The sequence below is a fragment of the Pseudomonas sp. C5pp genome (assembly GCF_000814065.1).
Classification (GTDB): Bacteria; Pseudomonadota; Gammaproteobacteria; order Pseudomonadales; family Pseudomonadaceae; genus Aquipseudomonas; species Aquipseudomonas asiatica.
This window is the reverse complement of record NZ_JWLN01000022.1, coordinates 1-101,318: the sequence shown is the minus strand read 5'-3', so window position 1 is coordinate 101,318 and position 101,318 is coordinate 1. Positions and strand designations below refer to the sequence as shown.

Below are 101,318 nucleotides of genomic sequence, written 5' to 3'. Positions count from 1 at the left end.
TTATGCGATTTCCTGTAGGAGCGGCCTTGTGCCGCGAATGGGGCGCGAAGCGGCCCCGCTCTTTTTTACAGAATCAGACCTTGCTCGAATGCCGCTGCTGGCGCTCCATGTAGCGTTCCACGTACGAGCAGGACGGAATCACCGTGTAGCCCATCTGCTCAGCATACTCCAGGGCCCGCTCGGTCAGGGCGGCAGCAATCCCGCGGCCGCGCAGGGCGTTGGGTACGAAGGTGCGATAGATGTCCAGCGTCTGTTTGCCCAGATCCATGTACGTCAGATAGGCACGATGACCGTCCACGCTGGTCTCGAACTGATGACCGGCCTGGTCATGATGGATGGTCAGCGCTTCGCTCATCACTACTCCTCGCAGGTCTTCTCGGCAGACCCATACCTTAACCGATGGTGGTTTATCCGGCACAGAATCCTCTACGCCACCTGTTGCCCACTTCGACCACTGGACGATTGCAATCGTTCGGATCTTCTGGCACTCACAAGATAGTAGGCGCCGCAGGCAGGATTGCTCAAGGTGGTGGCGGTTAAAAATGGCGAAAATGCAGCCAAATGCCATTCTTGACCGCACGCCCTGCAGCAACCGGATGTACTAGGGCTTAAGACGCTGGCAGACAGTTAGAGTCACCCTTAGTTCAACAAAAAAGTTCCTGTACTACAGTCGCTTGCGAGCCCTGCACGTTTTTTTCACGGAGCGTGCCGCAAATCTTGTCGAAAAGGCGTCAAGCAACATTTTTTTTGCAGTTCTTGCGCTTAGTCAGTTTACTTACTACAAGTAATGGGTACTATGTACGCCGGCCAGTTTCTCTTTTCCGAGAGATGGCTATTTAATAGAAAGTCCTTGAAGGGGAACACGATGAACAACGTTCTGAAATTCTCTGCTCTGGCTCTGGCCGCAGTTCTGGCTACCGGTTGCAGCAGCGTATCCAAAGAAACCGAAGCTCGTCTGACTGCGACTGAAGACGCAGCAGCTCGCGCTCAAGCTCGTGCTGACGAAGCCTACCGTAAGGCTGACGACGCACTGGCAGCCGCTCAGAAGGCTCAGCAGACCGCTGACGAAGCCAACGAGCGCGCTCTGCGTATGCTGGACAAAGCCAGCCGCAAGTAATAATCCTCACGGATTGTTATGAAGCCGACCCACTTGTGGGTCGGCTTTTTTATTGCCTACGCACAAGGCAAACGCGCCAGGCAGAAACGAAAAGGCCTGCACTAAGGCAGGCCCGGGTGTGTCGCAATTACCTTACTGCAGTTCGGGCGGAATGCTCGAAACCATCGGCGCACCACCCTGGTTTTCGGTCGGTACGGCAATTTCCACCGGCATGCCATCTTCCGCGGCCACCACATCACGCACCATGTCCCAGTTCATGCGTAGGTTATTGGCCAGGTCTTCTCGCTTGAGCAAGGCATTGATAACAGCAGTGTGTTTATCGACCACCGACGGATTACCCTGGTCGTCCAGCGGCGTGTGCGCCTCCAGATAGACCTTGCCACCACTGATACCGAACTTGTAGGGCTCGTTGATGATGCGCACCGGCGTACCCACCGGCACCATCTTCGACAGTTCCAGCACGTTGTTGTTGAGCATGCGGAAGCAACCGTGGCTGGTACGCATGCCAATGCCGAACTTCTTGTTCGAACCGTGGATCAGGTAGCCCGGCACGCCGAGGGTGAACTTGAACGGCCCCAGCGGGTTGTCCGGGCCGGCCGGCACCACGCTCGGCAGGATGTCGCCGTCAGCCGCGTGCTCGGCACGGATGGACGCTGGCGGGGTCCAGGTCGGGTTTGGCGTCTTGGCGGTGATCTTGGTATTGGCGATCGGCGAACCCCAGCCTTCACGACCGATGCCCAGCGGGAATGTATGCACCACGTTCTGCCCTTTCGGGAAGTAGTACATACGGTATTCGGCCAGGTTGATGACGATGCCCTCACGCGGGCCAGGCGGCAGGATGTAGCGGGTCGGCAGGATGATCTCGGTGCCGGCACCTGGCAGCCATGGGTCCACGCCCGGGTTGGCGGCGATCATTTCCAGGTAGCCGAGGTCGTTGGCAGTGCCGATATCGGCAAACGTGTCCTCGTACTTTGCCTTGATCACATGCACCTGGCCGATGATGTCTTCACCGGGTGGTGGCAGTGGCAGCTCCAGCGCAGCAGCGGGGCCTGCTACCAGCAGGGCGGCCAGGGACAGGCTACGGGTGACGGCAGGAAAGCGCGGCAACATCCGGTAAATCCTTCGAAAGGTGGGTCAAGAGAATCGATTGTACACCCGCGCCGATGCAAGCGGGAGGCATTGGCGCTATGCAAGCGTTTCAGATGATGAAAGGTGCGGCGTTCAGCCGCCCTGCAGCTCCGGCCACACCGGGCGCATACCGCGCCGCTGGGCATCGAGGATGGCGCGGCACAGGTCGCACAGACGGCCGTCGCGGTAGATCGAGCGCGGCACCCCCGACCAGCGCGGTTGCGCCGGCAGCAGGCCACCGCACAAGGTGCGGTCGGCCGGTACGCCCAGCTCCAGCTGGCGGGCCACGAGGTGGACGCGGATTTCCTGGCAGGCGAACAGGTCGAGCTGCTCATCAGGCTCGATCAGTTGGTAGGCATACAGGGACCAGGCAGGGCGCGGCATCGGTGGCACTCGAAACGGGGGGCGCAACATTAGCCGAAAGCAGGCGCCGTTTAAAGCGTCACAGCAAGGGTTTTATCGCCGGCCAGGCATTTTCCAGCAGGCGCTGCTGAGCAGCCTGGGCCGGGTGAATGCCATCCGCCTGCATCAACTCAGGCACGCCCCCTACCCCCTCGAGGAAAAACGGCACCAGCGGCACCTGTTTTTCTGTCGCCAGCTGTTCATACACCTGGGCGAAGGCGGTGGTGTAGCGCACGCCATAATTGGGTGGCAGGCGCATGCCCAGCAGCACCACCTTGGCACCGGCCTTGCGCGAGCTCTCGATCATCGAGGCAAGATTTTGTTGCAATTGCGCTGGCGACTGCCCACGCAGGCCATCGTTGCCACCCAGCTCCAGCACCACCAGGCTCGGTTTGTGCGCTGCAAGCAGCGCCGGCAGCCGCGCCTGGCCACCTGCACTGGTGTCGCCGCTGATCGATGCATTGACCACTTTGTCGTCGAAACCTTCGTCCCGCAGGCGGGTCTGCAACAGGGAGACCCAGCCCTGGCGGGTATCCAGGCCAAAACCGGCGCTGATACTATCGCCGACAACCAGCAGTGTTCCCGCCGCCGCGCTCTGGGCCAGGCAATACAGGGCCAGACCGGCACTCAACCACCACACTCGCATCGGATTCTCCATGGGCCCCAGCATTCTCGTTGCGCAGAACCTTAGCAAAGTGGTCCCCAGCGCGGAAGGTGACCTGACCATCCTGCACGCCCTGTCCCTCGACCTGGCCCAAGGCGACAGCCTGGCCATTGTCGGCGCCTCGGGTTCGGGCAAGTCGACCCTGCTTGGCCTGCTCGCCGGCCTCGACCAGCCCAGTGCCGGCAAGGTCATCCTTGCTGGCCACGACCTGGGGCCACTGGATGAAGACCAGCGCGCGCGGGTGCGCGCCGAACATGTGGGTTTCGTGTTCCAGTCGTTCCAGTTGCTCGACAGCCTCAATGCCCTGGAGAACGTCATGCTGCCGCTGGAGCTGGATGGCCGCCGCGATGCCCGCGAACACGCGCGCACCCTGCTCGAACGGGTCGGTCTGGGCAAGCGCCTTAGCCACACTCCGCGCCAGCTTTCGGGCGGCGAACAACAACGGGTGGCCATCGCCCGCGCCTTCGCCGCGCAACCGGCAGTGCTGTTTGCCGACGAACCCACCGGCAATCTCGACAGCCACACCGGCGAACGCATCAGCGACTTGCTGTTCGAACTGAACAAGGAGCGCGGCACCACCTTGGTGCTGGTTACCCATGACGAACGCCTGGCCCGGCGCTGCCGCCGCCAGATTCGCCTGGATGCGGGCCGCCTGGTGGCCCCGGCGGAGGCCTGATGACCCACATGCCGCTGTCCCGCCTGTGCGGCCTGGCCCTGCGCCAGCTGCTGCGCGACATTCGCGCAAGCGAAGTGCGCGTGCTGTTCTTCGCCCTGCTGGTGGCGGTCGCGGCCAGCACTGCCATCGGCTATTTCGGTGCCCGCCTCAACGGCGCCATGCAACTGCGCGCCAGCGAGTTCCTTGGTGCCGACCTGGTGCTGCAGGGCAGCGCCCCGGCCCGCGACCAGCAGATCGAGGCCGGCAAGGCACTGGGCATGCGCCACGCCCAGGTCGTCGAGTTCACCAGCGTGGTCGGCGGCGACAACGGCATCCAGCTGTCCAGCGTCAAGGCTGCCGACGGTGCCTACCCGTTGCGCGGGCAAGTGCGCAGTGCCGCAGAGCCCTATGCCGCAGAAACCCCGGGCGGCGGCCCGGCACCTGGCGAAGCATGGGTCGAACCACGCCTGTTGGCGGCATTGGGGCTGAAGGTTGGCGACAGCATCGACGTGGGCATGAAGACGCTGCGCATGAGCCGCGTACTGACCTACGAACCGGACCGCGCCAACAACTTCTACAGCCTTACCCCACGGGTAATGATGAACCTGGCCGACCTGCAAGCCACCGGCGTGATCCAGCCGGGCAGCCGGGTCACCTACCGCGACCTGTGGCGCGGCGATGCCGAAGCGCTGGCCCAGTACCGCGGGGCACTGAAAAAGGACCTGGCCGCCAACCAGCGCCTGCGCGACACCCGCGACGGCAACCAGCAGGTCGGCGGCGCGCTGGGCAAGGCCGAGCGCTACCTGAACATGGCCAGCCTGGTGGCGGTGCTGCTGGCAGGCGTTGCCGTGGCCCTGTCGGCCAGCCGCTATGCCGCACGCCGCCTGGACGCCAGCGCCCTGCTGCGCTGCCTGGGCCTTTCGCGCCGCCAGGCACTGGGCCTGTACTGCCTGCAGTTGGCCATGCTCGGCCTGGTCGCCGCGCTGGCCGGCGCCCTGCTCGGCTGGCTGGCACAACTGGGCCTGTTCCGCCTGCTGCATGGCCTGTTGCCAAGCGTGGTGCCTGCAGGCGGCATCGTCCCAGCCCTGGCCGGCATCGCTACCGGGCTGGTAGCCCTGGCCGGTTTCGCCCTGCCGCCAATTGCCGCGCTGGGCCAGGTACCGCCGCTTCGCGTGCTGCGCCGCGACCTGCTGCCGATACCGCCCAGCAGCTGGCTGGTGTACGGTGCGGCCCTGTTTGCACTGGGCCTGATCATGTGGCGCCTGAGCCTCGACCTGCTGCTCACCTTCGCCCTGCTCGGTGGCGGCCTGGTCGCCGCGCTGCTGCTCGGCGGCCTGCTGCTGCTCGGTTTGCGCAGCCTGCGCCAATTGCTGGCCGGGGCACCACTGACCTGGCGACTGGGGCTGGGCCAACTGCTGCGCCACCCCATGGCCGCTGCCGGCCAGGCCCTGGCCTTCGGCCTGATCCTGCTGGCCATGGCGCTGGTCGCGCTGCTGCGCGCAGAACTGCTCGACACCTGGCAAGCGCAGCTGCCCAAGGATGCACCCAACCATTTCGCCCTGAACATCCTGCCGGATGATCGTGAGCCCTTCGCCCAACACCTGCAGCAGGTCAATGCCACCTCGGCGCCGCTGTACCCGGTGACACCCGGCCGCCTGGTAAAAATCAACGAGCAACCGGTGCAGCAGGTGGTCAGCAAGGACTCGGCAGGTGAGCGCGCCGTTCAGCGCGACCTCAGCCTGACGTGGGCAGCCGAGCTGCCCGAAGGCAACGCACTGACAGGCGGCAACTGGTGGCAGGCGTTGCCCGCCGAAGATGAAATCCCCGGTGTGTCGGTGGAGGCAGAACTGGCCAACAGCCTGAAACTGCAACTGGGCGACCTGCTTACCTTCGACATCGGCGGCCAGCAACGCCAGGCACGGGTCAGCAGCCTGCGCAGCGTGCACTGGGACAGCTTCCAGCCGAACTTCTACATGATCTTCCAACCCGGCACGCTGCAGGGGCTCCCGACCACCTACCTGACCAGCTTCTATCTGGCACCGGGCCATGACCTGGATGTGGTGGCGCTGTCACGGGCATTCCCGGCAGTGACCATCCTGCAGGTAGACGCCCTGCTCGATCAGCTGCGCAGCATCCTCGCCCAGGTGACCCTGGCGGTCGAGTATGTGTTGCTGTTCGTGCTGGCAGCCGGGCTGGCGGTGCTGTTCGCTGGCTTGCAGGCAACGCTGGACGAGCGCATCCGCCAGGGCGCCTTGCTGCGTGCGCTGGGCGCGGCGCGGCCATTGCTGGTCAAGGCGCGGCGGATCGAGTTCGGCTTGCTGGGTGCGGCCAGCGGCTTGCTGGCGGCGGTAGGGTGTGAGCTGATTACCTTGGTGCTGTACCGCTATGCCTTCGACCTGCAATGGAGCCCGCATGTGTGGTTGCTGCTGTTGCCGCTGGCAGGGGCGCTGCTGGTGGGTGGTGCAGGGGTGCTGGGGACGCGGCGGGCATTGAATGCCAGCCCGTTGGCGGTTTTACGCGAGAGTTGATGACAGCCTGTGCCGGCCTCTTCGCGGGTAAACCCGCTCCCACAGGTCCGACACAACGGTCAAATGCTGTGGTAACCCTGTGGGAGCGGGCAAGCCCGCGAAGAGGCCGGCACAGTCAAAATCGACTCATTGCCCGTAGCTGATGCTGTTTACATACCAGGTCGCTTCACCGGTAGGTGTGTGCACCACCACCTCATCACCCTCCTCCTTCTTCAGCAAGGCACGAGCCATGGGCGAGTCGATCGAGATGTAGTCATTGCGCCCATAGATCTCGTCATACCCGACAATGCGAAACTTCATGGTCTCGCCCTCGTCGTTCTCAATCTCCACCCAGGCACCGAAAAACACCTTGCCCTCCTGCTGCGGCGAGTAGGCCACCACCTTCACATCCTCAAGACGCTTGCGCAGGTAACGCACCCGGCGGTCGATCTCGCGCAGCAGCTTCTTGTTGTACTGGTAGTCGGCATTCTCGCTGCGGTCGCCCAGCGAGGCCGCCCAGGTAACCTTCTGGGTAATCTCCGGGCGGTACACTCGCCACAGGTGGTCCAGTTCTTTCTTCAGCGCCTCATGGCCTTCCGTGGTGATGATATTGGTACTCAACAGCGCGCTCCTCAGCGGCGGGTAATCAGGCCTTGGCGCGCGATACGGGTGAGGTGGCCGATGATATCGGCGGCCTCGTCCGGCGCCGGGGCCTGGATCACGGCCAGGTCGAAACGGTCATTGCCATACTGCGCGAGGTGGCAGCCGGTATCGGCGAACTGGATCAGAAAGGCACGCGCCTGGCCCTTGCGCCTGGACAGGCCTTCAAGGTGACGCAAAAGAGTGGGTTGATGCTGGCCGCCGAGCAGGATGCGCGGTGTGCGGGACGCCTGGCTGGCAGGCAAGGGGCTCAAACAGACACTGGTACGTGGGCAACTCATGGAGCTTCTCTCCGCCTCGCGAATCCCGCTGGGCAGCGGTGGGAGGCGTCACCGAACCAGCGCTTTAGCGGTATTTCGGATGACCCGGAGAGGGGCTTTCCTGCGCCCCGCAAGTAGCTGTTTAAATCGGCGCAGACGGTATGCTAGAGCTACAAGCGGCAAGATACAAGCCTCAAGCCGAAAGTGATCGGCCTGAGGCTCGTATCTTGGCATTTGCGGTGTATCAGCGGGCGATCAGGCGGTCCAGCGAGAAGCGGCCAGCGCCTTCGATCAGTACCGCGACGGTACCAGCCAGCAGGGCCAGGCCGAACTCATAGCCGTTGTTGGACATGAACAGGCCGTTGCCGATGTGCACCGAGAGGATCGCCACCACCAGGGTTACCGCCAGCACCAGGGCCGCCGGGCGGGCCAGCAGGCCGATCACCAGCGCCAGGCCGCCGAAGAACTCGGCACTACCAGACAACAGGGCCATCAGGTAACCCGGGGCCAGGCCGATGCTCTCCATCCACTGGCCGGTGCCTTCCAGGCCATAGCCACCGAACATGCCGAACAGTTTCTGCGCACCATGGGCAATGAAGATGATGCCGACCAGAATACGGATGACGCTCAGGCCAGCGCCGGCGCGGGTGGAGAACAGAGCGTTGAGGGTAGCGTTGTTCATGTCGAAGACTCCTTGAAGCGAGGAAAGTTGTGTTGGGATGGGCGCCATCATAATCGATCTAGTAGATATGAGAATCGCAAAAAACCCAACATAACAATCGACAAAATCGATTTGTCAGCGCTTAGCTACACGCTCCAGCGCAGCACGTTCCCGATTGAACGCTACAAAGTACTTGTTGACGCTGTTGACGAAGTTGACTGGCCCCATGCCCACCTGCTCCATGGCGATGCGTTCGGTCTGGAAGAACCACTGGTCGCCATTCAGCCCGCGACGCCGCGCCTCCGCACGCATGGCCTGGACCCGCTCGGGCCCCAGGTTGTAGGCCGCCAGGACGAAGGCCATGCGCTCGCGCTCGTTGATCTTGGCGCTGGCAAAGAACTTGCGCCGGATCAGCGCCAGGTAGCGGGCACTGGCCTGGACATTGCCATCCACCGTGGCGGTGTTGCTCACACCCACGCGCTGCGCCGCCGAAGGGGTGATTTGCATCAGGCCATGGGCCCCTCCGGTGCCACGCGCTGCCGGGTTGAGCGTCGACTCCTTGAAGGCCAGCGCGGCCAGGTTGAGCCAGTCTATCTGCTGCGCATCACCGTGCTTCTGCAGCACCCCCCGCAGCGCGGTGAGGCGCTGGCGATTCTTGCGGGCCAAGGGGTCGTGCACCCGGTACTGGCGACGGTAGATGCGCTCGAACGCGGCGTCCTGGTTGTCCGGCGCCCGGTAGCCCTGCAGAAATCGATCGACCGTGGCCAGCAACTGCGGCGCATCGCGCCCCACATACCAACGCATGGCTTGCGGCGCCCCCAGTTTTACGCGGCTGTCCAGCCTCAGGCGCGGCATCACCCTGGCCCAGCGCCGGGCGATCGGCTGCTCGACCACGGTCAGGTGATAGATGCCGGCCTGGACCATTTCCAGCACATCTTCCACCGCCAGGGTCGAGTCGACCCACTCCACCTTGATCGGCGCGCGCTTGCGCAGCGCCAGCTGCTGGTTGACCTGCTGGATCAACGGGCCGGCGGCACTGGCGCTGGTCAGGGCCACGGTACGCCCGGACAACTGCTCGACATGGCTGAAACTGCGCTCGCCCTTGCGCCCCACCAGCAGCAGCGGTACCTGGTCGAGCACCGGCGCGCTGCTGCTGACCCCACGCACCACGGCGGGGTCGAGCAGTTCACCCGGCGCGGCCAGGTCACCCTCGCCACGGGCCAGGGCCCCCAGCAACTGCTCCTTGGCCCGCGGGATCAGCTTGAGCTGGATCTCCTGGCCGTCGGCGGCGCGGGCATTGAGGTAATGTTCCAGGGCACGCAGGCGATAGTATTCGATGCCGACCGGCTCGCCCTTGACCTCACCGGAGCTGTTGCGGCTCTGGTTGACCAGCACCCGCAGCACCTTGCTGGTGCGAATCTGTTGCAGGTCACGGACCTTGGCCGGCGCGATGTTCTGCTGCGGTCCCGGCACGCGCGCGTGAGCAGGCCCGGTCAAGGTCAGCCCAAGCGTCAGCAGGAAAATGAGCCGGCATCGCTGCATGCGAAAACGTGTCCGTGGTCGGTGGGCGGCATCCATGGAGTTGCACCGCCAAGAGAGAAATGACGGCAAAAGACCACAGCAACAGCATGAAGTTCTTGGTTTTTTTCAGAAAAACACGGTTTTTGCTATGCTGGCCGCCCCGCGGCACGAGATAGCACCATGCAACTGATCGATATCGGCGTCAACCTGACCAACAGCAGTTTCCACGACCAGCAGGCGGCAATCGTCGAGCGCGCCCTTGAGGCCGGGGTCACGCAAATGGTGCTGACGGGCACCAGCCTGGCGGTCAGCGAACAGGCGCTGGAGCTGTGCCAGCAACTGGATGCGAGCGGCGCGCACCTGTTCGCCACGGCAGGCGTACACCCTCATGATGCCAAAACCTGGGATGCCGGCAGCGAGCGCCAGTTGCGCCAGCTGTTGAGTGAACCACGTGTACGCGCCGTGGGTGAATGCGGCCTGGACTTCAACCGGGACTTCTCCCCTCGCCCGCTGCAGGAAAAAGCCCTGGAGGCACAACTGGCACTGGCTGCCGAGCTGCGTCTGCCGGTGTTCCTGCACGAACGCGACGCCAGCGAACGCCTGCTGGCGATCCTCAAGGATTACCGCGACCATCTGACCGGCGCAGTGGTGCACTGCTTTACCGGCGAGCGCGACGCGCTGTTCGCCTACCTGGACATGGACCTGCACATCGGTATTACCGGCTGGATCTGCGACGAACGCCGTGGCACCCACCTGCATCCGCTGGTGGGCAACATTGCCGAGGGGCGGCTGATGCTGGAGAGCGATGCGCCTTACCTGCTACCACGCAGCCTGCGGCCCAAGCCGAAGAACGGGCGCAACGAACCAGCGTTCCTGCCAGAGGTGTTGCGTGAAGTGGCCTTGCACCGGGGTGAGTCGACCGAACACACGGCGGCACATACCACGGCAACGGCGCGGGCGTTTTTCCAACTCCCCTGAACCCGACGCGTTCTCCTGTAGGAGCGGCCTTGTGTCGCGAAAGGGCCGCAACGCGGCCCCGGCAATCTATCCGCTGAAGCTGAAAACCTGGGGGCGCTTCGCACCCCTATCGCGACACAAGGCCGCTCCTACAAAAGCGCGGCAGAACTTGCGGCGGAATTTTCTTGATACACATCAAGAAAGGCCCTGGGTTGTGCAGGCACAATGATGGCACCTTGCCAATATTGTTCCCGCTCAACTCAGAGAAGACCTGCCCATGGGTGCCTGGCTTAGCAATGTTTCCCTGAAGTACAAGTTCTGGGCCGTCAACGCGGTGGCCTTTGTCACGACCTTGCTGCTGGTGCTCTATGCCGTGCACCTGGAGCAGCGCGCCCGCGCCGAGGCCGCGCAGGCCCAGGCGGCCGCGCAGGCGCAACTGCTTGCTGCCTGGCCGGCCGGCCAGCCGCTGCCCCGCCCGGCCAATGTCATCAGCTGGTCGCCCGGGCAAACGCCCACCTTCGCAGGCGAACCCCTGGAGGCCCTGCGCAATGCCCAAGGCTGGGTCGAACTGCCTGCCGCCCGGCTCTTGGGCAATAACCCGCTACAGGGCGCACAGGTACTGCGCAACGGTGATCAGCAAATGGCCGTGCTGGCCCAGTCGCCAAGCCTGCGCCAGGTGTTCTTCGACCGATTCAGCAACTACGCGGTATGCGTACTGATCCTGATGCTGGCCATGCTCGGCGCCTCGCAGTTGCTGATCCGCTTCCTGCTCAGCCAGCTCAACACCCTCAAGGATGTGATGCTGCACGTGGAAAAGACCGGCGACCTGTCGGCCCGCGTGCCGTTGGCCTGTGGTGACGAGGTCGGCCAGATGGCCGGGGCCTTCAATGCCATGCAGGCGACCTACCACCGCGTGGTCAGTACTGTCGCCCACACCGCTGCGCAACTGGACTCCGGTGCCGCGCGCCTGGCCGCGAGCATGAGCGACGTGCGCCACGGCATGCTTGGCCAGCAGAGCGAGACCGACCAGGCCGCTACCGCCATCAACGAAATGTCAGCAACGGTGCACCACATCGCCCAGCATGCCGGCGCCACCCGTGACCTGTCACAAACAGCCGACGCCCTGGCCGGTAGCGGCCAGGAGGTGGTCAGCCGGGTACAGGACTCGATCTCCGGGCTGTCCAGCGGCGTGCAGCAAACTGCCGAGATGATTCGTCAACTGGCCGAAGACAGTCAGAAGATCAATGGCGTGGTCAGTGTGATCCACAGCATCGCCGAGCAGACCAACCTGCTGGCGCTCAATGCCGCCATCGAAGCTGCGCGCGCCGGCGACCTGGGCCGCGGCTTTGCCGTAGTGGCCGATGAAGTGCGCAACCTGGCCAAGCGCGTGCAAAACTCCACCGACGAGATCACCACCATGGTTTCGGCCCTGCAGTCGGGCACCCGGGATGCAGTGGAATTCATGCAGGAAAGCTCGTACAAGGCCGACGACTGCGTCCGCCAGGCCCAGGAGGCCGGCGAAGCACTGGCCGAAATTACCGGTGCCGTGGCGCAGATGCGCGAAAGCAACACCCAGATTGCCGTGGCAGCCGAGCAGCAAAGCCAGGTGGCCGAGGAAATGAACCGCGCCGTGGTGAGTATCCGCGATGTCACCGAACAGACCGTGCAACAGACCGTGGGCTCGGCAACCACCAGCAGCGAACTGGCAACCTTGGCCGGTGAACTGAACAAGGCCATTGGCCAGCTCAAGCTATAGTCACCATAGCCAGCCTCGATTGGCCCCCGCCTGGGGGGCGCACTAAGCTTTGGGCATGACCGAGAGGAAATGCCCATGAGCAAACGCCTGCCCAACCTGCCCGCCTGGCAATGGCGCGGCTACCACCACAATCACCGCCACCCGGCCAACCTGGTGCTGCACCTGATCGCCGTGCCTTTGTTCATCCTTGGCACGTTGCTGATTCTGTCCGGCCTGTTCGGCCTGGACCTGGGCCAGATTGCCGTTGGCATCATTGCCCTGATCGCCGGCCTGGGCCTGCAGCGCCAGGGCCATCGACTGGAAGCCGAGCAACCCGAACCCTTCGCCAACCGCAAGGATGCCGTGCAACGCCTGCTGACCGAGCAGTTCATCACCTTTCCGCGCTTCTTGCTGAGCGGGGCCTGGTGGAAGGCCTGGCGGGAACGACACAAGCATCGGCGCTGATGCCATTGGGGCTGCTCTGCAACCCAATCGCGACGCAAGGCCGCTCCCACAAGAACCGCATATGTCCTGAAATTTACGCGATCCTGTGGGAGCGGCCCTGTGTCGCGATCGGAGCGCAACGCGCTCCCAGGCTCGGTCAGGCAAACACGGTAACCGTCTGCCGGCTCAGGGCCAGCAACTCGCCCTGCGCCGTCCTCAACGCAGCGGCAGCGTGCCCGTAACCATCCCGCGCATGCTCGGTTTCCACGCAATAACGGCACCAGTCCAGGGTCGACAGCTGCGCCGTGGGCTGCATGAATTCGATGGTCCAGGTCAACGTGCTGCCGGCAGCCGGCTGCTTGAGAAACGGCATCAGGCTCGGCGGCCAGGCATCGACCAACGCCAGCAGGTGCGCCTCGTTGACCGGTTCTTCGGCCACCCCGCGCAAACGTACCCAGCCGCCCATTTGCCGCGACTGATTGCCACTGAACGGCAATCCACCCACCGCCCAGCGCAAGGCCACATGCTGCATGAACTCAGGAGTAACGCCTTTGATATGGGGTAGCTCGGGAGCTGCATCGTCGAGCGCTTTCATTTCCTCGGCCGGCAAAGCTGGCACATCGACCACCGACGGCCGCCCTGCACCGAAATTGCCCTGCACCAGCGTCACTACCTGGCCGTCTTGAACGGCACGGCCCAGCAAGGTGCTGACAGCCTTGCCTTCACGCAGCACCTCTACATCGAAGCGGATTGGCACATCTGCCGCGGCTGGCGCCACAAAGCTGATGGCCAACGAACGCACGGGGCGGTCATCGGAGATTTTCTGGCGCATGGCTTCATACACCATGGCCGCCATCAGCCCGCCAAAGGCGGCGCGCCCCTGGGCCCAGCTTGGCGGGACAGATACAGCTTCGGGGTTGGCCCGCACGGCGTCGAGCAGTTGGTTGAAATTCATTGGCCGGCTCCTGCCTGCTGCGAATAAGGTCTGCCCATCCTAGCCAGCAAACCCATGCCGATCACCCCGCATTTCGGTCATTTTTCGGGCTTTCGCCGCGCCAACGCCTGCTGCAGTGCATCCAGCGTCGCATCCGAATGGCGCTCGGCCTCATGCAATTCCTGCTCCCAGGCGACCCTGCACGGCGCCAGGTCGGCATGCTCGCGCGCCTGCAGCAGCCATTGCAGGCGATCATGCCAGTCACCCAGGTCGCCCTGGGCCTGCTTCAGCAAGCGCCGCAACTGCTTGCCCGCATGGTCGAGCTGCGGATAGGCCTCATCGCCATAGCGCGCACGCTTGATCAGCAAACGCAGGCGGTGGCGGTCGTGGGCCGGGTCCTGCAGCGCCTGGTACAACTTGCGCCACTGCTTGCCCAGGCGTTTGTCGATGCGCTTTTCCAGCGCCTTGACCAGGCCCTCGCGACCGGCTGCACGCATGAACAGCGGAAACGCGTCGACAATCGCCAGCACCCGCGTCAGCTCGGGGCTGGCGGCAACACTGGCGAATGTCCTGGCACGCCCTTCCAGGCGCCGCTGCCCGGCCTCGGCAAAACCATGCCCGATCAGTTCGGCCGCCAGCACCTCACGGTCGCGCAACGGCGTGGTGAGGGCACCCAACGACCTGGCGGCCTCCTCCAGCTGCTCCACCCCCGGCAGCCCTCGCAGCGGCCGCAGCAGGCTGCGCAGGCGCCGCAGGGTGGTGCGCAGGTCATGCAAGGCCTCGCTGTCGGTATCGGCAGCCAGGCGCTCGCGGCAGGCCAGCAGGCGCACCTGCAAGGCCACTATCTGGGCAACCACATGATCGAGCATGGCAGACATTGAAAGACGCTCCTTGGTCAGCGCCCGGCGCGAGACTCACGAATGTAGAAACGGGCCTTTTCGGCTTTTCTGGTACAGCTTTCATAACCTTCGAACTGCTGTTGGGTCTTGGCACCGGTCAGCAGCGACAAGGCCTTGGAGTAGCTCACGGCACCGGCAAAGCCTTCGGCCTTGGCCAGGTCCAGCTCCTTCCAGGCGGCATCCAGTTGGGTTGCGCAACTCTCGCGGTAGGCCGTCTTGCCCGCGCAGCCAGCAAGGGCCAAGGCAATCAGTGGAAGGCAGATCCAGGCTTTCATCGGTAATACCTCAATGGAAAAAACATCGGCTGTTCGACGCCCCGGCAGCTGAAAAGTGCCCTGCCCAGCCAGCTTGGCCCAGCCAGTTTTATTACAGTAGCTCAGCACGATGCACATTGAAGCACAGGTGGCGATGGGTGCATTGTAGGACCATGGTTGCACTGGCCGGGGAATGTTCATGAGCAAACGCGTGGCACTGGTACTGGGATCGGGTGGAGCCCGGGGGTATGCACACATCGGCGTGATCGAGGAAATCGAGCGCCGCGGCTACGACATTGCCTGTATCGCCGGCTGCTCGATGGGTGCGGTGATCGGCGGCATCTATGCCGCCGGCAAGCTGGAAGACTACCGCAACTGGATCGAGAGCCTCGACTACCTGGATGTGTTGCGCCTGGTCGATGTCAGCTTTCGCCTAGGCGCAATTCGCGGCGACAAGGTGTTCGGGCAAATCCGCAAGATCGTCGGCGAGATCAACATCGAGCAATTGCGCATCCCCTACACCGCGGTTGCAGCCGACCTCACCAACCAGCAGGAAATCTGGTTCCAGGAGGGCTGCCTGCACCAGGCCATGCGCGCCTCGGCAGCCATCCCCAGCCTGTTCACCCCGGTGATGCAAGGCAACCGCATGCTGGTCGACGGCGGCATCCTCAACCCGCTGCCGATCGTGCCGGTGGTGTCCAGCCACTGCGACCTGATCATCGCGGTCAACCTCAATGCCACCAACCAGAAGCAGTACCAGCTACCGGTGATCGAACGCCCGGCGGCGTTCAAGATGCGTTTCGATGCGCTACTCAGTTCGCTAGGTTCGCGCTTGCCGTTCCGGCGCAAGCCGGCGGAGGAGCTGATACGTATCGAGCAGGAAATCGTCGCCGAAGGGCTGGCGCCGCCTAACCCGTGGCTGGCCGATGCCGCCAACCCGGAAGGCCAGCAACCGGCGGCGGCACCGGAGCGCGAGGGTGCGCCAAAGTCTGCGACCGGCTCGTTCATCATCGACAACGTGGGGCCCGCTTCGCTGCTGGACTTGATCAACCAGAGCTTCGAGGTCATGCAGACCTCGTTGGCACAGTACAAGATCGCAGGCTATCCACCGGATGTGCTGATCAACGTGCCCAAACGAGTGTGCCGGTTTTTCGAGTTCTACAAGGCGCCGGAGCTGATTGCCCTGGGGCGGGAGATTGCGCGGGATACGCTGGATATCCATGAAGGGGTGAAACGCTAGGCCCTGCGCTGCTGGTGCCGGCCTCTTCGCGGGTAAACCCGCTCCCACAGGTTCACCACTGTACTTGAAACCTGTGTTGTACCTGTGGGAGCGGGTTTACCCGCGAAGAGGCCGGCACAGAGAACAGAAACGAAACAGGCCGCACTGGGCGGCCTGTTCGTTCATGCATCCATCACCTTAGTAACGGGTGATGTCCGCCTTGGCTTCCAGCTGCTTGCGGTATGCCGCGAAGTCCTGCTGGCCAGCACGCGACGCGAGGTAGCGGCGGATCTGCTGCTTCTCTTCATCGGTGGCAGCAGCGCCTTCGTTGACACCCTTGAGCTGCAGTACCACCAGGCTACCGTCACGCAGCACGACGCTGCCATAAACCGGCTTGTCCTTGGCCTGTGGCTTGCCCAGGCGGAACAGCGCCTGCAGCTCGGCCGGGTCGATACCGTCCTCGCCGCGGGTAACTGCTTCATAGGCCTTCCAGCCCTGCCCTTCGTGCACACTGCCCGCTGCGATGGAACCGTCACGCAGGCCTGCAATCAGCTTGTCCGCCTTGGCCTTGAGCTCGGCAGTTGCCTTCTCCTTGGCCAGGTGCTCGCTGATGTTCTTGGCCACGGCTTCCAGCGGCAGCTGCTCAGGCTTGCGGTGCTCCTTGACGCGCAGCACCACGGTGGTTTCCGGGTCGAGCTCGATGGCGGTGCTGTTGGCACCCTCCTCCAGCACTTCTTCGGAGAATGCGGCCTGCACGACCGAACGGTTGGCAGTGATGCCTTCGCCACCCTCGCGGCCGAAGGCTGCGGAGGTTTGCACCTTCAGGTTCAGGTCCTGGGCCGGCTGGGCCAGGTCCGAAGCCTCGTAGGCAGCATCCTGCAGCTGCTTGCTGGCATCTACGTAACGCTGCTCGACCAGCGGGATCTTCAGGTCACGGGTCAGCTTGTCCTTCAGGCTGGCGAAGCTCGGCACTTCCGGCGCCTGCACGCCCAGCAGCTTGATAAGGTGGTAGCCGAACTCGGTGCGAACCGGCGCCGAGACCTGGCCGTCCTGCAGCTTGTACAGCGCATCCTCGAACGCCGGGTCGTAAACGCCCGGGCCGGCGAAGCCAAGGTCACCGCCGCTATTGGCCGAACCCGGGTCCTGGGAGAACTCCTTGGCCAGCGCGGCAAAGTCTTCGCCCTTGGCCAGACGCTGCTCGATCTCTTCGGCGCGGGCCTTGGCCTGGGCGTCGGTGACCTTATCGTTCACCTCGATGAGGATGTGCGCGGCATGGCGCTGCTCGGCGAGGTTGGCGATTTCCTTCTCATACTGGGCCTTGAGCTCTTCGTCGGTCACCTTGACCTGATCGAAGAACGCCGACTTCTTCAGCTCGATGTAGTCGATCACCACCTGGTCTGGCGACATGAACTCCTTGGCGTGCTGGTCGTAGTGCGCCTTGACCTCTTCATCGCTGACCTTGACCGCGGCCGGGTCGGCCTTGAAGGTCAGGGAAGCGAAGTCACGGGTCTGCTTCTCGAGGCGGGCAAAGGCATCGACCTGCTGGTCGGTCACGAAGCTGCTGCCGGCCAGGCCGGTGCGCAGTTGGCCGATGAGCATTTCCTCGGCGAGCATGTCGCGGAACTGCATGCGGCCATAGCCCATCTGGCGAATGACCTGGTCGAAACGGTCGGCACTGAATTTGCCGTCCACCTGAAACTCCGGCGTCTGCAGGATCACCTGATCCAGTGCGGCCTCGGAGAAGGCGAATTTGGCATCTTCGGCGCCTTGCAGCAGCAGCTTGCGGCTGATCAGGCCCTTAAGTGCCTCTTCGCGCAGCAATTTGTCGTCCAGCAGCGCCGGGTCGAAATCCTTGCCCAATTGTTGCATCAGCTGACGGCGCTGCATGTCGGCCGCCTGGCTCAGCTCGTTCTGGCTGATGGTCTGGCCGTTCACCTTGGCGGCGTCCTGGCTATGGGTGGCGGCCTGGAAAATGGCTTCGAAGCCGGTCAACGCCATCAACACGACTATAAGGCCGATGATGGTCTTGGCAATCCAACCTTGTGAATTGTCCCTGATATTTTGCAGCATGCGTCCCCCAGAAACGGCTGTACCACTGCGTCGACAACCGCGGAGCGTGGGTAGAAACCTGATAAAAGAAAGGCGCATCCGAGGATGCGCCTTTTCTTAGCAAACGTGTCAGGCGGGAACGTTTGCGCCCCGCCATCACCGTGCTCGGACCAGGCCAGGCCGGGTCCGGCTGAAAGAGACGACTTAGTTGACGGCGTCTTTCAGGCCTTTGCCAGCCTTGAAGCCTGGAACCTTGGCGGCAGCGATCTTGATCGCGTTACCGGTTTGCGGGTTGCGGCCGGTGCGCTCTGCACGCTCCTTGACCGAGAAGGTACCGAAGCCAACCAGTACCACATCGTCACCTTGCTTCAGGGCGCCGGTGACGGATTCGATGACTGCGTCCAGCGCACGGCCGGCTACAGCTTTCGGGATGTCAGCAGATGCGGCGATAGCGTCAATCAGTTCCGACTTGTTCACTCTAAGTCCCCTTATTTCTCTATTGAGTTTGTTTCTAAGTATGTAATGAAAAGCTTATGAAACGTGCGCTGGGTGGCCTGATGACAATAGCGTGCCGCTTTATAGCAAGGCCCCGAAAAAACTGTCAAGGAAAGCCCCCCAGCCAAAAACTACTAGTGCGTGCTAATTCTTTCCTTAGCATCGCCGTCGCGCTTTTCATCTTTCGCGACAATCTCCGGAGCCACATCTGGCAAGGGCTCCGGGGCGTATTGCAGCGCAATTTGCAGGACTTCGTCAATCCATTTGACCGGTTTGATCTGCAGATCCTGTTTGATATTTTCCGGAATCTCCTTCAGATCGCGAACATTCTCCTCGGGAATGATCACCGTCTTGATCCCGCCACGGTGTGCCGCCAGCAGTTTTTCCTTCAACCCGCCAATGGCCAGCACTTGGCCACGCAGGGTGATTTCGCCGGTCATGGCCACATCGGCACGTACCGGAATCTGCGTCAGCGCCGACACCAGCGCGGTGCACATGCCGATACCGGCACTTGGGCCATCCTTCGGCGTGGCGCCCTCAGGCATGTGGATATGCACGTCGTGCTTCTCGTGGAAGTCGGCGGCGATACCCAGGCTGCGGGCACGGCTGCGCACCACGGTCTGCGCGGCGGTGATCGACTCGACCATGACGTCGCCCAGCGAGCCGGTCTTGATCAGCTGGCCCTTGCCGGGGATGACCACGGCTTCGATGGTCAGCAGTTCGCCGCCCACCTGGGTCCAGGCCAGGCCGGTAACCTGGCCGATCTGGTCCTGCTGCTCGGCCAGGCCGTAGCGGAACTTGCGCACGCCCAGCAGGTGCTCCAGCTGCTCGCTGGCTACCTTGACCTTGACCTGCTTCTGCCCGGTATGTTCCTTGACCACCTTGCGGCAGACCTTGGCGATTTGCCGCTCCAGGCCGCGCACACCGGCTTCGCGGGTGTAGAAGCGGATGATGTCGCGGATCGCCGAGACATCGACTTCCAGCTCGTCCTTCTTCAAGCCGTTGGCCTTGACCTGCTTGGGCACCAGGTACTTGACCGCGATGTTGATCTTCTCGTCCTCGGTGTAGCCCGGCAGGCGGATGACTTCCATCCGGTCGAGCAGCGCCGGCGGGATGTTCATCGAGTTCGAGGTGCACAGGAACATCACGTCCGAGAGGTCGTAGTCGACCTCCAGGTAGTGGTCGTTGAAGTTGTGGTTCTGCTCCGGGTCGAGCACTTCGAGCAGTGCCGAGGCCGGGTCGCCACGCATGTCGCTGCCCATCTTGTCGATTTCGTCCAGCAGGAACAGCGGGTTGCGTACCCCCACCTTGGTCATCTTCTGGATCAGGCGGCCAGGCATGGAACCGATGTAGGTTCGGCGGTGACCACGGATCTCGGCCTCGTCACGCACACCACCCAGGGCCATGCGCACGAACTTGCGGTTGGTGGCAGCGGCGATCGACTCGGCCAGCGAGGTCTTGCCGACGCCGGGTGGGCCGACCAGGCACAGTACCGGGCCGCGGATCTTCTTGACGCGCTTTTGCACGGCAAGGTACTCGAGGATGCGTTCCTTGACCTCTTCCAGGCCGTAGTGGTCGGCATCGAGGATTTCCTCGGCCTTGCCCAGGTCCAGACGCACCTTGCTCTGTGCCTTCCACGGCACCTGCACCAGCCAGTCGAGATAGGAACGGACCACAGTGGCCTCGGCCGACATCGGCGACATCTGCTTGAGCTTGTTCAGCTCGGCCTGGGCCTTGGCCAGTGCGTCCTTGGGTAGGCCAGCGGCTTCGATGCGCTTTTTCAGCTCTTCGACTTCGTTGTGGCCTTCGTCGCCATCACCGAGTTCCTTCTGAATGGCCTTCATCTGCTCGTTCAGATAGTACTCGCGCTGGCTGCGCTCCATCTGCTTCTTGACCCGACCGCGAATGCGCTTTTCGACCTGCAGCAGGTCGATTTCGGCATCCAGCAGCGCCAGTACGTGCTCGACACGGGTCGGCAGGTCGACGATTTCGAGAATTTCCTGTTTCTGCTCGATCTTCAGGGCCATGTGTGCGGCCATGGTATCGACCAGGCGCCCTGGCTCTTCGATGCTGTTCAGCGACGACAGCACTTCGGCTGGGACTTTCTTGCCCAGTTGCACGTATTGCTCGAACTGCGACAGCAGCGTGCGGACGAACACTTCCGACTCGCGCTCGGCGGCGTCGACTTCGTCGATCAGGGAAACTTCGGCACGGATGTGCCCTTCTACTTCGCTGAAACGCTCCACGGCGCCGCGTTGCTCGCCCTCGACCAGCACCTTGACGGTACCATCGGGCAGTTTCAGCAATTGCAGCACGGTGGCAACGGTACCGACGCGGTACAGGGCGTCTTCGCCCGGATCATCGTCGGCCGGGTTTTTCTGGGCCAGCAGAAGAATCTGCTTTTCGCCCGTCATCGCCGCCTCAAGGGCTTCGATGGACTTTTCGCGCCCCACGAACAGCGGGATGACCATGTGCGGGTAAACAACGACATCGCGCAATGGCAAAAGAGGCAAGTCGAGGGTGGTCTTCATGATTTCGCCTCTACAGCGGCCTTATGGCCGGAAACCGGTGGAAATGATACTTGGACCTAATGTGGGGGCAGGCTTGGGAAATTACAAGCGCTAGCGCAGGAAAAGCAGAAAGGGGCCCGTAGGCCCCTTCTTGCTTGCAACCGTCAACCGGCCATTACCTGGATCAAGCGTCCGGCGCGGCCTTGGCTTGCGGCTCGCTGTTTTCGTAGATCATCAGCGGCTGCGAAGTGCCATCGATGACGCTTTCGTCGATCACCACCTTGCTGACATCCTTCTTCGAAGGAATCTCGTACATGGTGTCGAGCAACACGCCTTCGAGGATCGAACGCAGGCCACGGGCGCCGGTCTTGCGCTCCAGGGCCTTGCGCGCCACGGCCTTGAGCGCATCGCTGCGGAACTCGAGGTCGACGTTTTCCATCTCGAACAGCTTGGCATACTGCTTGGTCAGGGCGTTCTTCGGCTCGGTGAGGATCTGCATCAGCGCGGCCTCGTCCAGCTCGTCGAGGGTTGCCAGCACCGGCAGGCGGCCGACGAATTCCGGGATCAGGCCAAACTTGACCAGATCGTCCGGCTCGACCTCACGCAGGGACTCGCCAACCTTCTTGCCCTCTTCCTTGCTGCGTACTTCGGCGCCAAAACCGATGCCACCCTTGGTGGAGCGGTTCTGGATGACCTTTTCCAGGCCCGAGAAGGCACCACCGCAGATGAACAGGATGTTGCGGGTATCGACCTGCAGGAATTCCTGTTGCGGGTGCTTGCGGCCGCCTTGCGGCGGAACCGAGGCCACGGTGCCTTCGATCAGCTTCAGCAGTGCCTGCTGCACGCCCTCGCCCGATACGTCACGGGTGATGGACGGGTTGTCCGACTTGCGCGAAATCTTGTCGATCTCGTCGATGTAGACGATGCCCATCTGGGCCTTTTCCACGTCGTAGTCGCACTTCTGCAACAGCTTCTGGATGATGTTCTCGACGTCCTCACCCACGTAACCGGCTTCGGTCAGGGTGGTGGCGTCAGCAATGGTGAACGGTACGTTCAACAGGCGTGCAAGGGTTTCGGCGAGCAGGGTCTTGCCCGAGCCGGTTGGCCCGATGAGCAGGATGTTGCTCTTGCCGAGTTCGACTTCGTCACCCTTCTTGTCACGCTGGTTCAGGCGCTTGTAGTGGTTGTACACCGCTACGGCAAGCACCTTCTTCGCGCGTTCCTGACCAATGACGTACTGGTCCAGGATACCGCTGATTTCTTTCGGCGAAGGCAATTTGTGCGCGCTGCTCTCGGCCTGGGCTTCCTGCACCTCCTCACGGATGATGTCGTTGCACAGGTCGACGCACTCGTCGCAGATAAATACCGAGGGCCCGGCAATCAGTTTGCGCACTTCGTGCTGGCTTTTGCCGCAGAAGGAGCAATAAAGCAATTTGCCGCTGTCCTCGCCGTTACGGGTGTCAGTCATTCGATCGATCCAATCCGGTAGGCTTGCAACACAAGATGAAGGCAATTGCGGGCTTTTTCAAGTCCGCAGGTAGGCGCTTTCCGCGCCTACCTGCTCTGGCACCCCGGTTCAGGAGGCCAGTTGCCGCTTGTCGTAGACCGAGTCGATCAGGCCGTACTCGGCCGCGCGCGAGGCGCTCATGAAGTTGTCACGTTCGGTGTCGCGCTTGATGGTCTCGAGATCCTGGCCGGTGTGGTAGGCCAGCAGCTCGTTCAGGCGGGCCTTGATATTGAGGATTTCCTGGGCGTGGATCTCGATATCGGTGGCCTGACCCTGGAAGCCGCCCAGCGGCTGGTGGATCATCACGCGCGAGTTGGGCAGGCAGTGACGCTTGCCCTTGGCACCAGCAGCCAGCAGGAAGGCGCCCATGCTGCAGGCCTGACCGATGCAGATGGTCGAGACGTCCGGCTTGATGAACTGCATGGTGTCGTAGATCGACATGCCGGCGGTGACGGAACCGCCCGGCGAGTTGATGTACAGATGGATATCCTTGTCCGGGTTTTCCGCTTCAAGGAACAGCAGTTGCGCAACGACGAGGTTGGCCATGTAGTCCTCTACCGGGCCAACCAGGAAGATCACACGCTCCTTCAACAGGCGCGAGTAGATGTCGTAAGCGCGTTCGCCACGGGCGGACTGCTCGATAACCATCGGGACCAGACCGCCTGCGGCCTGGATGTCAGAGCTCTGCTGAATATAAGAATTGCGGGACATGTCCTGCGCTCACTCCCAAATAGTCATGGCTTGAATACGCACAAGCCAGCTCGAAGGCTGGCTTGTGGGGGTTTCCTACGAGAGAAGCCTGTTACTCAGCGGCGGCTGGAGCCTGTGCTGGTTTAACGGCATCTTCGTACGAGACCGACTTGTCGGTCACAGTCGCTTTCTGCAGAACAGTATCTACAACTTGTTCTTCCAGCACAACCGAACGGACTTCGTTCAGTTGCTGGTCGTTCTTGTAGTACCAGGCGATGACCTGCTCAGGCTCTTGGTAAGCCGAAGCCATTTCTTCGATCATTTCGCGAACCTTGCCTTCGTCCGGCTTCAGCTCGAACTGCTTGACCACTTCGGCCACGATCAGGCCCAGGACCACACGGCGCTTGGCTTGTTCTTCGAACAGCTCGGCCGGCAGTTGCTCAGGCTTGATGTTGCCACCGAACTGCTGAACAGCCTGCACGCGCAGACGGTTGACTTCGTTTTCCAGCAGGGCTTTCGGCACTTCGATCGGGTTGGCAGCCAGCAGACCGTCCATGACCTGGTTCTTCACCTTGGCCTTGATGGCCTGGCGCAGTTCACGCTCCATGTTCTTGCGAACTTCGGTGCGGAAGCCTTCCAGGGTCGATTCCTTGATGCCGAACTGGGCGAAGAACTCTTCGTTCAGCTCTGGCAGCACAGGAGCGGCAACGCTGTTGACGGTGATGGTGAACTCGGCGGCTTTGCCAGCCAGGTCCAGGTTCTGGTAGTCCTCTGGGAAGGTCACGTTCACAACGCGCTCTTCGCCAGCCTTGGCGCCAACCAGGCCGTCTTCGAAGCCTGGGATCATGCGGCCGGAGCCCAGTACCAGCTGGGTGCCCTTGGCCGAACCACCGGCGAACACTTCACCGTCGACCTTGCCGACGAAGTCGATGTTGACCTGGTCGTCGTTCTGCGCGGCGCGCTCGACGGCCTCGAAGCGGGTGTTCTGCTTGCGCAGCACTTCCAGCATGTTGTCCAGGTCGGCATCAGCCACTTCGGCGCTCAGGCGCTCGACGCTGATCGACTCGAGGCCGCCAACGGTGAACTCCGGGAACACTTCGAAGATGGCGACGAACTCCAGGTCCTTGCCCTTTTCGAAGGACTTCGGCTCTACCGCAGGGGCGCCAGCCGGGTTCAGCTTCTGCTCGACGATGGCTTCGTAGAAGGAAGCCTGGACGAGGTCACCGAACGCCTCTTGACGGGCATCGGCTTCGAAACGCTGACGAATCACGCTCATCGGCACTTTGCCTGGGCGGAAGCCGGCAACCTTGGCGCGCTTGGCAGTCTGTTGCAGACGCTTGTTGACTTCGTTCTCGACGCGCTCGGCCGGAACGGCGATGGTCATGCGACGCTCGAGAGCGGAAGTGTTTTCAACAGAAACTTGCATGGATATTCCTCGTTGCACAGACGTTAGCCGGCGTTAGCCCGACTCCAGAATCAAGGGCAAGCATTCTAGTGAGTCGCGCAGCAGAAGTCACCCCACTCGGGACGACGGGAAACCACGCCGGTCGATTAACTTTCACGGCCCGCACGACATAGCGCCGGGCCTGCTTCAATGGGGCCGCACGACGCCACCAGGCGACCTGCAGCCGAAATACCTTGTCAAACAACTGCCACCAACGAATTCGCTTCCTTTATTCAGGTTCGATTTCGTTGAACTGGCAGTACTCCTCCCACTCCATCCCCAGCGCCTCGGCCACCTCACGGTGCGTTTCCAGGCGCATGGCCCGCAGTTGCTCGGGGGTTTCGGCGATCAGTTGCAGGGCCAACTCCCAAGGCTGGATACCCTGCTCCTCGGCCGCATCCTCGAACGCCCACTCGATCTGCTGGGCCTGCTCGCGCGCATCCAGCTCGCGGATCTCTTCGAGCAGCTGCGGGTTGGCCTCGGCAAAGCGCTTTAGCGCCAGGGCCTGACGGGCTTCTTTTGCGATCATCGGGCTGTTCCTCTGCCGGCCAAATGGGCCGGCGTTTCAACCGGCTGAAATCTAACAGCTTTTATTGGGGCGCCACCAGAGGATTGCAAGGGCCGGGATGCGATTTGACCGAGAGGTGATTCGCCATGAAATTGTCAGCGCCGCTCGATCTCACAGGCGCCAGAACCCTCAAGCCATACACCCAGCGCAAAAACAAAAAGGCGCCCGATCTCACGATCAAGGCGCCTTCGAAGAAATATGGGGTGGACGATGGGAATCGAACCCACGACAACTGGAATCACAATCCAGCGCTCTACCAACTGAGCTACGCCCACCATATTGCGGTGTTGCGATGTTGCGGTACAACCTTACAGAAGCATGGTGCGGACGAAGAGACTCGAACTCTTACAGCTTGCGCCGCTGGAACCTAAATCTGGTGCCAGAGCTTGGTCAATTCGCGAAACCCTTTAGATACAAGGGCTTGGCGCGCATCTTACACAGGTGGGACACACTATGCAACGCTAAATTCGTGTCCCAAGTGTCCCCATGTGTCCCGGTGTGTCCCGCCCTGTTTTGGGTGGGCCCACGGTCGCCGCTCAGGGTCTACTCTGCCCGAGCCACGAATCAGAAAATGTGTCCCAACTAGGCCGTTGTAGCCTCACCATAGTTGAAGAACGTGTCGCGCTCTACCGACTCAAAAGCGGTCGGCTGTGCCGGTGCTGCCTCTAGCGCATTGCGCGCCTGCATCAGATTTTCCGGTGCCAGATGCGCGTACCGGAGTGTCGTGTTGATGTTCTTGTGGCCCATCCAATGCTGGACGGAGGCCAACGGGACACCACGCTGTACCAGGCGCGAAGCGCAGGTGTGGCGAAGCATGTGAACGATGAACTGCGGGTCTTCTTCCATGCCCATGTAGGCGCGAAGAGTGGCCCACTGGTGACGCAAAGACGAAACGGTGAGCCCTTCAAAGGTAGTCGGGTTCATCCGCCTGCGGTGCAGGATGCGCGCCACGCGGCTGGTGGCCGGGATGGCTCGGGCGTCTCCATTCTTGGTCTGTCCGGCGTACAGGTGAATCATTCCTTCCTGGAAGTCAGGAGCACTGAGCCCGAGGAGTTCAGCACGGCGGAACCCTGTATCGACCGCCACGATGATGAAGTCGTGAAGGCTGTTGAGCCCCAGGTGCTGGCACGCGTTTAGGACGTTGCCCTCCTCCTCCGTGTTCATCCAGCGGATACGGTGCTTGCCTTCTTTACGGCGAATCATACGCGGCACACTGAGGAGCCAGTTATGGTTTACGGCGGTCTTGAGGACCATAGAAAGAAGCGACAGCTTGCGGTTCACAGTCGAACCTGAGTTGCCCAGGTCTTCAAACTCAAGGACCATTTCAGTGATGGTCTCGGTCGTGATGTCGCTCAGCAGCGTATCGGCCCCTAGTGCTTTCAGCACGTTGCCGCCATTGAGTGTCATCGTTTTTTCAGACTTGCCACCCTTCCATTCCAGGCGAAATGTCAGGTCGTAGGCTTCTTGAAGGGTCTTGCGGGATTTCAGCGGGGATATGGTGCCGGTGCCTTCGCCACGTACCGCCTTGGGTAGCGTGGCCCTCCTTGCGAGCTCTCTGGCCTCATCGGCCTTCGCCTCTTCCTCTGTGGCGAACGTTTGTCGGTAGCGGTCGTTACGTGACCCAAGCGAGACTAGATACCTATTTCCCTTCCTGTATATGGGCATTTTTGTCCTCTGATTCGAACAAGTTTTCGATGAATTTGCGCCCGGCGTCAGTGAACACCAGTTGTTTCTTACGCCAATCGTTAGGGTCTTCCTTGGCAACCAGGAAGCCCAAACCAGCGTCCGTGCGCCCACCACGCCCGTAGCTCGCAGCGTAGCGGGAAGCGACAGCTACACCTACCCCAACCAATTCGGCCATTTCTGAGATGCCCACAGGCTCCTTTTGCTGGGCAAGAGCGAGCAAATAGATGACCTGCCGGATGGGCATTTTGGGGTCCAGGTCGTGGAACTTCTCAAGTGCCGTGACCAGGCTTGTGATCTGTGCGCTGTCCATGTTTCTTAACTACCACCTTGTTGAAAACCAAGTGAAGGCCCAGGAGCCAGATATGATTCTCACAGATGGAAAAGTAATAGTCAAGGAATATTCCCGAACGCGAATATGTTTCGAGGAAGAATTCCCATCCGAACAATGTCAAAAACACGCCTTTGGATCCTTTTAGTGAGCCTTTGACGGATTATTGTCACAAATGGAAAGGTATTGTTCAAGCGACATTTTCCTTTTCAACGACTTCTCTCAGGAGATACATTCTCAGGTGCAAAATCGAAAAATCCGGGGAGTCTACGCTTCAGGGGGCGTCCTGCGAACCAGCCACACTGTAAATTCATACAGGCTTACCCCGGGGAGTCAAAACGTCTGACGGACGAACGACACGCTCGTTGGGCGCATTTGAGAGTGATCGCCCCATTTTCGCGAGCTAAAGGGTTCGTTTCCGTCGCGTTAGCCGAACGTGAGGACGGGCATTCCAGCGGAGGTCTGGACCATGTAAAGAAAGCTTCATGTCCAGCCACCTGAATCGTCGCAATCCCCTTGCGACGAGCGCTTTTCCTCACCCCTCTCTGTACTCGACATCCTGACTGATCGTCTCAGGCTAGGGCGATGCTGACAGTACCCTCCAAGATGCGGAAGGTTGAAAGTTAGAGCAAGCATTCAAAACAATACGCAAAAAGATTCCGGGAGAAATTTATTGTGAGCCCTCTTGCGCCTAGGCATGAGCCTAGCTATTACTTACGTGTCCAAGGGAGGGAGATGGCAAAATGCAACCAAGATTCGTTATCGTTCCAGCAGTACCTATAGAAAACGAATCATTCCAGATTGGAAATCGGTTTTACGCCGCTACCACTTCGGGAGGATTCGACATCTACGACAATCAAGAAAAAATAAGAATAAAGCGGAATTTTTCGAATAGATCGCTAGCCATAACAGAATGCGAAAAGATGATTTCTGAATCGCGCAACCCGTCCGAGCTATTTCCCGTAATGCGAACGGAATGACTTCCTACCGGAGATAGCCCCATGGCTCCATCCACGAACAAGACCCTCTATTGTTACGGCGCTATCGCAATCGCAGCTGCCTTTGTATTCATATGCGTGGCTTATGAATTTTCGGAGGCACACCTAATATGGGCAATCATACGTCAATACTAGAGTGGCTGATGATTCTCGCAGGGTCGCTGGTAGGTGCAGGGCTGGCAGCACTTCTAGTCGACTGGGTCATATAGCTACCAAGCATTGGGTACCCTACGACCCCATTCTTTTCCTCTTCCGCTGCAGCACTGGAGGTTTCACATGCCTAGCAAGCAGATTGCAGTCGAGCAGGCAAAACAATACAGCGATGATGAGCGTGTGACCCTTATAAGAAAATTCTGGAGCTCAGGCCAACCCCTAAATGATTTCTGCACAATCAAAGGCCACCCACCTTATCATGAAATGAAGAGATTGCTCTGCACGACAGCAACCAACTTCGAGAGCTCCGAAAGTACGAGCTTAAACCACAACACACTCATGACAAACCAGTTTAATCACGAGCAACTGAATTCAATTGCCAGCACCCTAGCGAAACTGCACATCCGCCTAAGACTGATTATGGAAGAAGTCGAGTCACTTATGAACGGACTGCACTCTACGCGACCTAGTAAATAGCTATCAACCTTTACTTTCAGGTACGCCCCCACTTAATCGCATTGCCGACAAACACGAATTAAGCGAGAAACTTATGCAGCTGTACTCGGCCGCGCTATTAACCGTTCAAATATCCTATAACTTACATTTGACGCAAAAAAAATTAGACAGGCCAAATCATCAAAACTTATACAGCTTTTATTTTTTGTACAAGGAAAGCCCCGACAGTCGGGTAAGGTGCACGTTATGCAGAAAACCGTTGCACGCGCCGTTTCCTCCGCTATGGTGGAGTGACAACATAAGACTTAAGTCGTAGGAGGACGGCATGCGCATTCGCGGTGATGTGTTCTGGAACTGGGCTGATCCTACGCTCCACCACCGGACTCATGACGAGACGCTGGACAAGGGCACCACGATTGACGTTCAGGTGCGTCTGTCACGTACAGGCAACACACAAATGTTCATCGGTGTGTATGCAAGCTCAGGCATGGCCTTGCACGAAGAAGCATTCGATTCCCGCCCTGGAGAATCCATGACCCGAGCGTTAGCCTGGGCTGTTGGGCGCGCACGCCGTCTAGCGTCGAATCAGGTGAGCGCCCAATCCGTGGCCTGATGCCCAACTTCTACCGCAAGGGTCAATGAAGGTTGTGGCAACGAAAGCCACGGCCATATCCCTCCGTGGGGGCACATAACGCCCCTAAACGCCTCGCCCTGCCCCAGTGCCCATCCCAAGCTGGTTTGCACTGCCTTCCGGTGTGTAGACGACAGCGTAAAAACAGATAGCCGAACGTCCGTACGCTCATCATTTGCCACTGAGGACCCAAAAAAGCCCCACAAAGGGCCGGTAATGGCCGCCTGTGAGGCTGGAAAGGTGGAGCGCGGGATTCTTAATCTGGTGACAGGCCCTGTGTTTACTGGGGTTTCCGGCCATGTGGGACACATTCCGGGACACATTGGGCTGCCGCTGGGCCACTTGGGGCCTGCCCGGAGGGTTCTCAGAGGGCGGATTCTGGCCGCTCGCTGGGGGCACCGGGGGTAGTCGCGGCCTATCAGTTTCGAGGTGGGCTCTCAAATTTTTGCAACAAAATCACTTGCCCCCTCCCGCTGGTACTATGGTGGCCTTTAGGAACCACTCAGAGGGACGCAGGTGAGATTTGTAGTGATGGCTTTGCTTTTATGTGTTGGGGCCGCAGATGCCCAGGCCGCAGTGAATGGGCGGTTCAGACAAGTGGGTATTGGCACGATGGGATGCGGGGAGTTTGTCCGTGCGGCTAACGACAACATCATCCAGGACGCCGTAGGGATATGGTTGAGTGGCTACTTCACGGCCTACAACAACGTGACGGACGGCACCGATGATGTGACCAAAAAGACTGGCCCCGATGACTGGACCCTCTGGATACAGCGCTGGTGCAAACAGAATCCACTGAACAACGTAGGCAGTGGCGCTGAGGCTTTGCTGATGACCTTGAGGGCTGATGCGACCCATCTACCTTCTGCTCATAAAGGAAGGTGATGGTGATGGTCTTCTATTAAGGACCACTAGAGATGAATCAGTGACTGCATCTCCATGATAGACCATTAGGAAACCTCAGTTAGCCCCCCTACCCCCCATGAAGAGAGTGGAGAGGTAAGGTTCCCAATGGTCATCATCATCAGCAATCAAGCCATGACGGACACACTGAGGTTTCCCTACAGTCCGAACAGTGTCCGGCACCACGTAAGCCGTGATGTAGCCCCCGGATGAACGTCTCCGTCATCCTATTGTGGGCCCACGGACATCTGGTCGCTACGTCAGGCATTGGCGCCAAAACCGAACGAGCTTAGCAGCCGATGCCAAGGACTTCTAAGGTGAGTCACCTTCTCCTTGCCAAAGCTCTTAACGTGTATCGACACCACCTCGCCAGGCTCGTTGTCGTAGGGTGCATAAATGTGGAAGGTGTGGATCGCATGGTTTTCTATCCGGACCTTTTCGTCGTGCATGTAGAAGGCGTGCGTCATCTTACCCATGCGCCAGGCGGTGAACTCAGCTCCGTTTTGGTTGCGAACCCACACCTTTTGTATCGTGACAGGATACTGATCCGTGCAAACGTCCACGGCGAAGAACCGAACGAGAGGCGTGCCACTCCCCGCCATGTCTCTACCGTGGTACGAAGCGAACTCTCTAGCTGCTGAATCTACTGGAGCCCATTCCACAGTAAACCGCTTTTGCGGCCCCAGTCTTTGCCACAAGAACCGGAGCGGCTTCACGACCCAGCGCCATTTCCAAGCCACAAACACCGCACCAATGAGCCACCATGCCCAGCTTGGAAGTACCTCAAAGAGCGCATCCAATCTCCATTCCCTCTATTTTAAATAGATGCGGATCATAGCTTACCGGGCCCCTGCGTTGCCTCCCATCCAGCCTTTGTTGCGCTGAGGTCGGCCCAGTACGTGGCCCATGAACTTCTTCAATTCAGCGTCCATGTTCTTGGTCCGCATCTCCTGGACAGCCTTGTCGTTGTCCCGAGCCATGTGGTCTACCCAGTACGCCACGGCCATCGCCAGGGCATCGAGCCGGTCATCATGTGACAGGGCCCCACGGTCGCGTGTGAGGCGCGTGAGCTGGTAGAACAAGCTGTACTTGATGTCTGCCTGCGCCGACTCAAAGTCCCGTTCAATCAGCTTCTGGTCCACGATGAGACGGTGCTGCGTGAGGACGGGCTCCAGGGTATCGATGATGCGCTGCTCTTTCTGCTGCGAGTGCTTCACCTCTTCGACCAGGCAGCGGTGATGCTTCTGCAGGATGGGCTGGAAGAGCTTGGTGTACATGCCGTCACCGAAGTTGGCTTCGATGATGATGTGGTTTGCTTGGTGCGCCTTGGCGATCTTGGCGAGCGTCTCCAGTGTTTCATCCGAGTAGCCCCCACGGAGGCCCCCAGCGGCCACCAAAAACAAGTTGCCCATGAGGACTTTCACCACGGCATAGCCGGTTTCGTCTTGACCACGGCCCGAGGGGTCAATAGCCATAACGCATCCGGTGTACTCGCTCATCTCGCTGGCGTGCCACATAGGCCGGTAGAAGCGGTCCCCGGTGAGCGCAACGGTGGGCATATCGTTGATGCAGAGTTCAGGCGATGCAGCCCAGGCCAACTTGACGTGAGCCATGATCGGGTTGAGGTTCATCACCATCAGGTCTTGGACCTTGAGCGGGAACTTGTCACCGTCACTGAGGCTGGTGTCCAGCATGAACTGGAGGGCGAAGCCAGCGCGGCCATACGAGGCCATACGCTCCATCAGGTCTTTCTCATCGAACCTTCGCGGGTCCGTGGGCTTGCCTGAAAGTGTTGGGTCAGCTTCCATCGCTTGCGTGATGAATGGGGCCAGGCTGCCCTTGTAGTGCGGCACCTTCTGGAGTGTCGGGTACAGCGCGGGCCACACACGGATTTCATAGCCGCGTTCGGGGAGCCGGTTGTACAAGGACATCTCACACTGAGGTGTGCCCAGGTAGATGATGCGTGCCGACTGGAGCGGCTTGAGGATCGCATCGAATTCCTTCACGGCCTCGGACAGCTTGTCCCGCATCATCTGCGTGGCAGAGTTGTTCGGGATTTCGATGTCGTCCGCAATGATGATGTCAGCACGGGAACCAGTGATCTGGCCCATGATGCCCACGGACTTAACCGAAGGGGACTGGTCAGGAAGAGCGGGGGCAACCTCAAACGCCACCATCTTGTCGATCTGATCCGGCCCCGGCTTGAGGTGCTGGAGCAACGGCATTTCGTGGATGAGGCGTTTGACGAAGGTGGAGAACGCATCGGCGCGCGCGCTGGAGGCGGACACTACCAAGATGCGGAGTTGGGGATTTCGCCACAGGAGCCAGCACACGAATGCGGCTGTGACCCATGACTTGCCCACTCCTCGGAAGGCTTCAATGACGCATCGCCGGGGACCGTGTTGCAGGTATCGGGCGATGTCGTATTGGACGGGGGTGGGTTCGGGGAGGTTGAGGTGTTTCCATACCAGGTAGATAAACTTTCGAAAGTCTTCCTGGGCGGGGTGAACTTTAACGCGGTCAGCCATACGGCAAAGGGACTCCTTGGGCCCGCGCAGTAGCGAGCCAAGGCACAGCCGCAGGGCCGCCCAGGACGCGCCTGGGGGCACCTGTTTTTGTTGTTATGGGATTAGGGTATTGTGCCTCCCCTATTGCGCCGAGCGGCGCTCAGGGAGAAGAGTTCGATGTCGGATAAGGGCGCACGCACGCTGGATAAGGCGAAGGTTCTGGAGAACGCTGTAACGTCGATCCAGCTAGGGATTGAGGACTACCAGCTCACGCAGGGAAATGAGGGCAACCCGCTCAGAGCCGTCTCATCTGCTCGTAACCTCTTCGCTGGGGTACTACTGCTTTTCAAATACAAGATTGCAACGCTTGCGGACTCCCCCGAACACGCTGCCAGCCTCATCTACAAGGCCAGAAAATTCAAACCCTGCCGAACCGAAGCGGGGGCAATCGAATGGCGCCCTGAGCTTGAGAGAAACAAAACAATCGACGTTGCGGACATCGAAGCTCATTTCGAAGGGCTAGGCATCCGCACGGACTGGGGCGCTGTCAGCACCCTGCAAAAATGCCGAAATGACCTAGAACACCTTCATCCAAAGCACCCCCTGGAAGAGATCAACAAGTTCCTGCTCGACCTGTTTCCGCTCCTGCGCGACTTCATCACACACGAACTGTCTGAGAATCCGGCAGCCTTGCTGGGCGAGACCTGGGAAGTGATGCTCAGGAATCACCAGTTCTTCGCTCGTAACCTTGATGAAATTCAAGGCCGGTGGACAGAGCTAGGAGTCATGGCGCACACCCTAGAAATATTCAAGACGTGTGTTTGCCGTGCCTGCGGGTCGCCCCTGCTAGAGCCAAACCGTGAGGATGTCCAGGTAGGGATGCCCTTCGACTACGCAGAGTTTCGCTTCAACTGCCTCGTATGCAACCAAACTGATTCGTTCGTTGAGGCGCTTGCGGAGGAGCTGCGCTACGCGAAAGAAGACCCATTCGGCGATGAGGAGGTAATCACGGATTGCGGTGGCTGTGGGGCACCAACATTCGATATGACCGAGGGTCACTGTCACATGTGCGGCTATAACTACCAGCCTCCACGATGCGGGGGGTGTCACCGGACACTCGAAAGCTACGAAGCGGAGAACGGTTCGTACTGCGATAGGTGCTCTGAATACGCTCACTACAACGATGAGTACGAGCCGAACATCAGGTAGGCCGTTACCGCCGGATACCTACCACATTGTCGTCATCGAACACAGGCAGGTCGCTAAGGTCGCCCATGGTGCTGCCCTTGGGGGCCAGGGACTCAATCTTGTTGTCTTTCAGGAACTGTCGGATGACGTTGAGGTAGGCCGGTGCCGGTGGCGAGCGCACCAACTTCCCGTCCTCCATCACACCTTCGCCGTCGATGGTCACTGGGACACCCCGCATGATTTCGAGGCACCACACGGCGAACTCGTTGTGGACTACTGCAAGTTCCTTTTCGGTTGCTCTATCCGAGGACATGGTGGACTACCATTTCGAGTGCTTTGGGGAAGCCGAGGTAGTTCACGGCCATGGTGATAGCTACGCCCAAGGCGAGCCATTTGATTTGAGTGAGGTTGTCCTGGATGTTGCTCAGGGCCTCATTCAAGGCTTCGGTCATCTTCTGGACCACGCCCAGTTCTTTTTCTTGCGCCTCCACGCGAACCTCAAGACGGGTCACGCGGCGGTCGATTGTTTCGCTCATTGTTGTTTTCCAAGTGGTGGCCCCCGGTCTCCCGAGGGCGAATCAATTAAGAGGTTGTGGTGGTCTGGACCCATAGGGCCGTTTGGGCTTCCCCGGAGAGCCTGAGCGCCTCCTGGAGTTCGGCCTTGGTGGCCTGGATGGTGCTGTTGTCCGCAAGTACCCAAGTGATGGTGTCGGTGTCGCCCAAGGCAACAATGGAGCGAGCCATGCGGTTCTGGCTGGCCTCATCGCCGTTGAAGGTATTACCTGCGGTGGTGGTTACTGTGATTGCTGCAACGGCATCGGCGCGGCTCAAAACGAACTCCATCCGTGTGGTGGAGCTGGAGACCGCAAAGTCCCCTACGGTCCCGAAGTCCCCTGCTACTGCGCGGGTGAATAGCTCGCGCCCGTAATCGTGAGTGTCATCCTGGCTGGCCGTGAATGGGGCCTCACCAATCCCCGTGAAGGTGACAGTGAGGGTCACGGCGGTTTTGTCAGCGTTGGCATAGGCCGGGCCCGAAGCCGTGGTGTACACCGCTGGAGTGGTGCTGGTGGTGCTGGTATCAGTCATTACGCTACTCGCAACATAACGGTGGCCTTGTAGCCGGAGGAAAGGTATCCACACACCATCCAGGTGCCGGATGCCGTGACGGAAGATTGGTAGTTGTAGGAGCCGTAGTAGATGGCAGAGCCCGCCAGGAGCGTGCCTGGGGCGTAGTTGCCGTTCGCCCACATGAAGGCGTAGGTGCCGACCGCGCCCACTGCGAGCTGGCCGGTGTACGCCCCTAAGTTGCCGGCGTGGATGATTGGGTAGGACACGTCCCCCATGGACCAGCCACCGACCTTGAACACGTTGTCCGTGTCTATGCCCAGGTAGCAGGCGTACTGCCCCTCCCGAATGAATGCAATGACGGCGGAGGCATAGTCATTGGAGCCGTTACCGATGGTGAGAGCATTGGCGGCACCAGTGGAGGTGATGTTGGCGATGGCGGGCGGGTTGCCTGATGCGAAGCGCATCCCCGTTGTGTCGTGCGTCGAGCCTGCCTTGAGGTAGTCAGATATCGCGAAGTGTGCGCTGTTGTACACCGTGAGCCAGCCGGACCAGGTAGTTGCTGCCGTGGCGTAACGGAAGAAGCGCTCAGTGCCCGAGGAGAACTCCTGGCAGATGGCGGTCAGCGCCGATGAGTCCTTCCACTGCGCATGACTCACTAGGACGCCGTAGGTAGGGTCGCCTAGACCTGGGATAGCTAACCCTGCTGGCCCCCCGGAGATGAACCCCACCTGGGTGCCTGTGCCGTACAAGTCCGCTGGGGTTGCAGCCGCCATGGCGGTGCTTCGGAAGTCCACCACAGCCCCCAGACCATGCGCCAGGTGGGACGGAAAGTATTCCAGCCCTGTTTCCGTCGAGTTCTGCCGAAGAGCTTGGAGCGCTTCACCGGAGGCGACTGGCAGATTCAAACTCGCAGCGTACCCGGCCGCCTGCTGCTCAGAAGCTGCAGCGTTGGTCTCGCTGGTTTTCGCAGCGGCCTGAGAGGCGGCACTGGCTGTCTCCGATGCCGAAGCTGCGGCTGCCGAGTTCGCGGCATTGGTTTCGCTCGTTTTAGCAGCCGTTTGGGAAGCTGAGGTTGCGGCTTCTGCGGCCTGAGTGATGGTGTTGAGGTCGTTCACAGCAGTCGTGTGAATCGCCTCTAGGTCACTGTTGGCGGCTGTACGGATAGCAGTGGTCTTGTCGATGGAGTCCTGCTCAATCGCAAGCATGGTGTTCTTGAAGTTGACGTTCATGTAATTGAGCGTCATCAGGTCTTGCGCATCTACAGGGTCTGCGAAGTCAGTGGCGCGGACGCCTTGCCCATCCCATACGCCATCAGCGGTCAGGTGGATGCTGGCCTGGGTGCCGTCATACGCCTCCTGGGCGCAGTACAGGTTGTACGTGACCACCAGGTCCAGGTCGGCTTCCAGGAGCGTGGAGCCATCCTGGAAAGAAACAATGGCGGAATCCTTGGGAGTGATCCGGCGAATCTCGACCACGCCACCAGCGACAGGCGCGGAGGCGATCTTGATAGTGTACGAATCTACCCAGGTGAAGTCCGTGACCACTGTGTCCACGGACACCTGGATATGCGCGGTGTCCAGGTAGGGGAAGTTGAAGGGAAAGTTTGTGGTTGCTCCGTCCGCTTTCAACTGGACGTAGCTGTAGGGTGTGTAAGCCAAATAGAGGGTTCCAAAAAAAGAAAACCCCAGCCGAAGCCGGGGTTCCCGTTGAGGTGGTTATGTCAGTGCTGCTTCGAGCCGGTTGGGTAGTCGTTGGCGATCATGTTCAACATGGTGCTAACGGGCGCTACGTTGTTCAGCGGCAGGAGGCGAGCCCAGTTCTTGATGTCCGTAGCGGACGTTTGGGAGTCATCAGAGAGCCCGTTCTTGACGAGCTTCTTCATGGAGATGAGGCCGTTGATGGCCTGATAGGTTGGGTTGGAGACAAAGCTGGACAGGTCGCTGGTGGTCCGCATCCCCGAGAACAGCGGGTACGGAGACACCGTGTCATAGAGGTTTGGCAGAAGAGAAGCCTGGGAAATTTTGCCGAAGCTGTTGGCCACGATCTGGCCGGGGGCCATACGCTGGTCCAGGAACTTCTGGCGGTTCTCCTCATTCATCCCCATGGAATCCAGCATGGTTCGGCCCATGTAGGTCAGGCTCGCCAGGAATCCCCCGTGCAGGACAGTGGACAACGTGGCCCAGTCCCGGTGGTTCGCGGCGAAGAGCATGGACTTGTTCCAGCCGTGCATGGTGAAGGCCATGAACTGGAACATGGCTTTTCCTAGTGTGGTCCCCATGAGTGGAATCATGGAGCTAAGGTCGTTCTCCTGGATGACACGGCGAGACTCACGGTGCATCGCAGTCATGAACCTGGAGTAGTTCTCAGGGGAGTCCTTAACCCAGGCCCCGAAGTCCAGCTTATGGGAAGGCCCGAAGGCACCATTCCGGGGAGTGCTGTACTTCTTGAGGTCCGCCAGAACGCCATTCGCTTGCTCTCTGCTCATCCCCATCCAGGCCAGTCGGTCATCGGTGAGGAGCTTGGACGCCGCACCATTGGCGTGATTGACCCAGTGATTCACCAGGGCGATAGCGTGGATGCGCTTCTGCTGGATCATAAGCGGTGTCATGCCGGTGTAGTCCAGGACGCCTTTGGCGACCTTGCGTAGCCCGTTGTCCACGGCATCCAGCTTGCGGTTGAACGCAGTGTCACCGTTATGGCGAACCCAATCGTCCTTGGCGCTGAAATTCAGGCGGGCCACGTAGTCAGCCCCGGCACCTCCGATTGTGTTCTCCAGGTGGTCCAGGAGGTCATCAGGGGCTTTGCCGGTGGCGATGTCACGGCGCAATGCTCGGAGAGTGGGCACGGCCTGGAGCGTGGCCTTCCATCCCATGGACCCAGTGATCTGCGACAGCTCGGAGACTTGGTTCCATACCGCCCCGCCCATGAGGCGGATGACGTTGAAGTTACGCCACATTTCCAGGCTCTTGTTGAGCGTGGAGAACTCCTCCATCGGAAGGCCCTGGATGCGATCGAAGGCGAACTTCAAGTCCTTTCGCATACCGGCCACGTTCGCGCCTGGGCGCATCCCTTCCCCAAACTTGTTCTCCGTGGCGGCCATGATGGCCTTTTCGATGTCCTGCCCCTTGTACACGTCCAGGTGCTTTGCAAGGGCCACGCTCCCTGCCATACGGCGCAGGTACGGTTCCACTACTTCGAAGGCGTTGGTATGGATGAAGTCGTTGAGGGAAACAGCGCTCTTCGTCCCATCGGCACCTGCCCAGGTCTCGGTGTGCAGCTCGTTCACGGAGTTCCGGTTCTTGAGGCTTGAGGCAGTGCGCCCCGCATCATTCCCCTTCGTGGGCAGCATATCGTCCATGACCCGGACGGCCTCCTCTTCGGAGTAACCGCCATTGAGCATCAGTGAGTGCTTCAAGGCTTCCCGGTCAGTGCCCATCATCATGGAACCCATCGCGTCCTGCGTGCGGTTCGCATGGGCCTCTTCGACAGTCCGAACGTACCACTTCGCCCAGCGGTTGGCGGCCTCATCCGAGATGCCCTCACGGGCTCCCTGATACGCCCTAGCCCACCAGCCGGTGACAGCTTCGTGGCCCCAGGTGTTGACCATGGAGTTCCACTTGTTCACGTCATGCTTTCGCGGGAGGTAGTTCGGGTTCTTTTCCAGGGTGCCGACCACGGAGGTAGCGCCCGTGTCGAAGTCACGGATTTCCGTTTCAGTCAGGCCCAGCTTGATCCGCCCCTCATCCTTGAGCGGGTTGTTGATGTAGTCCGCCACATGGTCCAGGGTCTTGCGGATGGCCTCACCAGCACGCACTACCTCATCAGGGAAGCCAGCATCCCGGCCCCGGATGAAGTCCGACACCAGGCTACCGAAGTGGTCAAATGCCTCAGCCTTCTGGTGCCACTTGAAGCCGTTGGCCTGGAACCACTTCTGGAACTGCGGGAGCGCGGTTTTCTTCATCTGCGTGGCCCAGCCCTCTGCCCACTTTGTGGTGTCGTCCCAGGCATTGGGCCCGACCACGGAATGGTCCTTGTAGCCAATGGACGTGCCGAAGAGCTTGGCGGCCAGCGCACGGACTGCGGTTGGAGAGTCAGCTTTGCCAAGCTTGTTTTCCAGGCCGAGGCCCCAGCCGAACACTTCGGGGATGTGCGCGGCCCTAGCGGCCTGAGCATCCACGCTGCCTTCCAATGCGGGACTGCGCACCGTCCTGGACACGCCTCCTGGGCGGGTAAGTGGGTTCGCCAGCTCCACCAGGCGGGACAGGGCGTTGTGTTCGTTTTTGCCGATTCCTAGCAACTTTCGAAGGCCGCCGACAAAGCGGTCCCACAAGGAAGCATCGGGCTTGCCTGGAAGGGCCTTCCCCTTGAGCCACTGCTGGAACCGGGCATTAGTCAGTCCGTAGGCGATCATCTCCTTGGGGTTGTCCAGGTTAATCCCCAGGCGACCCTCCAGAGCGCTCTTCCAGTGTTCCCCGAACTCACTCTGCGCAGCCTTGAGCATCGAGCCGTGCAGCGTGCTGAGGTCCGTAGTGGCCTTGCTGATCTGCGGGTCCGTGGACATCAGGCGGTCGCTGGTGGCGTGCATCTTGTACACGGTGGCTGCGTGGACCAGCTCATGTACGAAGGTTTCTTCATTCAGGCCGGACAGGTCCGATAGACGCCCGGTGGGGCTCATGTAGGAATGGCCCCGGAGGAACATTTGAATGCCATCCCCGGTGGACTGGTGCGGGGTGAGAACCGCGCCCTTAGCAGTTTTAATCACCGCGTCCATCGCCGCATTGCCAAACTTCTGGCCCTTTTCGATGACCTTGAAGTTCATCTTGCGGAGGTCCACAGCCTTGAGGACACGGTTCAGCACTTTGACCGTCTCGGGGTTCTTTGAGTACGACCGGACGTAATCGGCCAACTGGCTCACGCGGTTGACGCCACTGGGGAGGATCAGGTTGTCATCCCGGCCGCCACTGGCTTCGTAGCGGGGGGTGTCCCACTCTTCGCTCCAAGGCTGCTTGCGCCCAGGTGTACCCACTGATGGTTCCTGCGGCTCATCCCGTGGTTCACCCGCTGCCGGTGGTTCCTCTGGTGCCCGTGGTTCCTCGGGCGGCAAGTCCACGGTCTTGGGTTCCTCCCCCGGCGAATGGATGCGGGCGGAACCTCCGTCCTCAGTCCGCCAGATAATGGCGTTGCCAGGGGTGTTCTTCGTGTCCACGTCCTGGCCGAACCTGCGGAGAAACTCAGGCTGGCTCAGCGCGCCTTCACCGGGGCGCATGAGGCCCGAATCGGTAAGTTCCTTGATTTGCGCCTTGCCGGACTCCTGGCGGCCCCACTGGGCCAGGCGGGCGTTTTCCTCAGCCAGCGGCCCCTCTACGTGAGCGAGGCTACCGCCAATGGCCCCGAGGCCCAGGCCCATCGCAGCGGAGATGTACAAGTCGTCATCCGTGCGGAGCGGGTTGTATCGGTTCATCAGCGCGTCATAGCCCACGTTGGTCCCAGCCCCGACCACGCCCATGCGGACTGCGTTGGCAATCCGTGAGCCAGCCGTGAGTAAGCCTTCGCCGCCCATACCGGGGACAAATCCGATGAGCGTGGGCAAATCCACCAGCCCGCCGACTAAACGGCCCCCGAAGCCTGCGATTCCCATTTCAGACAGCTTCTGCTCATCCTGCATGGACTGCTGCATACGGGAGCGCCGGAAGTCAGCATCGGAGTCACTTGTGGCCTGGAGGATGTAGTCCCAGTTCTTCTCGGGAATGCCCTCCAGGTACTTGCCAGCCTTGTCGTTGTCCCAGGAGAAATTCCAGTCCGTCGATTGGGTGCCCCTGTCCCGCCACCAGTTCACCACGGAGTTGTCCGAGGCGAAGCCCAGGGCCAGAGCTTGGGGGATATTTTCTACGTTGTTGATGAGCCCCCCGTTCTCTGCCCGCTGCTGGGCCTGCATCTGCACCAGGTCCGAGGCGGAAGCGCTCTGATCCGGGTTGACCGAATCGCCGGAGGTGAAAGCGGAGGACAGGGGGTCAGGCTTTCCCGAGGGGGACTGCCCTGCTGCGGGGGTGGTGCCGTTGAACTTGCTCAGGTAGTCCCGTGTTTCCGGCCAGGGACTCCCTGCGGCCAGCGCCTTGGCAGCCCGAGGACCGCCGTTGTAGTCGGCCAGGGCCATATCCATGTTGCCGTTGTACTTAGCCAGGCTGTCCCGCATGTAGCGCCCAGCGGCATCAGCGGCCTGGGTGTAGTCCTGGGGGTCAGTGACGCCGTATGCCTTTTGAGTGGCGGGCATCAGTTGGAACGGACCTTCGGCGCCCTTGCCGCTTTCGGCATCGAGGTTGAACGATGATTCCTCACCGCTCATTTTGAACAGCGTCCCTTGAGGGAGGCCATATTGTTGCTCGGTCGAATCAGTGATTTTCCGGGCATCTTCCAGAGAAATTTGAGTCATTAGTTACCTTTGTTATTGGAGGTACTGCGGGTCAATAGGATTCAGAGCACGCTGCACTTCGGCGGCATGTTCTGCATTAGCTGCGGCTGTCTTGGCCTTCAGGTCTGCGGCATAGGTGTTGCCGATCCACTTCTCCACCTGTTGGCGGGAGTAGTTGAGGACTTGGTGATTCACGTCTGTGAGGGGCACTCCCCCGGTCCACATGGTGTAACCGCCTCGGTCATTGGGCTCCATGCGGATGTTCCCCTTGCCGATGTCTTGGTCATCCGCGATCTTCCCTGGCACCTCGTCAATGAAGCGCTCTACCCACTTCCCCCGGTCTTCTCCCTTGGGGACTTGAGGCAGGTCTTTATTCAGGTACAGGGTGTTGTTGATGTTCGTGGAGACATTCGGGTCTTGCAGGTACTGCACGGTGGCCTTCACTGCGCTGGCCGCATCGGGCACCTGGCCGGACTTGAGGAGGAGTTCCGACCTTCGCCGGATGTCCGCCTGGACTGCCGTGAGGTTCGTCTGGTCATTGCCCCAAAGCCCCTCAGCCCAGTGGACGGAGCGAGATAGGAAGCCGGGGTTCACCACGTCATTCACAGCGCTCGCTACGTTGGCCTTCATGGCCCCCATATCGGCCTCGGTGACTCCGGAGTTGCCGCCCTGATAGACCAGGGAGGCCGCTGCGTTGGCATCAGGGAATCCGCCCTTCTCCATCAGGAACTGGATGTCGGAGAGCTTCTGGTATGCGCCACCGGCAAGCTGCTGGGCGTATGCGGGGTTCACCGCGTTGATGTGGTTGAAGGTGTCGATTGCGCCCTGGCCCTGCTGGTTAAGCTGGCCCTGCTGCTTCCCGTCCGGGGTCCAGCCGAGGGACGCCAGGTTGGTGAGACCCGACTGGAGAATGCTCTTCCACTGCGGGTTATCCACCTTGTTCGTGGAGTAGAACTGCACCTGCTTGTCGAACGGCATCTGCTCCTGCTGGACACGGTTTGCCATGTACTGCTGGGCGTACTGCTCAGTCTCGAAAGCCTTCATCTTGCCTTCGGGGCTCATCACCTGCTGGGGCTGGAGGTACGCCAGGTTGCCTTGGTCGATGGCTACCCGCGTGGATTGCTGGGCATTCGCCATGGACTGCTGGGCGGTGGACAGAAGCTGGAAGCGGTTGATGTTGTTCTGCCGCTGATTCAACTGGGACTGGCTATGGTTGATGACAGCGTTCCAGGTGCTGGCTGTGACCCACCGTTCGTTCTTCTGCGCCCAGTCATTGAAGCCCTTCTGGTCCAGTTCACCGGCATCCGCTTGGGTCAGGAACGGGCGAATCTCATCATCCACACGCTTGCGCTGGTTCTGGTCATCCATGCTCTGCGCGTGGAGGCTCACTTCGGCAGCGGTGGTGCCGCCCAGTGTGGACGCCACAGTGGCACCGGATGACAGCTTCTGAGCCAGGAGCGCGTCCACCAGGGACTTGTTCCCGGTCTGCGCGATCTGGACAAGCGTGTTGTTCAAGGTGGTCTTGCGGGCATCGTCCCGGAGTAGCGAGGTGGACGACAGCAGGTTGAAACGGCTGACGATGGCCTGGGCGGCCTGGTCCGTGGTGCCGTTGAACTGGCTCCCGGTGACATCCCCCACCACGTTCATGAGGTTGTCGCTGGACTGCTGGATGCCCTCGGTGATGGCCTTGGCGTTCATCGTCCGTGCGTTCGTGTCGAACACGTTCATGCGGAAGGCGTTATAGCCCTTGTCGAAGCCCGCCACGGCAAACTGGTTCTGTCCCTCAAGTGCCTCTTTGCGGCTCTTCGTGAGGTATTCGTCCACCTGCTGCGGGTCGGTGAACTGGAGTTCGCCAGTCTGGATTTTCGACATGGTGTCCCGCTCCATGCCTTGCATCAGGTTCTCACCGTAGATGTGCTGGAGCGTGCCCTGGAAGGCCGGGGACTGGGAGGCCAGGATAGAGCCGTCTTTGATCTTCTGGCCCAGCTCGCCCACGGTCATGGAGTCGGCTGTGGCCTGGGCCTTCTGCCGCTCCTGCTGGTCCTCAGCGGAGCCGAACTGTTGGAGCGCTTGGGGGATCGCTGAGGAGCCAAGCGCCTGGGCCAGTTGGTTGGCCTTCATCCCAGCGGAGTCGTCCAGTTGGGCCCGGACGGGCTGGAAGGCGATAGGGTTTACTTGCTCCATGCCCTGGACGCCAGGGTCATAGTTCACTTGTCCACGCATGGGGCCTCCTTATGAGCCATTAGGGGTGACGGTGGTTGAGCCGGAGTTGGCCCGGAGTTGGGTGCTGTAGGCCCCGAGAGCGCTGGAGCCAAGGCGGCTGGCCGCTTCCAGGTAGTTCGGGGAGTCCACGGAGCGGAGGGAGTTGAGCGCGCTTTGGGTGCCGTAGTAGTTGTTCTGTAGCTGGGTGTTGTTGTTCGCTACGGTGGTGCTGTAGTTCTGCTCTACGGATTGGTTGTAGTTGTCACGCTGAGCCGAGAGGTCGGCCAGGAGCGCATCCACTGAGTTGCCCTCCACGCCCGCTTCACTCGCCTGGGCGCGTGCGGTGGACATAGCCGCTCGGGCCTTGAGGTTGTTCTGGTATTCCTGCTGGGATGCAGACTCACGGGCCTGCTCGTTCGCATACCCGGTTTGCGCTTGGTTGTCCTGATACGCCTTCAAGTCGTTCTCAGACTGCTGCTCTTCATAGGCTGCGGTCGATTTCGCTTGCTGGTTCTGCTGGACCACGGACGCGGTGGTGCCAGCCGCTGCGATGGCCGTTGCGGCCCACGCTGCTGCTACGATGGTACACATGGGAATTGGACCTTCTGAAATTCCTGGAAGGCTTCGCTATCGGGGCCGAAGGGTTCCGGGGCGCAGAACTCAAAGCCCAGCCAGCGGAGCCACAGGAGATGAACAGGGTTGCCCGTCCACGCCCGGTTCATGAGGACCGGGCGGAGTTCGTGCATTTGGTTGATGTAGTCCCGGCAGTGAGCCAGGAATGTCTTGCGGGCTTGCGGAAGCTCCGGGGAAGCGAGCATCCAAGGAGCGCCGACCATCTCTGTCAGCGGGGCCACACCGAAGATGGCGACCACACGTCCATGAACCAGGAAGGTCCAAGTGCGCAGGGAATCCATCTGCCCCAGGAGCAATGCTTCCAAGGGTTGCAGGCGGGAGGACTTCCAGATTTCGTCCCGGTCCTCCTCCCGCATGTTGGCGGCCAGCTCATGGCAGTGTGCCGGTGTCGTCTCAAGTACCCACGCGACCTCAGACAGCCTGGCTGCGTTTGACAAAGAAGCCCTCCCAGTCCGCGCTCAGGAACGCCGAAGGCATCGGGGAGTCGTTCTCGATGACGATAGTGGCGTCCGTGTTCTGCGTCATGATGGGGAACGTGAACTTGCCGGTGCTAAGCTCTGCCTGTCCTAATGTGGCGCTTGGGGTGCCCAGTACCTTGCCCGAGTAGGTGTAGGTGTAAGTGTCCCGGTAACGTGGCGTCACCTTCACCTGGAAGTACCCGGTGCTGGCGAAGTTCACGGACGCCTTGCGAAGCTGGAGGCGGCCTTCGGTGTCGCTCTTGGTGCCCCCGCCTGCGCTTTGGGTCTTCACGGTGATGGTGCTTAGCTGGAAGCTGAACACGTACCGCCGACCGACGATAAGGTCCGAGGAGGTGTAATTACCCTTCACCTTCGCTGTTGTCCCATCCCACACAATTTCCGCGACCACTCCAGGCTTGAGGGTCTGCCCGGTGGCGGTCACGGCCATGTACGTGCCGTCATCCATAGCCCACGAATGCGGGATGGTGGTGTAGCCGTCCGCGTAACTCAGGGTGTCTTTCGTGACGTATTGCTTTCGGTCCAGGTGAACCAGATACGGCTCATTGGTGCCCAGGCTGTCCGTGGCTACAGTGAGCTTTTCGAAGTACAAGCCATCGGCGCGGTTGATCGCCAGGAACACTTCGGAGTCCAGGAACTCCGCGCTCAGGATGGTATCGGTGTCCGGGAAGGTCCACTTGCTCCAGGAGCTTTGCACCTTCGTGTCACCGTCCCAGTAGAACTTGTACACGTAGATGGAATGGCGGTCCCCGGTCGTGAGGACGCACAACATATCCTCAGAACTGGATGAGGCAATCTTGAACACGCCCGAAGGGATGTACTGGGGAACATGCGAAGCCACGTCCGTGGAGTCGTTGGAGACATCGTTGGTGTCCGTGAAGTATTCCCGGATGGCCGTCCAGTTCTCCCTGTCAGAGGCGAAGTACACGTTCTTGCCCACGGATTGAGGAGTGGTCAAGGCGTTGCACACGAACTCCGTGGACGGCTTGATGGAGATGGTTTTGGGCGTGAGGGTGTCCCCGTTGTCGATCAGGAATTGGACCTCATCAGAGAACAGCAGGAGTTGCTTGTTGAACGACACCGCGTGCTTGAGGATCGCGACTTTGGTGTACGTGCTGGACACGTCGATAGGATCGCTGTCCAGAAGCTCCGTCACAGTGGTGCGGTAGAAGTTCCAGTATTTCCCCGATTCCGAGAAAATCACGGCCTCATCGGCAAGGAATCCCAGGCGGTTCCGGTAGAAGACAACATCGTTGATTGTCCGGCCCACAAAGGACGGGTCTTCGTTGGTGTCCGCATCGCCTGCCACTCTGTCCGTCCAGGTGGCTGCCTGGAAGGTGAAGGTGCCGTCCGCGTTACGGACCAGCGTGTGCGGCATGGTTGAGCCGTCTAGGCCTAGTGCCACACCAGGGCCGACACACTCACGCCACACGCCAGTGCTATCAGCACCGACATCGTAGTAGACGTAGTAGTCGTCCGAAGAATCGCCAGGGTCGCCGGTAATTTCGAACAGGCAGCCACCGGCCTGGGTGCAGTTGGAAGGCAGCGTGGAGAACGACTGGACTACCTTCTTGTACGCCTTCATGGCGTTGTTGTTGAAACCATCGTAACAGTCGATGGTGAAGTCCGCGGTGCTGGTGATGTACAGGCAGGAGCCCGCACGCACGCATGTGAAGCCCGCGCTTTGGATGCCCGCCACCAGCTCCGTGGCGATGTAGTCCGTGGAGGCCAGGGAGGTTTTCGTGGCATCGGACCCATCTGGGGTCGCGTATGTAGCCACGGTCACGCCGTTGAGGATGACCCCGTAGGTGCGCCCGTAGTTACCCTGGATGACACTGATGAGTGCCTCGGGCCCACGGGTGGCACTCACGGCTGCACGGTTCGCCACGGTGATGGCCTTGTTCACGATGAAGGTGTAGTCCGCCACGGTGATCGCGGTGAAGTCGCTTGCCGGGTCGCTTGCGGCCAGGTAGCTGGTTCCATCCGGGAAAGACACCGTGCGCTCAGTGCCGTCTACGGCAAATACACGGAGTCCGCCGTTGGTGATCGCCACTTGGTAGCGCTCGCTGGCATCGCGGTTGATGGTGTGGACGAATGCCGATTCCAATGGGGAGGCTGTCACTCGGGCCAGGTGGGTGGTTGGGGGGCGCTTCATCAGTCCCTCAGAGACGGTCGAGATGCCGTTCTCCTGGGCATCCAGTTGGGAGGCCAGGCGGAGGGTAAATGGCTGCTGTGAGACGCCGTTAACGAAGTTCGGGATGGAGGATGAGATTAAGGACATAGGCTATCGGTCAAGTACCCGCATGACGGAGTAGTTGCCGGTCAGCACGTTGTAGCCCCCGGTCTCCGAGTCGTACTTGCGAATGGCGACCAGGGCCCGCGTTTCGTCCTTCTCGGTGAACCCGTTGAGGACTTCAGAGCCCACGTTCCGCTGCTGGAAAACGCGGGAGGCCCGGATGGTGATGTAGTGCCGCACCGATTGGGGAAGTTCTGCGAAGTCCAGGAGAACGACCATATCCACGGTGATCGAGGAGCCGAACTCATACGTGTGGTTCTGGCGGTCGTAGATGCGCGTCCCTCGGAGTGTGATGTCCAGGGTGGCGCTCTTCCCGCTTGGCGTGACCTCCAGGCAATTGCCGGGGACGGTGATGTACTTCGTGAGGAGAGCCGGAGTCAGCTTGTAGTTGCGCTCAGTGTTGAACTGCCATCCAGGCGATTGCACGTCGATGGTGACTTCGCGGAGGACTGAGCGTGCGATGGCGGCATCCGCTACGGGAAGGCCGTCATCCAGGGAGTTGACTGGCGACTCGCCAATGGTATTGAGCATGATGTTTACGGCATCTAGCTCGGTCGTTTGGGCGAGTGTCTTCATTTTCTAGGCACGAAAAAAAAGCCCCACACAAGGAAGTCCTTGAGTGAGGCTAGGTTGGTGGTTAGGCGGTTTTCAGCTCGACAGCGGCTGCTGGGCGGAGGATGCCGTGGCCCATGGCGTACTTGGCGACCATGAGGGTGCCTTGACGGCGGATGTCGTAGTCCGACTCCATCGCCAGGTCCATCAGCTTGACGGTGCCGACTGCGGCCTTGTGCATGACCAGGGCTGCGGTGCTGGTGGCATCTACAGCGTACTTGTCGCTGGTGCCTGCGGTCAGCGCGGTGCCGCCATTCGCAACGGTGGCGATGTTGGAACCGAACGGAGCGTGGACAGCTTTCACCAGGTTGATGCCCGCCACTTGTGGCAGTTCGCCCTTGGCATAGCTGCCTTGGCCGCCCCACAGGGAGTTCATCAGTTTGGTGTTCTGAGCCAGCATGTAGTACGCCGCTGGGGTCAGGTAGGCGTAACGCTCATCAGCCGGGATGAATTTCTCATCCAGCTTCTGCGCGGCTGCGAACAGTGCAGCTACCAGGGCTTCGCCAGTGGTGTCGGTCAGCAGCGCGGAGTCAGTAACCGAACCGCCACCAGCTTCGGTCGAGACCGGGGCCGATGCGCGGGCAGCCAGGACGCCCAGTTGCAGGATGTGCTTGTCGTAGGTGTACGACAGGGCGCGGCCCATCTCAGTCGAGTACGGACCACGGACATCGTAGTGGTTCATGGCTTCGTCGATGGAAGCGATGAATGCGTGCGAGATAAGCAGGTCGTCAATGGTGATGACTTGCTCGTTCGCAGGCACGCTCAGGCCAGCAATCTCAGCGCCCGGAGTGTGGTACTGGGCCGAGATTTTGCCCAGGATTGGGAACTGGGCGGACTTGCCGCTGGTAATGGTGCGGACCAGGTGCTTGTCAGCGGTGACGCACGACTCCTGGAAGGCAGTCAGGACTTCGCCCGAGAACACTTTCAGGAACAGCGCTTTGGCATCGCCGGTCAGGTTCGCTTGGCCCAGGCGGGAAACAGTTGCATCAGACATTGAGGGGTGAATCCTTGAGAAAAAGTCGATGGAGCGAGCCGGGGTGAATCCCGTGGCCCGCGTTGCCACCGCGCAGGGGCGCAGTGCGGCTGGACTTTTCTGTTGCTTCTCAAGGTGCTGAGGCGGCCCGTATTAACGGCTACGGGCCAGGCCGGGTGGATCAGTTGTCAGCGACAACGGCACCAGATACAGCGGCAGTGCTGGAAGCGCTGGTGGCGCTAGCCAGGGTCGAAACAGCGGCAGATGCCACTGCCTGGATTGCATCGGCCTTGGTCACGGTGCCGTCAGCGGCCACTTCGGAGACCAGGTTCGCCAGGACTTTTGCCAGGAACGACTCAGCGTCTACGGCTACGGTTTTCAAAAAGCTCATTGGGGTGTTTCCTTTTGTTGGGTTTGGGTTGGGAGTTGAACCAGGCCGGATGGCTGGGTCACGTTTGCGGCCAATGCGTAAGCACGCACGGCCCCATAAATTACGGAGCGTTTCCACAGGGGAACTCCAAGGTCGGTCATGGCCTGGAGCAAGATTCCATCGCACTCTTTTCGGGTGATGCGTATTGGCACACCGGCTAGTTGCACGGTGAGGGTCTCGCACAGGTAGTCATGGACGATTGCCGCCTGGCCGTAGGTGCCCCATGGGGGGATCATTGACCAGAACGGACGGGGTACAGAGGCCCCATCAGTGATGAAGCCAGCGGGGACATCCACATACCGGCCAGTCCCTATGGGACCGATCCAGTAGCGAAAGGACGAAGACGCCCAGTAGTCCACGCCATCCACTTCCTCCATCCACTTGATGGAGAAGTGTTCGTCGGTGAAGCCGCTCATTGTTGTTTTTCTTATTGCGGCCAGGCGTCAGAAGACGTTGGAACGGAGGAGCTTGGCCTGGACTTTGGCACGGTATGCCGGGTCACTGCGGTAGCGCTTGTCGCTCATCGCCTCAGTCACCTGGGAGGTGGATTCGAAGACATCGGCTGCGGCTGCTTTGCCGCCACCAATGAGGTTTGGTTCGGTGCCAATGGCGGCCCGGTACTGGGCGTTGAGGCCATTAACGGCCAGCTTCGCTTGTTCCAGGTTGCCATTCACAGCGGTGTTGAAGGCTTCAATTTGGGCCGGTGCCAGGTTGGCCTTGGCCCATGTGACCAGGCTTGCGTACTCATCGGCACCGCCAGCTTCGCCCTTGATTGCGGAGATGTGCTGGTCTGCCAGAGCCTGCTGGCCTGCTACATATTGATCGACCACGCCACGCGGGTATCCCGCTTTAGCCAGTCGTTCATAGCTCTCAGAACTCAGTGCGCCCGTTCGGTCGAACTCCTGGGAGAACTCAGCCAGGTCCAAGCCTTTCGACTCAAGGGCCTGGCTCGCCTCATCCGGGGTGGCCGTAGAGGGTTCGGGCTCTACGGTCGCTGCTGGAGTTGCGGGGTTAGGCGCCTTGAGGTCGGCATAGGCTTTCGCCAGTTGGTCCCAGGAATCGAAGCCTTCGGGCAGGCCCTCGGGGCGCTCTACGGTTTCAGCAGGGGTCGTGATGTTGTCGCCTACCGGGCCAGCATTGGCCTTGTCGATTGCGGCAATCATTGCCTCATCATGCCCTTCGGGGGCAGACGGGTTCGGGGTTACGATTTCAATGCTTTCCATTAAAGGTCTTCGAGAACGCGGCCATTAGCGAACACTCGGTATCGCTTGGCCTGGGGGTTGATGTTGAATTGAACTTGCTCTGCGCCCTCACCGAAGTATTCGATAAGGGGCTCAGGGGCTGCGCCCTCTTCGGGCTCTTTAGGTTTGCGCTTGGCTGCCATCGGGTTGGCCTTTCTCCATCATGCGACCAGCGGCCTGCACTGCCGGGGCTACGCCCGACTGCATTGCCTGCTGCATCTGTTGCTGTTGTTGTTCCTGCTGGACCTCTTGATCGGTCTTCACCAGGCCGTCTGTGTCGATCCCGAGGGCGGTGGCCCTGCGGGTCATGTAGTTGCCCCAGTTGATCCGGGAGGCGGCATCAGGAATCTGCATGATGGTGGAGATGAACTGGTCCAGTTTGGTCAGGTCATTGCCACGTCCAAGGGCCTCCATACCCGTCACAATGGTGGGGCTAACGGTGCCCTTGGGCAGTTCGGGGAGCTTCTTGCGGCGCTGCATCGAGAACATGATGCGGTTGACAAGCGGAAGCTGGAATTCTTGGCTGAGGATGGAGTAGACACCGCCCAAGGCGGCTTCCAATTCCCCGGCCATATACCGGATTTCTTCTGCTGTAACTCGCTCACCATTCCGCTGAATCGCGGAGTTCAGCATGAATGCGAACTCAAGGCGCTCAGTGATGGTGTTGATGGTCTCCAGTGCCACACGGAAGTCACCGGACTTTTGAAGCTGGAGGGCCTGGACATCAGATGCCACGCCATCCACAAATTCGCCATTCGGCGCTTCGGCCAGTTCACTGGAGCTAGTGACCCCGTTGGGGTTCACCAGGAACAGGACTTTGGCGGAGGCTGCGGAGCCTTCCACGATGGCCTGGGAGAGACCTTCCAGGGACTTGATATCGCCCAGGTACTCTTCCACGTAGGAGCGGCCATAGTTCTCACCGTCGATCTTGACGAATCGAATCGGGAGCCAGGCGCACTTGTCTTTCGGGTACGTGCCTCGGGAGCCGGGAACAATCTGGCCCTTGACCTCCTGATACACGTTCCAGGTCTCACCCTTGAGGGTGATGTGGGTGTAGATCGAGACGTTCTTGTTATGGTCTCGGGGGGTGTCGCCGGAGTCATCGCCAGGCTCGACTAATGACCGGGCCTCTTCTGGCAGTACCGCCAGGGAGACCTCCTCCTTGACCACGATGTCCAGGACGTTGCCCATTGGGTCACGCCGGACCACGTAGCGGTCAAGGGGGTAGAACTTCATGCCGCCCTGCTGGGGCAGGTACACAAGGCCGTTGCCGCCAACAATCAAATGCTTGAGCAACTCAAAACCAGTCACACGGATGGCGGTGGTTTCAATCTCGGTTTGCACCGCGCGCTCAATCTTCGCCAGGCCCGCTTGAACATCAGCGTGCATCTGCGGATTGCTGGTCAGCTTCTCTTCGGTGAACTCGTCGATTTCCAGGCGGAAGAAGGGAGAGTTCGGCGGGAGCAAGGCCATGAGCAATTTTGCTCCGAGGTTGTTAACGCCTCGGGCGGCCACCGCTTGCCACGGGGTGTAGAACTTCGTGCCACTTGCGTGACCGGCAGGCGGGATCAGGGTGGGGATGCTGTATTTGGAACAGTCCCGCGCCCTCTGTAGGAAGGTCTCGCGGTCTGGTGCGAGCTTGGCATAAAGACTGGCGGCAAGGCCCCGTTCGGGTTCTTGCTCGGTCTTCGCCATGGGGTCTCGTTATAGAGGGATGTTCAGCCCCGAAGAGCTACTCCCGGTGGATGCTTGGGTCAGGTCGATGCGGAGGGACTTGCGCCCATTCGCTGCGGACTGAGCCTGTTGGGTGTCGGTGCTTTCTGCGGTGTTGCTTGTCGCAGGCGCGGACTGCACCGTGGGTGCGGCTGGGGCAGGCGTTGGGGCCGCTACAGTCGTCTTAGGTGTGCTTGAGTGCGAACACATTATTGTGATTCCAGAACAGTAGTGTTTTGGATGTCGAAGCGGCTTCGCAGGAGTCGGATGACTTCTTGCTGTCCTTGACGGATGTTCACTTCGTTGATGGTGATGTGAGGGTCTACGGGCAGGACGTTGGGGAATCGCTTCTCCAGCTCCACCAGCAGCTCACGGGGAACGTTGGGGAATCTTTCCGTTTTCACGGTTTAGTAATCCTAATGTGGCCCCACGAGAATTTTCCCGTGGGGCGCTGCTTTGAAACTAATACTTGGAGCCAGACGGCCCTCCCCTACCATTCTTAGGTGGATTGACAGGGTCAGGCGATGGGGGCCGTCGTGGAGTACGTTGAGCTTTCACAAACTCTATAGCGGCCCCTACGTCCAACCCTGGACCGTCGAAGAGGTCTCTGAGCATCTCTAGCTCTTCATCTGAAAGCTTGCCAACGGATTCTTCAACCTTTCGCACGAGCAGATAAAATTCTTCGTCGGGATTCTGCGGCAAAAAACCCTCCTCGAAGCTCCCCTCGACCCCCTCATCTGTTGTGTTTGGTGTCCGTGAATTTTCAGAATTTTCGGCCATACTCTTCTCCGTCAGCGTGTCTTCATCCAATAGACGCTATGATAAGGTGGCGGGGCTTTTAACGTAAACAGCATTTCTTGTACTTCTTACCTGAGTTACACGGACACGGCTCATTACGGCTAATCTTCTGCTCAGTGTAAAATGCCGGCGGTTGACGCACTGGGGTGAGCATTTCATTCAGGATATTGTGGTGTCGCATTACCTTGATTGCATCCCGGCGTCCCTCCGCTGTGAGAGGAACAGATCCATCTACGACAATAATAGTCTCAGATGAACCCACGCTTCCTTTGCAGTCCGCCCCAAGCACTACAATTTCTTTAGCTTTGGGGTGCTGGTACATTGCTACAAGAGCATATAACTGCATGCAGGCATATCGCTCCTCGCGGTAGGCGGCGTAGTCCTCGGTATTTCTTGGGTACATAAGGAAAACGTAAAGCCGGTCTGCATTGCCCGGCGAGTAAACGAGTCGCGAGCTACGGATATTTACCGGAACACTGTCATACTTATCCATCAAGGCCTTGGCAAGGCTAGCCCTTGCAAACAAGTTCTCAGAAGCAAGAGACCGCACAGCTTGTTCGTGCATTGACAAAGGTAAGTGCGCGCCTTCACCGACAAGAGCACCGCTTACGCTATCCGAAAAAGTCCGGAGAATAGCGTTCCAAGGCCTGCTTTGAGCCTTTCTTGCCCGATGAGCCAGGCCTTCTAGCGAGTCATTGAAAGACGCCCACTCCCCTTCCGGCACAATCATATCAGCGCCAGAAACGGGAATTTCGATCTTCCCGTAACCTTGACCGGAAGTTTCAAACAAGTAGTGGCCTAGCAAGTCTTCTTCACCAGCGACGATTGCCAACGAACGCTCTCGTATTGCCTCCTCCTTCGACTCCAGATAACTGACAAAGTCTTTAATTGTCATGAGCTCAGACAGTAACAACCTGAGACTCTCAATACCCAACACATGCACGAAGGTCTTGCACGGATCAATATCATTGACCACAAAGGGACTTTTCAGCACTTTATCGAGTGGAAGCCTAAACGAGCTCATCAAAGAGCCAGAACTACTATCACCAGCGCCTAAGCTGGCAAAATACTTTTTAGCCGGCCCTGAAGAGTTGTAGGTAACTGCGACCAGATGAATCTTAAGCTCAGGACTGGAAAGGTCATACGGAAAAGGTTGAGTACACTTTTTGTCCAGAAAAATTTCTTTTGGCCGCTCACGAATGGCCTTTTCAGCACCATGGAGTTGCCCAGCACTTTTTATGACACTTTTCTTGTGCCACCTGGGCCACGCCACGGCAAGGTCATTTCCTTCTTGAAAAGCGATATTTTTGTCAGAAAACAGAATAAGCGTATTATCGAAATAAACCACAAGATCGATAAGCTCCACTCCTATCCCTTTCTTAGCCAGCCCCTCACTTGTGTAAACACAGGGAAAGCTCCAAAGACTAAGAAACGTGCTTTCAGAGACAGCTCCCAGTTCGCGCTCAGAGTCATTAACACCATCTTCTTTGACAATCGGCTTTAGCATTTTCACGTCCATTTTTATAAGGCATAGCGCGAATCAGCGAGAGGTAGGGCTTGAGCTTAACGCTTACAAAATTCCCTCTGAGCGCAAGTCCTCATAGTTTTCGATGCAATGGTCCAAGTAATGTCGCGCCTTAAGCAAGTCTTCCTTTTCGTTCTTGTCAAGACAACGAAGCACATACTTTATTATGTTACCTCGAAAAAAACCTAACCTCCAAGATTTTATGATATCGAACGGTTGAATAGTTTTCAGGTAGTGGGTACCGCCAATCTGAGTACGCTGTGATTCAGGCGCCTGAGGGTTGGTGCTTTGTATCATAACTGGTTTCCAGTTCTCATAATCCTTGCCGCAACCGCGACATACGCTAGGTTCTTGGGAGTCGAGTCGAGCGCAGGCCAAACAACTTTTCATGGTGTCCACAACTTCACCTGCTGATTCTTGAAATCGTAGTCTGATGCCCGGAGGATTCGTGCCACGCGGGCCTGCACCAGTGCCTCCTCTTCGCACAGACCGGCCTTGTCAAAGGCAGCCACTACTGTGCCCCAGGTGGGGGACTTGTCCAGGAGCCGCTTGGCAGCCACGGGCCCAACGCCTGGGCAGCCTGAGTAACCGTCCGTGGTGTCGCCCATGAGCGTCTGGTAGAGGTGCCAGTAGTCGGCCTCCTCCTCGGTCACTTCAAAGAACGTGTCTGTGTTGAAGTTGTAGTGGTGGCCGGGGACCGTCTTAAAGTCCTTGTCGATGGACGCGACCACGATTTCCTCACCGAATTTTCGGGCTCGGGTCAGGAGAATGCCGCACACGTCATCGCCTTCCAGGGTGGGTTTCGAGATGGACGGGAAGGTTTCTTGAGCCCAGGCCGTGAGGTGGGAGCGGAGCAACGGCTGGACGGTCTTGCTACGGTTGTGCTTGTAGGTCGGGAGAACGGCCTTGCGCCAGTTCACCTTGTCCGAGAAAACAAGAAGGGCCTCGTCGGCCCCTGTCTTGTCGATCAAGTTTTGCACCATCCCAGTGAAGGTGGCTTCGCCATCCTCTTCAAATGCGTGGAGGGTCCATAGGGCTCGTTCGCCCTCCTCATCGCCTCCCCAGCGGATGGCTTTCTGGTTTACTACTGCTGCTTGGACGGATAGGACATCGGCGTCGATGATAACTCTGCGCACTCGCGAATCTCTGTCAGGTCTTCTTGGAAGATGAAGCCGTATTGGCCGAAGAGCTTCACTAAGTCAGCGCCCAGTTCCGCATCGAGCGGACGTGCCGGGTACTCCAATGCGTGCTTGGTGCCGTTCACGTCGATGGTGATGGTCCAGGGGGTCAACATGGGGGTGCCTCTCTAACTTAGTGAAGTGATGGGGTCACAGGTAATCGTTTTCCCGTAGCAGGTCAAGACCGGTGCCAGTGACACGCCACTTGCGACCATACTGGCCGTGACCTTCCAGGGTGCTGAGCAAGCCCAGCGATGCCAGCGAGGCTACTGCCTGGGCTTCGAAGCGGGCGAAGTCCGATTGGATCTTGAAGGGGCTTTTGAAGGCTTCATACAGGACTTCCAGGAGAACAGGGTCTTTCGTCATTTTCTTACTCGTTAGTGTGTTTCGGCCCAGTTCAGGCCCATTTTTGATTCACCGGCCAGGGGGCACCGGAAGTTGAAGGCTTCGCCTGCTTTCGCCACGCAAGCCTCAGCCGCTTCCCGCACGATGGCCGCGATGGCTTCGTTACGGCAGGCAATCTGTACTTCGTCGTGGACCCAGGCGCAGAAGGCGTAGTCGCCATCCCAGCCGTGTTTCAGCCCGCGTGCCTGGAGTTCGTCATCCAGGAACACAAGCCATTGCTTACAGGCCAGCGCACCGGCCCCTTGCAGGAGGTAGTTGAGTGCCGCGTGGGCGGACTTGACGTGAACGTGGCGACCATCCAGGCCGACCAGGTGGCCACGCTTGGCTGCCTCTTTCACTGCCTTGACCAGCTTTTTCAGGGCTGGGGTTTTGCGCAGGAAGGTTGCTTTCAGCTTCTTGCCAGCGGCCTTGAGCGACTCTTCGTCGGGGTTGTCTTGCCCGTTGAAGAACACGTCCAGGAGGTGCTGGTAGTCGAGGCCCAGCGCCTTTGCCTTGGCGACCATGCCGTACACAATGGTCCCGACCTTTTCATCACCGGCCCCATAGAGGAAGGCGTAGATGAAGGTCTTCGCACCATCGCGGTACAGCTTGTGCAGCGTGTTGTGGTCGTCTCGCTTCTCGCTGGTGATGCCCATGGCCTGGACGTTGGCCCAGTGGATGTCCCCGTTGAGGAGGATGTCCACGTACTTGCCGCCATCGTAGCGAGCCATGAAGTGAGCCAGGCAGCGCAGTTCCAGGCCCGAGGCATCGGCACCGACCAGGAGCCAGCCGTGGGGCACGGTGAACAGTTCCCGGCAGTCGATCCCGTAGGGCGAGCCGGACGCAGGCACCTGGGCCACGTTCGGGTAAGCGTGAGTCGCTCGCCCGGTGGCCGCACCGTTGGGGTTCACGGAGCCGTGGATGCGGCCCTGCTTCTCCACAAGCATCCACGCCTGCTTCCCTTCGGCCAGTTGCGAGATGCGCTTGGCGACCAGGAGGTATTCCGTCAGGAGCTTGCACGGTGGGTAGCTCAGCTTGGACATCACTTCGTCGTCCACCTGGGGCTTGCCACCCTTGGTAAACTTCTCGGGAACCCAGCCGTACAGGGCCGTCAGCCGGTCAGCGATGTGGTCCCGTGAGGACGGGTTGAACTCCACAATCTTGACTTTGGTGTACCGGACGCCCTCGGTGTACTTCTCAAACCAGCCCACTTGGTTGAACGCGGGCTGGCCCTTGAGCTTCACACGGCGCTCAGTGTTGCCCCGTGGGTCTTCGATAAAGACTCGCCGGGTTTTCTTGGTGAGCACTTCGCCTGCCGGTGCGTGCCAGAACTTGAAGAACTCTTTCAGCTCGCGCTCCAGGTCGCCCCTGCGCTGCGCCAATTTGGCGTACAGGAGGGCTGCCTTCTCGCGGTTGAAGTGGAACCCGTTGCGCTCCTGGGCGGCCATGAGCCAGGCCACTCGATGTTCCAGGGCCAGGGCCCGTGCCGAGTAGTTCTTGCCAAGGATTCGCTTCCACAGTGCGGAAGTGACCACAACGTCCTGGACGCAGTAGTCGAGCATCTCTTGCGAGAACTCCAGCCACTCCATGCCGTCCACGTAGGCATCGCCCATGCGCGCCTTGAACTCGGTTGCGTACTCGCCTTTCATCAGGCGCAGGCGGTAGCCCCAGGCTTCCAAGGAGTGGGAGCCGAAGAGCTTGCCGGGGAGGACTGCTTTCTTGAGGAGGCCGGTGTCGGTGTCCTTGATGTTCGACCAGATGAGTCGAGTGCAAACAAGGGTGTCGATGACCAGCGCAGGGTTCACGATGAAGCCGGGGTACAGCTTCTGGATGACGGGAATGTCGTACTTGATGACGTTGTGGCCGCCGATGAAGCGGCCTTGGGAATGTTGCTCCTGGAGCCATTTGACTCCCATGGCGATGAGGCCAGGCGGGAATTTCTTAACGTCCCCAGTTGCCGTGTCTTCGATGACAAGGCAATGGATGACGGAGACTGCCTCCAGGAACCCATTCGTTTCGAGGTCGAACAGAAGGGGTTCTTGCATTGGTCCCCCAGTCAGCAGGGGGTCGGCGTATGCCACAGCTCTCGGAAGAGCGTGCCGGTATCGGCCAGGGCATCACAAAAGCCGTGGTACAGGCCGTTGAGGGCTTCGCCCAGGATCATGATTGGAACCAGGGGCAGCGCGATCATGACTCGGGTGAGCGGGTAGCGGTTGAGCCAGAACGGGCGCAGGTCGGATTCAGTGGACACGGATTTGCTCCAGGGTGGTTTCGTCGTGGATGTACTCGGGGTACTTCTCTTGCAGGCGAGATACGCGCTTGAATGAGCGGCGTTCTTCCAGGTCGCTTTCGCAGCGGAGGATTCGGAATGCCTTGTCCCGCACGCCCTCTTCGAAGGCCGCGGAAACGTGCAGGGAGTAGCCGTCATACGTGGCGCGGGACAGGTTCAGGTCGAACGAATCGGCCAGCTCTTGCGGGGTCATGAAGTCAGCCAGGATCAACTGGACGGGCAAGCCCTGTACGTCCTGGAGGAAGTCCCAGGCACCGTGCATATCCTTGCGGCCATAAAGGGCGAGGAACGCGGGCTGCTTCACCTTCACGGTGAGTTCGGAGTCCAGCTCGTTGTGGTCAATGCTGCGCATGAACACGTCGATGTCTTTGATCGGTCGGCCCAGGAGCGCGTCCCGGATGGCACCGCCACCGATGACCGGGTGCGAGCCAGGAAACTCCCACCGCACCAATTCCAGCGCGTCATCGAAGAGCGGCTGGAGGTGGCCCGGAAGCTTCCATTCAGGCAAGGACGAACACGACGATGAAGAGCAAGAAGAGGTAGTAGTTGGCATCACTCATCAGCCCTCCCCTTAAAAGAACGCAATGAGGCCGTGGATGGCCCCAATCGGTGGGAAGGCGATGCCGACAATGCCCAGGAGCAAGGCGTCACCACACTGGTGGAAGGTCCAGACAACGTTGTAAACCCAGCCGAAGCACAGGCAGAAAACGACAAACAGGTAGGTCAGAATCAGAGGCATGGTTTTCTCTCAGGCACAAAAAAGGCCCGCTTGGGGCCCGTGTGGTGGTGCATCTGCTACAGCCGGAAGTCGTCCAGCAAAGCGTTGAGGTAGTTGCTCAGTTCGTAGCGATTGGTGAACACGTTGCAGTCACCTTCGTTTGCCAGGCCCAGGATGTTGTCTCGGGACCGGACGATGACTCCGTTGTCCACACGCTCAATGCGCAAGGACAGTTCTTTCAGGCGCGGAGGCCGTTGGGCTGGAGTCGTCATGGCTTACCTGCGGGAGCGGAAGCTGGAGAAGCTGCTGGTGCGATAGCTGTAGCTGGCTCGCGGTGCAACGTAGGCAGGGCGTGGAGCCACATAGGCCGGACGCGGAGCCACGGTGGTCGCTCGGGTGTTGGTCGTGGTGTTGTTCACGATGGTGGTGTTATGGACAGCCGGGGCCGATGCCGAAGCACTGCCCAGAATGTGACCCATCATCATGCCGGTGAGCATGGCGTTGGAGTTGTCCTGGACCACGACAGGGGCTGCGACCACTGGGGCCGCTTGCACGATCGGGGCAGCCTGGACAACTGGAGCGGCAACCACAGGGGCCGGAGCTTCGACTACTGGGGCCTGCACAACGGCTGGGCTGTAGCAGGAGTGGCGCTCACAGGCGGCCAGGGAAAGGACGGCCAGGGCCGCGAAGATCAGCTTGCGCATGGTTCAGTCCAGGAGTTTGGAGATACGGGAATGGATCATCGAAGCCCGGTCAGCCAGGGCGTACTGCATATCGGCGTGGTCGTGCAGATTGCAGGCGGTTTGCCGGGCCTGGCGTGCAGCTTCGCTATGGGATGCTTCGGCCTGGCTCAGCTTGTCCAGGGTGCGCTCCAGGTCGGATACAGCGGACGCGGTGGTCTGCGGGAACAGTTTTGCCAGCAGTCGTTTCAACATGGGGGGTATCTCCAGTCAGAATTCGGATTCATCTTTAAAGGGTGAGGACGGCTCGGGCGCTTCGGTGAGCGAGAGCAATCCGGTGTCGCGGTCGTATGCCAGGTACAGCACTTCCCCGGTCGCTTGGCCGGTGTAGCGGTCCTTGAGGATGCGGAAGGTGGTGGTTTGGCGAACCACGGGGTCTTCGGCCTGTTGGTCACGCTCAAGGCCGAACATGAAGTAGCTCCAGAAGCCGATGGCTCGGGAGCCTTTGAAGTGGCGAATCGTTACCCGCCCGCCTTCCTCATGGGGTTTGCCCTCGGGGGTGGTCAGGTGAGAGATGAACGTGATGATGATTCCCAGCTCGTTCGCCACGCCCGCCATCTCTTTCATGATCTGCTCAAGCGAGCCCTTCTCATCTGCGGTGTCAGCCATCGCAGTGAGGTGGTCGATGTAGATAAGCTTGATGCCCTCGGAGACAGCCATGTAGCGCACCTTGCGCTTCACAATGTCCCACTCGGTTTCACCAAATGCGTCGTACATGACCAGGTTTTCGCCCAGCGCATCTACAGCCGCATCCAGCTCCTCATCGGTCCAGCCTGCGGTTTCCTTGGGAACGTGGAAGCGTTTCCCGGCGATCTTCCCGGCCACGCGCTTGGCGGTCTCGGTCGGTTTCTGCTCCAGGAAAATGGTGCCTACACGCTCGCCCAGGACTTGGATGTCGTAGGCGATTTGCTGCGTGAGGAAGTCGGTCTTGCCCACACCAGTACCAGCGCCCAGCCCGTAGACTTCGCCGTAGCGGCGTCCATAGGTGAGTTGGGTGAGTGGATCAAGGAACCACGGCAAGCCCATGACCAGGGCCTTGCGAATCTCTTCGCGGAGGTCTCGGACGTTCACTACGCCATCAGGCCGGTACAGCTTGGCGTTCCAGATGGCGGTGACGATTTCCTGCTCACGGCCCGCTACCAGAAGTTCGTTGGCGTCCTTCATGGATAGCGTGGCGATCTTGCACTTGCCTGGGCTGAATAGCTCTGCGCATTCCTGCGCTGCTTCGCGGCCCGGTTCGTCCATATCGAACATGAGGATGACTTCTTCGAAGCTCTCCAGATATTCGATGTTTCGCTGTATGGCCTTGCGTGCTGCCGGAGCCCCGTTCGGGAGCGACACCACGGGCCACTTGTTGTTTTGCACCTGGGAGACAGACATAGCGTCCAGCTCGCCTTCGGTGACAACAATCTTCTTGCCCCCACTCGCCCAAAGGTTCTGGCCGAAGAGGGTCAACTTTGCACCATCGCCCAGGATGGCGAAGCCTTTATCCTGATCGCGCAGTTTTTGGGCGACCATCACACCACTGTTGTCGAAGTACGGGGCAACTTGAACTAGCCTGCCACGCACCTCACTTACGAAGTATCCGAACTTGCGGCAAGTCTCCAGGGTAAGTTTGCGCTTCATCAGCGGCTTGAATTCGCCGGAGATTAAACCTTCCATTCGTTTTGTTCGCCCTCCAGTAGTTGGGGTTTCGCCATCGCCGTGAACGTAGTGCTCACAGGCGAAGCAATATTGGTGGTTGTCGGTGTAGATAGAGTTGGCATCACTTGAACCACAGTTTTCACAGGGCAGGTGGCGCACGAACTCACTCTCTGTTTCATGCTTTCGATTTTTCATGGGCAATAAAGAGGGCCAGCCCGAAGGCCAGCCCTTTATCAGAGTTGAGTGATAGACGTGGCGGCTGCCATATCCAACTGAGGGCCCACGACTCTTATAAGTTGGCCGCTACCCACGGTTTAACGTCGAAGCTCGGGCAAGCCTTGGCTACTTTCGGGAAGTCCCGGTGGCCTTGGATTGTCGCGTTGGGGTATTTCTCTTTCAGCTCGCCCAGCAGGTGCTTGAGACTTGCAAATTGCTCGGGCGTGAAGTTGTTTTCGGGGACGTTGATGTCCGCCTCGGTGACTCCACCGGCCATGCAGATGCCTACGGAGTTGATGTTGTGGCCCTCTACGTGAGCGCCGATTTGATCCAGCTCGCGGCCCTCCTCCACCACGCCATTGCGGCGGATGACAAAGTGATAGCCGATGCACCGCCAACCTTTGGCGCGATGCCAGCGGTTGATGTCAGCGGCCCCGATGTCCTGGGATGGTCGCGTGGCGCTACAGTGAACTACCAGGTAGTCCGTCTCAGCGCGGGGTTTCGTTCCAGCGTTGTAGGTCATTATTATTTTTCTTTGCTGAGGCCCTTGATGATCGACAGGGAGGCTTCATTGACCGGCTCGTTAAGCCAGGCATGGGGAACCAACTTGTCGGCATACTGGAAGCCGTTCTTGCTGCACCAATCCGCGTAGGTGGTGGTACTGCGTTTATTTATTTTTGTTTTTGAGTTGGAGAAGACAAAGCGCACGTCAAGTTCAGGGTGTTGCGCTTTGACCAGGAGTTGCTTTTGGCGGTCCTCGGTCAAAAAGCGGCCCTTAGTTTCGACAATGATGCCGTTCGCCAGTGCGAAGTCCGGTGTGTACTTGTGAACTTTCGCAGGTCGGGTATAGGGAACTACCAGACTTTCGAAAGTGAAGCCCATGCCGACAGCCGTTAGTTGGTCAGCGGCACGTTCTTCAAGCCCGGAGCGGAACCCATATTTGAGTCCCACTTTTTCGGCATCCAGAGGCGTCTTAGAAGTCTTCTTCGTAAGTGTTGCTTTCGCCACCTTCTTCCTCTTCTTCGAACTCGTCTTTTTCTTCTTGTTCTTGTTCGGCTACCGATTCAGCGTCGAAACCGCCTTCCTCTTCACCGAAGCCGTATTCGCCAGCGGACTTGTTGCCGCCACTGCGCAGCTCGATGACCTGGACTGCGTTCAGGCGCAGCTTGATACCGGCCAGGGCGGTGCCTGGGATGAAGTAAGGGGCCACTTCAAAGCTCACCTTGCCTTCAGTGCCGCCCCAGATGTCCGGGACTTTCAGCATTGGCTTGCCCTTGGCATCGAACAGGGCTGGCTTGCGGGTCCAGACGGAGCCGTCTTTCTTCGACTTGCCCGAGGCGGCCATTTTGATGTTGAAGAACAGGCGGCCAGTCGGCTCCTCGGTCTCCTTGTCGTACTCCTCGGTGAAGAGCGGCTGCACGGTCACGTCTTTCAGCTTCTTGCGGGCTTCGATCTTGAGCTTCTTGAACTCTTCACGGCCATTCTCGATGGCGGCTTCGTGCAGCGGTTCCAGCTTCGCCAGGAGAGGCGCGGCCTCTTCTTGGGTCAGGATCAGGGTGACTTTGTACTCACCGTCCGGCTTCGGGTACTCATCGGTGCCGAAGTCGGGTTTAGTCAGTGCCGGGTAGCGGAAAATGCCACGCGGCGAGGTCATGGTTACGTTCTTTGGGCGTTTCTGATAGGACATTTTGGGGACTCGTTTTATGTGTGCGTGTTAGCGGCTGTGGCGCGCTTCCAGGGACGGAAGGTCAAAGCCTTGTTCAATCAACTCAGCGGCGAGGGCCATAGAGATGGAGCGACCCATGCCCCAAAGCGCGATAGCGCGGCCTAGGGCGGAGTCGTAGTTCTCGGGTTCGTTGCGTTGGTTGTCTGCGGTGCCGAAGCGATTCATTGCGGTTCTCTCAATACGGCCACGGGGTTGTGGCCTGGGTTGTCCGTTGGGGTTGCCTACGGGGCCCAGGCGCACGTTTCCCGTCCCTCTGCACCGGCACGGTGGAGGCTCTATGGCAAAGGTCTGGGGGAATTGCGGGTGGTCCGTAGAGGTGTTGCGAAGGTGTTGCTGGTTCATCCGAGGCGTTGCGGCACTGGCACGGTGGAGGCCCTATGGCTGCTGCTGCGGATGAATGAGGGAATTGGGGGTGGTCTCAGGATCGGCTCATAAATGAGCGGATGGCGCACTGGCACGGTGGAGGCTCGGGCGGAGACTGGGATGTTGCGGCTTGGTTATCCGAATGTGGTCCCTCGGGCCCAGCTCAGAAATGAGCGGGGGGTCGCACTGGCACGGTGGAGGCTCTGGCGGAGGGAAGCGGCTCGGTTATCCGAATGTGGCCCCACGGGAATCACCGGGGGCCATTCATAATCGTTCACCCATGGAAACGTTGCCTTTATGGTTTGTTTCCACTAATGAGAACGATCAGGCAAAACAAAAGCGCGACTCTGCTACGGCTGCCAGGCTCAGGCTGCCACGTTTCGGGAGTTCTGCGAGCTTGGCCCGCGCCTTGTCGCTCAGTTGTGCGGCCAGCTCATCCCGGAAGCGCTCCAGTACGGCGGTCTCTTCGTACATTTCAATGAACGCCTTGCGGACAGTCATGAAGAAAAGCTCGGTCTCCCCTGCGGTGGTGCCGAAGCTGTCATGGATCATCGCGAAGCTCTTCAAGCCGGACTCCACGCCACGCACAACGGTGAGCATGAGGTGGGCCGCATCGCAGCTATGGACGAAGTTGGGGCTGATCCCCTGCGACTGCTTGCGCTTGTCCAGGGCGTCTTGCTCTTCGTTCATCAGGAGGCGCACACGGGCCCCGTTGATGGCCGTTTTGACGCGGCGAGCTACCACGGAGTTGTACGCCTGCATCACGGGGAAGCCCACGGCAGTGGTCCAGCACACCGGCAGCTCTTCTTTTGCGGCCAGGGTTGCAGCGTCCTGGAGCCACTTCATGGCCTCACCAGCTTTCACCAGAACCTGGTTCACGGCTTCCCAAATGGCCTTCGCCATCCAGCCAGCGGCCCGGAAGCCATCCCCGGTGAACGGGAAGTGGCGGGCGTCCACGTTGCCTTCGGCATCGGTGGCCTTCTTGCGTGCCGGGTCCAGGATGTCCTCCATAACCTGGTCCTTGAAGCCGTACTCCTTGGAGCCGTAGGCCAGGGTCATCACGGAGCGCTTCGTCACCTTGCGGTTGATGCCAAAGCGGGTCCATTGCTGGGCCAGGTTCTTTGTACCCTCCTGGACGTATGCCTTGCCGTCAGCGTCATGTTTCAGGACGTCTTCGGTGCCGTGCTTGGCATCGTAGATGGCCCGCTCGATGACCTTTTTGGCTACCAGGCCGTACACGTCTGCGGGGAGGTCGCTGGGGACCAGGTTCACGGCTGCGCCACCGACCTCATCCCGGAGCATCGCGGAGAAGTGCTGGATGCCGGAGCATGAGCCGTCCATAGCAATCGGGAGCTTCGACACAAAGCGGTCGCCGTGCTCGCAGTAGCCCTTCCACTCCAGGCAGAACGCCAGGAACTGCCATGGTTTGTCGATGGCCTGTGCGTCTACGTGGTCAGCCCAGCCGCGTGCCTGGAACGGGTCAGCAGCAATCGCCAGGATTTCCGCTTGGTGATCGTGGACCCACTTCACGCGGTCCTCCAGGCTGGCCTTGTCGTACCCGGCCACGTTCGCCCCGTGGATTGCCAGCCACTTGGCCCCATGCTCGCCCAGTGGCTTGCCGTAGGCGAATCGGAGCAAGCCCTTCGTGTGATCCGCGCCTTGGGGGTTCAGGTGCGGCACCGCGTAGATGCGGCCACGGAAGTCCAGTTGGTACGGGAAGTAAATCTTGCGGAACGGGGAGTAGCGGTTCGCGATGTCCAGGGACATGGAGACGTTGATGCGGGTGCCCTGAATCTCCAGGTTGTCCGAATGGGCCTTGAACGCGGCTTTACGCCAGGCAGCGCGGGCCACCTCGTTGGTGTCGATGTCGAACGGTTTGACTGGCTGGGGGATGCCTTCACGGGGTGGGAGGCCGCACCAGGTGGCGCCCTGCTCCCACAGCGTGGTCATGATGTTCAGGATTGGCGTGTTGATCTGCCACGCGGTGGCCTGGATGGCGTTGAGCGCGGTGTAGACCATCGGCATATCGACGTTGCCCAGCTCTTCCAGGTACGCCCGGTTGCGGGTCTTCACCATGCGCAGCGGCTTGAGGCTGGACGACAGGTAACCCCCATCGGTCGGTGAGGTCCAGTTGCGTGGCGGGACAACCATCGGCTCATACACGGGGCGCAGCATGGCCGTGACGTTGTTCTTGCGGGCGATCCACTCCAGAGTGGACTCCAGCGGCTTCACGTACTTCAGTGCCTTCTCCGTGCCTTCGCCGTTGGTGGCAATGTGGATCAGCCCCACGGAATTCATCAGCAGCTCCAGGAGCTTGGTCCCTACGTGGATGCGGTCGTTGTTGCTCCAGTTGCTCCAGGTGTCCAGCGCAGAGGCCACACGGGTGGCGTAGATGTGCTTGTGGCGCTGGCTGGACCGTTTGTTGGCCCGCTCTACCAGTTGGTCGTACTTCTTGCGCTCCTTGTCGCGGATGCCGGACAGGCGCATTTCGTCTTCCACGGACTGAGCGATGGAGACGGACACATGCTGGAGCGTGCGGGGCTGCGAGATGCCAGCCAGGGTGTGCTTAAGGGTCAGGTAGGCCAGGACATCCGCATCGTAGCCACGGAGGAGCTTGTATGCGCTGCCCCAGCGGGACGACACACCGGCCTCAGACTCATCCATCCACGCCTTGATGGCCTCAGCGAGCGCCTTCATGCGGCCGGAGACGATGATGGAGCCGTACTCGGTGCCATCCTCAGCGCCCATCCTGCGGGCGGCCTCTACGTTGCGCTGGAAACGGCTCACACCGCGCTGGGTCATCTCCTCTTCCAGACGGACTTGGGTGGCGATGAGGTCTTCACCATCCAGGCGGCCAACTAGAGGAGTCATAGAGGTAGTCATAAAGGGAATCTCTTAGTAATCATCATTAAGTAATCATTTCTAAGGATGTCTTTAAGGATGTCTCTAAGGGTCATCTCAGAGGGCATCGCTAAGGAATCCAATTGTGGGTCCGCGACTCTGGATGTGGTCTCCCACAGCGCCCTGGCGCGGCCCTGGATGGCCCTCCCTAAGCGGGAATGTCTCGTCAATGAGTCAGTCTCATCTGAGAGAACCATTAGGCGTAGCTACCCCCTCCAGGCAAAAACTGGCAGCCATAATGTGGACCCGTGACTTCACGCGGGCAGCACTCTCCCGCACTGGATTTTCCCCGGTCAAAAGGGGCCAGTGTCAGCCGGTAAAGCCCGACGAACGGTCAGTTAGGGATTCAGTGGATGAGGGGCTCAGAAGAGGTCAAAAAGGGCCTTTGTGTCCCAAAAGTGTCCCTTTTGCTCTCTTTGCTGAGAAGGCGATTATATGTGGAAAGGTATCATTCGTGCAAGTGATAGGCGAAAAAAATCCCCGAACCCTTGAGCCGTGTGGCTTTCAGGAATTCGGGGAGATTTTTTCTAATTCGTGGTGCGGACGAAGAGACTCGAACTCTTACAGCTTGCGCCGCTGGAACCTAAATCCAGTGTGTCTACCAATTTCACCACGTCCGCGTAACGCTTAAAACAAAGGCGCCAGATGCTATCGAGGCGCCTTTGAAGAATATGGGGTGGACGATGGGAATCGAACCCACGACAACTGGAATCACAATCCAGCGCTCTACCAACTGAGCTACGCCCACCATATTGCATTACAGCCTACTTGCTTGCCAAAGCTGCCTAAATGGCGCACCCGGCAGGACTCGAACCTGCGACCATCCGCTTAGAAGGCGGATGCTCTATCCAGCTGAGCTACGGGCGCTTAAGCTTGAAGCCTAACCGAACGAGACCTTTAACAGCTAACTGCTAAACCACTCATTCTGCCCGACTTCGCCAACCAGTGCTAGGCTGTGCCCGACAAGTGCGGCGAATCTTATAGGCGAGCCTGAAAGTCGTCAACACCTTTCTCAAAAAAATTTAAATTATTTAAGGGCTTAGGGGATTTGCCCGACCACCCGCCTTTGCCCTTGGCCCATGTCGTGCGAGAATGCGCCCTCTTTAATTGTTTCCTTCTCGATGGTTAATCACGCGTCTATGACTGCACACCTAATCGATGGCAAGGCGATCGCCGCCAGCCTGCGCCAGCAGATCGCTCAACGTGTCGTGGAGCGTCGCCAGCAAGGCCTGCGTACGCCGGGCCTGGCGGTGATCCTGGTCGGCACCGACCCCGCCTCCCAAGTCTATGTCTCGCACAAGCGCAAGGACTGCGAAGAGGTCGGCTTCATTTCGCAGGCGTTCGACCTGCCCAGCGAAACCACGCAGCAGGCCCTGACCGAGCTGATCGACCGCCTCAATGACGATCCGGCCGTCGACGGTATCCTGCTGCAGTTGCCGCTGCCGGCGCACCTGGACGCCTCGCTGCTGCTCGAGCGCATCCGCCCGGACAAGGACGTGGATGGCTTCCACCCGTACAACATCGGTCGTCTGGCCCAGCGCATCCCGCTGCTGCGCCCGTGCACACCGAAGGGCATCATGACCCTGCTGGAAAGCACCGGCCAGGACCTGTACGGCATGAACGCGGTCATCGTCGGCGCGTCCAACATCGTTGGTCGCCCGATGGCCATGGAGCTGCTGCTGGCCGGCTGCACCGTGACCGTCTGCCACCGCTTCACCAAGGACCTCGCCGGCCATGTCGGCCGCGCCGACCTGGTGGTAGTGGCCGCCGGCAAGCCTGGCCTGGTCAAGGGTGAATGGATCAAGGAAGGTGCCATCGTTATCGACGTGGGCATCAACCGCCAGGAAGACGGCAAGCTGGTCGGCGACGTGGTCTACGAGACCGCCCTGCCGCGCGCCGGCTGGATCACGCCGGTGCCGGGCGGCGTCGGGCCGATGACCCGCGCATGCCTGCTGGAGAACACGCTGTATGCGGCTGAAGAGCTGCACAAGTAATACCGCGTGATATTAAAACGGCACCTCTGGCAGGTGCCGTTTTTTTTGCCCGTGATCAATGCATTGGCTTCACCGGCCTCTTCGCGGGTAAACCCGCTCCCGCAGGTTGCGCGCCGTCCCAGAAGATGGCGATATCTCTGTGGGAGCGGGTTTACCCGCGAAGAAGCCGGCGCGTTACTCAGCCGGTCACTTCCTGGCCGCCTCCCACGACTTCAGCAGTTCGTTGTAGCTGACCGTCTCGCCCTTGGGCTTTTCGTTGGCCAGTTTCGGTTTCGGCGCCCCAGGCTGGTCGAACCAGTATTGGGCGTCCCTCTCCGGGTTCAGCTTCGGTGCACAGGTGGCTTGGGCGTTGGACCGCTGCAAGCGCTCCATCATCCGGTCCTGGTCGCGGGCCAGGCCGTCCAGCGCTTCCTGCGGGGTCTTCTCGCCACTGGCCACTTCGGCGATGTGACTCCACCACAGCTGCGCCAACCGCGGGTAGTCCGGCACGTTGGTGCCGGTCGGTGTCCACTGTACCCGCGCCGGGCTGCGGTAGAACTCCACCAGCCCGCCCAGCTTGGGCGCCAGCTCGGTCATGGCTTGGGAGTTGATGTCCGATTCGCGAATCGGCGTGAGGCCGACGATGGTCTTTTTCAGCGACACGGTCTTGGAGGTGACGAACTGGGCGTACAGCCACGCAGCCAGGCGTTGCTTCTCGGGAGTGGACTTGAAGAAGGTCCACGAACCGGTGTCCTGGTAGCCCAGCTTCATCCCCTCCTCCCAGTACGGCCCCTTCGGCGAAGGCGCCATGCGCCACTTCGGCGTGCCGTCGGCATTCACCACCGGCAGACCGGGTTTGGTCATGTCGGCGGTAAACGCGGTGTACCAGAAGATCTGCTGGGCGATGTTGCCCTGGGCCGGCACCGGGCCGGCTTCGGAGAAGGTCATGCCCTGGGCTTCCTTGGGCGCATAGGCACGCATCCAGTCCACGTATTTCTGCGTGGCATACACGGCGGCCGGGCCGTTGGTGTCGCCGCCACGGGTCACGCTGGACCCCACCGGGTGGCAGTCCTCCACGCGAATGCCCCATTCGTCCACCGGCAGACCATTGGGCAAACCTTTGTCGCCGCCACCCGCCATGGAGAACCAGGCATCGGTGAAGCGCCAGCCCAGTGACGGGTCTTTCTTGCCGTAGTCCATATGGCCATAGACGCGTTTACCGTCGATTTCCTTGACGTCTTCGGTAAAGAACCTGGCAATGTCCTCGTAGGCTGACCAGTTCACCGGCACACCAAGTTCGTAGCCGTATTTTTCCTTGAACCTGGCCTTCAGTTCGGGCCGCTCGAACCAGTCGGCACGGAACCAGTAGAGGTTGGCGAACTGCTGGTCCGGCAGTTGGTAGACCTTGCCATCCGGCGCGGTGGTGAAGGAAATGCCGATGAAGTCCTTCAGGTCCAGGGTCGGCGAAGTGTAGTCCTTGCCTTCGTTGGCCATCAGGTCGGTGATCGATTCCACCTTGCCGTAGCGAAAGTGCGTACCGATCAGGTCGGAGTCGTTGACCCAGCCGTCATAGATGTTCTTGTCCGACTGCATCTGTGTCTGCAGCTTTTCCACCACGTCGCCTTCCTGCAGCAGGTCGTGGGTCAGCTGTATACCGGTGATCTCGCTGAAGGCCTTGGCCAGCACCTTGGACTCGTATTCATGGGTGGTGATGGTTTCCGACACCACGTTGATCTTCATGCCACGGAACGGTTCGGCAGCCTTGATGAACCACTTCAACTCGGCCAACTGCTGTTCAGGGGTAAGGGTCGAAGGCTTGAACTCACTGCCGAGCCACTTCCTTGCCGCATCCTCGTACTGGTCGGCCCAGGCTGTGCCCTGCACGCCGACCAGTACCAGCAACGCGGCCAGGGTCAAATGTCGCCTGTTGTACTTGTTGTCGAACATTGTGATCTCCCGTTTCAGTTATCCCACAGGGCCGCTCGCTCAGCCCCAGCGCAGCACCACCACCAGCCACGCCAGCGACAGCAGCGAGGCCACCCACAATGGCCACTCGCTGACGCCAACCACCAGCAAATGCAGGTAGGCGCTGGCCAGCAGGCCGATGAACAAGCGGTCGCCACGGCTGGTGACCAGCGGCAGGAAGCCGCGTCGCTCCACGCAGGGGCGGCGCAGTTCGAGCAGGGTCATGCCCAGCAGCAGCACGCCAACGGCGGCGAAGAACAGCGCCGTCGGCAAGGTCCAGGCCATCCACTCCATGCCTTGCCCTCCTCACACTCGGCCCAGGGCGAAGCCCTTGGCCACATGGTTGCGCACGAACCAGATCACCAGCATGCCCGGCAAGATGGTCAGTACCCCCGCCGCCGCCAGTACCCCCCAATCTATGCCCGAGGCAGACACGGTACGGGTCATCACCGCGGCGATCGGCTTGGCATTCACCGAGGTGAGGGTGCGCGCCAGCAGCAACTCGACCCAGGAGAACATGAAACAGAAAAACGCCGTCACGCCGATGCCGGAGCCAATCAGCGGAATGAAGATCTTCACGAAGAAGCGTGGGAAGCTGTAGCCGTCGATATAGGCCGTTTCGTCGATCTCCTTCGGCACACCAGACATGAACCCCTCGAGGATCCACACTGCCAGCGGCACGTTGAACAGGCAGTGGGCCAGGGCCACGGCGATATGGGTATCGAACAGGCCGATCGACGAATACAGCTGGAAGAACGGCAGCAGGAACACCGCCGGTGGCGCCATGCGGTTGGTCAGCAGCCAGAAGAACAGGTGCCGGTCACCGAGGAAGCGGTAACGCGAGAAGGCATATGCCGCTGGCAGCGCCACCAGCAGCGAAATCAGCGTGTTCAGGCACACGTAGTACAGCGAATTGATGTAGCCGCTGTACCAGCTGGCATCGGTGAAGATCACCCGGTAGTTGTCGAGGGTGAACGCCTGTGGCCACAGGGTCAGGCCGCCGAGGATCTCGGTGTTGCTCTTGAACGACATGTTCAGCAGCCAGTAGATCGGCACCAGCAGGAAGAAGAAGTACAGCAGCAGGGCCAGCGATTTGCGCGTGCTCATGGCCTAGTCCTTGTCGGCATGGGTCATGGCTGTGTAGAACAGCCAGGAAACCAGCAGGATGATCAGGAAGTACACCAGCGAGAACGCCGCCGCCGGGCCCAGGTCGAACTGCCCCACGGCCATGCGCGTGAGAGTCTGGCTGAGGAAGGTGGTGGCATTGCCGGGCCCGCCACCGGTCAGCACGAAGGGCTCGGTGTAGATCATGAAGCTGTCCATGAAGCGCAGCATCACCGCGATCAGCAGCACGTTCTTCAGCTTGGGCAACTGGATATGGCGAAACACCGCCCAGCCCGAGGCGCGGTCGATGCGAGCGGCCTGGTAGTACACGTCGGGGATGGCGCGCAGCCCCGAGTAACAGAGCAACGCCACCAGCGATGTCCAGTGCCACACGTCCATCACCAGCACGGTCAGCCAGGCGTCGAACGGGTCGCCGGCGTAGTTGTAGCTGACCCCGAGCCTGGCCAGTGTGGCGCCGAGCAGGCCGATGTCGGCGCGGCCGAAAATCTGCCAGATGGTGCCGACCACATTCCATGGGATCAGCAGCGGGATGGCCATGACGATCAGGCACACCGACGCCATGCGCCCCTTGGTCGGCATGGTCAGGGCAATGGCGATACCCAGCGGGATTTCGATCAGTAGCACGCAGGCGGAATAGATGAACTGACGCAGCAGCGCATCGTGCAGCGCCGGGTCGCGCAGCACCTGACGGTACCAGTCGGCGCCGACGAAGTAGCGGTTGGACTGGTCGAAGATGTCCTGCACCGAGTAGTTGACCACCGTCATCATCGGCACCACCGCACTGAATGCCACCAGCAGGAACACCGGCAGCACCAGCCACCAGGCCTTGTTGTTCGGCACCTTGTTCATGGCCCGGCCTCCAGCAGCACATCGTCGAGGTACAGCATCAGCCACTGCGCCGGCAGGCTGACCCAGGCCTGGGCCACCGGCAACGGGCGGTCCTCGCCCAGGCGTGCCTTGAGCGCGACACCTCCCAGCTCGAGGGTGACGATGCGGTAGGTGCCCAGGTCCTCGACGTCCAGCACCCGTGCCGGGTAGGCATCATCGAACGGGCTGTCCCACAACTGCACGAATTCCGGGCGGATGCCCAGCTGCAGGCGACCACCGCCTGTGGCCGCCAGGCGCTCTCGCAGGTGCTCCCGCATTTGCCCGGGCAGCACCAGGTGAATATCGCCGAACGCCACCCCGTCCGCTTCGGCGTGCACCTCGATCAGGTTCATCCCCGGGCTGCCGATGAAGTAACCGACGAAGGTATGCCGCGGCCGCTCGAACAGTTCGCGTGGGGTACCGAACTGGACGATGCGCCCGCCGTGCATCACCGCGATCTTGTCGGCGAACGTTGAGGCCTCCAGCTGGTCATGGGTGACGTAGATCATGGTGATGTTGAACTGCTCGTGGATCTGCTTGAGCTTGCGCCGCAGCTTCCACTTCAGGTGCGGGTCGATCACCGTCAGCGGCTCGTCGAACAGGATCGCCGACACGTCATCGCGCACCAGGCCCCGTCCCATGGAGACCTTCTGCTTTTCGTCGGCACTGAGGTTGCGCGCCTTCTTGCGCAGCACGGCCGACAGGTCGAGCACCTCGGCAATCTCTTCCACCCGGGCCTGCACCCGGGCTTCGTCCAACCCTTGGTTGCGCAAGGGAAACGCCAGGTTGTCGAACACCGTCATGGTGTCGTAAACCACCGGGAACTGGAACACCTGGGCAATGTTGCGCGCCCGCGGTGACAGCTGGTTAACCGGCTTGCCGTCGAACAGCACCTCACCGTGGGAAGGAGTCAGCAGCCCGGAGATGATGTTGAGCAAGGTCGACTTGCCGCAGCCCGACGGCCCGAGCAAGGCGTAGGCACCGCCCTGCTCCCACACATGCTCCAGCGCGTGCAGGGCATAGTCCGCCTCGCTGGCGGGCTGGCGGCTGTAGCTGTGCGCCAGTTGGCGCAGGCGGATCTCGGCCATCAACCTCTCCTTGCCTGGCGCAGCCCCGGGGCCTGCACCAGCGCCCCGGTACTGTCGAACACGAACAGCTTATGGGTGGGGATGAACACGCGGATCGGCGTGTCCACCTGGTATTCGTGTACCCCTGGCAGGTGCAGGATCATGCGCCAGTGTTCGTTGCGTACATGCAGGAAGGTCTCTGAACCACTGATCTCGGCGAGTTCCACCAGCACCGACAATTCCAGGTCGTCGTCGTGCGCCGGCACCAGGCTGATGTGGCTGGGCCGCACGCCAAAGCGGTAGTCACCCTCGGCAAGCGGCTGCAAGTCGGCATTGCGGGCAAAGTGCACGGCCTGGGCCAGGCTCACGTCGTTGCCGCTGATACGGCCAGGCACCAGGTTGATCGGCGGCTCGGAAAACAGCTCGGCAGCCAGCACGCTGCCCGGGCGCTGGTAGACCTCGGCGGTAGGCCCGCTCTGGACGATACGGCCCTCATGAACCAAGGTGGTGGTGCCGCCCAGAGCCAGCGCCTCGTTGGGCTCGGTGGTGGCATACACGGCAATGCAGTGGCGTGCCGCGAACAGCTCGCGCAGCTCCTGACGCAAGCCCTCGCGCAGCTTGTAGTCGAGGTTGACCAGTGGCTCGTCGAACAGGATCAGCGAAGCATCCTTGACCAGCGCCCGGGCCATTGCCGTGCGTTGCTGCTGGCCACCGGACAGCTCCAGCGGCAGGCGCTGCAGGTAGGCTTCGATGCGCAGCATCTCGGCGGTTTCCTGCACCCGTCGGCGAATCTGGGGCTCGTCCATGCGTGCCTGGCGCAGCGGTGACGCAATGTTCTCGTACACGCTGAGGGTCGGGTAATTGATGAACTGCTGATACACCATCGACACATTGCGTTGGCGCACCGGCACGCCAGTCACGTCCTGGCCATCCATCAGCACCCGCCCCCGGTCCGGGCGATCGAGCCCGGCCATCAGGCGCATCAGGCTGGTCTTGCCGGCCAGGGTGCGGCCCAGCAGCACGTTGAACGAGCCGGGTTCGAAACGCAGTGAGGCATCGACGATCCAGGCCTGGTTGTCGACGCTGCGGCTGACCTGTTCCAGCACCAGGGACATGGCGTGGCCTTCTTGTGGTTTTTGTCTGCCGGGCACAGCCAGTTTCGTGCCAGATGCGCCGCAACCGTCTGGCCCGGGGCCTGGCCGGCAACACCGGTCAATCGCAGGTTCACAACTGAACACAAGCACTGAACAACTGAACACTTGCCGGTTTGACATTGAACAACCGTGCACGACACTGAACAGCGGTCGGCCCCATGACAACAATCACACAGGACAGGCCCATGGCCGCATCCGCTTCGCCCCATGCCCAACTGATCCAGGCCTCCTGGGCCCGCTGCCGCGACCACGGCCTGCAACCCCAGCACGCCCCGGACTTCGACTGCCTGACCCGCGCCGAGCTGAGCGCCCTGCTGGAGCAGCGCCAGGCCCTGCTGCGCCTGACCCGCGAAGCGGTGCTGCCGCAATATGCCCACCTGCTGGGCAATGCCAGCTACCTGGTGATGCTGGCCGATGCCAGCGGCTGCCTGCTCGACAGCTGGGGCTCGCGGCGGTTCATCGAGCCGCGCCAGCAGCATGGTTTCAGCGCCGGGGCCCACTGGCACGAGCGCGGTGTCGGCACCAATGCGCTGGGCACCGCGCTGGTCTGCGCCGAGGCGATCCACGTGGGCCAGGACGAGCACTTCCTGCGCCAGAACCGCTATATGTCCAGCGCCGCCGCGCCGCTGTTCGACGCCGAACGGCAACTGGTCGGGGTGCTCGATGTGGCCAGCGACGGCTACCTGCCCGCCAGCCAGACCTTGGGCCTGGTACGCATGATGGGCCAGAGCCTGGAGAACCGCCTGATCCTCGCCGAGCATGCCGACCAGCATGCGCAATTGATCTTCAACAGCGCCTCCGACAACCTCGACAGCCCCTGGGCCGGCCTGCTGGTGTTCGATGAGCAGGGGCAGGTGCTGGCCGCCAATCACCGGGCCGACACCCTGCTCGGGGGCAACCCGCTGCAGCAGAACATCGAGCAACTGTTCCAGTTGCCCCTGCAACAACTGCTCAGCCATCCCCGGCAACAGCCCTTTGCTCTGCAAGCCACCGGGCGCAACCGCTTCCATTGCCAGTGGCAGCCGCCGCGCGGGGCCCCCGCCCGCCCTGCCGCCATCAGCGCCGAGCCACGCCTGGAGAAAGCCCTGGCGCAGGCCGGCCTGCTGCTGGAAAAGGACATCCCGGTCCTGGTGCAGGGCGAAACCGGCGTAGGCAAGGAGGTATTCGTCGATACCCTGCACCGGGCCAGCAGCCGCGCCAGCCAGCCGCTCATAGCCGTCAACTGCGCGGCGATCCCGGCCGAGCTGGTGGAGTCGGAACTGTTCGGCTACGACAAGGGCGCGTTCACCGGCGCCCATCAGAAGGGCAACCCGGGGCTAATTCGCAAGGCCCACCACGGCATCCTGTTCCTCGACGAAATCGGAGACATGCCATTGCCCACCCAGGCCCGCCTGCTGCGCGTGCTGCAGACGCGCAGCATCCAGCCATTGGGCAGCGGCGAACCGGTGGCGGTGGATATTCGCGTGGTGTCGGCGAGCAACCGCGACCTGGCCGAAGAAGTGCGCGCCGGGCGCTTTCGCCAGGACTTGTATTACCGCATCGCCGGGCTGGCGGTGGTGTTGCCGCCGCTGCGCGAGCGCAATGACCGCCGGCAGCTGATCGAGCAGGTGCATGCGCGCTACCGTGACCCCGGGCAGCCTGCGCGGCTGCCTGCGGCCATTATCGAGCTGCTTGACCGGCACCCCTGGCCAGGGAACATGCGTGAACTGGTGAGTGTGCTGCAGGTGGCGCTGGCCTTGGCGGGTAATGATCCGGTTGGCCTGGAACACCTGCCTGCGGGTTTTCTCGCCGAGGCGCAGGTGCCTGTGCCGATCGCGCCCGAAGAGGCGGACCTGCGCGAGCTGGTGGAACAAGCCAATGGCAACCTCTCAGCGGTGGCGCGCGGGCTCGGGATCAGCCGCACCACGCTGTACAAGCGGCTGCGTGAGCGATGATTGCCCTGGCCTGTACTGGCCTCATCGCCGGCAAGCCAGCTCTCATAGAACTGCACATAACTTATTGAATTAGCAGGGACCCTGTGGGAGCGGCTTTAGCCGCGAACACCGGCGCAGCCGGTGCCATGCACCGCGTTGGATGCTTCGCGGCTAAAGCCGCTCCCACAGGGTACGAGGATCGCTTGCGAATTCAGTTATCTGTGCGACAGCGCGGCCCAAAGGGCTGGGCTATCTCCTGCAGCGCCGCTCTCAAGGCCTGTGATATCCCTGTGGGAGCCGGCTTGCCGGCGATAGGGCCGGCCCAGCCACAACCGATTCGGCTGCCAGCGCAGCGAAATCAGCCAAAGCCGCTGCCGCCACAGCCCATTACAGCCAGCTTTGCCTCCCTACCCGCCGCACAATGAAACCAGAGCCCACTCTGGAAGCGTCGACCGCAGGGAGACCCCTCATGACCCGTTATATCGATGTGCAAGACCTGGCCCGCCTGGTCAACCGCAAAGGCCTGCCCACGTGCCTGCTGGAAATGGCCGAGTACATCCGCCAGGACTACCTGCGCTGGCCCGCCTTCGAAAAATGCGCCCGGGTGGCCAACCATTCAGCGGACGGCGTGATCGAGCTGATGCCAATCTCGGACGCCAGCCGCTACGCCTTCAAGTACGTCAACGGCCATCCGAAGAACACTCGCCATGGCCTGCTCACGGTGATGGCCTTTGGCGCCCTGGCCAGCGTCGATACCGGTGCACCGTTGCTGCTCAGCGAAATGACCCTGACCACCGCCATTCGCACCGCCGCCACCTCGGCCCTGGCCGCCCGCTACCTGGCGCGCGAAGACAGCCGCAGCATGGCATTGATCGGCAATGGCTCGCAGAGCGAGTTCCAGGCCATCGCCTTCAATGCCCTGCTGGGCATCGATGAAATCCGCCTGTATGACATCGACCCGGCTGCCTCGGCCAAGCTGGTCGCCAACCTGGCCAACCGCCCCGGCCTCAAGCTGAGCATCGCCAGCTCCGTGGCCGAAGCGGTGCGCGGGGCCGATATCGTCACCACGGTAACCGCCGACAAGGCTTGCGCCACCATTCTCACCCCGGAGATGATCGAGCCGGGCATGCACCTGAATGCCGTGGGTGGTGACTGCCCGGGCAAGACCGAGCTGCATCGGGCGATTATGGAGCGGGCCCGGGTGATCGTCGAGTACGAACCGCAAAGCCGGGTGGAAGGCGAGATCCAGCAGATGCCTGCAGACTCGCCAGTGACCGAGTTCTGGCGTGTGGTCGCCGGGGAAGCCAAGGGGCGTGAGCGCACCGAACAGGTGACGCTGTTCGACTCGGTAGGGTTTGCCCTGGAGGATTACTCGGCATTGCGCTATGTGCTGGACACAGCGCAGGCACTGGGTATCGGCACGGACATCGGGCTGGTGCCGGTGTTGGAAGATCCGAAGGATTTGTATGGGCTGTTGCAGCCGCAGGTGGTGGAGTTGCGGGCGGTGCCCAAGGCTGGTTCTGTCTGCGCCTGATAGATGCTGGGGCCGCGCAGCGTCCCCCTTTACCGCCTAACCTGTCCCATGCCCTCTTCTGAAAGAAGCCCAAGCGCATGGACACCAAGGACGCCAACGCCCACCCCCTCGACCGCATCGACGAAGCGATCATCGACATCCTGCGCCATGACGGCCGCATCACTTTCGAAAAACTCTCCAGCCTCGTCCACCTCACCCCGCGCCCCTGCCTGGAGCGTGTACGCAAGCTGGAGCGCCGTGGCGTGATCCGCGGCTACGGGGCGATCATCGACCTGCAGAAGGTCGCGCCCGGGGTGTCGCTGCTGGTGCTGGTCGCCCTGTCCAACCAAAGCGGGCGGGCCGCGCAGAAGGCCTTCGAAGCCAACCTGCGCAACTGCCCGGAAGTGCACGAGTGCCAGCTGATCAGCGGCCACTTCGACTACAGCCTGCGCCTGCGCTGCCGCGACATGGAACACTACCGGCTGCTCAGCGAAAGCTGGATGAACGACGACGCCCTGCACATCGACAAGCTGGTGGCGCACCCGGTGCTGGCCGAGGTCAAGCCAATGGCCCGCTGATGATCAAGGGTCACGCCATTGCACCGGCTGCCGGTAGGCCTGCGCCCAGGCTTGCACCGCACTGGCCGGCATCGGCCGGGCGATGCAGTAACCCTGTGCCAGTTCGCAGCCCAGGCCCATCAGCACGCGACCGTGCTCGACGCTCTCCAGCCCTTCGGCAATCACCTCGCGGCCAAACGCCCGGGCCAGTCCGATCACCGCTTCGGTCAGCGCCAGGTCGTCCTGGTCATGCAGGATGTCGCGCACGAATGACTGATCGATCTTGATCGTCTGTGTCGGCAAGCGCTTCAGGTAGCTCAGCGATGAATAGCCAGTGCCAAAGTCGTCCAGGGAGAAGCGCACACCCAGTGCGCGGCAGGCATGGAGACAGTAGCTGACATGCTGCAGGTTATCGATGGCCACCGACTCGACGATTTCCAGGTCCAGCCGCGCCGGGTCCACCTTCGGGTGCGCCGCCAGCAACTGCTGCAGGCGCTCGACAAAGTCACCACGCTGCAAATGCCGCGCGGCGATGTTCACGCTCAGTGACCAGGGCTGCCCCTGACGTTGCCATGCCTGCAACTGGTTCAGCGCCTGGTCGAGCACCCATTCGCCGATTTCCACGATCAGGTCGGTCTGCTCCACCGCCGGCAGGAAATCACCAGGCGGCACCAGCCCGCGGCCTGGCCGCTGCCAGCGCAGCAAGCCCTCGAAGCCCAGCACCTGGCCGCTGCGCAGGTTGACCTTGGGCTGGTAATACAGGCACAGCTCGCCGTTGTGCAGGGCCCGGCGCACCCGCGCCACGGTCTGGTGGGTAGCCTTGAGTTCCTGTTCCTGTGACACATCGAACAGGTGATAGCGGTTGCGCCCACGCTGCTTGGCCACATACATGGCCTGGTCGGCATGGCGCACCAAGGTGTCGGCGTCTTCGTCGTCCTGCGGGTACAGGGTCACGCCGATACTGGCGCTGAGCGACAGGCGCTGCTCGCGTACCACATAGGGCGCCGCCAGTGCCCGCAGCACCCGGCGCAGCGCAGCATGCAACTGGCGGTCTTCGACGTTGCGCAGGATCAGCACGAATTCGTCCCCCGACAACCGGGCCACTGCGTCGCCATCGCGCAGGATGTGCTTCAGGCGCTGCGCCACCTCGACCAACAGCAGGTCGCCCATGGCATGTCCGTAGCCGTCGTTGACTGCCTTGAAGCCATCCAGGTCGAGCATGCACACAGCCAGCGAAATGTCTTCACGGCGCGAGTAGGCCAGGGCCTGGTTCAGCAGGTCGGACAGGTAAGCGCGGTTGGGCAGGCCGGTGAGCACGTCATGGCCCACACGCCATTGCAAGGTATGCAGCAGCTGGCGCTTCTCGGTGACGTCGAAACGGATCGACACGTACTTGCGCACCTCTCCGGTGAGCGGGTCGACCAGTGGCACCATGGTGCTGTCGACCCAGTACAGCGAGCCGTCCCTGGCGCGGTTGCAGATCTCGCCCTTCCACACCCGGCCGGCGGCCAGCGCCCGCCACATGCCGACGAAGAACTCCGGCTCGTGTAGGCCGGAATTGAGGATGCGGTGGTTGGCGCCCAGCAGCTCCTCGCGGCTGTAGCCCGAGATGCTGCAGAACTGCTGGTTGACGTAAGTGATGGTTCCACGCAGGTCGGTTTCGGAAAAGATCGCAGCCGCGTCAACGGCTGCACGATAGTTGTCATCCATAAAGCATCCTGCCTTAACGGTTGAAGCGCTCCACAAGGGCACGCAGTCCGGCGCACACCTCTTCCAGTTCGGCGCCGCGAGAGGCTGCGGCGTTGGCGCTGTGTGCGCTGTGCTGGGCTATGCCGGCCACACCATTGATCTGCCTCGAGACGTCTTCGGCGACGGCTGACTGCTGCTGCGAAGCCGTAGCCATCTGCTGGCTCATGTCACTGATGCGCTGCACCGCATCACGAATGCCATGCAACGCCTGCCGCGCTTCCTGCACCTGGGCAACGCCCTGCTCGGCACCGTCGATGCCCTGGCTGGCAATCGCCACGGCCTCTTCTGCGCCACTGCGCAGAGCATCGATGATAGCCTGGATGTGCAGCGTCGACTGCCGGGTCTTGTCGGCCAGTGCCCGCACTTCATCGGCGACCACGGCAAAGCCACGGCCTTGCTCGCCGGCACGGGCCGCCTCGATGGCGGCATTTAGCGCCAGCAGGTTGGTCTGCTCGGCGATGCCGCGGATCATCCCGGTGGCTTCGGCGATAGCACCGGTCTGACCAGCCAGGTGGCTGACCGCCTGGTTGATCTGGGCCACGGTACCGGCCAAGGTGCGGATTGCAGTTCCGCTGGCGTCGGCCACCAGGCTGCCCTGCTCGGCCAGCAGGTGCGCAGTGTGGGCTTCGGCAGCAGTCAGTTGCACATGGTTGGCAACCTCACCGATGGAAGCGGCCATCTGGTTCATGGCAGTGGCGCTCAGGTCGGTTTCCGCACGCTGCTCCAGCAATGCCGCCTCGGTGCTGCGCGACAACGCACCGGCATCATGTGCAGCCACGGCCATCTGGGCCGCCAGGTCACTCAACCGGGTCAGCGCGGTTTTCAGCCGCGCCTCCTCGCTGATCAGCATCAATTGCAGTTGTCCGCCAGCACCGGGCAGGTCGCTGTAGGTCAAGGCGGCGATCGGGTCGGCGAAGGTGCCGCCTGCGCCCTGCACTACGCGCTCCATCTGCCGCCCAACGGCATTGCGTGCCAACAGGCCATAGGCCAGGAACAGCCCCAGGGTCAGCCCCTGCGCGACCAGGCCGGGCCACAGTTTGTTGGCCCCCAAAGCCAGCCCCCCGCCCACGAGCGGTACCGCCAGGTCATGCGCCAGCATGGTCGCGCGCCGTGACCAGGGCAAAACAGCCTGACCGTTGCGCATGCGTGCATACAGGGCCTCGGCACGGGCCACCTGCTCACGCGTCGGGCACACCCGTACCGATTCATAGCCCACCACCCGCCCGGCTTCGAGAATAGGCGTGACGTAGGCGTTGACCCAATAGTAATCGCCGTTGCGGCAGCGGTTCTTGACGATGCCCATCCAGCTCTTGCCGGCCTTCAGGTAATTCCACATCAACTGGTACACCGCCGGCGGCATGTCCGGGTGGCGTACCAGGTTGTGCGGGCTGCCGATCAGCTCCGCCTCGCTGTAACCGCTGATGGCGGCGAATTCGGGGTTGCAGTAGGTGATCAGGCTGGTGGTGTCGGTAGCGGAAATCAATCGCTGATCGGGGGGAAAACGTTGCTCGACCGGGGTAACCGGAAGGTTGAGACGCACTATGAGACTCCATTCATTCAAACGCCGGGACCCTGCTTGCGAGGCGATTATCAGGATGAATCCCCTGCAATCGACCCTTTGGTGACTTCCCGGTCGGGCGCGGATTCTACGAGGTCAGCCAAGGAATGCAAATAAACCTTACGAATCATGGCGTTATCGAAAATATCGAAGTCGGCATGGCGCTTGGCAAGCTGATTGCAACGTTGCACGAGGCACTGGCCAAAGCCTGATCTGATTCATGTGCGCACGCGGTTCGCCGCTGCGATTCACCTGTGAACGGCCGTACTGCGGCTCGACCCAACCAGATGCACCGAATTAGAGCCAGAGACGCTGGATTGCCCCATAACTGGTCAGACCGGTAAGGCCAAAAATCCTTGCAATGTCGGATTTTTCGCGCTTTCATGGCTTCGCGCTGAACAAACCGGTAAGACCACAATAATTAAGTCCTGCGCTCTTTCGCCCCGTGCGGCTACCGAAGCAAGGACACCGATCAGAGATCCCTCCCATGCTCAAATGGTGCTCGCGTTCGATCTTCCTTCAAGTCGTGCTCGGCCTTGCCCTCGGCATCGCCTGCGGTCTCAGCTTCCCCGACCTTTCCCTGCAACTCAAACCCCTTGGCGACGGCTTCATCAAGCTGATCAAGATGCTCATCGGCCTGATCGTGTTCTGCGTGGTGGTCAGCGGTATCTCGGGCGCCGGCGACCTGAAAAAGGTCGGGCGCATCGGCCTGAAGTCGGTGATCTACTTCGAAGTGCTGACCACCCTGGCGCTGGTGATCGGCCTGGTGTTCGCCTTCACCAGCGGCATTGGCAGCGGCGCCAATATCCACCTGGACCAACTGTCCAGCGCCGACGCCAGCAGCCTGGCCGAGCGCGGCCAGCACATCCACGGTGCCACGGCGTTCTTCATGGACCTGATCCCCACCTCGGTGATCGGCGCCTTTGCCGACAACAACATCCTCCAGGTGCTGCTGTTCTCGGTACTGTTCGGTAGCGCGCTGAACCTGGTGGGTGACTCGGCAGCCGGCATCTCGCGGCTGATCAACGAACTGAGCCACGTGATCTTCCGCATCATGGGCATGATCGTGCGCCTGGCACCGATCGGCGTGTTCGGCGCCATCGCCTTCACCACCAGCAAGTACGGCCTGGAGTCGCTGCAGCACCTGGGCGGGCTGGTGGCGCTGTTCTACCTGACCTGTGCCGGCTTTGTACTGATCGTGCTGGGCACGGTCATGCGCCTGTCGGGGCTGAAGCTGCTGCCGCTGATCAAGTACCTGCGTGAAGAACTGACCATCGTGCTGGGCACCGCCTCGTCCGACGCCGTACTGCCACAGATCATGCGCAAGCTCGAGCACCTGGGCATCGGCAGCTCCACCGTCGGCCTGGTGATCCCCACCGGTTATTCGTTCAACCTCGATGGCTTCTCCATCTACCTGACCCTGGCCATCGTGTTCATTGCCAACGCCACCGGCACGCCACTGGCAATGACCGACCTGCTGACCATCCTGCTGGTGTCGCTGGTGACTTCCAAGGGCGCTCACGGCATCCCAGGCTCGGCGCTGGTGATCCTTGCCGCTACCCTGACCGCCGTGCCGGCGATCCCGGTGGTCGGCCTGGTACTGGTACTGGCGGTGGACTGGTTCATGGGCATCGGCCGGGCGCTGACCAACCTGATCGGCAACTGCGTGGCCACCGTGGCCATCGCCCGCTGGGAGAAGGACATCGACCTGGAACGCGCGCACAACGTGCTCGACGGCAAACCCGGCTTCGCCCCCACGCCACGCAAGCAGCCCAACCCCCATCAACAGGAATTCTGAGCGAACGTGGCCGGCACTGATGCCGGCCCTTCCAGGAGCGAACCGTGATCAGCTCATCTACCGTCGTCAACTCAGTGGTGGAAAAACTGCGCCAGGCCCTGGCCCGAGGCCAATGGCGTACCGGCGACATGCTGCCAGGCCAGCGCGAACTGGCCGAACAACTGGGCATCAGCCGCCCCAGCCTGCGCGAAGCGGTGACCGTGCTGGAAACCCTGGGCCTGGTGCGTTCGCTGCCAGGCAAGGGTGTGCTGGTACTGGATGTCGATGCCGCCACCCAGGAACCGGGCCTGGACACCAGCGCCGCAGCCAGCCTGGCCGACGTGCTGGAGCTGCGCTACACCCTTGAGCCCTTCATCGTCGGCCTGGTGGCGCAGTCGGCCAACAGCCAGGACATCGGCCAGCTGCGCCTGACCCTGATGGACATGCGTGAAGCGCTGGAGGCCGATGACAGCGAAGCCGGCGTCAGGGCCTACATCGCCTTTCATGAAGCGCTGTTCGCCCTGACCACCAACCCGATCTTCCAGAGCGTGGTGCAACAGACCGGCAATGCCCTCAAGCAAAGCGCTGACATGCTGCGCAATTCGCCAGAGCACCTGGCCGCGCGGCTGAAGGAAAACGAAGCGGTGGTGCGCGCCATACGTGAGCGCAGCAGCGCCCAGGCCAGTGCCCAGATGCGCCAGCACATCCTGGCCGAAGGGTTGCGCATGGGCATCCCGTTGAACATCCCGGACGAACACCCGCATCCATGACCCCAGGAGAGCGACCATGAACGCCGCCCCTCACTTGCCGGCCCTGCTCGCGGCCGGCGAAACCCGCCTGTCGGCCGAGCAGATCTACCCGCGGCTGTTCGATGCCATCCTCGAACAGCGCCTGCCACCTGGCAGCCTGTTGCCCGAACAGGCGCTGGGCCATGCCTTTGGTGTCAGCCGTACAGTGATCCGCCGTGTGCTCGGGCGCCTGTCCGACCAGCAGGTGGTGGTGCAACGCCCCAGCCACACTGCGCATCTGGCCGTGCCCGACCCAGAGCAGGCACGCCAGGTGCTCAGCGCCCGGCGTCTGGCCGAAACCACGCTGATCACCCTGGCCGCGCAACGCGCCCGGCCGGTACAGATTCGCCAGCTGCGGCAACTGGTGGAGCGCGAGCGCCAGCACCATGAAAACGGCGAGCGTTGTGCGGCGATCCGCCTGGGCGGCGAGTTTCACCTGAAACTGGCGCAGGTGGCTGCCAATGCGCCACTGGCGCGGTTTCTCAATGGGCTGGTGCCGATGACCTCGCTGATCATCGCCCGTTACGAGTCGCCTTGCTGCGACCACTGCGCGTGGGAGGAACATGCAGCGATCATCGATGCCGTGGAGCATGGCGATGCCGAGGCGGCGCTGGGCCTGATGCACAAGCACCTCGACCGCCTGGAAGAAAAGCTCGACCTGGAATGACCCACGCTCTTTCTGGTGAACGCGGTCCCTGTGGGAGCGGCCTTGTGTCGCGAAAGGGCCGCCCCACAGGGACCGCGTTCACGCAGAAATCTGCGTTGATCCTGAACGGCCGATAGGCTGCACGGCAGCCCTTCACCCCCCACCCTATACTCCGAGAACCACCCCAGCCTCTATCAGGGAGGCGGTTGCGTGAGCACTCGAGCCCTCCTGCTGCTGTGCCTGCTGCTGGCCTTGGCCGGTTGCGCAGGCAAGCCCCCACCTGTCCCGCCGCCACCGGTGGTGCTCACCACCGCCACCTGGCAACGCATCGACCAGGAACTGATCGAAGCCTCGGTCGGCGCCGGCAGCTCGGCCAACGACTATGCACGCCGTTCCATGCGGGTGTGGAAGGAACAGGTACAGCAGCGTACCGAAAGCGACTTCATCCCTTGGTTTACCGGCTACTGGACCCAGCAGTGGCTGACCCTCAAGGTGGCCTGGTACAAGATCGACAGCGGTGAAGGCCGGGAGCCGGCGGAAAAGCGCCTGGCGCTGTACCTGCAGGAGCAGTACCACAAGCGGGTGATCGAACCGGTGGCCGAGCAGATCAACCCCGAAGGCATTCGCGACCGCGCCAGCGAGCTGTACCTGCAACTGCTCGGCCAGCAGCTGCCGGCCATCATCAGCCGCTACAACGCTCCCCCCGAGCAGTTCAGCCAGCGCCTCAACCGCATTCCCGCCATCGCCCTGGGGCCACCGGATGCGCGCAATGCCAGCCTTTACCAGCTGCTGCGGGCCAAGTCGCTGGCCCAGCAACCTGCCTGGCAAGCCATGCGCCAGCATCTGCACCAGCAGGCCAGCAAAGGCCCGGGCAAGACCGATGTCGGGTTGAACTCGGTGGCCAACCAGGCCAGCGAAAAGCTCGGCGCCACCCTGGCTCCGCGCGGCATCGCCAGTGCCGTGGCGTCGGCAGTGGGCAAAGTGGCGGGGGCGATGATTTCGATTGCGGCGGCCGGCTATGGGGTCATGACCCATGACCGCGAACACCCGCAGATGGTCGAGCAGTTGCGGGTGATCCTCAACGTGGCGCTGAACCAGGAATGGCAGGAGTTGATGGAGAACCGCCAGAGCGGGGCCATGTCGGGGGTGTACTACCTTTCGGGGCAGGTCGAGGACAGCTTGCTGGCCAGTGTACCGAGGACGGAGGAACAACCGGTTGAGCAGCAGGTGAAGCAGCAGCAGGAGCCTTTGATCATTCGCTTGCCGCCTTAGTAGTGGTTTTCTGTGCCGGCCTCTTCGCGGGCTCGCCCGCTCCCACAGGGGTATCACAGGCCTTGAGAACTGTGGAGATCCTGTGGGAGCGGGCGTGCCCGCGAAGAGGCCGCCACAGGTAATGCGTCAGGCCGTAGCCAACGCAGAACTGGGCAAGCCAAAGATCCGGTCAAACGCCCAGTTGTAGGCAAAGGTGTAGCACGGCACCAGCACGATAAACGCCATGTCCACCAGCAACGCCTCCAGCAATGTCATGTCCAGCCACCAGGCAATCAGCGGGATCAGGTACACCACCAGGGTCAGCTGGAAGCCGATGGCATGCGCCACCCGCCGTGCCACACTGCGCCCGCGCGTGGCCTGGCGGCTCTCCCACCACTCGAACAGGGTGTTGTAGATCAGGTTCCAGAGCATGGCGATGGTAGTGATCATCACCGCCAGAGGCCCGGTATGCGATGCCTGGGTGTCCGACAGGTAGGCCAGCCCGAGGGTCGACATGCACAGCCCGATCAGTTCATAGAGAGTCACGTAGACGAGTTTGCGTTTGAGTCCCTGCACCCGGGATTACCTCCAATGACAAAGCGATGGGGCGCGATCATGCTTCATCACTCTTGACAGCAAAAGTCAGCAGCTATCAGATCTTCTGACAGGAGGCTGCCATGAACTTTTCCAGCGACAATATCCAGCTGTTTCTCGCCGTGCTCGACCGCGGTTCGTTTTCCGCCGCTGCACGGGCCCTGCAGCGGGTGCCTTCGGCCGTGAGCATGGCCATCGGCAACCTCGAGGCCGAACTGGGCTACACCCTGTTCGAGCGCGGCCCACGGGAAGTCCGCCCCACCGCCGAGGCCAAGGCGCTGGAACCTCATGCCCGGTTGATCGCCGAACAACTGGGGCTGCTGCAGGTGCATGCCCTGGAACTGTCCCAGGGGCTGGAGAGCAGCCTGACCTTGGCCGTGGTGCCGGACATCGACCACCGCCCGCTGCTGGCGGCCATCGCTCACCTGGGTGAGCGGCACCCGCTGCTGGACATCGCCCTGCTCAGCGCCCCGCAGGAAGAGGCCGTACACCTGCTGGACAGTGGCCGCGCCGACCTTTGCGTGGCTTTTGCCGGGCTGCAGGTCGATGCCCGTCGCGGCTTCCAGCACATCGGCATGGAATCGCTGGTGGCCACATTGTCCCCCGCTCACCCGGCCTTGCGCGAGGGGCGTATCCACTACCTCGAAGACCTGACCCGAGTGCGCCAGATCCTGGTGCGTAGCCATGACCTTCCGGTGACAGACCCACGCCCGTTGATAGGCGCCACGCACTGGTCAACCGACAGCTTCGACCTCGCCCTGCAGATGGTCGAGGCCGGCCTGGGCTGGGGCGACTTGCCGCTGTCGAGGGTCGCGCCACTGCTGGCCAGCGGGCGCCTGGTGCGCCTGGATTTTCGCAACACCCGCAACGAGCTGCAGTTGCCGGTACACATCTTCTGGCGCAAGCAACAACCGTTGCAGCAGGCTGCACGCCTGTTGATCGAGCAGTTGTGTAGCCAGTGAATACCGTCCGTCGAAATGACCGTAAGAAATTTCTGTAAGCACTTCAATCTTTTACCCCTTGAGCCGATATCCCGAACGATAGGTTCCGCAATGCGTCATGAGCGCGCTGCGCCCTCCCCTCATTGGCCCAAGGTCTCGAAACATGAACCTGAAATTTCGCCACAAGATCCTGCTCAGCGCCTGCGGTGTCGTGGTCCTGGCATTTGCCCTGTTCACGCTCTACAACGACTACCTGCAACGCAATACCATCCGCCAGAACATCGAAGCTTCGGTGCAGCAGTCGGGCGCACTGACCGCCAGTAGTGTGCAGAACTGGATGAGCGGGCGCATCCTGGTGCTGGAAAACCTGGCCCAGGACATCGCCCAGCAAGGCGCTGGCGATACCCTGGAAGGACTGATCGAGCAGCCATCCTATACGCGTAATTTCCTGTTCACTTACCTGGGCCAGGCCACCGGTGCGTTCACCCAACGCCCCAATGCGCAGATGCCCGCCGGTTACGACCCACGTCAGCGCCCGTGGTACGGCGCCGCGGCCAGCGCCGGGCAGACCGTGCTGACTGCCCCGTACCAGGGGGCTGTCGGCGGCCTGATGGTAACCATCGCCACGCCAGTGAAAAGCAAGAACAATGGCGAGCTGATCGGCGTGGTCGGCGGTGACGTCACCCTCGACACCCTGGTCGAGATCATCAACTCGGTCGATTTCGGCGGCATCGGCCACGCCTTCCTGGCCGACAGCAATGGCCAGGTGATCGTCAGCCCCGACAAAGACCAGGTGATGAAGAACCTCAAGGACATCTACCCTGGCAGCAACCTGCGAGTCGCCGCCGGCATGCAGGATGTCACCCTCAATGGCCAGGACCGCATCATTTCCTTCGCCCCGGTGGCCGGCCTGCCTTCGGCACAGTGGTACATCGGCCTGTCGATCGACAAGGACAAGGCCTACGCTGCGCTCAGCCAGTTCCGCACCTCGGCGATCATCGCGATGCTGATTGCGGTGGCTGCCATCGCCGGCCTGCTCGGCCTGCTGATCCCGATACTGATGAGCCCGCTGACCACCATGGGCCGCGCCATGCGCGACATCGCCGAGGGAGAAGGTGACCTTACCCGCCGCCTGACCGTGCAGAACAAGGACGAGTTCGGCGAACTGGCCACTTCGTTCAACCGCTTCGTCGAGCGCATTCATGCCTCGATCAGCGAAGTGTCCTCGGCAACCCGCCTGGTGCACGATCTGTCGGAGAAGGTGGTCAATGCCTCCAATGCGTCGATCATCGGTTCCGAAGAGCAAAGCATGCGCACCAACAGCGTGGCCGCAGCGATCAACGAGTTGGGTGCTGCCACCCAGGAGATCGCCCGCAACGCCGCCGATGCCTCGCAGCATGCCAGCGGTGCCAGCGAGCAGGCCCACGGTGGCCGTGAAGTGGTCGAAGAAGCGATCAGCGCCATGACCGCCCTGTCGCAGCGCATCAGCGAGTCCTGCGCGCAAATCGAAACGCTCAACGCCAGCACTGACGAAATTGGCAAGATCCTCGACGTGATCAAGGGCATCTCGCAGCAGACCAACCTGCTGGCGCTGAACGCCGCCATCGAAGCGGCGCGTGCCGGTGAGGCCGGCCGTGGCTTTGCCGTGGTGGCCGACGAGGTACGCAACCTGGCGCACCGCACCCAGGAATCGGCGGAAGAAATCCACCGCATGATCACCAGCCTGCAGGTAGGCTCGCGCGAAGCGGTGCACACCATGAACACCAGCCAGGTTTCCAGCGAGCAGACCGTGCAGGTGGCCAACCAGGCCGGCGAGCGCCTGGCCAGCGTGACCCAGCGTATTGGCGAGATCGATGGCATGAACCAGTCGGTGGCTACCGCTACCGAAGAGCAGACCGCCGTGGTCGAGAGCCTCAACCTGGACATCACCCAGATCAACGCCCTGAACCAGCAAGGGGTGGAGAACCTCAACGAGACCCTGCGCCATTGTGACCAACTGGCCCAGCAGGCCGGGCGCCTGAAGCAGCTGGTAGGCAGCTTCAGAATCTGATGGCCCAGGGGGGCGCTCTGCGCCCCAATCGCGACGCAAGGCCGCTCCCACAGGTGCCATGCGATCCTTGTGGGAGCGGCCTTGTGTCGCGATCGGGCTGCGCAGCAGCCCCCTACGCCACCGCCGCTTTAACCACTTTGCTCCGCCGGCCCCAGGCCAGCAGCACCGCCGCCATCAACACGAAACCCAGGTAGCCGAACAGCGGGTACACCTCACCCACCAGGCTGATGAACCCCACCAGGCTGCATCCGAACGCCGCCACGCCGGCCACCACCGAGCCCCAGCGAAACCTCACCGTACCCGCCGGCATCAGCCGCGAGAGAAACGAGAACAACGTACCCACCGCAGTGTTGACGATCATGCCGAAGATAATCAGGCACATCACCAGCCCCAGCAGTGGCGATACTTCGTTGGCGATCGACAGCATCGGCATCGGCAGGTCAGCCACGCTGTCCAGGCGCGACAACAGCCCGGCACTCATCACCAGCATCAGGCCGCCCAGTGCTGCGCCACCAAGCAGGCCACCCCATACCGCGGTTCGCTCGCCCTTGGCCGACCCACCCAGGATGGCCAGGATCGGCGCGCCGGCAACGATGTTGTACGACACGTACAGGAACGCCCCCAGCAGCCAGTGACGGGCGCCCGCCTGTTGCTGGCTGGCCAGCTGGTCGAGCTGGGCGAAGCTCTGTTCCCGGCTGAACACGGCGTACAACGCAATCGCCGAGGCCACCAGGATCAGCAACGGCGTGATGGCACCAATGGCGAGGATCACCCTGCGCACATCCAGGCACACGATGCCCACCACAACCAGCGTCACCAGGACGCTGCCGGCCAGCGCCGGGATACCGAACTGCTGCTCCAGCAAGGCACCACCACCGGCCAGCATGACCACGGTGACGGCAAACATGAAAAAGGTAATCAGCCAGTCGACGAACAGGCCCAGGTGACGGCCGCAGATGGCCTGGATCACATCCTTGTGCGAAGTGGCCTGCTGGCGATTGCCCAGCCCCGCCAGGGCCATGCCGAGGAAGGTGAACAAGGCTGCGCTGACCAGCGCACCGACCAGCCCCCACACACCGAAATCGACAAAGAACAACAACAGTTCCCGCCCCGAAGCGAACCCCGCCCCCACGATCACGCCGACAAACGCGCCGGCAATCTTCAGCTGCTCTTGCATGTGAACCTCTGGATTTATTGTTGTTTTGCTTTTTGGCGGGCAAGTCAGACCGCCGCTCCTACAGGTAATCCACCGTCCTTGAATGCAGCGCTGGCCCTGTGGGAGCGGGTTCACCCGCGAAGAGGGCACCGCGCTGCATGGCACCGGCTACGCCGGTGTTCGCGGGTGAACCCGCTCCCACAGGGCCAGGCAATCTTCCAGGTTTTGCGCAAGACAGTTGTTCATGCGCAGATTTCTGCCCGCTCAGGCGTCGCCGACGAACGCCTGCACTTCGATCTCCACATCCACCCCCAGCGCCAATGCCGACGCCACGGTCGAGCGCACCGGCAGCGCTGCGCCGAAGAACTCCTTGTACACCTCGTTGAAGCCGGCGAAGTGGCTCATGTCCGACAGCCACACGGTGGCCTTGACCACCTGGTCGAAACGCGCGCCGCAGGCCGCCAGGCTTTCGCCAATGCGCTCGCAGGCGGCGCGAGTCTGGGTTTGGATGTCACCGCGCACCACTTCGCCGCCAGCACTCATCGGCACCTGGCCGGAGAGGAACAGGAAGCCGCCGGCTTTCACCGCTCGGGAGAACGGGAACGGCAGGCTGCTGGGGAAACGCTGGATATCATTGCTCATGGGATGCTCCTTTCAGGGTTGCTGGAAACGGGCCGGGGACAGGCGCTCGGGCACCACCCCTTGGCTGACAAGGCCGGGACACAGGGGCAGGCCCAGCAGCAGGTCGGCAGCCAGGCGCGAGGCGCCCGCAGCCGACTGGATGCCATAGCCACCTTGTGCCGCCAGCCAGAAGAACGCTGGCGCGTGCACATCGAAACCGATCACCAGGTCGCCGTCGGCGACGAACGAACGCAGCCCGGCCCAGGTGTGGCTCGGCCGGCGGATCGACAGGGTGGTCATGGCTTCGATGTTGTAGATGCCCAAAGCCACGTCGAGCTCCTCGGGCGCGGCGTCCTGGGGTTCGACCGGGTCGGCATTGGCCGGCGACCCCAACAGCTGGCCGGCGTCGGGCTTGAAGTAGAAGCTTTCGTCTACGCCGATCACCGCCGGCCAGCGGGCGAAATCCTGGTCTGCCGGGCCGGGGAAAGTGAAGGCACTGCGCCGGCAGGGTTGCAGGCCGATGCGCGCCACCCCGCACTGCTCGGCCACTCGGTCGGCCCAAGCGCCAGCGGCATTTACCAGCTGGCGCGTCTGTACCCGGCTGCCATCGCCCAACTGCACCTGCCACAGGTCATCCAGGTACCAGGCCTGGATCAGCTCGGCGTTACAGCGCAATTCACCGCCAGCGGCGCGATAGCCGCGCAAGAAGCCCTGGTGCAGGGCATGTACGTCCAGGTCCATTGCGCCCGCTTCAAGCACCGCGCCGGCCAGGTTCTCGGCACGCAGGCTCGGTACCAGGGCCAGGGCTGCGTCGCGGTCGAGCAGGCTGACTTCGGTGCCGTTGCCCAGGTTCTGTGCGTGGGTCTGCTCGAGCAGCGTGCGCTGTTCCAGGCTGGCGACGTACAGGCAGCCGCGCGGTTCCAGCAGCGGGTGCTCGCAGAACCCTTGCGGTGGTGCTTCGTAGAAGGCCCGGCTGGCGCGGGTCAGCGCCTGTATCTGCGGAGTGCCGTAGGCCTCCATGAACATGGCTGCCGAACGCCCGGTGGAATGGTAGCCAGGCTGCGCTTCGCGCTCGAGCAGCAGCACCTTCTGCCGCCCGGCCAGGCGATAACCGAGGGATGCACCAGCGATGCCTGCGCCGATGATGAGGGTGTCGTAGATCGGGATCATGCACGCTCCTGCCAGGGAATTTTCATATATGAGAATTCTAATATATGAGAATTTACGAATACGCAAGGGTCCAAGGTAAGATGCCCGACTAACGCTTCATGCCGAGACCCCCGAATGCCCGCTGCCCTACCCTTGCTGGACCGTGCCGTAGTCGGCCAGCGCCTGCGCCAGGTGCGCAAGGCGCGTCAGATGACACTCAAGCAATTGTCCGAAGCCAGTGGCGTCCCGCTGTCCACCTTGTCAAAGATGGAGCTGGCGCAGGTCTCGGTCAGCTACGAAAAACTCGCCGCCGCCGCCCGGGCGCTGAACGTCGACATTGCCCAGCTGTTGCGCGCCAGCGGCACGGTAACCGCACCAGTGCCGGTGACGGTGGTGGTCGATTCACTGCCAGCGGCGGCTGGCTACTCGACCGGCACCTATGACTATCACCCGATTGCCGGCGACTTCCCTGAACGGCGCATGACACCCGCCTATGCCCGCATCATTGCCCGTGAACGTGGCGAGTTCGACGATTTTATCCGCCACCCGGGCCAAGAGTTCGCGCTGGTACTGAGCGGGCGCGTTCGTATCGAGTTCGAAACCGGGGAAGCGGTGAGCATCGGGCCGCAGGAGACGGCGTATTTCGACAGCCAGGTGGGACATATCTACCTGTCGGAAAGTGACGATGGCGCAGATGCGCATGTGATGGTGGTGATGACTGATCGCTGACCCGGTGCTGCCTGCCAGGGCCTATCGCCGGCAAGCCAGCTCCCACAGGTACGGCACAGGCCTTAAGGTTGATGCGGTGGGTGTGGGAGGCGGCTTGATAGGGCCCTGGCAGGCAGCACCTGGTTATAACCTAATAACGAACAAGTCTATTTGGCTATAAAAAAATCTATATGCTGGCTGCATCCGATAACGGGCAAAGTTGGGCGGTCGAGTAGCGTATGGATGTAGGTTCTTTCGGTTTCACCATTGCAGGCCTGGTCGTGGGTTTCATCGTCGGCATGACCGGCGTCGGTGGCGGCTCGCTGATGACCCCGATCCTGTTGTGGTTCGGCATCAGCCCGGCAACGGCCGTCGGTACCGACCTGCTCTATGCCGCCATCACCAAGGCCAGTGGCGTCTGGGTGCATGCGCGCAACAAGAACGTCGACTGGAAGATCACCGGCCTGCTCAGCCTGGGTAGCGTGCCCGCCGCGGCGCTGACCCTGTGGTTCCTCAGCACCCTGCACACCGACACATCGGCGCTCAACGCCGTCATCAAGCAAGGCCTGGCGGTGGTCCTGATCCTGACCGCGCTGGCCATCCTGTTCAAATCGCGTCTGCAGGCCTTCGCCAGCCGCCATGCCGGTGACCACTATCACCTCAGCGACCGCAGCCTGAATACCCTTACCGTGCTTACCGGCGTGGTGCTGGGGGTGATGGTCACCCTTACTTCCATCGGCGCTGGCGCACTGGGTACCGTGGCGCTGTTCCTGCTGTACCCGTTCCTGGTCACCCGCCGCCTGGTCGGTACCGAAATCGCCCACGCGGTGCCGCTGACCCTGGTGGCAGGGCTGGGCCATGCGGGGATGGGCAACATGGACTGGTCGCTGCTGGGTTACCTGCTGCTGGGCTCGCTGCCAGGCATCTACCTGGGCAGCCACCTCACCGGGCGGATTTCCGACCGCGTGCTGCGCCCGTGCCTGGCGGCGATGCTGTTGCTGATTGGCTACAAGCTGGCGTTCTGACCTTCAGCCCAGGCGCAGGCGCCACTGCCCGGTAAAGCTCAGCTCCAGACGCGACAGGGGCAACACGTCGACCCGCTGGCTGGCGCTCATCGGGCAGCCAAGTACTTGTACAAGCACGGCGCGCATCACCATCGGGTGGGTAACTGCCAGCCATTCACCAGGCCTGTCGAAGGCCGCCAGCCAGGCGGCGATACGCTGGCAAAGCACGGCGAACGACTCGCCGCCGTGAACATCACTGGCCGGGTCCTGAAGCCATTCGGTCAACGCCTGCGATTGCTCGGCCTGCAGTTGCTTCAGTGTCAGCCCTTGCCAACGCCCCAGGTCGCAATCGGCCAATGCCGGCTCGACCTGCACCGGCCCCGAAAACCTCGCCGCTGTCTCGCAGGCTCGCCGCTCTGGTGCAGTCAGCACCGGCACACCGGAAAGGTCGGCGAAAGGCTGTTGGCCGAGTGGAAGGATGCCGTCTTCGGCACGGTGCAGTCGCCCGGTCTTCTGGGCTTGGGTCAGGGCATGGCAGATCAGCGTCAGGCGGACGGCTTTCACCGGGTTTTTCTCATGGCGGGTTGAGGCGCAAGGTTTAGCACGCTGCGGCACTTTTTGCCGCAAGAAATATGGCACTGCCTGCGCCAGTGTTCCCCGGTTTGCCGGTGAATGGGCCGTACAGCACCCCCGATGTCAGAAGGTGATATTCAGCGCAGCGAACACCGCCCTGCCTGGCTGGTTATAGGTATTGGCGCCCGAAGTACTGGCGTTGCCACCACGCAGGATCTGCTTGTCGAACACGTTGTTCACCCCCACCCGCACGTCGTAGTTGGCGCTGAACTTGTACCCGGCGCTCACGTCCACCAGGCCGTAGGCTTCCACATCCTGTTGCGCGGCCTTGTCGTAGCTTTGCTGGGTGCGGTCGTTGAAGGTCGGCGACTTCTGCTTGCCGAAATAGGTACCCGCCACCTGGAACGACAGCTTCTCGGTGGCGCGCCAGTCGAGGGTGGTGTTGACGGTGTATTCCGGGATCACCGACAGTGGCTCGCCGGTCTCGCGGTTGTCGTTGTCGAGCATCCAGGTCAGGTTGGTGTTCCAGTCCAGGGCCGGGGTCAGCTCGATGAACAGGTTGCCTTCGATACCCTCCACCCGCGCCTTGCCGGCGTTGTCCCACTGGGTCACGCGGCTGCCGGTGCCGATGGTGTACAACACATCGGTATCACCGACGATCTTGTTCTTGTAGTCGTTGCGAAAGTAGGTGGCACTGGTGCGCCAGGTACCCCGGTCGTACATCAGGCCGATTTCCTTGTTGACGCTGATCTCGGGCTTGAGGTCGGCGTTGCCCTGCAGGTAGCAGCCACCGTTGTTGGTCTGCTGCACGCTGCAACCATTGCCGCGGCTGTACAGCAAATAGTTGGGGTTGGACTGGTACAGGTTCGGGGTCTTGTAGGCGCGCGCGATACCGCCTTTGACCGACAGTGCTTCGGTCAGCTTGTGCGACAGGTTCAGGCTGGGGCTGAAGTTGTCGCCAAAGGTTTCGTGGTGGTCGAAACGCAGGCCCGGGGTAATGGTGGTGTCGCCGACAATGATGTTGTCCTCGACGAACAGCGCATAGCTGCGGGCGGTCGTCTTCGAGCTGCTGCGGTCGAAACCGACGAGCCCGTCATTACCCGTGGGGTCCGAGCTTTGTGGGCGCAGCGAGCCCTGATCATTGAGCGTTTCGTACAGGTACTCGCCGCCCAGGGTCAGCACATGCTCGGTGCTGCCCATGGCGAATGGCAGGTTCACTTCGCTGCTCAGGCGCGTGTTGCGCAGGCGCGACATGGCGGCGCCTTCAGCATTGGGAGCACCTTCGGTACGGCCTGCCAGGCCCTCGTTCAGACGCCAGTTGCGCACGTACTCGTAGGCCAGCACGGTCTTGCTGGTACCCCAGGTGAAATCGCCCAGGTGGGTCAGGTCGTAGGTACTGCGCTGCATCACATTGGTTTCGTGGCCGTACAAGCTGGACACGAATTCGACGTCACCACCGCCGTTGCTGTTCATGGTGTCACCGGCAAAGATATTGCCCTGGCGGCTATAGCCGGCACTGGCCTCGAGGCGGTGCTCGTCGTTCAGCTTCCAGCTCAGCAGGCCATTGATGTCCTTGTTGCGTACGCCTTCGCGGCCCGCCACCAGCGCACTGGTGGCATGCCCGGCATTGATGTCCAGGTCGTCGGCATCGGTCTTGGCCAGACCGCCGTACAGGCGGAAGCCGAGGTTGTCGGTCAGGCCGCCGCCCAGGTTGAAGTTGGCCCGGCGGCTGGTGCCCTCGGCGCTGTCTTCCGGCAGCTGGGTGTACAGGCTGACGCTGCCCTTGAGTTCATCGGTGGGCCGTTTGGTGATGATATTGACCACCCCGCCCATGGCGCCGGAGCCGTAACGTGCGGCCGCCGGGCCACGCAGGATCTCGATACGCTCGACCGCTTCTGCCGGTACCCAGTTGGTTTCACCGCGGGTATCGCGGTCGCCGTTCCAGCCATAGCGCACGGCATTGCGTGCGCTGGATGGCTTGCCGTCGATGAGGATCAGGGTGTTTTCCGGGCCCATGCCGCGCAGGTCGATCTGCCGGTTGTTGCCACGCGCGCCGCTGGCGCTGTTGCCGGTCAGGTTGACCCCGGGCTCGCGGCGGATGATGTCGGACAGGTCATTGGCCGGCGGGTGGCGCTTGATGTCTTCGGCGGTGATGATCGATGTACCCAAGGCCTGGCGTGCCTCGCGCTCGGCGGTGACCAGGGTGTCCTGGATCACCAGCGCGCTGTCGGCGACCGGCATCTCCAGCACCTCACCCGTACGCTGTTCTTCGGCCTGGGCCGCGGTGGCCACCATGGCCGGTGACGCCAGCGCGACGAACGCCAGGGCCAGGCTGTTGGGTGAAGTCTTGCACTGCATGGGTACATCTCCTGCGATTCATGAGCGAAACGGCACATCCCTGTCGGAAACCGGGAGCCCTCGCCCACCGGCCTCGCAAACACAGTTTGGTGGCCAACAGGGATGGTAAATATAGAGATTCGCAAATGAGTTTAAATCTTATTTACGAAGTTTACATGTTTGTAACGGAACTTTGCTGACACGACAGCGTTGCCGGCGCAGCCCGGCTATTCGCGCTGATGCTTGCATACACCTGTCCGATTTGCATCCTGCGTGACGGCTCCTACAGTTTCGAACGTAGCCCTCTGCCGAGCCTCCTGATGCGCAGCCACGAAGAAAGCCACGCCACGAACGCCACCAGGTCCCTGTCAAAGATCCCTCGCAGTGTCTGGGCGCTGGGCTTCGTATCGATGTTCATGGACATCTCCTCGGAAATGATTCACGCCCTGCTGCCGCTGTACATGGTCACCGTGCTTGGCACCTCGGTAGTGGCGGTGGGCTTTATCGAAGGCATCGCCGAGGCGACCGCCTCAATCACCAAGGTGTTTTCCGGTGCCCTCAGCGACCGGCTGGGCAAGCGCAAGCTGCTTACGGTGCTGGGCTATGGCCTGGGTGCGTTGACCAAGCCAGTGTTCCCCATGGCCTCTGGGCTGGGGTGGTTGACCGCAGCACGCTTCGTCGACCGGGTCGGCAAAGGCATTCGTGGGGCGCCGCGCGATGCACTGGTGGCCGACGTCACGCCCGCAGAACTGCGTGGTGCAGCCTTCGGCTTGCGCCAGGCGCTGGATACCGTGGGCGCCTTCCTTGGGCCGTTGCTGGCGATCGTGCTGATGTGGCTGACCGCGAGCCATTTCCAGACGGTGTTCTGGGTGGCGGTGCTTCCGGCGTTCGTGGCGGTGTACATCCTCATCGCCTTCGTGCGCGAACCTGAAACGCCGGCCACCACCCGGCCGGTGCGCTCACCACTGGCCCTGCACGAGCTGGCCCGCCTGGGCCCGGCCTACTGGCGGCTGATCGGCCTGGCCACGCTGTTCACCCTCGCCCGCTTCAGCGAGGCGTTTCTGCTGCTGCGCGCCCAGGACATGGGCTTGGCGCCGCTGTGGGCGCCGGCAGTGCTGGTGCTCATGGCCCTGGCCTACTCGTTGTCAGCCTACCCAGCGGGGGTACTGTCGGACCGCGTAGGCCGCCGGGGCGTGCTGATGACCGGGCTGGGGCTGCTGGTCGCCGCAGACCTGCTGCTGGCCCTGCTGCCGGGCTGGACCGGGCTGGCCATGGGGGTGGCTGCCTGGGGCCTGCACCTGGGCTTCAGCCAAGGCATCTTTGCCGCCATGATCGCCGACAGCGCCCCCGCGGAGCTGCGCGGTACAGCCTTCGGCCTGTTCAACCTGCTGACCGGCGTGGCGCTGCTGGTGGCCAGCGTGGTGGCCGGGCTGCTGTGGGACGGGGTCGGCTTCAAGGCGACATTCCTGCTTGGCGCAGCATGTGCCGGCGGCACCCTGATCGGGGTCGTATTGCTCAGGCCGGCCCCGATCACCGGCAATCCAAACTAGGCCAGCGCTGGCTGCTGCTCCAGTAGCGACCAGCCGCCATGTCCATCCACCTCCAGCCGGTGGGTATGGAAACCTGCCAGTGTACTGCGGTGCCCGACACTGACCAGCAATGCCCCCGGCATTTCCGTACGCAGCAGAGAATACAGGGCATGCTCGAGCCCTTCGTCCATGGCCGAAGTGGACTCGTCAAGGAACACCACTTGCGGCCGGTTGAACAGCACCCGGGCAAATGCGAGGCGCTGCTGCTCACCAACCGAGAGAATGTGTGACCAGTCACAGCTGACTTCCAGTCGCTCGGCCAAGTGGGCCAGGTTGACCTGGCGCAAGGCCCGCTGCATCCGCGTTTCATCCTCAGGTCTGCTGGCCACCGGGTACGCGATGACCGTGCGCAGATCGCCCAGCGGTAGGTACGGCCGCTGCGACAGGAACAGCGCCTGGTGGCCCAGCGGGCGCCTGACCTCACCCTCGGCGTACGGCCAGAGTCCCGCCAGCGCACGCAGCAGCGTGGTTTTACCGCTGCCCGACGGCCCCTTGATCAACAGCGCCTGGCCGGCATGCAGGTCAAGGTCCAGGTCGGTGATAAGGGCATGCCCGTCCGGGCGCAGCACCTGCAGGCGGCTGATCGCCAGGGCATGCTCCTGGTCCTCGGTGATGACGCGCGGCAAAGCGCTCGCCTGCTCGTTGGCATCGAGGAAGCCGGTCAGACGGTCGAGGGTGGCCCGGTACTGGGCAAACGCATCATACGACTCGCGGAAGAACGACAACGAATCCTGCACCTGGCCAAAGGCCTGGGAGGTCTGCATGACGTCGCCCAGCTTGATCGCCCCGCTGAAGAAGCGCGGTGCCTGCAGAATGAATGGGAACACCACTGCGACCTGGCTCACGCCCAGGTTGAAACCGTTGAATTTCAGGTTCCGGAAAACTAGCGCCCAGGCATTCACGATCAAGGCACCAAAGCGACCCAGCAACGTGCCCCGCTCGACCTGCGCGCCCTGGTAGAAAGCGATGTTCTCGGCATTTTCGCGCAGACGCATCAGCGCGTAACGGAAGTTGGCGGTGAGCTTTTCGTTGAGGAAGTTCAGGCGGATCAGCGGTCGTCCGAGGCGGAAGGCGATCCAGGTGGCGACGATGACGTAAAGGTACACGGCAAACACCATAGCCCGGGGAATCTCCACACCGGCAACGGCCAGCGGCGCCGACAGCCCCCAGAGGATGCCGGTGAACGCCACCAGCGAAACCAGCGCACTGACTGCGCCCAGGGCGAGGGTCACCGAGTTGCTGACAAAGGCGTTGACGTCCAGTTCGATACGTTGGTCAGGGTTGTCCACGGGCTCGGCGAGGAACTGGCCACGGTAGTAGGCATCGCCGTGCATCCAGTCGTGGGTCAGGCGCTCGGTCAGCCAGACTCGCCATTGGATGCTGAACGCCTGGCTTACATAGAAGGTGAACAGTGAACGCAGCACATGGATGGTGGCCAATACTGCAAAGACACCGAGCAGGTACCAGAAGGCGGCTTGGTCAAGGCCCTGCAAGGCGCTGTAGAAGCCGTTGTACCAGAATGAGAACAGCACGTTCAGACGCACCGAGAATAGCGTCAGAACCAGCAGCAGGGCGAATACCAGTAACGGTCGCCAACTGCGCCTGAAACTGAAATAGGGCCCGGCAAGCTGCCAGAACTGGCTGCCCCAGCGCGTACAACGTACGGCCAGTGTGGCGGCTGCTATGAAGCAGACAAGGGTGATGAACGAGGCGATTGCCAGCCAGCTCAGGCTCTCTTGCAAGGCCTGGTGCCAGTTCATTTCCATGATGGGTATCCGTGCTGAGTATTTCCGCGAGCGTAGCATTGACCTGTGATTCGTCAGGCATAAATGACGCACATTTCATGATTGCTTTCGGAGCTACGCGGGCCCCTGTGGGAGCGTTGTACAGGTCTGGGGCTTATTGGCCAGAAAGACAAAACCCCTACCTGCATGCGCAGATAGGGGTTTTGCGAAATGAATCTTGACGATGACCTACTCTCACATGGGGAAACCCCACACTACCATCGGCGATGCATCGTTTCACTA

At 61.2% G+C, this 101,318-nt stretch carries 96 protein-coding genes, 4 tRNA genes and 2 pseudogenes; 26 read left to right on the top strand and 76 right to left on the bottom strand.

Annotated features, from left to right (window positions below):
* Window positions 1–73 precede the first annotated feature (73 nt).
* Complete coding sequence (locus tag RR51_RS18405) at window positions 74–355, bottom strand: GNAT family N-acetyltransferase (RefSeq protein WP_003259781.1); 282 nt, start codon at window positions 353–355, stop codon at window positions 74–76.
* Between the two features lie 510 nt (window positions 356–865).
* Here RR51_RS18405 and oprI point away from each other — a divergent pair.
* Window positions 866–1,117 carry an outer membrane lipoprotei OprI gene (oprI, locus tag RR51_RS18400; protein WP_003259780.1) on the top strand — a complete coding sequence of 84 codons (252 nt, stop codon included), beginning with the start codon at window positions 866–868 and terminating at the stop codon, window positions 1,115–1,117.
* 132 nt (window positions 1,118–1,249) lie between these two features.
* On the opposite strand, the gene RR51_RS18395 is transcribed toward oprI, so the two are convergent.
* The 3 genes from RR51_RS18395 to RR51_RS18385 form a co-directional block, all read right to left on the bottom strand.
* On the bottom strand, window positions 1,250–2,227 hold the full coding sequence (locus RR51_RS18395; protein WP_003259779.1) for a L,D-transpeptidase family protein: 978 nt from the start codon (window positions 2,225–2,227) through the stop codon (window positions 1,250–1,252).
* A gap of 111 nt (window positions 2,228–2,338) precedes the next feature.
* Window positions 2,339–2,629 carry a hypothetical protein gene (locus RR51_RS18390; RefSeq protein ID WP_013971899.1) on the bottom strand — a complete coding sequence of 97 codons (291 nt, stop codon included), beginning with the start codon at window positions 2,627–2,629 and terminating at the stop codon, window positions 2,339–2,341.
* Between the two features lie 58 nt (window positions 2,630–2,687).
* A complete protein-coding gene (locus RR51_RS18385; protein WP_039614335.1) occupies window positions 2,688–3,293 on the bottom strand; it encodes an arylesterase in 606 nt (201 codons plus the stop codon).
* Window positions 3,294–3,303: 10 nt separating this feature from the next.
* On the opposite strand from RR51_RS18385, the gene RR51_RS18380 reads away from it, so the two are divergent.
* Together RR51_RS18380 and RR51_RS18375 are read left to right on the top strand one after the other, a co-directional pair.
* Window positions 3,304–3,987, top strand: coding sequence for an ABC transporter ATP-binding protein (locus RR51_RS18380; RefSeq protein WP_003259775.1), 684 nt, complete (start codon window positions 3,304–3,306; stop codon window positions 3,985–3,987).
* Window positions 3,987–6,494, top strand: a complete 2,508-nt coding sequence (locus RR51_RS18375; protein WP_039614334.1) for an ABC transporter permease — start codon at window positions 3,987–3,989, stop codon at window positions 6,492–6,494. Before RR51_RS18380 ends, RR51_RS18375 begins: the two co-directional genes overlap by 1 nt.
* Before the next feature lie 126 nt (window positions 6,495–6,620).
* Here the strand turns inward: RR51_RS18375 and greB are convergent, their stop codons facing one another.
* The 4 genes from greB to RR51_RS18355 form a co-directional block, all read right to left on the bottom strand.
* On the bottom strand, window positions 6,621–7,094 hold the full coding sequence (greB, locus tag RR51_RS18370; RefSeq protein ID WP_013971895.1) for a transcription elongation factor GreB: 474 nt from the start codon (window positions 7,092–7,094) through the stop codon (window positions 6,621–6,623).
* A gap of 11 nt (window positions 7,095–7,105) precedes the next feature.
* Window positions 7,106–7,414 (bottom strand): hypothetical protein, encoded by a 309-nt coding sequence (locus RR51_RS18365; RefSeq protein WP_023661930.1) that lies wholly within the window; start codon window positions 7,412–7,414, stop codon window positions 7,106–7,108.
* 223 nt (window positions 7,415–7,637) lie between these two features.
* On the bottom strand, window positions 7,638–8,075 hold the full coding sequence (locus RR51_RS18360; RefSeq protein ID WP_015269705.1) for a DoxX family protein: 438 nt from the start codon (window positions 8,073–8,075) through the stop codon (window positions 7,638–7,640).
* A gap of 114 nt (window positions 8,076–8,189) precedes the next feature.
* Entirely contained in the window at window positions 8,190–9,596 is a 1,407-nt protein-coding gene (locus RR51_RS18355) for a transglycosylase SLT domain-containing protein (RefSeq protein ID WP_039614333.1), read from the bottom strand.
* 159 nt (window positions 9,597–9,755) lie between these two features.
* On the opposite strand from RR51_RS18355, the gene RR51_RS18350 reads away from it, so the two are divergent.
* From RR51_RS18350 to RR51_RS18340, 3 genes are all read left to right on the top strand, one after another.
* Entirely contained in the window at window positions 9,756–10,553 is a 798-nt protein-coding gene (locus RR51_RS18350) for a TatD family hydrolase (RefSeq protein WP_015269703.1), read from the top strand.
* A gap of 256 nt (window positions 10,554–10,809) precedes the next feature.
* Window positions 10,810–12,288, top strand: a complete 1,479-nt coding sequence (locus RR51_RS18345) for a methyl-accepting chemotaxis protein (protein WP_013971890.1) — start codon at window positions 10,810–10,812, stop codon at window positions 12,286–12,288.
* 75 nt (window positions 12,289–12,363) lie between these two features.
* Window positions 12,364–12,732, top strand: a complete 369-nt coding sequence (locus tag RR51_RS18340; RefSeq protein ID WP_039614332.1) for an Mpo1-like protein — start codon at window positions 12,364–12,366, stop codon at window positions 12,730–12,732.
* 136 nt (window positions 12,733–12,868) lie between these two features.
* On the opposite strand, the gene RR51_RS18335 is transcribed toward RR51_RS18340, so the two are convergent.
* The 3 genes from RR51_RS18335 to RR51_RS18325 form a co-directional block, all read right to left on the bottom strand.
* Window positions 12,869–13,666, bottom strand: a complete 798-nt coding sequence (locus RR51_RS18335) for an acyl-CoA thioesterase (RefSeq protein WP_039614331.1) — start codon at window positions 13,664–13,666, stop codon at window positions 12,869–12,871.
* Between the two features lie 77 nt (window positions 13,667–13,743).
* On the bottom strand, window positions 13,744–14,523 hold the full coding sequence (locus RR51_RS18330; protein ID WP_013971887.1) for a CHAD domain-containing protein: 780 nt from the start codon (window positions 14,521–14,523) through the stop codon (window positions 13,744–13,746).
* Window positions 14,524–14,540: 17 nt separating this feature from the next.
* Window positions 14,541–14,819, bottom strand: a complete 279-nt coding sequence (locus RR51_RS18325; protein ID WP_003259403.1) for a hypothetical protein — start codon at window positions 14,817–14,819, stop codon at window positions 14,541–14,543.
* Between the two features lie 178 nt (window positions 14,820–14,997).
* On the opposite strand from RR51_RS18325, the gene RR51_RS18320 reads away from it, so the two are divergent.
* Window positions 14,998–16,038, top strand: coding sequence for a patatin-like phospholipase family protein (locus RR51_RS18320; RefSeq protein ID WP_024086621.1), 1,041 nt, complete (start codon window positions 14,998–15,000; stop codon window positions 16,036–16,038).
* A gap of 177 nt (window positions 16,039–16,215) precedes the next feature.
* On the opposite strand, the gene RR51_RS18315 is transcribed toward RR51_RS18320, so the two are convergent.
* The 10 genes from RR51_RS18315 to RR51_RS18270 form a co-directional block, all read right to left on the bottom strand.
* A complete protein-coding gene (locus RR51_RS18315) occupies window positions 16,216–18,087 on the bottom strand; it encodes a SurA N-terminal domain-containing protein (protein ID WP_013971884.1) in 1,872 nt (623 codons plus the stop codon).
* A 183-nt stretch (window positions 18,088–18,270) separates the two neighbouring features.
* Window positions 18,271–18,543, bottom strand: a complete 273-nt coding sequence (locus tag RR51_RS18310) for an HU family DNA-binding protein (RefSeq protein WP_003259401.1) — start codon at window positions 18,541–18,543, stop codon at window positions 18,271–18,273.
* A gap of 152 nt (window positions 18,544–18,695) precedes the next feature.
* The gene (gene lon, locus RR51_RS18305) at window positions 18,696–21,092 is read right to left on the bottom strand and encodes an endopeptidase La (protein WP_039614330.1); all 2,397 of its coding nucleotides are present in this window, start codon (window positions 21,090–21,092) and stop codon (window positions 18,696–18,698) included.
* Between the two features lie 163 nt (window positions 21,093–21,255).
* Window positions 21,256–22,539, bottom strand: a complete 1,284-nt coding sequence (clpX, locus tag RR51_RS18300; protein WP_013971882.1) for an ATP-dependent Clp protease ATP-binding subunit ClpX — start codon at window positions 22,537–22,539, stop codon at window positions 21,256–21,258.
* Between the two features lie 108 nt (window positions 22,540–22,647).
* Window positions 22,648–23,289 (bottom strand): ATP-dependent Clp endopeptidase proteolytic subunit ClpP, encoded by a 642-nt coding sequence (gene clpP / locus RR51_RS18295; protein ID WP_003259400.1) that lies wholly within the window; start codon window positions 23,287–23,289, stop codon window positions 22,648–22,650.
* 91 nt (window positions 23,290–23,380) lie between these two features.
* A complete protein-coding gene (tig, locus tag RR51_RS18290) occupies window positions 23,381–24,694 on the bottom strand; it encodes a trigger factor (protein ID WP_015269696.1) in 1,314 nt (437 codons plus the stop codon).
* Window positions 24,695–24,941: 247 nt separating this feature from the next.
* Window positions 24,942–25,241, bottom strand: coding sequence for a DUF6388 family protein (locus tag RR51_RS18285; protein WP_039614329.1), 300 nt, complete (start codon window positions 25,239–25,241; stop codon window positions 24,942–24,944).
* 238 nt (window positions 25,242–25,479) lie between these two features.
* Window positions 25,480–25,555: transfer RNA gene (locus RR51_RS18280), tRNA-His, on the bottom strand.
* Window positions 25,556–25,862: 307 nt separating this feature from the next.
* The gene (locus RR51_RS18275; RefSeq protein WP_236693278.1) at window positions 25,863–26,945 is read right to left on the bottom strand and encodes a tyrosine-type recombinase/integrase; all 1,083 of its coding nucleotides are present in this window, start codon (window positions 26,943–26,945) and stop codon (window positions 25,863–25,865) included.
* Window positions 26,920–27,276, bottom strand: coding sequence for a MarR family winged helix-turn-helix transcriptional regulator (locus RR51_RS18270; RefSeq protein ID WP_039614328.1), 357 nt, complete (start codon window positions 27,274–27,276; stop codon window positions 26,920–26,922). Before RR51_RS18270 ends, RR51_RS18275 begins: the two co-directional genes overlap by 26 nt.
* Before the next feature lie 761 nt (window positions 27,277–28,037).
* Between RR51_RS18270 and RR51_RS31575 the strand changes: the two genes are divergently transcribed.
* From RR51_RS31575 to RR51_RS18255, 4 genes are all read left to right on the top strand, one after another.
* Window positions 28,038–28,274: a hypothetical protein gene (locus RR51_RS31575; RefSeq protein ID WP_082044721.1), complete on the top strand. Its 237-nt coding sequence runs from the start codon at window positions 28,038–28,040 to the stop codon at window positions 28,272–28,274.
* Between the two features lie 294 nt (window positions 28,275–28,568).
* Window positions 28,569–28,922, top strand: a complete 354-nt coding sequence (locus RR51_RS18265; protein WP_039614327.1) for a hypothetical protein — start codon at window positions 28,569–28,571, stop codon at window positions 28,920–28,922.
* A 304-nt stretch (window positions 28,923–29,226) separates the two neighbouring features.
* Window positions 29,227–29,514 (top strand): hypothetical protein, encoded by a 288-nt coding sequence (locus RR51_RS18260; protein ID WP_039614326.1) that lies wholly within the window; start codon window positions 29,227–29,229, stop codon window positions 29,512–29,514.
* Window positions 29,515–30,063: 549 nt separating this feature from the next.
* Complete coding sequence (locus RR51_RS18255) at window positions 30,064–30,417, top strand: HdeA/HdeB family chaperone (RefSeq protein WP_028692641.1); 354 nt, start codon at window positions 30,064–30,066, stop codon at window positions 30,415–30,417.
* 278 nt (window positions 30,418–30,695) lie between these two features.
* Here RR51_RS18255 and RR51_RS18250 read toward each other — a convergent pair whose 3' ends face one another.
* Together RR51_RS18250 and terL are read right to left on the bottom strand one after the other, a co-directional pair.
* Complete coding sequence (locus RR51_RS18250; protein WP_039614325.1) at window positions 30,696–31,235, bottom strand: hypothetical protein; 540 nt, start codon at window positions 31,233–31,235, stop codon at window positions 30,696–30,698.
* A gap of 39 nt (window positions 31,236–31,274) precedes the next feature.
* On the bottom strand, window positions 31,275–32,963 hold the full coding sequence (terL, locus tag RR51_RS18245) for a phage terminase large subunit (RefSeq protein WP_039614324.1): 1,689 nt from the start codon (window positions 32,961–32,963) through the stop codon (window positions 31,275–31,277).
* A 156-nt stretch (window positions 32,964–33,119) separates the two neighbouring features.
* Here terL and RR51_RS18240 point away from each other — a divergent pair, with 156 nt between their 5' ends.
* Window positions 33,120–34,151, top strand: coding sequence for a hypothetical protein (locus RR51_RS18240; RefSeq protein ID WP_039614323.1), 1,032 nt, complete (start codon window positions 33,120–33,122; stop codon window positions 34,149–34,151).
* Between the two features lie 4 nt (window positions 34,152–34,155).
* Here RR51_RS18240 and RR51_RS18235 read toward each other — a convergent pair whose 3' ends face one another.
* The 37 genes from RR51_RS18235 to RR51_RS18065 all read right to left on the bottom strand — a co-directional run bounded on the left by RR51_RS18235 (window position 34,156) and on the right by RR51_RS18065 (window position 67,533).
* Window positions 34,156–34,443, bottom strand: a complete 288-nt coding sequence (locus tag RR51_RS18235; RefSeq protein WP_039614322.1) for a hypothetical protein — start codon at window positions 34,441–34,443, stop codon at window positions 34,156–34,158.
* Window positions 34,430–34,666 (bottom strand): hypothetical protein, encoded by a 237-nt coding sequence (locus RR51_RS18230; protein ID WP_039614321.1) that lies wholly within the window; start codon window positions 34,664–34,666, stop codon window positions 34,430–34,432. The genes RR51_RS18235 and RR51_RS18230 overlap by 14 nt, the downstream gene beginning before the upstream one ends.
* Window positions 34,667–34,712: 46 nt before the next feature.
* Window positions 34,713–35,216, bottom strand: a complete 504-nt coding sequence (locus RR51_RS18225) for a DUF4376 domain-containing protein (RefSeq protein WP_039614320.1) — start codon at window positions 35,214–35,216, stop codon at window positions 34,713–34,715.
* Window positions 35,216–36,856 (bottom strand): phage tail fiber domain-containing protein, encoded by a 1,641-nt coding sequence (locus RR51_RS18220; protein WP_039614319.1) that lies wholly within the window; start codon window positions 36,854–36,856, stop codon window positions 35,216–35,218. The genes RR51_RS18225 and RR51_RS18220 overlap by 1 nt, the downstream gene beginning before the upstream one ends.
* 62 nt (window positions 36,857–36,918) lie before the next feature.
* A complete protein-coding gene (locus RR51_RS18215) occupies window positions 36,919–41,628 on the bottom strand; it encodes a transglycosylase SLT domain-containing protein (protein ID WP_039614318.1) in 4,710 nt (1,569 codons plus the stop codon).
* A gap of 12 nt (window positions 41,629–41,640) precedes the next feature.
* A complete protein-coding gene (locus tag RR51_RS18210; RefSeq protein ID WP_039614317.1) occupies window positions 41,641–43,830 on the bottom strand; it encodes a hypothetical protein in 2,190 nt (729 codons plus the stop codon).
* Between the two features lie 9 nt (window positions 43,831–43,839).
* Window positions 43,840–44,400 (bottom strand): virion core protein, T7 gp14 family, encoded by a 561-nt coding sequence (locus RR51_RS18205; protein ID WP_039614316.1) that lies wholly within the window; start codon window positions 44,398–44,400, stop codon window positions 43,840–43,842.
* Entirely contained in the window at window positions 44,385–44,879 is a 495-nt protein-coding gene (locus tag RR51_RS18200) for a hypothetical protein (RefSeq protein ID WP_152619903.1), read from the bottom strand. The genes RR51_RS18205 and RR51_RS18200 overlap by 16 nt, the downstream gene beginning before the upstream one ends.
* On the bottom strand, window positions 44,854–47,199 hold the full coding sequence (locus RR51_RS18195) for a phage nozzle protein (protein WP_039614315.1): 2,346 nt from the start codon (window positions 47,197–47,199) through the stop codon (window positions 44,854–44,856). The genes RR51_RS18200 and RR51_RS18195 overlap by 26 nt, the downstream gene beginning before the upstream one ends.
* Window positions 47,200–47,202: 3 nt before the next feature.
* The gene (locus RR51_RS18190; protein ID WP_039614314.1) at window positions 47,203–47,790 is read right to left on the bottom strand and encodes a tail protein; all 588 of its coding nucleotides are present in this window, start codon (window positions 47,788–47,790) and stop codon (window positions 47,203–47,205) included.
* A 61-nt stretch (window positions 47,791–47,851) separates the two neighbouring features.
* Window positions 47,852–48,820: a phage capsid protein gene (locus RR51_RS18185; protein ID WP_009682613.1), complete on the bottom strand. Its 969-nt coding sequence runs from the start codon at window positions 48,818–48,820 to the stop codon at window positions 47,852–47,854.
* Between the two features lie 160 nt (window positions 48,821–48,980).
* Complete coding sequence (locus RR51_RS18180) at window positions 48,981–49,190, bottom strand: hypothetical protein (RefSeq protein ID WP_009682614.1); 210 nt, start codon at window positions 49,188–49,190, stop codon at window positions 48,981–48,983.
* Window positions 49,187–49,645, bottom strand: coding sequence for a DUF1353 domain-containing protein (locus RR51_RS18175; RefSeq protein WP_009682615.1), 459 nt, complete (start codon window positions 49,643–49,645; stop codon window positions 49,187–49,189). Before RR51_RS18175 ends, RR51_RS18180 begins: the two co-directional genes overlap by 4 nt.
* Window positions 49,646–49,672: 27 nt before the next feature.
* The gene (locus RR51_RS18170; RefSeq protein WP_039614313.1) at window positions 49,673–50,452 is read right to left on the bottom strand and encodes a capsid assembly protein; all 780 of its coding nucleotides are present in this window, start codon (window positions 50,450–50,452) and stop codon (window positions 49,673–49,675) included.
* Between the two features lie 138 nt (window positions 50,453–50,590).
* A complete protein-coding gene (locus RR51_RS18165; protein ID WP_010953251.1) occupies window positions 50,591–52,165 on the bottom strand; it encodes a portal protein in 1,575 nt (524 codons plus the stop codon).
* A 227-nt stretch (window positions 52,166–52,392) separates the two neighbouring features.
* The gene (locus RR51_RS29440; protein WP_010953250.1) at window positions 52,393–52,587 is read right to left on the bottom strand and encodes a hypothetical protein; all 195 of its coding nucleotides are present in this window, start codon (window positions 52,585–52,587) and stop codon (window positions 52,393–52,395) included.
* Between the two features lie 434 nt (window positions 52,588–53,021).
* Window positions 53,022–54,488 carry a YecA family protein gene (locus RR51_RS18155; RefSeq protein WP_039614311.1) on the bottom strand — a complete coding sequence of 489 codons (1,467 nt, stop codon included), beginning with the start codon at window positions 54,486–54,488 and terminating at the stop codon, window positions 53,022–53,024.
* A 63-nt stretch (window positions 54,489–54,551) separates the two neighbouring features.
* The gene (locus RR51_RS31990; RefSeq protein ID WP_052261077.1) at window positions 54,552–54,803 is read right to left on the bottom strand and encodes a DUF3310 domain-containing protein; all 252 of its coding nucleotides are present in this window, start codon (window positions 54,801–54,803) and stop codon (window positions 54,552–54,554) included.
* A gap of 89 nt (window positions 54,804–54,892) precedes the next feature.
* Complete coding sequence (locus RR51_RS18145) at window positions 54,893–55,489, bottom strand: exonuclease (RefSeq protein ID WP_039614310.1); 597 nt, start codon at window positions 55,487–55,489, stop codon at window positions 54,893–54,895.
* A 101-nt stretch (window positions 55,490–55,590) separates the two neighbouring features.
* Window positions 55,591–55,800, bottom strand: a complete 210-nt coding sequence (locus tag RR51_RS18140) for a hypothetical protein (protein ID WP_009682625.1) — start codon at window positions 55,798–55,800, stop codon at window positions 55,591–55,593.
* A gap of 34 nt (window positions 55,801–55,834) precedes the next feature.
* A complete protein-coding gene (locus RR51_RS18135; protein ID WP_009682626.1) occupies window positions 55,835–56,050 on the bottom strand; it encodes a hypothetical protein in 216 nt (71 codons plus the stop codon).
* An 11-nt stretch (window positions 56,051–56,061) separates the two neighbouring features.
* Window positions 56,062–57,984, bottom strand: a complete 1,923-nt coding sequence (locus RR51_RS18130) for a DNA polymerase (protein ID WP_236693277.1) — start codon at window positions 57,982–57,984, stop codon at window positions 56,062–56,064.
* 140 nt (window positions 57,985–58,124) lie between these two features.
* Window positions 58,125–58,319: a hypothetical protein gene (locus tag RR51_RS18125; protein WP_039614308.1), complete on the bottom strand. Its 195-nt coding sequence runs from the start codon at window positions 58,317–58,319 to the stop codon at window positions 58,125–58,127.
* Window positions 58,309–58,866, bottom strand: a complete 558-nt coding sequence (locus RR51_RS18120) for a hypothetical protein (RefSeq protein ID WP_232333238.1) — start codon at window positions 58,864–58,866, stop codon at window positions 58,309–58,311. Before RR51_RS18120 ends, RR51_RS18125 begins: the two co-directional genes overlap by 11 nt.
* A 63-nt stretch (window positions 58,867–58,929) precedes the next feature.
* Window positions 58,930–59,097, bottom strand: a complete 168-nt coding sequence (locus tag RR51_RS31065; RefSeq protein ID WP_155952727.1) for a hypothetical protein — start codon at window positions 59,095–59,097, stop codon at window positions 58,930–58,932.
* 56 nt (window positions 59,098–59,153) lie between these two features.
* Window positions 59,154–59,348 carry a hypothetical protein gene (locus RR51_RS30575; protein ID WP_148661758.1) on the bottom strand — a complete coding sequence of 65 codons (195 nt, stop codon included), beginning with the start codon at window positions 59,346–59,348 and terminating at the stop codon, window positions 59,154–59,156.
* A gap of 3 nt (window positions 59,349–59,351) precedes the next feature.
* Window positions 59,352–59,780 (bottom strand): hypothetical protein, encoded by a 429-nt coding sequence (locus tag RR51_RS28550; protein ID WP_052261076.1) that lies wholly within the window; start codon window positions 59,778–59,780, stop codon window positions 59,352–59,354.
* Window positions 59,781–59,783: 3 nt separating this feature from the next.
* Window positions 59,784–60,011 (bottom strand): hypothetical protein, encoded by a 228-nt coding sequence (locus RR51_RS18110; RefSeq protein ID WP_039614307.1) that lies wholly within the window; start codon window positions 60,009–60,011, stop codon window positions 59,784–59,786.
* A gap of 15 nt (window positions 60,012–60,026) precedes the next feature.
* The gene (locus tag RR51_RS18105; RefSeq protein WP_236693276.1) at window positions 60,027–61,619 is read right to left on the bottom strand and encodes a toprim domain-containing protein; all 1,593 of its coding nucleotides are present in this window, start codon (window positions 61,617–61,619) and stop codon (window positions 60,027–60,029) included.
* 130 nt (window positions 61,620–61,749) lie between these two features.
* On the bottom strand, window positions 61,750–62,199 hold the full coding sequence (locus RR51_RS18100; protein WP_039614305.1) for an N-acetylmuramoyl-L-alanine amidase: 450 nt from the start codon (window positions 62,197–62,199) through the stop codon (window positions 61,750–61,752).
* Between the two features lie 2 nt (window positions 62,200–62,201).
* Window positions 62,202–62,684, bottom strand: coding sequence for an endodeoxyribonuclease (locus RR51_RS18095; RefSeq protein WP_232014084.1), 483 nt, complete (start codon window positions 62,682–62,684; stop codon window positions 62,202–62,204).
* Window positions 62,650–63,363 carry a single-stranded DNA-binding protein gene (locus RR51_RS18090; protein ID WP_028692663.1) on the bottom strand — a complete coding sequence of 238 codons (714 nt, stop codon included), beginning with the start codon at window positions 63,361–63,363 and terminating at the stop codon, window positions 62,650–62,652. Before RR51_RS18090 ends, RR51_RS18095 begins: the two co-directional genes overlap by 35 nt.
* A 27-nt stretch (window positions 63,364–63,390) precedes the next feature.
* Window positions 63,391–63,567 (bottom strand): hypothetical protein, encoded by a 177-nt coding sequence (locus RR51_RS31060; RefSeq protein ID WP_009682639.1) that lies wholly within the window; start codon window positions 63,565–63,567, stop codon window positions 63,391–63,393.
* Between the two features lie 522 nt (window positions 63,568–64,089).
* Window positions 64,090–66,636 (bottom strand): DNA-directed RNA polymerase, encoded by a 2,547-nt coding sequence (locus tag RR51_RS18085; protein ID WP_236693275.1) that lies wholly within the window; start codon window positions 66,634–66,636, stop codon window positions 64,090–64,092.
* A gap of 565 nt (window positions 66,637–67,201) precedes the next feature.
* Window positions 67,202–67,286 (bottom strand) — tRNA-Leu (locus RR51_RS18075).
* Between the two features lie 52 nt (window positions 67,287–67,338).
* Window positions 67,339–67,414: transfer RNA gene (locus RR51_RS18070), tRNA-His, on the bottom strand.
* Between the two features lie 42 nt (window positions 67,415–67,456).
* A tRNA-Arg gene (locus RR51_RS18065) sits at window positions 67,457–67,533 on the bottom strand.
* Window positions 67,534–67,805: 272 nt separating this feature from the next.
* Here RR51_RS18065 and folD point away from each other — a divergent pair.
* Window positions 67,806–68,660: a bifunctional methylenetetrahydrofolate dehydrogenase/methenyltetrahydrofolate cyclohydrolase FolD gene (gene folD / locus RR51_RS18060; protein ID WP_013971879.1), complete on the top strand. Its 855-nt coding sequence runs from the start codon at window positions 67,806–67,808 to the stop codon at window positions 68,658–68,660.
* A gap of 186 nt (window positions 68,661–68,846) precedes the next feature.
* Here folD and RR51_RS18055 read toward each other — a convergent pair whose 3' ends face one another.
* The 6 genes from RR51_RS18055 to RR51_RS18030 are packed head-to-tail and all read right to left on the bottom strand — an operon-like array spanning window position 68,847 to window position 74,778.
* Window positions 68,847–70,586, bottom strand: a complete 1,740-nt coding sequence (locus tag RR51_RS18055) for an ABC transporter substrate-binding protein (protein ID WP_039614303.1) — start codon at window positions 70,584–70,586, stop codon at window positions 68,847–68,849.
* A 39-nt stretch (window positions 70,587–70,625) separates the two neighbouring features.
* The gene (locus RR51_RS18050; protein WP_013971877.1) at window positions 70,626–70,898 is read right to left on the bottom strand and encodes a DUF2160 domain-containing protein; all 273 of its coding nucleotides are present in this window, start codon (window positions 70,896–70,898) and stop codon (window positions 70,626–70,628) included.
* A gap of 12 nt (window positions 70,899–70,910) precedes the next feature.
* Window positions 70,911–71,711 (bottom strand): carbohydrate ABC transporter permease, encoded by an 801-nt coding sequence (locus RR51_RS18045; RefSeq protein WP_013971876.1) that lies wholly within the window; start codon window positions 71,709–71,711, stop codon window positions 70,911–70,913.
* A 3-nt stretch (window positions 71,712–71,714) separates the two neighbouring features.
* Complete coding sequence (locus tag RR51_RS18040) at window positions 71,715–72,578, bottom strand: carbohydrate ABC transporter permease (protein ID WP_039614302.1); 864 nt, start codon at window positions 72,576–72,578, stop codon at window positions 71,715–71,717.
* Window positions 72,575–73,684 (bottom strand): ABC transporter ATP-binding protein, encoded by a 1,110-nt coding sequence (locus tag RR51_RS18035; RefSeq protein ID WP_039614301.1) that lies wholly within the window; start codon window positions 73,682–73,684, stop codon window positions 72,575–72,577. Before RR51_RS18035 ends, RR51_RS18040 begins: the two co-directional genes overlap by 4 nt.
* On the bottom strand, window positions 73,684–74,778 hold the full coding sequence (locus tag RR51_RS18030) for an ABC transporter ATP-binding protein (protein WP_015269689.1): 1,095 nt from the start codon (window positions 74,776–74,778) through the stop codon (window positions 73,684–73,686). Before RR51_RS18030 ends, RR51_RS18035 begins: the two co-directional genes overlap by 1 nt.
* A 224-nt stretch (window positions 74,779–75,002) precedes the next feature.
* Between RR51_RS18030 and RR51_RS18025 the strand changes: the two genes are divergently transcribed.
* The 3 genes from RR51_RS18025 (at window position 75,003) to RR51_RS18015 (ending at window position 78,821) form a co-directional block, all read left to right on the top strand.
* Entirely contained in the window at window positions 75,003–76,751 is a 1,749-nt protein-coding gene (locus tag RR51_RS18025; RefSeq protein WP_039614300.1) for a sigma-54-dependent Fis family transcriptional regulator, read from the top strand.
* Window positions 76,752–77,199: 448 nt separating this feature from the next.
* Window positions 77,200–78,264 (top strand): ornithine cyclodeaminase, encoded by a 1,065-nt coding sequence (locus RR51_RS18020; protein ID WP_039614299.1) that lies wholly within the window; start codon window positions 77,200–77,202, stop codon window positions 78,262–78,264.
* Window positions 78,265–78,341: 77 nt separating this feature from the next.
* On the top strand, window positions 78,342–78,821 hold the full coding sequence (locus RR51_RS18015; RefSeq protein ID WP_039614298.1) for an Lrp/AsnC family transcriptional regulator: 480 nt from the start codon (window positions 78,342–78,344) through the stop codon (window positions 78,819–78,821).
* A 3-nt stretch (window positions 78,822–78,824) separates the two neighbouring features.
* Here RR51_RS18015 and RR51_RS18010 read toward each other — a convergent pair whose 3' ends face one another.
* The 3 genes and pseudogenes from RR51_RS18010 to RR51_RS31985 form a co-directional block, all read right to left on the bottom strand.
* On the bottom strand, window positions 78,825–80,510 hold the full coding sequence (locus RR51_RS18010) for a putative bifunctional diguanylate cyclase/phosphodiesterase (protein ID WP_039614297.1): 1,686 nt from the start codon (window positions 80,508–80,510) through the stop codon (window positions 78,825–78,827).
* A gap of 13 nt (window positions 80,511–80,523) precedes the next feature.
* Complete coding sequence (locus RR51_RS18005; RefSeq protein WP_442961530.1) at window positions 80,524–81,648, bottom strand: methyl-accepting chemotaxis protein; 1,125 nt, start codon at window positions 81,646–81,648, stop codon at window positions 80,524–80,526.
* Window positions 81,649–81,807: 159 nt separating this feature from the next.
* Window positions 81,808–82,089: pseudogene (locus RR51_RS31985) on the bottom strand (PAS domain-containing protein); the annotation flags it as partial.
* 505 nt (window positions 82,090–82,594) lie between these two features.
* Between RR51_RS31985 and RR51_RS18000 the strand changes: the two are divergent.
* From RR51_RS18000 to RR51_RS17985, 4 genes are all read left to right on the top strand, one after another.
* Complete coding sequence (locus RR51_RS18000) at window positions 82,595–83,905, top strand: C4-dicarboxylate transporter DctA (protein ID WP_003260726.1); 1,311 nt, start codon at window positions 82,595–82,597, stop codon at window positions 83,903–83,905.
* A gap of 44 nt (window positions 83,906–83,949) precedes the next feature.
* A complete protein-coding gene (locus tag RR51_RS17995; protein ID WP_015269682.1) occupies window positions 83,950–84,654 on the top strand; it encodes a FadR/GntR family transcriptional regulator in 705 nt (234 codons plus the stop codon).
* Window positions 84,655–84,670: 16 nt separating this feature from the next.
* Window positions 84,671–85,339, top strand: a complete 669-nt coding sequence (locus RR51_RS17990; RefSeq protein WP_003260724.1) for a GntR family transcriptional regulator — start codon at window positions 84,671–84,673, stop codon at window positions 85,337–85,339.
* Window positions 85,340–85,528: 189 nt separating this feature from the next.
* Window positions 85,529–86,590: a hypothetical protein gene (locus RR51_RS17985; RefSeq protein ID WP_039614295.1), complete on the top strand. Its 1,062-nt coding sequence runs from the start codon at window positions 85,529–85,531 to the stop codon at window positions 86,588–86,590.
* A gap of 126 nt (window positions 86,591–86,716) precedes the next feature.
* Here RR51_RS17985 and RR51_RS17980 read toward each other — a convergent pair whose 3' ends face one another.
* Entirely contained in the window at window positions 86,717–87,145 is a 429-nt protein-coding gene (locus tag RR51_RS17980) for a PACE efflux transporter (RefSeq protein ID WP_039614294.1), read from the bottom strand.
* Window positions 87,146–87,246: 101 nt separating this feature from the next.
* Between RR51_RS17980 and RR51_RS17975 the strand changes: the two genes are divergently transcribed.
* The 3 genes and pseudogenes from RR51_RS17975 to RR51_RS31975 all read left to right on the top strand — a co-directional run bounded on the left by RR51_RS17975 (window position 87,247) and on the right by RR51_RS31975 (window position 90,154).
* Complete coding sequence (locus RR51_RS17975) at window positions 87,247–88,125, top strand: LysR family transcriptional regulator (RefSeq protein WP_023661323.1); 879 nt, start codon at window positions 87,247–87,249, stop codon at window positions 88,123–88,125.
* A gap of 97 nt (window positions 88,126–88,222) precedes the next feature.
* Window positions 88,223–89,299 (top strand): annotated as a pseudogene (mcpA, locus tag RR51_RS31980) (methyl-accepting chemotaxis protein McpA); the annotation flags it as partial.
* Window positions 89,300–89,413: 114 nt separating this feature from the next.
* Entirely contained in the window at window positions 89,414–90,154 is a 741-nt protein-coding gene (locus tag RR51_RS31975) for a methyl-accepting chemotaxis protein (protein WP_370290711.1), read from the top strand.
* A 112-nt stretch (window positions 90,155–90,266) separates the two neighbouring features.
* Here the strand turns inward: RR51_RS31975 and RR51_RS17965 are convergent, their stop codons facing one another.
* The 3 genes from RR51_RS17965 to RR51_RS17955 all read right to left on the bottom strand — a co-directional run bounded on the left by RR51_RS17965 (window position 90,267) and on the right by RR51_RS17955 (window position 93,101).
* Complete coding sequence (locus RR51_RS17965; RefSeq protein WP_039614293.1) at window positions 90,267–91,331, bottom strand: YkvI family membrane protein; 1,065 nt, start codon at window positions 91,329–91,331, stop codon at window positions 90,267–90,269.
* Window positions 91,332–91,574: 243 nt separating this feature from the next.
* Window positions 91,575–91,952, bottom strand: coding sequence for a RidA family protein (locus tag RR51_RS17960; protein WP_025338401.1), 378 nt, complete (start codon window positions 91,950–91,952; stop codon window positions 91,575–91,577).
* Window positions 91,953–91,964: 12 nt separating this feature from the next.
* A complete protein-coding gene (locus RR51_RS17955) occupies window positions 91,965–93,101 on the bottom strand; it encodes an NAD(P)/FAD-dependent oxidoreductase (RefSeq protein WP_039614292.1) in 1,137 nt (378 codons plus the stop codon).
* A gap of 114 nt (window positions 93,102–93,215) precedes the next feature.
* On the opposite strand from RR51_RS17955, the gene RR51_RS17950 reads away from it, so the two are divergent.
* Both RR51_RS17950 and RR51_RS17945 read left to right on the top strand, forming a co-directional pair.
* Window positions 93,216–93,809 (top strand): helix-turn-helix domain-containing protein, encoded by a 594-nt coding sequence (locus tag RR51_RS17950; protein WP_039614291.1) that lies wholly within the window; start codon window positions 93,216–93,218, stop codon window positions 93,807–93,809.
* A gap of 218 nt (window positions 93,810–94,027) precedes the next feature.
* A complete protein-coding gene (locus RR51_RS17945; RefSeq protein WP_013971855.1) occupies window positions 94,028–94,813 on the top strand; it encodes a sulfite exporter TauE/SafE family protein in 786 nt (261 codons plus the stop codon).
* 3 nt (window positions 94,814–94,816) lie between these two features.
* On the opposite strand, the gene RR51_RS17940 is transcribed toward RR51_RS17945, so the two are convergent.
* Window positions 94,817–95,356, bottom strand: coding sequence for a histidine phosphatase family protein (locus RR51_RS17940; protein WP_039614290.1), 540 nt, complete (start codon window positions 95,354–95,356; stop codon window positions 94,817–94,819).
* 132 nt (window positions 95,357–95,488) lie between these two features.
* Entirely contained in the window at window positions 95,489–97,723 is a 2,235-nt protein-coding gene (locus tag RR51_RS17935; RefSeq protein ID WP_039614289.1) for a TonB-dependent siderophore receptor, read from the bottom strand.
* Between the two features lie 299 nt (window positions 97,724–98,022).
* Here RR51_RS17935 and RR51_RS17930 point away from each other — a divergent pair, with 299 nt between their 5' ends.
* Window positions 98,023–99,252, top strand: coding sequence for an MFS transporter (locus RR51_RS17930; protein ID WP_039614336.1), 1,230 nt, complete (start codon window positions 98,023–98,025; stop codon window positions 99,250–99,252).
* Here RR51_RS17930 and RR51_RS17925 read toward each other — a convergent pair.
* Window positions 99,249–101,057 (bottom strand): ABC transporter ATP-binding protein/permease, encoded by a 1,809-nt coding sequence (locus RR51_RS17925; protein ID WP_039614288.1) that lies wholly within the window; start codon window positions 101,055–101,057, stop codon window positions 99,249–99,251. The two genes, RR51_RS17930 and RR51_RS17925, sit on opposite strands and share 4 nt — an antisense overlap.
* Window positions 101,058–101,318 lie beyond the last annotated feature (261 nt).

Excerpts from the sequence above, each read along its gene's own strand:
- RR51_RS18405 (WP_003259781.1), bottom strand. The coding sequence starts at position 355 with ATGAGCGAAGCGCTGACCATCCATCATGACCAGGCCGGTCATCAGTTC.
- oprI (WP_003259780.1), top strand. The coding sequence starts at position 866 with ATGAACAACGTTCTGAAATTCTCTGCTCTGGCTCTGGCCGCAGTTCTG.
- RR51_RS18395 (WP_003259779.1), bottom strand. The coding sequence starts at position 2,227 with ATGTTGCCGCGCTTTCCTGCCGTCACCCGTAGCCTGTCCCTGGCCGCC.
- RR51_RS18390 (WP_013971899.1), bottom strand. The coding sequence starts at position 2,629 with ATGCCGCGCCCTGCCTGGTCCCTGTATGCCTACCAACTGATCGAGCCT.
- RR51_RS18385 (WP_039614335.1), bottom strand. The coding sequence starts at position 3,293 with ATGCGAGTGTGGTGGTTGAGTGCCGGTCTGGCCCTGTATTGCCTGGCC.
- RR51_RS18380 (WP_003259775.1), top strand. The coding sequence starts at position 3,304 with ATGGGCCCCAGCATTCTCGTTGCGCAGAACCTTAGCAAAGTGGTCCCC.
- RR51_RS18375 (WP_039614334.1), top strand. The coding sequence starts at position 3,987 with ATGACCCACATGCCGCTGTCCCGCCTGTGCGGCCTGGCCCTGCGCCAG.
- RR51_RS18365 (WP_023661930.1), bottom strand. The coding sequence starts at position 7,414 with ATGAGTTGCCCACGTACCAGTGTCTGTTTGAGCCCCTTGCCTGCCAGC.
- RR51_RS18360 (WP_015269705.1), bottom strand. The coding sequence starts at position 8,075 with ATGAACAACGCTACCCTCAACGCTCTGTTCTCCACCCGCGCCGGCGCT.
- RR51_RS18355 (WP_039614333.1), bottom strand. The coding sequence starts at position 9,596 with ATGCAGCGATGCCGGCTCATTTTCCTGCTGACGCTTGGGCTGACCTTG.
- RR51_RS18350 (WP_015269703.1), top strand. The coding sequence starts at position 9,756 with ATGCAACTGATCGATATCGGCGTCAACCTGACCAACAGCAGTTTCCAC.
- RR51_RS18345 (WP_013971890.1), top strand. The coding sequence starts at position 10,810 with ATGGGTGCCTGGCTTAGCAATGTTTCCCTGAAGTACAAGTTCTGGGCC.
- RR51_RS18340 (WP_039614332.1), top strand. The coding sequence starts at position 12,364 with ATGAGCAAACGCCTGCCCAACCTGCCCGCCTGGCAATGGCGCGGCTAC.
- RR51_RS18335 (WP_039614331.1), bottom strand. The coding sequence starts at position 13,666 with ATGAATTTCAACCAACTGCTCGACGCCGTGCGGGCCAACCCCGAAGCT.
- RR51_RS18330 (WP_013971887.1), bottom strand. The coding sequence starts at position 14,523 with ATGTCTGCCATGCTCGATCATGTGGTTGCCCAGATAGTGGCCTTGCAG.
- RR51_RS18325 (WP_003259403.1), bottom strand. The coding sequence starts at position 14,819 with ATGAAAGCCTGGATCTGCCTTCCACTGATTGCCTTGGCCCTTGCTGGC.
- RR51_RS18320 (WP_024086621.1), top strand. The coding sequence starts at position 14,998 with ATGAGCAAACGCGTGGCACTGGTACTGGGATCGGGTGGAGCCCGGGGG.
- RR51_RS18315 (WP_013971884.1), bottom strand. The coding sequence starts at position 18,087 with ATGCTGCAAAATATCAGGGACAATTCACAAGGTTGGATTGCCAAGACC.
- lon (WP_039614330.1), bottom strand. The coding sequence starts at position 21,092 with ATGAAGACCACCCTCGACTTGCCTCTTTTGCCATTGCGCGATGTCGTT.
- clpX (WP_013971882.1), bottom strand. The coding sequence starts at position 22,539 with ATGACTGACACCCGTAACGGCGAGGACAGCGGCAAATTGCTTTATTGC.
- clpP (WP_003259400.1), bottom strand. The coding sequence starts at position 23,289 with ATGTCCCGCAATTCTTATATTCAGCAGAGCTCTGACATCCAGGCCGCA.
- tig (WP_015269696.1), bottom strand. The coding sequence starts at position 24,694 with ATGCAAGTTTCTGTTGAAAACACTTCCGCTCTCGAGCGTCGCATGACC.
- RR51_RS18285 (WP_039614329.1), bottom strand. The coding sequence starts at position 25,241 with ATGATCGCAAAAGAAGCCCGTCAGGCCCTGGCGCTAAAGCGCTTTGCC.
- RR51_RS18275 (WP_236693278.1), bottom strand. The coding sequence starts at position 26,945 with ATGCCCATATACAGGAAGGGAAATAGGTATCTAGTCTCGCTTGGGTCA.
- RR51_RS18270 (WP_039614328.1), bottom strand. The coding sequence starts at position 27,276 with ATGGACAGCGCACAGATCACAAGCCTGGTCACGGCACTTGAGAAGTTC.
- RR51_RS31575 (WP_082044721.1), top strand. The coding sequence starts at position 28,038 with ATGCAACCAAGATTCGTTATCGTTCCAGCAGTACCTATAGAAAACGAA.
- RR51_RS18265 (WP_039614327.1), top strand. The coding sequence starts at position 28,569 with ATGCCTAGCAAGCAGATTGCAGTCGAGCAGGCAAAACAATACAGCGAT.
- RR51_RS18260 (WP_039614326.1), top strand. The coding sequence starts at position 29,227 with ATGCGCATTCGCGGTGATGTGTTCTGGAACTGGGCTGATCCTACGCTC.
- RR51_RS18255 (WP_028692641.1), top strand. The coding sequence starts at position 30,064 with ATGGCTTTGCTTTTATGTGTTGGGGCCGCAGATGCCCAGGCCGCAGTG.
- terL (WP_039614324.1), bottom strand. The coding sequence starts at position 32,963 with ATGGCTGACCGCGTTAAAGTTCACCCCGCCCAGGAAGACTTTCGAAAG.
- RR51_RS18240 (WP_039614323.1), top strand. The coding sequence starts at position 33,120 with ATGTCGGATAAGGGCGCACGCACGCTGGATAAGGCGAAGGTTCTGGAG.
- RR51_RS18235 (WP_039614322.1), bottom strand. The coding sequence starts at position 34,443 with ATGTCCTCGGATAGAGCAACCGAAAAGGAACTTGCAGTAGTCCACAAC.
- RR51_RS18230 (WP_039614321.1), bottom strand. The coding sequence starts at position 34,666 with ATGAGCGAAACAATCGACCGCCGCGTGACCCGTCTTGAGGTTCGCGTG.
- RR51_RS18225 (WP_039614320.1), bottom strand. The coding sequence starts at position 35,216 with ATGACTGATACCAGCACCACCAGCACCACTCCAGCGGTGTACACCACG.
- RR51_RS18215 (WP_039614318.1), bottom strand. The coding sequence starts at position 41,628 with ATGACTCAAATTTCTCTGGAAGATGCCCGGAAAATCACTGATTCGACC.
- RR51_RS18210 (WP_039614317.1), bottom strand. The coding sequence starts at position 43,830 with ATGCGTGGACAAGTGAACTATGACCCTGGCGTCCAGGGCATGGAGCAA.
- RR51_RS18205 (WP_039614316.1), bottom strand. The coding sequence starts at position 44,400 with ATGTGTACCATCGTAGCAGCAGCGTGGGCCGCAACGGCCATCGCAGCG.
- RR51_RS18195 (WP_039614315.1), bottom strand. The coding sequence starts at position 47,199 with ATGTCCTTAATCTCATCCTCCATCCCGAACTTCGTTAACGGCGTCTCA.
- RR51_RS18190 (WP_039614314.1), bottom strand. The coding sequence starts at position 47,790 with ATGAAGACACTCGCCCAAACGACCGAGCTAGATGCCGTAAACATCATG.
- RR51_RS18185 (WP_009682613.1), bottom strand. The coding sequence starts at position 48,820 with ATGTCTGATGCAACTGTTTCCCGCCTGGGCCAAGCGAACCTGACCGGC.
- RR51_RS18180 (WP_009682614.1), bottom strand. The coding sequence starts at position 49,190 with ATGAGCTTTTTGAAAACCGTAGCCGTAGACGCTGAGTCGTTCCTGGCA.
- RR51_RS18175 (WP_009682615.1), bottom strand. The coding sequence starts at position 49,645 with ATGAGCGGCTTCACCGACGAACACTTCTCCATCAAGTGGATGGAGGAA.
- RR51_RS18170 (WP_039614313.1), bottom strand. The coding sequence starts at position 50,452 with ATGGAAAGCATTGAAATCGTAACCCCGAACCCGTCTGCCCCCGAAGGG.
- RR51_RS18165 (WP_010953251.1), bottom strand. The coding sequence starts at position 52,165 with ATGGCGAAGACCGAGCAAGAACCCGAACGGGGCCTTGCCGCCAGTCTT.
- RR51_RS18155 (WP_039614311.1), bottom strand. The coding sequence starts at position 54,488 with ATGCTAAAGCCGATTGTCAAAGAAGATGGTGTTAATGACTCTGAGCGC.
- RR51_RS31990 (WP_052261077.1), bottom strand. The coding sequence starts at position 54,803 with ATGATACAAAGCACCAACCCTCAGGCGCCTGAATCACAGCGTACTCAG.
- RR51_RS18145 (WP_039614310.1), bottom strand. The coding sequence starts at position 55,489 with ATGGTGCAAAACTTGATCGACAAGACAGGGGCCGACGAGGCCCTTCTT.
- RR51_RS18140 (WP_009682625.1), bottom strand. The coding sequence starts at position 55,800 with ATGTTGACCCCCTGGACCATCACCATCGACGTGAACGGCACCAAGCAC.
- RR51_RS18135 (WP_009682626.1), bottom strand. The coding sequence starts at position 56,050 with ATGACGAAAGACCCTGTTCTCCTGGAAGTCCTGTATGAAGCCTTCAAA.
- RR51_RS18130 (WP_236693277.1), bottom strand. The coding sequence starts at position 57,984 with ATGGGAGTCAAATGGCTCCAGGAGCAACATTCCCAAGGCCGCTTCATC.
- RR51_RS31065 (WP_155952727.1), bottom strand. The coding sequence starts at position 59,097 with ATGCCTCTGATTCTGACCTACCTGTTTGTCGTTTTCTGCCTGTGCTTC.
- RR51_RS30575 (WP_148661758.1), bottom strand. The coding sequence starts at position 59,348 with ATGACGACTCCAGCCCAACGGCCTCCGCGCCTGAAAGAACTGTCCTTG.
- RR51_RS28550 (WP_052261076.1), bottom strand. The coding sequence starts at position 59,780 with ATGCGCAAGCTGATCTTCGCGGCCCTGGCCGTCCTTTCCCTGGCCGCC.
- RR51_RS18110 (WP_039614307.1), bottom strand. The coding sequence starts at position 60,011 with ATGTTGAAACGACTGCTGGCAAAACTGTTCCCGCAGACCACCGCGTCC.
- RR51_RS18100 (WP_039614305.1), bottom strand. The coding sequence starts at position 62,199 with ATGACCTACAACGCTGGAACGAAACCCCGCGCTGAGACGGACTACCTG.
- RR51_RS18090 (WP_028692663.1), bottom strand. The coding sequence starts at position 63,363 with ATGTCCTATCAGAAACGCCCAAAGAACGTAACCATGACCTCGCCGCGT.
- RR51_RS31060 (WP_009682639.1), bottom strand. The coding sequence starts at position 63,567 with ATGAATCGCTTCGGCACCGCAGACAACCAACGCAACGAACCCGAGAAC.
- RR51_RS18085 (WP_236693275.1), bottom strand. The coding sequence starts at position 66,636 with ATGACTCCTCTAGTTGGCCGCCTGGATGGTGAAGACCTCATCGCCACC.
- folD (WP_013971879.1), top strand. The coding sequence starts at position 67,806 with ATGACTGCACACCTAATCGATGGCAAGGCGATCGCCGCCAGCCTGCGC.
- RR51_RS18055 (WP_039614303.1), bottom strand. The coding sequence starts at position 70,586 with ATGTTCGACAACAAGTACAACAGGCGACATTTGACCCTGGCCGCGTTG.
- RR51_RS18050 (WP_013971877.1), bottom strand. The coding sequence starts at position 70,898 with ATGGAGTGGATGGCCTGGACCTTGCCGACGGCGCTGTTCTTCGCCGCC.
- RR51_RS18045 (WP_013971876.1), bottom strand. The coding sequence starts at position 71,711 with ATGAGCACGCGCAAATCGCTGGCCCTGCTGCTGTACTTCTTCTTCCTG.
- RR51_RS18040 (WP_039614302.1), bottom strand. The coding sequence starts at position 72,578 with ATGAACAAGGTGCCGAACAACAAGGCCTGGTGGCTGGTGCTGCCGGTG.
- RR51_RS18035 (WP_039614301.1), bottom strand. The coding sequence starts at position 73,684 with ATGGCCGAGATCCGCCTGCGCCAACTGGCGCACAGCTACAGCCGCCAG.
- RR51_RS18030 (WP_015269689.1), bottom strand. The coding sequence starts at position 74,778 with ATGTCCCTGGTGCTGGAACAGGTCAGCCGCAGCGTCGACAACCAGGCC.
- RR51_RS18025 (WP_039614300.1), top strand. The coding sequence starts at position 75,003 with ATGGCCGCATCCGCTTCGCCCCATGCCCAACTGATCCAGGCCTCCTGG.
- RR51_RS18020 (WP_039614299.1), top strand. The coding sequence starts at position 77,200 with ATGACCCGTTATATCGATGTGCAAGACCTGGCCCGCCTGGTCAACCGC.
- RR51_RS18015 (WP_039614298.1), top strand. The coding sequence starts at position 78,342 with ATGGACACCAAGGACGCCAACGCCCACCCCCTCGACCGCATCGACGAA.
- RR51_RS18010 (WP_039614297.1), bottom strand. The coding sequence starts at position 80,510 with ATGGATGACAACTATCGTGCAGCCGTTGACGCGGCTGCGATCTTTTCC.
- RR51_RS18005 (WP_442961530.1), bottom strand. The coding sequence starts at position 81,648 with ATGCTGGCGCATGACCTGGCGGTACCGCTCGTGGGCGGGGGGCTGGCT.
- RR51_RS18000 (WP_003260726.1), top strand. The coding sequence starts at position 82,595 with ATGCTCAAATGGTGCTCGCGTTCGATCTTCCTTCAAGTCGTGCTCGGC.
- RR51_RS17990 (WP_003260724.1), top strand. The coding sequence starts at position 84,671 with ATGAACGCCGCCCCTCACTTGCCGGCCCTGCTCGCGGCCGGCGAAACC.
- RR51_RS17975 (WP_023661323.1), top strand. The coding sequence starts at position 87,247 with ATGAACTTTTCCAGCGACAATATCCAGCTGTTTCTCGCCGTGCTCGAC.
- RR51_RS31975 (WP_370290711.1), top strand. The coding sequence starts at position 89,414 with ATGCGCACCAACAGCGTGGCCGCAGCGATCAACGAGTTGGGTGCTGCC.
- RR51_RS17965 (WP_039614293.1), bottom strand. The coding sequence starts at position 91,331 with ATGCAAGAGCAGCTGAAGATTGCCGGCGCGTTTGTCGGCGTGATCGTG.
- RR51_RS17960 (WP_025338401.1), bottom strand. The coding sequence starts at position 91,952 with ATGAGCAATGATATCCAGCGTTTCCCCAGCAGCCTGCCGTTCCCGTTC.
- RR51_RS17955 (WP_039614292.1), bottom strand. The coding sequence starts at position 93,101 with ATGATCCCGATCTACGACACCCTCATCATCGGCGCAGGCATCGCTGGT.
- RR51_RS17950 (WP_039614291.1), top strand. The coding sequence starts at position 93,216 with ATGCCCGCTGCCCTACCCTTGCTGGACCGTGCCGTAGTCGGCCAGCGC.
- RR51_RS17945 (WP_013971855.1), top strand. The coding sequence starts at position 94,028 with ATGGATGTAGGTTCTTTCGGTTTCACCATTGCAGGCCTGGTCGTGGGT.
- RR51_RS17935 (WP_039614289.1), bottom strand. The coding sequence starts at position 97,723 with ATGCAGTGCAAGACTTCACCCAACAGCCTGGCCCTGGCGTTCGTCGCG.
- RR51_RS17930 (WP_039614336.1), top strand. The coding sequence starts at position 98,023 with ATGCGCAGCCACGAAGAAAGCCACGCCACGAACGCCACCAGGTCCCTG.
- RR51_RS17925 (WP_039614288.1), bottom strand. The coding sequence starts at position 101,057 with ATGGAAATGAACTGGCACCAGGCCTTGCAAGAGAGCCTGAGCTGGCTG.